General features: G+C 42.6%; 104 protein-coding genes and 4 tRNA genes (1 of these 108 running past the window's edge). 57 read left to right on the top strand and 51 right to left on the bottom strand.

Going from position 1 to position 115,343, the window contains the following annotated elements:
• Positions 1–228, top strand: a 228-nt coding sequence (locus G496_RS0108100) for a transposase (protein ID WP_027178842.1), incomplete at its 5' end; no start/stop codon positions are given.
• 342 nt (positions 229–570) lie between these two features.
• On the opposite strand, the gene G496_RS0108105 is transcribed toward G496_RS0108100, so the two are convergent.
• The 3 genes from G496_RS0108105 to G496_RS0108115 form a co-directional block, all read right to left on the bottom strand.
• A tRNA-Asp gene (locus G496_RS0108105) sits at positions 571–647 on the bottom strand.
• 43 nt (positions 648–690) lie between these two features.
• Positions 691–766 (bottom strand) — tRNA-Val (locus G496_RS0108110).
• 128 nt (positions 767–894) lie between these two features.
• Positions 895–1,236 (bottom strand): DsrE family protein, encoded by a 342-nt coding sequence (locus G496_RS0108115; protein ID WP_027178843.1) that lies wholly within the window; start codon positions 1,234–1,236, stop codon positions 895–897.
• A gap of 517 nt (positions 1,237–1,753) precedes the next feature.
• Between G496_RS0108115 and G496_RS19195 the strand changes: the two genes are divergently transcribed.
• The 4 genes from G496_RS19195 (at position 1,754) to G496_RS0108135 (ending at position 6,709) form a co-directional block, all read left to right on the top strand.
• Positions 1,754–2,530 (top strand): FadR/GntR family transcriptional regulator, encoded by a 777-nt coding sequence (locus tag G496_RS19195; protein WP_034632801.1) that lies wholly within the window; start codon positions 1,754–1,756, stop codon positions 2,528–2,530.
• A 17-nt stretch (positions 2,531–2,547) separates the two neighbouring features.
• On the top strand, positions 2,548–4,185 hold the full coding sequence (gene betA, locus G496_RS0108125; protein ID WP_027178844.1) for a choline dehydrogenase: 1,638 nt from the start codon (positions 2,548–2,550) through the stop codon (positions 4,183–4,185).
• Positions 4,186–4,201: 16 nt separating this feature from the next.
• Positions 4,202–5,686, top strand: coding sequence for a betaine-aldehyde dehydrogenase (gene betB / locus G496_RS0108130; RefSeq protein WP_027178845.1), 1,485 nt, complete (start codon positions 4,202–4,204; stop codon positions 5,684–5,686).
• Between the two features lie 72 nt (positions 5,687–5,758).
• On the top strand, positions 5,759–6,709 hold the full coding sequence (locus tag G496_RS0108135; RefSeq protein WP_034632804.1) for a glycine betaine ABC transporter substrate-binding protein: 951 nt from the start codon (positions 5,759–5,761) through the stop codon (positions 6,707–6,709).
• A 156-nt stretch (positions 6,710–6,865) separates the two neighbouring features.
• Here G496_RS0108135 and G496_RS0108140 read toward each other — a convergent pair whose 3' ends face one another.
• A complete protein-coding gene (locus G496_RS0108140; protein WP_027178847.1) occupies positions 6,866–7,306 on the bottom strand; it encodes a flavodoxin in 441 nt (146 codons plus the stop codon).
• Positions 7,307–7,537: 231 nt separating this feature from the next.
• Between G496_RS0108140 and G496_RS20545 the strand changes: the two genes are divergently transcribed.
• The 4 genes from G496_RS20545 (at position 7,538) to G496_RS0108160 (ending at position 10,940) form a co-directional block, all read left to right on the top strand.
• Positions 7,538–8,764 (top strand): glycosyltransferase family 2 protein, encoded by a 1,227-nt coding sequence (locus G496_RS20545; protein WP_084407521.1) that lies wholly within the window; start codon positions 7,538–7,540, stop codon positions 8,762–8,764.
• 40 nt (positions 8,765–8,804) lie between these two features.
• Positions 8,805–9,491 (top strand): Crp/Fnr family transcriptional regulator, encoded by a 687-nt coding sequence (locus G496_RS0108150; protein ID WP_027178848.1) that lies wholly within the window; start codon positions 8,805–8,807, stop codon positions 9,489–9,491.
• Positions 9,492–9,782: 291 nt separating this feature from the next.
• Positions 9,783–10,100 (top strand): DUF190 domain-containing protein, encoded by a 318-nt coding sequence (locus G496_RS0108155; RefSeq protein ID WP_027178849.1) that lies wholly within the window; start codon positions 9,783–9,785, stop codon positions 10,098–10,100.
• A gap of 129 nt (positions 10,101–10,229) precedes the next feature.
• Positions 10,230–10,940, top strand: coding sequence for a DUF554 domain-containing protein (locus tag G496_RS0108160; RefSeq protein WP_027178850.1), 711 nt, complete (start codon positions 10,230–10,232; stop codon positions 10,938–10,940).
• Between the two features lie 77 nt (positions 10,941–11,017).
• Here G496_RS0108160 and G496_RS0108165 read toward each other — a convergent pair whose 3' ends face one another.
• The 12 genes from G496_RS0108165 to G496_RS0108225 all read right to left on the bottom strand — a co-directional run bounded on the left by G496_RS0108165 (position 11,018) and on the right by G496_RS0108225 (position 23,930).
• Positions 11,018–11,815 carry an EFR1 family ferrodoxin gene (locus G496_RS0108165; RefSeq protein ID WP_027178851.1) on the bottom strand — a complete coding sequence of 266 codons (798 nt, stop codon included), beginning with the start codon at positions 11,813–11,815 and terminating at the stop codon, positions 11,018–11,020.
• Positions 11,816–12,336: 521 nt separating this feature from the next.
• Positions 12,337–13,515: a cystathionine gamma-synthase family protein gene (locus G496_RS0108170; RefSeq protein WP_027178852.1), complete on the bottom strand. Its 1,179-nt coding sequence runs from the start codon at positions 13,513–13,515 to the stop codon at positions 12,337–12,339.
• A gap of 204 nt (positions 13,516–13,719) precedes the next feature.
• The gene (locus G496_RS0108180; RefSeq protein ID WP_034632808.1) at positions 13,720–14,214 is read right to left on the bottom strand and encodes an Lrp/AsnC family transcriptional regulator; all 495 of its coding nucleotides are present in this window, start codon (positions 14,212–14,214) and stop codon (positions 13,720–13,722) included.
• Between the two features lie 62 nt (positions 14,215–14,276).
• Complete coding sequence (gene doeA, locus G496_RS0108185; RefSeq protein WP_027178854.1) at positions 14,277–15,467, bottom strand: ectoine hydrolase DoeA; 1,191 nt, start codon at positions 15,465–15,467, stop codon at positions 14,277–14,279.
• A gap of 9 nt (positions 15,468–15,476) precedes the next feature.
• Positions 15,477–16,469 (bottom strand): ectoine utilization protein EutC, encoded by a 993-nt coding sequence (eutC, locus tag G496_RS0108190; RefSeq protein ID WP_027178855.1) that lies wholly within the window; start codon positions 16,467–16,469, stop codon positions 15,477–15,479.
• A 26-nt stretch (positions 16,470–16,495) separates the two neighbouring features.
• Entirely contained in the window at positions 16,496–17,482 is a 987-nt protein-coding gene (gene eutB / locus G496_RS0108195; RefSeq protein ID WP_027178856.1) for a hydroxyectoine utilization dehydratase EutB, read from the bottom strand.
• Between the two features lie 4 nt (positions 17,483–17,486).
• Complete coding sequence (locus G496_RS0108200; RefSeq protein WP_051294926.1) at positions 17,487–18,257, bottom strand: aspartate racemase/maleate isomerase family protein; 771 nt, start codon at positions 18,255–18,257, stop codon at positions 17,487–17,489.
• A gap of 36 nt (positions 18,258–18,293) precedes the next feature.
• On the bottom strand, positions 18,294–19,673 hold the full coding sequence (ehuR, locus tag G496_RS0108205) for a MocR-like ectoine utilization transcription factor EhuR (RefSeq protein WP_027178858.1): 1,380 nt from the start codon (positions 19,671–19,673) through the stop codon (positions 18,294–18,296).
• Positions 19,674–19,681: 8 nt separating this feature from the next.
• Complete coding sequence (locus G496_RS0108210) at positions 19,682–20,968, bottom strand: TRAP transporter large permease (protein ID WP_027178859.1); 1,287 nt, start codon at positions 20,966–20,968, stop codon at positions 19,682–19,684.
• A gap of 4 nt (positions 20,969–20,972) precedes the next feature.
• Complete coding sequence (locus G496_RS0108215) at positions 20,973–21,545, bottom strand: TRAP transporter small permease (RefSeq protein WP_027178860.1); 573 nt, start codon at positions 21,543–21,545, stop codon at positions 20,973–20,975.
• A gap of 69 nt (positions 21,546–21,614) precedes the next feature.
• The gene (gene dctP, locus G496_RS0108220) at positions 21,615–22,661 is read right to left on the bottom strand and encodes a TRAP transporter substrate-binding protein DctP (RefSeq protein WP_027178861.1); all 1,047 of its coding nucleotides are present in this window, start codon (positions 22,659–22,661) and stop codon (positions 21,615–21,617) included.
• A gap of 90 nt (positions 22,662–22,751) precedes the next feature.
• Positions 22,752–23,930 (bottom strand): M20 metallopeptidase family protein, encoded by a 1,179-nt coding sequence (locus G496_RS0108225; protein ID WP_027178862.1) that lies wholly within the window; start codon positions 23,928–23,930, stop codon positions 22,752–22,754.
• A 1,240-nt stretch (positions 23,931–25,170) separates the two neighbouring features.
• Between G496_RS0108225 and G496_RS0108230 the strand changes: the two genes are divergently transcribed.
• Positions 25,171–26,016 carry an aldo/keto reductase gene (locus G496_RS0108230; protein ID WP_027178863.1) on the top strand — a complete coding sequence of 282 codons (846 nt, stop codon included), beginning with the start codon at positions 25,171–25,173 and terminating at the stop codon, positions 26,014–26,016.
• A gap of 435 nt (positions 26,017–26,451) precedes the next feature.
• The gene (gene rsgA, locus G496_RS0108240) at positions 26,452–27,546 is read left to right on the top strand and encodes a ribosome small subunit-dependent GTPase A (RefSeq protein WP_034632812.1); all 1,095 of its coding nucleotides are present in this window, start codon (positions 26,452–26,454) and stop codon (positions 27,544–27,546) included.
• Between the two features lie 325 nt (positions 27,547–27,871).
• Here the strand turns inward: rsgA and G496_RS0108245 are convergent, their stop codons facing one another.
• The 3 genes from G496_RS0108245 to G496_RS0108255 all read right to left on the bottom strand — a co-directional run bounded on the left by G496_RS0108245 (position 27,872) and on the right by G496_RS0108255 (position 31,577).
• On the bottom strand, positions 27,872–30,022 hold the full coding sequence (locus G496_RS0108245) for a methyl-accepting chemotaxis protein (protein WP_034632815.1): 2,151 nt from the start codon (positions 30,020–30,022) through the stop codon (positions 27,872–27,874).
• A 533-nt stretch (positions 30,023–30,555) separates the two neighbouring features.
• Positions 30,556–30,921, bottom strand: a complete 366-nt coding sequence (locus G496_RS0108250) for a cupin domain-containing protein (protein ID WP_027178866.1) — start codon at positions 30,919–30,921, stop codon at positions 30,556–30,558.
• Between the two features lie 26 nt (positions 30,922–30,947).
• Positions 30,948–31,577 carry a LysE family translocator gene (locus G496_RS0108255; RefSeq protein ID WP_027178867.1) on the bottom strand — a complete coding sequence of 210 codons (630 nt, stop codon included), beginning with the start codon at positions 31,575–31,577 and terminating at the stop codon, positions 30,948–30,950.
• A 106-nt stretch (positions 31,578–31,683) separates the two neighbouring features.
• Between G496_RS0108255 and G496_RS0108260 the strand changes: the two genes are divergently transcribed.
• The 8 genes from G496_RS0108260 to G496_RS0108295 all read left to right on the top strand — a co-directional run bounded on the left by G496_RS0108260 (position 31,684) and on the right by G496_RS0108295 (position 39,850).
• Entirely contained in the window at positions 31,684–32,547 is an 864-nt protein-coding gene (locus G496_RS0108260) for a LysR substrate-binding domain-containing protein (RefSeq protein ID WP_034632818.1), read from the top strand.
• 146 nt (positions 32,548–32,693) lie between these two features.
• Positions 32,694–33,476, top strand: a complete 783-nt coding sequence (locus tag G496_RS0108265; RefSeq protein WP_027178869.1) for an AraC family transcriptional regulator — start codon at positions 32,694–32,696, stop codon at positions 33,474–33,476.
• A gap of 107 nt (positions 33,477–33,583) precedes the next feature.
• Positions 33,584–34,771 (top strand): multidrug effflux MFS transporter, encoded by a 1,188-nt coding sequence (locus tag G496_RS0108270; protein WP_027178870.1) that lies wholly within the window; start codon positions 33,584–33,586, stop codon positions 34,769–34,771.
• A 219-nt stretch (positions 34,772–34,990) separates the two neighbouring features.
• The gene (locus tag G496_RS0108275; RefSeq protein WP_051294927.1) at positions 34,991–35,677 is read left to right on the top strand and encodes a class I SAM-dependent methyltransferase; all 687 of its coding nucleotides are present in this window, start codon (positions 34,991–34,993) and stop codon (positions 35,675–35,677) included.
• Positions 35,678–35,798: 121 nt separating this feature from the next.
• Positions 35,799–36,461 carry an acetyltransferase gene (locus G496_RS19205; protein WP_051294928.1) on the top strand — a complete coding sequence of 221 codons (663 nt, stop codon included), beginning with the start codon at positions 35,799–35,801 and terminating at the stop codon, positions 36,459–36,461.
• A gap of 31 nt (positions 36,462–36,492) precedes the next feature.
• A complete protein-coding gene (locus G496_RS0108285; RefSeq protein ID WP_027178872.1) occupies positions 36,493–37,428 on the top strand; it encodes a glycoside hydrolase family protein in 936 nt (311 codons plus the stop codon).
• A gap of 11 nt (positions 37,429–37,439) precedes the next feature.
• Complete coding sequence (locus tag G496_RS0108290; RefSeq protein WP_027178873.1) at positions 37,440–38,360, top strand: hypothetical protein; 921 nt, start codon at positions 37,440–37,442, stop codon at positions 38,358–38,360.
• A gap of 257 nt (positions 38,361–38,617) precedes the next feature.
• Complete coding sequence (locus G496_RS0108295) at positions 38,618–39,850, top strand: DUF711 family protein (RefSeq protein WP_027178874.1); 1,233 nt, start codon at positions 38,618–38,620, stop codon at positions 39,848–39,850.
• 126 nt (positions 39,851–39,976) lie between these two features.
• On the opposite strand, the gene G496_RS0108300 is transcribed toward G496_RS0108295, so the two are convergent.
• From G496_RS0108300 to G496_RS0108340, 9 genes are all read right to left on the bottom strand, one after another.
• Complete coding sequence (locus G496_RS0108300) at positions 39,977–41,674, bottom strand: uracil-xanthine permease family protein (protein ID WP_034632821.1); 1,698 nt, start codon at positions 41,672–41,674, stop codon at positions 39,977–39,979.
• 360 nt (positions 41,675–42,034) lie between these two features.
• Positions 42,035–43,864, bottom strand: coding sequence for an MBL fold metallo-hydrolase (locus G496_RS0108305; RefSeq protein WP_027178876.1), 1,830 nt, complete (start codon positions 43,862–43,864; stop codon positions 42,035–42,037).
• 2 nt (positions 43,865–43,866) lie between these two features.
• Complete coding sequence (locus tag G496_RS0108310) at positions 43,867–46,179, bottom strand: hypothetical protein (protein WP_027178877.1); 2,313 nt, start codon at positions 46,177–46,179, stop codon at positions 43,867–43,869.
• Between the two features lie 86 nt (positions 46,180–46,265).
• Positions 46,266–46,475, bottom strand: a complete 210-nt coding sequence (locus G496_RS0108315; protein WP_027178878.1) for a hypothetical protein — start codon at positions 46,473–46,475, stop codon at positions 46,266–46,268.
• Positions 46,476–47,306: 831 nt separating this feature from the next.
• Positions 47,307–48,653, bottom strand: coding sequence for a porin family protein (locus G496_RS0108320; protein WP_027178879.1), 1,347 nt, complete (start codon positions 48,651–48,653; stop codon positions 47,307–47,309).
• Between the two features lie 547 nt (positions 48,654–49,200).
• Entirely contained in the window at positions 49,201–50,787 is a 1,587-nt protein-coding gene (locus tag G496_RS0108325) for an SIR2 family protein (protein WP_034632825.1), read from the bottom strand.
• 212 nt (positions 50,788–50,999) lie between these two features.
• The gene (locus tag G496_RS0108330; RefSeq protein WP_027178881.1) at positions 51,000–53,966 is read right to left on the bottom strand and encodes a type I restriction endonuclease subunit R; all 2,967 of its coding nucleotides are present in this window, start codon (positions 53,964–53,966) and stop codon (positions 51,000–51,002) included.
• Positions 53,967–53,974: 8 nt separating this feature from the next.
• On the bottom strand, positions 53,975–55,258 hold the full coding sequence (locus G496_RS0108335; protein ID WP_027178882.1) for a restriction endonuclease subunit S: 1,284 nt from the start codon (positions 55,256–55,258) through the stop codon (positions 53,975–53,977).
• A 2-nt stretch (positions 55,259–55,260) separates the two neighbouring features.
• The gene (locus tag G496_RS0108340) at positions 55,261–57,585 is read right to left on the bottom strand and encodes a type I restriction-modification system subunit M (protein ID WP_027178883.1); all 2,325 of its coding nucleotides are present in this window, start codon (positions 57,583–57,585) and stop codon (positions 55,261–55,263) included.
• Positions 57,586–57,854: 269 nt separating this feature from the next.
• Between G496_RS0108340 and G496_RS0108345 the strand changes: the two genes are divergently transcribed.
• The 8 genes from G496_RS0108345 to G496_RS0108395 all read left to right on the top strand — a co-directional run bounded on the left by G496_RS0108345 (position 57,855) and on the right by G496_RS0108395 (position 64,212).
• Positions 57,855–58,256: a DUF6573 family protein gene (locus tag G496_RS0108345; protein ID WP_027178884.1), complete on the top strand. Its 402-nt coding sequence runs from the start codon at positions 57,855–57,857 to the stop codon at positions 58,254–58,256.
• A gap of 180 nt (positions 58,257–58,436) precedes the next feature.
• Positions 58,437–59,420, top strand: coding sequence for a hypothetical protein (locus tag G496_RS0108355; protein WP_027178886.1), 984 nt, complete (start codon positions 58,437–58,439; stop codon positions 59,418–59,420).
• Positions 59,421–59,555: 135 nt separating this feature from the next.
• Positions 59,556–60,206: a hypothetical protein gene (locus G496_RS0108360; RefSeq protein WP_027178887.1), complete on the top strand. Its 651-nt coding sequence runs from the start codon at positions 59,556–59,558 to the stop codon at positions 60,204–60,206.
• Between the two features lie 179 nt (positions 60,207–60,385).
• The gene (locus G496_RS0108370) at positions 60,386–60,784 is read left to right on the top strand and encodes a DUF6573 family protein (RefSeq protein WP_034632833.1); all 399 of its coding nucleotides are present in this window, start codon (positions 60,386–60,388) and stop codon (positions 60,782–60,784) included.
• A 239-nt stretch (positions 60,785–61,023) separates the two neighbouring features.
• Positions 61,024–61,194, top strand: a complete 171-nt coding sequence (locus tag G496_RS21110; protein WP_156900619.1) for a zinc-ribbon domain-containing protein — start codon at positions 61,024–61,026, stop codon at positions 61,192–61,194.
• A 320-nt stretch (positions 61,195–61,514) separates the two neighbouring features.
• On the top strand, positions 61,515–61,931 hold the full coding sequence (locus G496_RS0108385) for a hypothetical protein (RefSeq protein WP_027178890.1): 417 nt from the start codon (positions 61,515–61,517) through the stop codon (positions 61,929–61,931).
• A gap of 555 nt (positions 61,932–62,486) precedes the next feature.
• Positions 62,487–63,374 (top strand): hypothetical protein, encoded by an 888-nt coding sequence (locus tag G496_RS0108390; protein ID WP_027178891.1) that lies wholly within the window; start codon positions 62,487–62,489, stop codon positions 63,372–63,374.
• Positions 63,343–64,212, top strand: a complete 870-nt coding sequence (locus G496_RS0108395; RefSeq protein ID WP_156900620.1) for a hypothetical protein — start codon at positions 63,343–63,345, stop codon at positions 64,210–64,212. The genes G496_RS0108390 and G496_RS0108395 overlap by 32 nt, the downstream gene beginning before the upstream one ends.
• A gap of 123 nt (positions 64,213–64,335) precedes the next feature.
• On the opposite strand, the gene G496_RS0108400 is transcribed toward G496_RS0108395, so the two are convergent.
• Positions 64,336–65,271, bottom strand: coding sequence for a hypothetical protein (locus G496_RS0108400; protein ID WP_027178893.1), 936 nt, complete (start codon positions 65,269–65,271; stop codon positions 64,336–64,338).
• Between the two features lie 796 nt (positions 65,272–66,067).
• Here G496_RS0108400 and G496_RS0108405 point away from each other — a divergent pair.
• The 7 genes from G496_RS0108405 (at position 66,068) to G496_RS0108430 (ending at position 70,902) form a co-directional block, all read left to right on the top strand.
• A complete protein-coding gene (locus tag G496_RS0108405; protein ID WP_027178894.1) occupies positions 66,068–66,625 on the top strand; it encodes a tyrosine-type recombinase/integrase in 558 nt (185 codons plus the stop codon).
• Positions 66,626–66,840: 215 nt separating this feature from the next.
• Positions 66,841–67,197: a hypothetical protein gene (locus tag G496_RS21280; RefSeq protein WP_169725744.1), complete on the top strand. Its 357-nt coding sequence runs from the start codon at positions 66,841–66,843 to the stop codon at positions 67,195–67,197.
• On the top strand, positions 67,160–68,068 hold the full coding sequence (locus G496_RS0108410) for a tyrosine-type recombinase/integrase (protein WP_169725745.1): 909 nt from the start codon (positions 67,160–67,162) through the stop codon (positions 68,066–68,068). Before G496_RS21280 ends, G496_RS0108410 begins: the two co-directional genes overlap by 38 nt.
• Before the next feature lie 17 nt (positions 68,069–68,085).
• Complete coding sequence (locus tag G496_RS0108415; RefSeq protein ID WP_027178896.1) at positions 68,086–68,370, top strand: hypothetical protein; 285 nt, start codon at positions 68,086–68,088, stop codon at positions 68,368–68,370.
• 127 nt (positions 68,371–68,497) lie between these two features.
• Positions 68,498–69,337: a restriction endonuclease gene (locus G496_RS0108420; RefSeq protein WP_027178897.1), complete on the top strand. Its 840-nt coding sequence runs from the start codon at positions 68,498–68,500 to the stop codon at positions 69,335–69,337.
• A gap of 10 nt (positions 69,338–69,347) precedes the next feature.
• Entirely contained in the window at positions 69,348–70,196 is an 849-nt protein-coding gene (locus G496_RS0108425) for a HEPN domain-containing protein (protein WP_169725746.1), read from the top strand.
• A 37-nt stretch (positions 70,197–70,233) separates the two neighbouring features.
• Positions 70,234–70,902: a hypothetical protein gene (locus G496_RS0108430; RefSeq protein ID WP_027178899.1), complete on the top strand. Its 669-nt coding sequence runs from the start codon at positions 70,234–70,236 to the stop codon at positions 70,900–70,902.
• Positions 70,903–71,096: 194 nt separating this feature from the next.
• On the opposite strand, the gene G496_RS0108435 is transcribed toward G496_RS0108430, so the two are convergent.
• The 4 genes from G496_RS0108435 to G496_RS0108450 all read right to left on the bottom strand — a co-directional run bounded on the left by G496_RS0108435 (position 71,097) and on the right by G496_RS0108450 (position 73,471).
• A tRNA-Asp gene (locus G496_RS0108435) sits at positions 71,097–71,173 on the bottom strand.
• Positions 71,174–71,222: 49 nt separating this feature from the next.
• Positions 71,223–71,298, bottom strand: a tRNA-Val gene (locus tag G496_RS0108440).
• 110 nt (positions 71,299–71,408) lie between these two features.
• Positions 71,409–72,170, bottom strand: a complete 762-nt coding sequence (locus G496_RS0108445; protein WP_027178900.1) for a class I fructose-bisphosphate aldolase — start codon at positions 72,168–72,170, stop codon at positions 71,409–71,411.
• Positions 72,171–72,214: 44 nt separating this feature from the next.
• Positions 72,215–73,471, bottom strand: a complete 1,257-nt coding sequence (locus G496_RS0108450) for an RsmB/NOP family class I SAM-dependent RNA methyltransferase (RefSeq protein ID WP_027178901.1) — start codon at positions 73,469–73,471, stop codon at positions 72,215–72,217.
• Positions 73,472–73,774: 303 nt separating this feature from the next.
• On the opposite strand from G496_RS0108450, the gene G496_RS0108455 reads away from it, so the two are divergent.
• The 6 genes from G496_RS0108455 (at position 73,775) to G496_RS0108480 (ending at position 79,934) form a co-directional block, all read left to right on the top strand.
• Positions 73,775–75,430 (top strand): FG-GAP repeat domain-containing protein, encoded by a 1,656-nt coding sequence (locus G496_RS0108455; RefSeq protein ID WP_027178902.1) that lies wholly within the window; start codon positions 73,775–73,777, stop codon positions 75,428–75,430.
• An 83-nt stretch (positions 75,431–75,513) separates the two neighbouring features.
• Positions 75,514–76,536, top strand: coding sequence for a TRAP transporter substrate-binding protein (locus tag G496_RS0108460; protein ID WP_027178903.1), 1,023 nt, complete (start codon positions 75,514–75,516; stop codon positions 76,534–76,536).
• A gap of 51 nt (positions 76,537–76,587) precedes the next feature.
• Positions 76,588–77,088 (top strand): TRAP transporter small permease, encoded by a 501-nt coding sequence (locus tag G496_RS0108465; RefSeq protein WP_245577884.1) that lies wholly within the window; start codon positions 76,588–76,590, stop codon positions 77,086–77,088.
• A gap of 4 nt (positions 77,089–77,092) precedes the next feature.
• Positions 77,093–78,397 (top strand): TRAP transporter large permease, encoded by a 1,305-nt coding sequence (locus tag G496_RS0108470; protein WP_027178905.1) that lies wholly within the window; start codon positions 77,093–77,095, stop codon positions 78,395–78,397.
• Positions 78,398–78,416: 19 nt separating this feature from the next.
• Positions 78,417–79,295 carry a pseudouridine synthase gene (locus G496_RS19210; RefSeq protein WP_051294929.1) on the top strand — a complete coding sequence of 293 codons (879 nt, stop codon included), beginning with the start codon at positions 78,417–78,419 and terminating at the stop codon, positions 79,293–79,295.
• 57 nt (positions 79,296–79,352) lie between these two features.
• A complete protein-coding gene (locus tag G496_RS0108480; protein ID WP_027178906.1) occupies positions 79,353–79,934 on the top strand; it encodes a pentapeptide repeat-containing protein in 582 nt (193 codons plus the stop codon).
• Between the two features lie 89 nt (positions 79,935–80,023).
• Here G496_RS0108480 and G496_RS0108485 read toward each other — a convergent pair whose 3' ends face one another.
• The 7 genes from G496_RS0108485 to G496_RS0108515 form a co-directional block, all read right to left on the bottom strand.
• On the bottom strand, positions 80,024–80,398 hold the full coding sequence (locus G496_RS0108485) for a 4Fe-4S dicluster domain-containing protein (RefSeq protein ID WP_027178907.1): 375 nt from the start codon (positions 80,396–80,398) through the stop codon (positions 80,024–80,026).
• A gap of 11 nt (positions 80,399–80,409) precedes the next feature.
• Entirely contained in the window at positions 80,410–81,486 is a 1,077-nt protein-coding gene (locus G496_RS0108490; RefSeq protein ID WP_027178908.1) for a hydrogenase large subunit, read from the bottom strand.
• A 48-nt stretch (positions 81,487–81,534) separates the two neighbouring features.
• The gene (locus G496_RS0108495) at positions 81,535–81,906 is read right to left on the bottom strand and encodes an NADH-quinone oxidoreductase subunit C (RefSeq protein WP_027178909.1); all 372 of its coding nucleotides are present in this window, start codon (positions 81,904–81,906) and stop codon (positions 81,535–81,537) included.
• 26 nt (positions 81,907–81,932) lie between these two features.
• A complete protein-coding gene (locus G496_RS0108500) occupies positions 81,933–82,367 on the bottom strand; it encodes an NADH-quinone oxidoreductase subunit B family protein (protein WP_027178910.1) in 435 nt (144 codons plus the stop codon).
• Positions 82,368–82,370: 3 nt separating this feature from the next.
• Complete coding sequence (locus G496_RS0108505; RefSeq protein WP_027178911.1) at positions 82,371–83,219, bottom strand: respiratory chain complex I subunit 1 family protein; 849 nt, start codon at positions 83,217–83,219, stop codon at positions 82,371–82,373.
• Positions 83,219–85,123, bottom strand: a complete 1,905-nt coding sequence (locus G496_RS0108510) for an NADH-quinone oxidoreductase subunit 5 family protein (RefSeq protein WP_027178912.1) — start codon at positions 85,121–85,123, stop codon at positions 83,219–83,221. The genes G496_RS0108505 and G496_RS0108510 overlap by 1 nt, the downstream gene beginning before the upstream one ends.
• Before the next feature lie 895 nt (positions 85,124–86,018).
• Positions 86,019–86,525: a hypothetical protein gene (locus G496_RS0108515; protein ID WP_027178913.1), complete on the bottom strand. Its 507-nt coding sequence runs from the start codon at positions 86,523–86,525 to the stop codon at positions 86,019–86,021.
• Between the two features lie 561 nt (positions 86,526–87,086).
• Between G496_RS0108515 and G496_RS0108525 the strand changes: the two genes are divergently transcribed.
• From G496_RS0108525 to G496_RS0108550, 6 genes are all read left to right on the top strand, one after another.
• A complete protein-coding gene (locus G496_RS0108525) occupies positions 87,087–87,389 on the top strand; it encodes an FmdB family zinc ribbon protein (RefSeq protein ID WP_027178914.1) in 303 nt (100 codons plus the stop codon).
• Between the two features lie 90 nt (positions 87,390–87,479).
• Positions 87,480–88,775, top strand: a complete 1,296-nt coding sequence (gene purB / locus G496_RS0108530) for an adenylosuccinate lyase (RefSeq protein ID WP_027178915.1) — start codon at positions 87,480–87,482, stop codon at positions 88,773–88,775.
• A gap of 296 nt (positions 88,776–89,071) precedes the next feature.
• Positions 89,072–90,343 (top strand): L,D-transpeptidase family protein, encoded by a 1,272-nt coding sequence (locus G496_RS0108535; RefSeq protein WP_034632839.1) that lies wholly within the window; start codon positions 89,072–89,074, stop codon positions 90,341–90,343.
• Positions 90,340–91,044: a hypothetical protein gene (locus G496_RS0108540; protein ID WP_027178917.1), complete on the top strand. Its 705-nt coding sequence runs from the start codon at positions 90,340–90,342 to the stop codon at positions 91,042–91,044. Before G496_RS0108535 ends, G496_RS0108540 begins: the two co-directional genes overlap by 4 nt.
• The gene (locus G496_RS0108545) at positions 91,010–92,782 is read left to right on the top strand and encodes a M99 family carboxypeptidase catalytic domain-containing protein (protein ID WP_027178918.1); all 1,773 of its coding nucleotides are present in this window, start codon (positions 91,010–91,012) and stop codon (positions 92,780–92,782) included. The genes G496_RS0108540 and G496_RS0108545 overlap by 35 nt, the downstream gene beginning before the upstream one ends.
• A gap of 23 nt (positions 92,783–92,805) precedes the next feature.
• Complete coding sequence (locus G496_RS0108550; RefSeq protein WP_027178919.1) at positions 92,806–93,609, top strand: sugar phosphate isomerase/epimerase family protein; 804 nt, start codon at positions 92,806–92,808, stop codon at positions 93,607–93,609.
• A 229-nt stretch (positions 93,610–93,838) separates the two neighbouring features.
• On the opposite strand, the gene G496_RS0108560 is transcribed toward G496_RS0108550, so the two are convergent.
• Entirely contained in the window at positions 93,839–95,884 is a 2,046-nt protein-coding gene (locus tag G496_RS0108560) for a cache domain-containing protein (protein WP_027178920.1), read from the bottom strand.
• 675 nt (positions 95,885–96,559) lie between these two features.
• On the opposite strand from G496_RS0108560, the gene G496_RS0108565 reads away from it, so the two are divergent.
• A complete protein-coding gene (locus G496_RS0108565) occupies positions 96,560–97,336 on the top strand; it encodes a dimethylarginine dimethylaminohydrolase family protein (RefSeq protein ID WP_027178921.1) in 777 nt (258 codons plus the stop codon).
• A gap of 87 nt (positions 97,337–97,423) precedes the next feature.
• Here the strand turns inward: G496_RS0108565 and G496_RS0108570 are convergent, their stop codons facing one another.
• Positions 97,424–97,948, bottom strand: a complete 525-nt coding sequence (locus G496_RS0108570; protein ID WP_034632842.1) for a shikimate kinase — start codon at positions 97,946–97,948, stop codon at positions 97,424–97,426.
• A gap of 76 nt (positions 97,949–98,024) precedes the next feature.
• The gene (locus G496_RS0108575; RefSeq protein WP_027178923.1) at positions 98,025–98,711 is read right to left on the bottom strand and encodes a class I SAM-dependent methyltransferase; all 687 of its coding nucleotides are present in this window, start codon (positions 98,709–98,711) and stop codon (positions 98,025–98,027) included.
• Positions 98,712–98,936: 225 nt separating this feature from the next.
• On the opposite strand from G496_RS0108575, the gene cbiQ reads away from it, so the two are divergent.
• The 4 genes from cbiQ to G496_RS0108595 all read left to right on the top strand — a co-directional run bounded on the left by cbiQ (position 98,937) and on the right by G496_RS0108595 (position 101,332).
• Positions 98,937–99,722: a cobalt ECF transporter T component CbiQ gene (cbiQ, locus tag G496_RS0108580; protein ID WP_027178924.1), complete on the top strand. Its 786-nt coding sequence runs from the start codon at positions 98,937–98,939 to the stop codon at positions 99,720–99,722.
• The gene (locus tag G496_RS19215; RefSeq protein ID WP_156900621.1) at positions 99,704–100,360 is read left to right on the top strand and encodes an energy-coupling factor ABC transporter ATP-binding protein; all 657 of its coding nucleotides are present in this window, start codon (positions 99,704–99,706) and stop codon (positions 100,358–100,360) included. The genes cbiQ and G496_RS19215 overlap by 19 nt, the downstream gene beginning before the upstream one ends.
• A gap of 74 nt (positions 100,361–100,434) precedes the next feature.
• Entirely contained in the window at positions 100,435–100,821 is a 387-nt protein-coding gene (locus G496_RS0108590) for a 3D domain-containing protein (RefSeq protein ID WP_027178925.1), read from the top strand.
• Positions 100,822–100,981: 160 nt separating this feature from the next.
• Positions 100,982–101,332, top strand: coding sequence for a hypothetical protein (locus G496_RS0108595; protein ID WP_027178926.1), 351 nt, complete (start codon positions 100,982–100,984; stop codon positions 101,330–101,332).
• Positions 101,333–101,338: 6 nt separating this feature from the next.
• Here the strand turns inward: G496_RS0108595 and G496_RS0108600 are convergent, their stop codons facing one another.
• From G496_RS0108600 to G496_RS0108615, 4 genes are all read right to left on the bottom strand, one after another.
• Entirely contained in the window at positions 101,339–101,737 is a 399-nt protein-coding gene (locus tag G496_RS0108600; protein WP_027178927.1) for a response regulator, read from the bottom strand.
• Between the two features lie 131 nt (positions 101,738–101,868).
• On the bottom strand, positions 101,869–104,013 hold the full coding sequence (locus G496_RS19220) for a Tex family protein (protein WP_034632847.1): 2,145 nt from the start codon (positions 104,011–104,013) through the stop codon (positions 101,869–101,871).
• Positions 104,014–104,087: 74 nt separating this feature from the next.
• Positions 104,088–104,567 carry a MamS/MamX family magnetosome protein gene (locus G496_RS19225; RefSeq protein WP_051294930.1) on the bottom strand — a complete coding sequence of 160 codons (480 nt, stop codon included), beginning with the start codon at positions 104,565–104,567 and terminating at the stop codon, positions 104,088–104,090.
• Between the two features lie 36 nt (positions 104,568–104,603).
• On the bottom strand, positions 104,604–105,200 hold the full coding sequence (locus tag G496_RS0108615) for a hypothetical protein (protein WP_027178928.1): 597 nt from the start codon (positions 105,198–105,200) through the stop codon (positions 104,604–104,606).
• Between the two features lie 133 nt (positions 105,201–105,333).
• Here G496_RS0108615 and G496_RS0108620 point away from each other — a divergent pair, with 133 nt between their 5' ends.
• Entirely contained in the window at positions 105,334–105,876 is a 543-nt protein-coding gene (locus G496_RS0108620; protein ID WP_027178929.1) for a tetratricopeptide repeat protein, read from the top strand.
• Here G496_RS0108620 and G496_RS0108625 read toward each other — a convergent pair.
• Positions 105,873–107,309, bottom strand: a complete 1,437-nt coding sequence (locus tag G496_RS0108625) for an aminotransferase-like domain-containing protein (RefSeq protein ID WP_027178930.1) — start codon at positions 107,307–107,309, stop codon at positions 105,873–105,875. The two genes, G496_RS0108620 and G496_RS0108625, sit on opposite strands and share 4 nt — an antisense overlap.
• Positions 107,310–107,468: 159 nt before the next feature.
• Between G496_RS0108625 and G496_RS0108630 the strand changes: the two genes are divergently transcribed.
• Both G496_RS0108630 and G496_RS0108635 read left to right on the top strand, forming a co-directional pair.
• Positions 107,469–108,179 carry an AzlC family ABC transporter permease gene (locus G496_RS0108630; protein WP_027178931.1) on the top strand — a complete coding sequence of 237 codons (711 nt, stop codon included), beginning with the start codon at positions 107,469–107,471 and terminating at the stop codon, positions 108,177–108,179.
• On the top strand, positions 108,164–108,490 hold the full coding sequence (locus tag G496_RS0108635; protein WP_027178932.1) for an AzlD domain-containing protein: 327 nt from the start codon (positions 108,164–108,166) through the stop codon (positions 108,488–108,490). The genes G496_RS0108630 and G496_RS0108635 overlap by 16 nt, the downstream gene beginning before the upstream one ends.
• Before the next feature lie 68 nt (positions 108,491–108,558).
• On the opposite strand, the gene G496_RS20550 is transcribed toward G496_RS0108635, so the two are convergent.
• From G496_RS20550 to G496_RS0108650, 3 genes are all read right to left on the bottom strand, one after another.
• Positions 108,559–110,607: a methyl-accepting chemotaxis protein gene (locus G496_RS20550; protein ID WP_245577887.1), complete on the bottom strand. Its 2,049-nt coding sequence runs from the start codon at positions 110,605–110,607 to the stop codon at positions 108,559–108,561.
• Between the two features lie 289 nt (positions 110,608–110,896).
• A complete protein-coding gene (locus G496_RS0108645) occupies positions 110,897–111,778 on the bottom strand; it encodes an NAD(P)-dependent oxidoreductase (RefSeq protein ID WP_027178933.1) in 882 nt (293 codons plus the stop codon).
• Between the two features lie 33 nt (positions 111,779–111,811).
• Positions 111,812–112,270 carry a hypothetical protein gene (locus tag G496_RS0108650; protein WP_027178934.1) on the bottom strand — a complete coding sequence of 153 codons (459 nt, stop codon included), beginning with the start codon at positions 112,268–112,270 and terminating at the stop codon, positions 111,812–111,814.
• 317 nt (positions 112,271–112,587) lie between these two features.
• Between G496_RS0108650 and G496_RS0108655 the strand changes: the two genes are divergently transcribed.
• The 3 genes from G496_RS0108655 to G496_RS19235 all read left to right on the top strand — a co-directional run.
• Positions 112,588–113,871 carry a DUF401 family protein gene (locus G496_RS0108655; protein ID WP_027178935.1) on the top strand — a complete coding sequence of 428 codons (1,284 nt, stop codon included), beginning with the start codon at positions 112,588–112,590 and terminating at the stop codon, positions 113,869–113,871.
• A 50-nt stretch (positions 113,872–113,921) separates the two neighbouring features.
• Positions 113,922–114,431 carry a peptidylprolyl isomerase gene (locus tag G496_RS0108660; protein ID WP_027178936.1) on the top strand — a complete coding sequence of 170 codons (510 nt, stop codon included), beginning with the start codon at positions 113,922–113,924 and terminating at the stop codon, positions 114,429–114,431.
• Between the two features lie 130 nt (positions 114,432–114,561).
• Positions 114,562–115,343: the 5' portion of an HD domain-containing phosphohydrolase gene (locus G496_RS19235; protein ID WP_034632849.1), read on the top strand. 367 nt of this gene lie beyond the right edge of the window; only the first 782 of its 1,149 coding nucleotides appear in the window; it begins with the start codon at positions 114,562–114,564; the stop codon falls past the right edge of the window.

Raw genomic sequence — 115,343 nt, forward strand, 5'->3', positions numbered from 1 at the left:
TTGCTTGATAAAATCAATCAACTTCAGCAGAGTCCTTTTACTCCGCTTCGAACGCTTGGCAGAACTCTGAACAGCTGGAAAGAGGAAGTGGCCCGAATGTTTCGCTACAGCAAAAACAACGGAACAACCGAAGGATTTCATCGCAAAATGAAGCTCATCCAGAGGCGGGCATACGGGTTTAGAAATTTTGAAAATTATCGGCTGCGTGTGCGGATTTTGTGCGGGTAGTAGATATTAGAATCAACAGTTGGAAATTTGGTCAATCGGGCTTGCGCCCCTTTGTTTGGTGTAGACCCGGATTTTGTGCGGGTAGTAGATATTAGAATCAACAGTTGGAAATTTGGTCAATCTGGCTTGCGCCCCTTTGTTTGGTGTAGACCCATATAAATAGGATTCAAGGTGTATTTATATTAATTATATCTATTTTAATATATGGCGAACGTATGTGATTGATAAATATGTTGAATGCGTGGTGTGGTAGTCGAGCTTAGATAATCCACCCACTTACCCCAACACACCAAAACGCAAAAAGGGCATCAATCTTTCGATTGATGCCCTTTTTGCGAAAAGTGGCGGAGTCGAAGGGACTCGAACCCTCGGCCTCCGGCGTGACAGGCCGGCGTTATAACCAACTTAACTACGACTCCGCATATATAATAAGCGCGTTAAGCAACGCTTAAATATCTGAGGTGGTAGGCGGAACAGGGCTCGAACCTGTGACCCTCGGCTTGTAAGGCCGATGCTCTCCCAACTGAGCTATCCGCCCTCAGGAAGATGCTTTCTATCGCCGACACGTTTCGATGTCAACAATATTTTTCATAAAAATTACATTTTTTTATTTTTTCTCTATTTAAATCGAATCTCAGCCATATCCAGCGTCAGAATCAGCCCTTATCAGAAGGTTATGATTGTGTAGCCCTGCTGGATGAAACTTTCCATTGAAGGATGCCCGGACATATCATCAAGCAGCGGAAGCCCGGAATCCTTGACCTCACTCAGCACGCCCATTTTAGAAGAACAGGCTTTGCATACACCGGCAATGAGATTTTTTTCACGGGCTTCAAGGTACATGGCATGGAAAGGATTTGTTTCCTGCTCAAGCTGCGGGACCAGCTTTACTGAGGAACCTTCGATAACAATTTTTACTGTTTTGCCCTTGGCGTCCAGATCAAGAGCATTGAGCAGGACGTGTACGAAGCACATTTGTTCACTGTTAAAAGAAAAAAGACAGTACATGGTGCAACTCCTTGTGAGTGTGATGAGGGGAAGGGAAGTCTTCTGATGAACTTTTATGATTCTGTAACACTCAAAAAAATCCATTTCCACCCCTCAAATCATGGAAAATATATATTTTAGGAAATCACATTGGAAATTCCGGTCAAATTTTATTCCTGAAACTGCATCCGTTAATTTTTACACTGTCTGATCCGCTGTGGAGAATTTTCTCAGGTGCTTATGAAATGGTTGACCATTGCTCCGGCATAAAGCAAAGAATATCTAAATGGTTGTACCATTAAAAAGTGATCAAACTCTTGCTTGATAGGTAATTTTAAAATGAAATACATGCTGTAATATATTTATTTAATTGAATAAAATTGAAATAATATTTAAATTTAAACAAGATTTTTTGAAAATATGGTTGACGTAATTAATTTTAACTGTCTAGAATGGTAGTGCCATTTGAGCGGGTAAACAGCTTATTTTTGATTTTTACCCGCTTTTAAGGCCTTCGAAGAATTAAAAGGTAATACCAATGAATGAAAAAGATCCACTTGATGAAAAGATGTTCAACCCTGTCACCGGCGGAAGAGCCAGTGAAGATATTGCGTTGCAGATTGAAGCTTCAATTTTAAATGGAAGACTCGCTCCCGGTGAACGGCTGCCCAGCGAAAGGGATATGCAGGTTCAATTCGGAACAGGCCGGGGGGTTATTCGGGAAGCCATTAAAACACTTAAGCAGAAAGGTCTGCTTGAGGTGCGCAAAGGGGTTAAAGGCGGTGCCTATGTTCGGCAGCTCGAGGTGTCGAATGTTTCGGAGTCGCTTGCTCTGTTTCTTAAGCAGCAGCCGGTTGAAGCTGAATCGCTGATAGAATTCCGTGAAAGCATGGACAGGACCATCACAATTCTGGCTGTTCAGCGTGGTACCCCTGAGCAGAAGGAAGAACTTGTGAGCGAGACTGAAAAGTTCGCTTCACTGCTTGGTTGCGCTGATCCCGATTTCCACGAAGTCGGAGAACTTGACCGGAAGTTGAATGTCATGCTTGCCAGAATGGCCGGAAATAATCTTTTCGAGTGGGTTATGAGCGCGCTTCAAATGGGGTTCAGCTCCAATGATTATGCCCTGTACGAGGCTCCCGCATTTCGGGAGCAGGCCGCAACAAACTGGAAAAACACAGCACGGGCCATAGCACAGGGCGAAACAATGAAAGCCCTTTCTTTTGTAAGCAACCATTACATCCTTCTGCGGAACTGCGTGGAGGGAATCAAAGAACGTGAAGGGCTGGAATCTGTTCCGTTTTTAACTGAATAAATTGAATGGAGAAACGTATGACCAGCTATGATTATATAATAGTAGGCGGAGGATCGGCAGGATCTGTTCTTGCCAATCGTTTGAGTGCCAATCCTAAAAACAAAGTGTTGGTTCTTGAGGCGGGAAGAACAGACCACAGGCTTGATTTCAGAATCCACATGCCTGCCGCTCTGACCTATCCTCTTGCCGGGAAAACTTATAACTGGTGGTACGAATCAGACCCGGAACCATATATGCACAACAGGCGCATATATCAGCCCAGAGGTAAGGTGCTTGGCGGTTCGAGCTGCATAAACGGGATGATCTATATCCGCGGTAATGCCATGGACTATGAAAAATGGTCCAAGGACGATGGTATGGAAGAGTGGTCTTACTCAAAGTGCCTGCCATATTTCAAACGCTTTGAAGGCCGTCTGGCCGGGGCTGATGAATATCAGGGCGCAGTGGGACCGCTTTATCTGACGACACCCGAATGTGATAATCCTCTTTTTGATGCTTTTTTCAGTGCCGTGCAGCAGGCCGGATATCCAGTCACTAAAGATGTCAACGGTTACCAGCAGGAAGGATTCGGAAAATTTGATCGTAATACTTACCGTGGCCGCCGCTGGAATGCTGCCAGAGCGTATGTGCATCCTGTTAAAAATCGTGAAAATCTTACAGTTATATGTAAAGCCATGGCGACCCGTATCCTTTTTGAAGGTAAAAAAGCTGTAGGTATTGAGTATGTTAAAGGCAGAAAGCTTAAAAAAGCCTATGGCGGTGAAATTATATCCTGCGGTGGAGCCATCAATTCTCCGCAATTGCTGCAACTTTCAGGCATAGGTAATGCTGAGGAGCTTTCCGCTCTGGGAATTGATGTTGTTCAGAATCTGCCCGGAGTGGGAGAAAACCTTCAGGATCATCTGGAACTTTATGTTCAGTATGCCTGCAAAAAGCCTGTCAGCATGTATCCCGCTCTCAAGTGGTATAATCAGCCGGGAATCGGGCTCAAGTGGCTCTTTGCCCGCAAGGGTGCCGCAGCTACAAATCATTTTGAGGCCGGTGGATTTATCAGGGGTAATGATGAGGTTGAATACCCCAACCTGCAATACCACTTCCTGCCCATAGCCATCAGATATGACGGTTCAGCTCCAAACTCCGGTCACGGCTATCAGGTTCATGTTGGCCCGATGAACAGTGACGTGCGCGGGCATGTAAAAATTAAATCCAGTGACCCCAGGGAATACCCGAGTATTCTGTTCAATTATCTTTCAACTGAAAAAGAACGCCGCGAATGGGTTGAGGCTATCCGCAAAACCAGAGAGATAATGACCCAGCCCGCTTTTGACGAATTCAGAGGAGACGAACTTGCTCCGGGAATTCAGGCCCAGAGTGATGAGGAGATTCTTGATTTTGTGGCCCGTGAAGGTGAGTCGGCCTACCACCCGAGTTGCACCTGCGCTATGGGAACACACAAAATGTCTGTAACCGATCCGCAACTGCGAGTTCATGGGGTTGAAGGACTGAGAGTCGTTGACGCTTCAGTCATGCCTTACGTCACCAACGGTAATATTTATTCTCCGGTAATGATGATTGCTGAAAAAGCTGCGGATATCATACTTGGAAATACACCGCTTCCTGCAGAAAATGCCCCGTTTTATAAACATGGCGAATAAAGAGTCTGGAGGTCTTATGATCAAAGGTAAAATGTTTATCAACGGAAGCTGGGTTGATTCTGTTTCCGGTAAAACCCGTGAGATTATAAATCCCTACGATCAGTCTGTCATTGCGGTTGTACCTGAAGGAAGCCGTGAAGATGCCGCGCTTGCAATCAAGGCGGCAAGAGCTGCTTTTGATAATGGAAAATGGGCATCCACTCCGGCATGTGACCGGGGCAGACTTGTCTACAAACTTGCTGAGCTTATTGAGCGTGACCGTGAAGAACTGGCGGAGCTTGAAAGCCTTGATACCGGTAAAACAGTGGAGGAAAGCCGCTGGGACATGGACGATATCGCCGGAATATTCCGCTATTTTGCAGGTCTGGCCGATAAAGACGGCGGCGAAGTTATTGCTTCACCTGTGCCTGATTCCGCAAGCGTTGTTGTCCGGGAACCCGTTGGTGTCTGCGGGCAGATTTCCCCATGGAATTATCCGCTGCTACAGGCCGCATGGAAATTGGCCCCTGCTTTGGCTGCCGGTAATACCGTAGTTATGAAGCCCAGCGAAATTACGCCGCTTACAGCTATAAAAGTTACGCAACTGGCAGAAGAATGCGGTTTTCCGCAAGGGGTCGTAAACTTAGTGCTCGGACCCGGAGCTGAAGTCGGTGCGGAGCTTTCTGAGAGTGTTGATGTTGATCTGATATCTTTTACCGGAGGTATTGCAACAGGCAAGACCATTATGCGGGCAGCTACTTCCAATGTAAAAAAAGTAGCTCTTGAGCTTGGCGGTAAAAATCCGAATATCATCTTTGATGATGCTGATTTTGATGTGGCTCTGGATTATGCCCTGAATGCGGTCTTTTTCCATGCCGGGCAGATATGTTCGGCAGGGGCAAGGCTTATGCTTCAGGGTGGAATTCATGACAGATTTGTTGAAGCCCTGAAAGCCCGTATGGAAAAGATAGTTATGGGCAGCGGTTTTAAAAAAAATACAGAAATGGGACCGCTTATTTCAGCGGAACACCTTGCCAAGGTCGAAAGCTATATGCCTGTTGCGGTGCAGGATGGAGCAAAAATTATTCTCGGTGGCAAAAGACCGTCAAACCGGGAATTGCAAAAGGGCTTCTTCTTTGAACCGACCCTGATAACAGATTGCAGCAGTGATATGAAAATCGTGCAGGAAGAAGTATTCGGCCCGGTCATAACTGTTGAGCGTTTTCAGACCGAGGAAGAAGTTGTGAGACTTGCAAATGATACTATTTACGGGCTTTCTGCCGGATTCTGGACCCGTGATCCTGAGCGCATGGAAAGAGTTTCAAGGGCTTTGAAGTTCGGCACGGTCTGGATAAATGATTTCAACGTCTACTTTGTTCAGGCTCCGTGGGGCGGATACAAACAATCCGGACTCGGACGTGAACTTGGTCATGTAGGTCTTGAAGAGTACACCGAAGTCAAACATATATTTAAGAATTATTCCACCAAGGCTCTGAACTGGTTCGGAGTTTCAGGAGGGTAAATTTTATTACGCCGGGGTGTGCCGCAGAGAGGTTTATGCGGTTCACCCCTTAACTTTAACCAGGGAGTTATGATGTTAGACCCCTTCAGGCGTATCTGCGCCGTTCTTTTTATGATCACTGTTCTTTTTTCTTTCCCTGCCGGAGCAGCAGCCGCGCGGCCTATTAAAATTGCAAGTGTCGGCTGGACCGGCGTTACCGTTAAAACAGATCTTGCAGTATCTATTCTCAAAAGTCTCGGTTATGAGGCTGAAAATTTTCTTGTTTCAGTTCCCATCGCCTATAAAGCAATGGAAAGCGGAGATGCTGACGCTTTTATGGGCAACTGGCTCCCTTCCCAGAATTCTATCTGCAATCCATATTTTAAAAATGGTTCGGTCCTAAAATATGTTAAAAATATGTCCGGAGCCAAATACACACTCGCAGTTCCCACCTATTGTGCTCAGGCCGGATTAAAAGATTTCAAAGATATAGCCCGCTTCGCTGAAAAACTGGACTGGAAGATATATGGCATAGAAGCAGGAAATGACGGCAACGAAATAGTTCAGCACATGATTGATAAAAATAAATTCAACCTTGGTAAATTTACAGTAGTGCCTTCAAGTGAGGCCGGTATGCTGGCACAGGTCCAGTCTTACGTCAGAGATAAAAAATGGATAGTTTTTCTCGGCTGGGCTCCCCACAGTATGAATGAAAAAATTGATATGACTTATCTCACCGGCAGCACCGATGAGACTTTCGGTTCAAATGATGGAACCGCATCCGTATGGACAAATATCCGTAAAGGATTTGACAGCGAATATCCAAATGCCGCCAGACTGCTTAAGCAGATGATTTTTACTGTACCCATGATGAATCAGATCATGCTGATGATGAAGAATGACGATTCTCTGACAACTGTCAAAGCAGGTCTGCTGTGGCTTAGAAAACATCCTGATATGTATAAAAAGTGGCTGGAAGGGGTAAAAACAGTTTCCGGAGGACCGGGACTTCCCGCTTTTGAAAAAGTACTTGAGTCGAATTAAATTTAATAGAAATTTTTAAGGGATACCGCTCGGCAGGAGTTCAGACCTGCTGCGTGTTTTATTGCTGTTTATAAGTCAGGGCCCGGATATGGCTTTCCGGGCCCTGTTCCTGTGTGGGGGGACGTCTAACAATAAATAGGTAATATGGCTTGGTTGTTATATCTTCTGGCATACCTCCTCTGCCCAGGATTCCACTTCACTTCTGGAAGGATCGCCGTCGATTTTGAGTGAATCAACTACAATGTCTGCTCCCAGTTTTCCGGCCTTTTCCTCAATGGCATCAACCGCTCCGCAGAAATAGGTATAGGATGAGTCCCCACAACCGAATACTGCGACTTTTTTCTCTTTCAGCCCGGCCTGTTCGAGATCATCATACAGAGGGATAAAATCGTCCTGAAGTTCGATTTCATCATCGCCCCATGTGGAGCATCCGAAAAGGATGATATCTTTTCCATCTGAAAGGCTGGCGGCGGAAACATCTGCCGCGTTTTTTAATTCGGTATCAATTCCTTTTTTTTCCAGCACTTCAGAAAGAATATCAGCTACACTTTCAGTATTACCGGTTGTAGAACCAAAAACGATTAAAGCTTTGGACATGAATTTCTCCTGGATTTTTGGGGTTTGTTTCGAAAAGTGTATAAATGATATTGAAATTCAATGTCAACTAAAGAACGAGGTGATTTGCAAAAATTAATTCAGATGCGGGTTGGCTGAATTTGTTTTCAGCTAGAATTGCCTTAAAAGGGATATTTCGGACCTTTTAGTTGGAAAATATGAGAGTGAATTTAATTAATTGATAAAAGTTATACTCTCTTATATCTATTGTTGATGCGAAAACCGTATCTCTCCATAATAATTCCGGCTTTCAATCTGTGGGAATTCACCAGAGGATGTTTGCAAAGCCTGTATGAACACACGAGAGGCAGTTTTTTTGAAGTTATTTTTATTGATAACGGCTCAACTGATGCCACTCCGGTAGATTGTCCGCTTCTTGGCAGGACTCTTTTTGGTGATAATTTTAAGTTTATCAGGCTGGCTGAAAATATTAATTTTGGACCGGCATGTAATCTCGGAGCTGAGAAAGCCCGGGGTGAGCTTTTGTTTTTTTTAAATAATGACACCAGAGCTACTGAAAACTGGGTTATTCCATTACTCGATTTTTTTAGAAAAAATAGCAGTAGCTACGTTTGCAGTCCGCTGTGCCTTTTTCCTGAAAGCGGCAGGGTCCAGCATCTGGGCATAGCCTTTGATGCCGGCGGGGGATTGAAGCATCCATATTTTCTTTTTCCACGCAGCCACCTGGTGGTTAATAAAAACCGTAAAATACAGGCCCTCAGTGCTGCTGCACTAATGGTTTCCAGAAAAATATTTCTGGAACTGGGATGTTTTTACCCGGACTATGTTAACGGTTTTGAAGATATTGATTTCTGTTGCAGACTTCGTAAAGCAGGTGGTCGGCTGCATCTGGAATACCGCAGTGTCATAGAGCATTTTGCAAGCATGACCCCGGGGCGCAATAAGAGAGACTCTGAAAATTTAAATCTGGTGAATACAAGGTGTTGCGGATGGTTTAAAACTGATCTGCACAAGATTGCCCGCGAAGACGGATTCAGATGTGAATTTACTCCCTGGCTCGAAATGATAATGGTTGATCCTGAGCTGGAGCAGCTTACAGAACATTATTTGCCCGAAACCTCAGAAGAGTTAGCCATTCTTTTAAATGAACATCCTTTATGGGGTGCGGCTTACGATAAAATTACACTGCGACTGATGGAAGAAGGCAAATCAATTGAAGCTCTGGAATATGCCTATCTGGGTTCTTTTCACTGCCCTGAGATTAAAAGATTCAAAAGAGTTAAAGAGCTTGCTCAAAAAGAAGGCGATCCTGATAAAGCCAACTACGCCGCTGCGCGACTTGTGCAGGCTGAATCAGCGCTTCTGGCACCCGAACAGCTTGAAGCCGCTTTAAACAGAATAAGTCTGGCAGCCGAAAAAATGAATGATGAAGAATTGATCAGGATATGCGTAAATTTTAGAAATAATATTTTGCAATAATATATGATTTAAAGCTGAAATAAATGGAACAAAACTGCTGATGGATAAAATTGAAGGAATAGTTAAGATATTAAAGTCTGATGTTAATTTAAATCTGGCCCCGGATCATGCAATTGAAGATCTGGCCAGATATGCCGAGAGGCGCTATTTTCAGAAAGGTGAGTATGTCTTTAGAGCTGGAGAGGACTCCGATTATTATTATGCTGTTGAGAAGGGCAGGATAATTCTATCAAAAGAGGCCCCTTCAGGTAGGATTTTTACTTATGTCATCGCTGTTCCGGGCATGACCCTTAACGCCGTTACCTGTTTTAAACCTCAGGTAAGATTTTTTTCAGCCAGAGTTGCCGAGAATTCAACTGTAATTGCTGTTCCATGCGAAAAATTCAGAAAATGTGTGCTCAAATATCCTGAAGTTACCGCAGGTATTCTTAATTATCTTGGCGGCATGATCGATGCTGCCTATACTCGAATCCTTGATATTATTGATGAAAGTGCTGAGACAAGAGTTCTGAATGCTCTTGCTATGCTTTGCTCGCGAATAGGAGAGGATTTGCCTCTTACCAATAGTGATGTTGCTGAAATGACAGGCGTTTCAAGAGAAACTGCTGCCAGAGTTATTTCCAGACTTCAGGAAGCAGGGCTTATTTCAAAAATGCGGGGAACTATAAAAGTACTGGATAAAGCGCGTCTTGAAGAACTTTCAACCAGTCCTTTTTTTATTCTTTAATTGTTTTTATTGATGAACAGTGACCGCCGTCATTGTTGCCGGTGTTTGATTTTGTATAAGTAAGAAGTCAGGGCTGGGTTCAAGGTCCTGATATTATATTATCTGAAATCGGACGTTGATATGTTTTCGGCTTTATGCCGCAGGTTCTCAATATCTTGATAGCATACGTCTTAACCGTGATTTATTAACGGTTTTCAGGAGTTGTTGTAGTTTTTCTCTGCTGCTGTGCAGATAACAGCCGTCAAGGCTCAAGTTGGAAAGCAGGTTCATATCTGCTTAAGCGGGTTTCTTATGAAAGGATATCTTGTTGTTTTTTTTACTCAGCAAAACCGCAAACATGGTGAAGTCTCTGTTGCATCTTTTATTCTTGAAGAAGCAAAGAAACTCGGTGTTCGCGGAGCTACTCTCTTTTCTGGTAAAGAGGGGTTCGGACATGATGGAAGATATCATGCCGATAATTTTTTTGAGCTCGAAGATCCGCCGGTTCAGGTCTCAATGGCTTTAAGTCCTGAAGAGTGTGATAATTTGTTGAATCTTTTTAACGAAGAAGGTTTGCGCGTTTTTTATACTAAATCAGAAATTGAATTTGGATTTACTTCAGAAAGCTGACGATTAACTCCTTCGAGATTTATTTAATCTGATGTACCGGCTCTGTTCCGAGGTCGGTACTGTGTGCTTTTTTCGATCTTAAAATCAATACATAGCGGGCATATCCGAGTGCCCAAGAGAAGGTTAGAAATGATTGGTCCTCTCGTTAACGGCGGGGCCCTCCTAGTGGGGACTCTTGCCGGTGCTGCATTGGGGTCTAAGCTCAATGCCAATATTCGTGAAAGAATGCCTATGGTGTTCGGCTGCGCCTCCATGGGGCTTGGTGTGGCAATGATTGTTAAGGTTAAGCTTCTTGCTCCTGTTATTCTTGCAGTAGTTCTCGGCTCTCTTATCGGCGAAATTATCTGCCTTGAAAGTGGAATTCAAAAAGTTGCCGGCTTGAGCCGTTCCATTGTTGAAAAAGTTTTTAAACCTAATAATTCCATGAGCCCCGGCGAATTTTCAGACAGGTTTGTCGCTCTGCTGGTTCTTTTCTGCGTTAGTGGAACAGGTATTTACGGTTCAATGACTGAAGGTATGACCGGTGACCCGACACTGCTTTATGTAAAGTCGATTCTGGACTTTTTTACAGCTCCTATTTTTGCTTCATCAATGGGCATTTCCATAGGTGTTCTGGTTATCCCCCAGCTGGCTGTTCAGGGAACTCTGTACTATGCTTCAACCCTTATTCTGCCATTGACTACGCCTGATATGCTTGCTGACTTTTCTGCCTGCGGTGGAATAATTATGCTTGCAACAGGACTTAGAATCTGCGGTATCAAACAGTTTCCTGTCGGCAATATGATACCTGCACTCCTTATCGTTATGCCTTTGTCATGGCTGTGGAGCATGTATCTCTGATTTTTTTATTCCTGCCGAAAAAAAATCCCGCCACGGTCATTTGAACCGGGCGGGATTTTTTATGATCTTAATACCTATTAAAAGAAGAAAACAGGTTCCTTGCGCTCTTTAAGGTTGGTATTTAAGCGTTTGGAAATATCCAGAATAGGTCCTTCTTTGATGGAGCGGACATTTTCAGGGCATTCTTTGATGCATGCGCAGCAGCGGATACATTTGTTAATGTCGGTCTCCGAAGGGTTCTCCTTGCTTATTGCTTCAACCGGACAGATATCTGCACAAACTCCGCATTTTATACAGTCATCGTTTACGGCAATGAAGTCGAGCGGAGCTTTGGGCGGACGCTCTTTGTAAGGAGTGTTACCCGGCACGGAAATATCACTACAGGATGAAGGGTCAAAAGATTCAAGTTTTTCTTTAATCTGGTTGCCGAACTCTGCTGCTTTCGCCAGATCTGATTCGTCCGGGCGATTTACAGCAACTGGAAATTCAGCTGTCGAGAATGAATGTTCTCCGATAAAAGCTGCACAGGCTACTGGTAAGGCACCATTTTCTTTTATTTTTTCTTTAAGCTCAAGAAGGGCGTCATCAAAATCACGGTTGCCGTACAGGGTGATGCATACCGCAGGAGATTTTTCGGCTTTTATAAGTTCAAGCCAGTCGTCCAGAACTCCCGGAAGCCTGCCGGCATATACCGGAACAGCTACAACAAGAAGTTCGTCAGCCGCAGTTTTTAAGGGCTTTTTACGAATTTCAGGTCTTGTAGCATCGAAAATTTCAATTTTTTTTATTCCAATTCCCTTGGCCACAGCACTGGCAATGGCTGAGGATGTTCCCGTGGGGGAAAAGAAAGCCAGTTTGGTTGATTTAAAATTCACTTAAATCTCCTTGGAATAAACACAGTGGTGCTTATCCCCGGGCTGTATCAAGCCCTAGTTTATACTCAAAGGTTCGGACATCCGCATCGAACGCAGACAGTGCTTTCACAACTGTCTTAAACTTTAGTTCAGGTATCCTTCTCATAATAAGCTGAGATGTATTTCTATCTACAGCTCTATTATTTTAGTGTCAAAGAATGGCTGGAAATTTAAGTTTAATAATTAAAAAAAATATTGAACAGGTGATTACAAAAGAACAAACCGGGTGATCATATAATTAATTATATGATCACCCGGTTTTTGGGAAAACAATCAATTTAAATCTGTTATCTTCGGTTCAGCTTTTTTACGATTTTGGCTGTTTATTCCTGTCTGTAACAAACAGCGGACTTTATAAAAACCGTTTTGACTATGAGCGGAAATCCGTGCAGTAATCAGTGCTAACAGATTAAAATATTGTTTTTTCAGGGGGAGTATGAAGGTGCTCTGAGAGCCTTCATACTCACTTCCCTTTCAGATATTTAAGATAAAGCCTGATCGAGGTCAGCTTTGAGGTCTTCAACGTCTTCAATACCAACAGAGTAGCGGATCAGACTTTCGGGTATACCCATTGCGGCGCGTTCTTCTGCGGTGCATTCTACATGGCTGGTTGTTGCCGGAGGTCCTGCGATTGTTTCAACTGAACCGAGGTTTGCTGCGCGGCGAACAATTTTCAAACGGGTCAGACAGCGGCAGGCATCTTCATAAGTGTTGCCTTTGACCATAAAACTGAGCATACCGCCGAAACCGCTCATCTGCTTTACAGCTACGTCATGTCCGGGATGGTTTTCAAGGCCGGGGTAGAAGACACGCTCGACACCGGGATGGTTTTCAAGGAATTTTGCAATTTCCATGGCATTTTCATTCTGCTTTTCAACACGCAGTTTGAGGGTCTTCATACCGCGAATCATGAGGTAGGCAGCCATTGGGTGCATGGTTCCGCCAACGATTTCACGATAAGCATAAATCTTGGAGATAAGCTCTTTGGAACCGGTGATGATTCCGCCGAGAGCATCAGCATGACCGCTCAGATATTTAGTTGCACTGTGCAAAACCAGATCAGCTCCGAGTTTAAGCGGATTCTGATTTATGGGAGTTGCAAAAGTATTATCAACTATAACTATTGCTCCAGCAGCTTTGCCGGCTTTAGCCAGTCTTTCAAGGTCGAGGATTTTAATAGTCGGGTTGGTCGGGGTTTCAAGATACAGAATCTTGCAGCCCTTTGCTACTTCAGCTTCTATCGCATCGAAATCTTCTGTTTCACAAAGAGTTACGTTCACGTTCTGTCTGGGCAGAAATTCGGTGAACAGTCTGTTGGTTCCGCCGTAGGTATCCTTTACGGAAACAACACGGTCTCCCGGTGCCAGAAGAGAGAAAAGGGTGTTGGAAATGATAGCCATTCCGGTTGAAGCGCTTGTTGCTGCTTCTCCACCTTCAAGCTGGCGCAGTTTTTCTTCAAAAACCGAAACAGTCGGGTTGGTGTTACGGCTGTAGATGTGTCCGGCCTGTTTGCCGAGAGCTACGTCCATCCACTGTTCCATGTCGTCATAGCCGAAAGAAACACTGTGAACTACCGGAGTCTGTGTTGCGTTGCCTTCAAAAAGTCTGTCTTCGCCGGCCCAAACGGTTTTTGTGCCAAGCTTGCAATCTGTCTTGCTCATGAATATCTCCTTTCCATAAAATTAAATTTTATGATGTTTTGCTTTATTAAGTTGTAATAAATTCTTCATTCAAACGGTTTTCGGGAGGGCTTTGTGCCAGCCGGATTTCCCCTTGAAGATTTATCTATGCTACTCCAGCTTTCACCAATGGTGTGTTTGAATTTGGGTGATTTTGCCTGTGTTTTTTCGGTCAGAATGCTTTTGTCAGGATAAATCCTCTGCAAGTGAAGTTACAGGCGGAGCCGAGACTTCTTTGACCGGCTTGGTAACAATATAACTGAAATATCTGTCCACACCCACGTTGCTTTCCAGCAACTGGTCCATGAAACGCTGGTATGAGTTTACGTCTGCCGCCACGACCTGCATCATATAATCCACTCCACCGCCTGTAGCCCAGCATCCGGTTATTTCGGGCATAGTCAGCACAGCTTTTTCAAATTCTTTAAAATCTTCACTGCGATGTCTTTTAAGAGTGATTTCAACCATTACCGTAGTGGTTGGAGATATCCGGTTCAAATCAATACGGGCCTGATACCCGGTTATGATTCCGGCTTCTTCCAGTCTGCGCAGTCTTTCCCAGGTGGCGGTGGGAGAAAGATGCACCGCTTCGGCCAGCTTTACTTTGGTGATGCGACCATCTCTTTGAAGAACATCAATAATTTTGAGGTCATAAACATCAAGTTTAAGCGAGGTATTCATAATTCTCCCTTATTTAGTTCTGTTTCCGCCCGCCGGTTATGAATCCCGGCGGGCGGATTTAATTATTTTTTCACAAACAATTGACGGGGAAGATTGGCAAGCGGTTCCCCTCCGTCAGGGGTGATCACGATACTTTCGGTGATCTCAAGTCCCCATGAATCCTGCCAGAGACCGGTCATGAAATGGAATGTCATGTTGTTCTGCAGTGGGGTTTTGTCTCCACGGCGGAAGCTCATTGTTCTTTCGCCCCAGTCTGGAGGGTAGCTCAGTCCGATGGGATAACCGGTGCGGTTGTCTTTGGTTATGCCATAGCGGTCAAGAACATTGAAAAATGCCAGAGCGACATCTTCGCAGGTATTGCCCGGCTTTGCCGCTGCCAGACCTGCGTCCATACCTTCAAGAATGGCTTTTTCGGCTTCTATGAAATAGTCCGGGGGTGTTCCGAGAAAAACTGTGCGGGAAAGAGGGCAGTGATAACGGCGGTAGCAGCCTGCAATTTCGAAAAATGTACCCATTCCGCTCTGCATTGGTTCGTCATCCCATGTGAGGTGAGGAGCGGATGCGTCAGAACCTGAAGGCAGCAGAGGAACAATGGCCGGATAGTCACCGCCTGCTCCGTCAACTCCGCGGATAGCGGCATCGTAGATTTCAGCAACCAGATCACATTTGCGCATGCCCGGTTCAACTTTATCCAGAATCCGCTTATGCATGGATTCGACAATGCGTGCGGCATTGCGCATATATTTTATTTCTGTTTCGGATTTCACCGCACGCTGCCAGTTAACCAGAGCTGTAGAATCCTTGAATGTGGCTTCAGAGAGGTGTGTGGTCAGGGTGGCAAATGCTTTTGCGGAGAAATAGTAGTTATCCATTTCAACGCCTATGCGGGCTTTATTCCAGCCTTTATCTTTAATTATCTGGGATAGGATATCCATGGGATGGATTTCCGGTGACTGGACATAATGGTCAGGGTAGCCGAAAAGCCTGTCATGGCTGAGCCATGTTGTACGCATTGCTCCGTTGCGGTCCTGTCCGCGGCCGAACCATACAGGATCTTCATCCAGAGGCAGAAGCACGCACTGGTGAACATAAAAGGACCAGCCGTCATATCCGGTGAGCCAAGCCATGTTTGAAGGATCGGTCACCATAAGAAGGTCGATACCGGCTTTTTCCATACTGGCGCGCACTTTTGCCAGTCTGGAATTATATTCTTCACGGGTAAAATACAGTGTTGGAGTGACGTTATCGCTCATGATTTCTCCTTAAGCGTTGAATTGTGTTCCGGTTCCGAGAGTCCGGGCACGGTTTAATGCCAGATTGGCTATGGCGGTGTCCTGAACTCCTGTTCCGGTTAAGTCTGCAATAGTTATGGATTCTGATGAACAGCGTCCTGCGGCTGTTCCTGAGATGATCGCTCCCAGTTCACACAGGTTCTGTTCTGATTTTATAGTTCCGGCTTCAAGGGCGTGGTGTAATTCTCCAAGTATTTCAGTCTGGCTGAGGGAATCCGCCGCATAAATATCTGTCGCGGCGATTGCCTTGGGGTCTATTTCATTTTTATGCCCGGCATCGGAACCCATTGCAGTTACATGCTGTCCGGGTTCGAGCATTTCTTTAAAAAATACAGGTGCTGTGGCAGGGGTGGCCGTGACGATGATATCCGCACCTTTTACAGCTTTTTCAGCATCTGAATACGCAGTGATTTTTATGCCCAGATCTTCAGATAATTCTGCCGCTGCCAGCTGGGCTTTCTCTATCGAACGGGCCCATATTGAAGCTGTTTTGATATCGCGGACAAGTTTCAGAGCCTTGAGCTGCAATCGTCCCTGTTCTCCGGCTCCCATAATCGCTGCGGTGGTGGAATTTTTCCGGGAAAGCCATTTGGCGGCTACAGCCCCTGCTGCGGCAGTTCTGACTGCTGTGAGATAGCCGTTATCAAGAAGGAGGGCTTCAGGTATTCCTGTTTTTGCGTTTAACAGAACCATCATTCCGTTAAGGCTGGGCAGCCCTCGCTTGGGATTATCGAAAAAACCGGGACTGACTTTGATTGCAAAGCAGTCCATGCCGGGCATGTAGGCTGTTTTTACATCAACCTCACCATTGTATTCTTCAATATCAAGACGAAGAACAGGCGGCATGACAGCCCTGCCGGAGGAAAGAGTTTTAAAGGCCTGTTCCACACAATTTATTGCGTTTTCATCCAGTTTTATGAATTTGCGGAGTTCCTGTTCCGAAAGAATTGTTATTTCGGCCATGATGATTTTCCTTTGTTCCTTTAGACTTATCCCAAACTTAAATCAGGGGTTTCACCTGAAATGATCCGTAAGTGGAGTTCCGTAGCAATATTTTTCCCGGAACAGATGACTACAGTCGGACCGCTTATTGAAATTTTTTCGGCGAGAATCGCAGCCACGCCAACGGCTCCAGCTCCCTCAACAATTTCTCCATGCTCTTTGTAAAGATAACGGATACCAGCGGCTATTTCCGCTTCCGTCAGGAGAATGGTGTCATCCAGCAGGTCGCGGACCATGGGAAAAGTGTAGCGGTTATCAAGGCCGATTCCGCCGCCGAGTGAGTCGGCCAGACTTGGGAATTCCTCAACCTGAACAGGTTTTCCAGCTTTAAGGCTTTCATACATTGCAGCCCCGTTTTCCATTGTCAGACCGCTTACTTTGATTTCAGGAGCAATGTTTTTGACGGCAAGAGCCACTCCCGCGGCCAGCCCTCCGCCTGACAAAGGTGTCAGCACTTCCATTGCCTGTGGACAGTCTTCCATACATTCAAGCCCAAGCGTTCCCTGCCCTGCAATGACATCAGGGTGATCAAAGGGCGGGAGCATGATCATTCCTTTTTCAGAAACAAGGCGCTCAACTTCAAGCTGGGCCTGATCCTGACTTTTTCCGGTGATTCTGACTTCCGCACCAAGTGCTTTCACAGCTTTTATTTTATTTTCCGGTACAAGCTCGGACATGCAGATGACACATTTTACGCCGCTTTTACGGGCGGCATAAGCAAGAGCCCGGCCATAATTTCCGGTGGAAACTCCGACCACACCTTTCTTCTTGTCTCCATCTGAAAGTGAGAGGACTGCGCTTGCAGCCCCGCGAAGTTTAAAGCTTCCGGTAAACTGTTGAAATTCATATTTTAAATAAACATCATGTCCGGTTTTCTCGCTGAGTCCTTCAGAGCGGACCATGGGGGTGCGACGGATGATATTGCGGGTTATATTGCGTGCTTTTAATACTTCACGCATGCTTACTTCTGGCATTTTTTTATCCTTTCAAGGTCATCAGCCGACCGAATTTAATTCCCGGAAGATCCAGTCCATTCATGGTAAAAAGCCGCCATGCCGCAGCCTGATTGCTGGTGATCACCGGACGTCCTGTTTTTTCTTCAATCCGGGCCGCAACTTCAGGAGAGCGCAGTGCCGTGCAGGAAATAAAAAGGGCTTCTGAATCGCTCGACATTGCCTGCACAGCTGTTTCAACTATGGAATCCGGTTCAAGGCGGGCCATATCACGGTCATCTTCCAGACCAAGACCCAGAACATTCTGCACTGAACAGCCCTGTTGTCTGAAAAAATCAGCTACAGGCTTTACTGAATCAGCAATGTATGGAGCAAGAATACTGATGCGTTTTGCCTGCAAAGCTTCAAGGGCTTTTATTGCTGCATTCAGTGGAGTTATTATCGGAACTCCGGGCAAGGCTTTATGGATATAACTGCTTACAATATCATCACCGATAACTGCTGTTGCGGAAGTGCAGCCATAATAAACAGCCTTGAGCGGTGTTTCAGGTGGAAGCATGGATGCTGCAAGTGATAGGCGCGGTGTTGTCGCCCGCAGATTTTCAGGAGTCACCGGGTTTGCGTATTCCAGTCTTGTCGTATGGATGCGCAGTCTGTTGTCTCTGCGCATCATGTAAAAATCTTCTTCAGTGGTTAAATCAGTGGACAGCAGCAGAAGACCTATTCTGATGAATGATGATTCAGCGCTGAATTTCAACGGTGCAGTCCGGGTGCTGTCATTTGAAGTTGAGTTCATACTTTCTCCTGATTTTTAAATAACCATTGCAGAAGGTTACGCGGTTATTTCCGGTTCCATTGACAATATCTGAGCCAGAATCCGCAGTCCGCGTTTAAAATCATTTTCCTTTGCCGATCCGAGTGAAACCCTGACAGCCCTTACTTCTGTTTCAAGGTTGACCACGAATGGGGTTGAAGGAGCCACGGCAACCCCCATTTTCTGGGCCAGTGCCACGAAGGGCGATGTTCTCCATCTGCCCGGCAGCGGAACCCAGATATGCATGGCGCAAGGATGGGAGTTGAATTTGAAACTCTGTAGAATCTTTGAGGCAATAAGAAGTCTTTTGTTCAAAGATTTCCGCTGTATTCCAACCAGTTTTTTAGCAGTGCCGTTTTCCACCCATCGGGCAGCAATTTCCGCCATGAGCGGGGTTGCCATCCATGTTGTCGCCAGCAGTCTGTTGCGTACGCTGGACATCATACCGGCAGGGATAACCATGTAACCCGATCTTAATCCGGGCATTACGCTTTTGGTAAAGCTGGTCAGGTAGAATGTTCTTTCAGGAGCCAGTGAAACAAGAGTTGGATTGGTGTTCGGGGTCAGTGGTCCGAAAACATCGTTTTCCAGAATAAAAACATCATTGCTTCTTGCTATCTCGACGATGCTTTTTCTTCTTGTCTCACTCATCAGCGAAACAATGGGATTAGCCAGATTGGGCATCAGATAGACGGCTTTGACTCCGCCTGCCTGACAGGCTTTGGAAAAAGAATCCGGTATTATTCCCTCCTCATCCTGTTTTAGACCTTTAATTCTTATTCCCAGATATGAGCAGAGATTAGGCAGAGAGTGGTGTCCGACCTCCGGGGCCAGAATAGTGTCGCCGGATTTGCAAACGGTCATGAGTGCGGCCAGTGTTCCCTGAGTCACTCCGTTGTTGGTTAGAATTCTCTCCTGATCCGCATTTACTCCGCATAAATTGAGCCAGATGGAGGCGGTTTTGAGATGTCTTGCAAAACCCTGATTCGGCCTGAATGAAAACAGCAGGTCGTCAGGGATTTCCTGACTTATTTCATTCAGAGCCTCACTCATGTATTTTTTATGTACTTTTGAGGTCACCGGTTTAAATATTGAAAGGTCAACGACATTTCCGGGCATACGATATTCCCGGAAGGGCATTGTTTCCACCGGAGCCGGAGCCTGTACAAAGGTTCCGCGTCCTATCTCTCCCAGAACCAGATCCCGCCTGCGCAGTTCCTCATAAGCCCGGCTTACAGTCTGGAGGCTGATTCCAAGTTCTTCCGCCAGTTCACGCTGGGGGGGAAGTTGTTCCCCCGGTTCCAGCATTCCCTGAAGAATTGCGTCACTGATCTGCTCCACAAGGGATAGATATGCGGGACGTTTCAAAAGTGATTTGTCAGGATTCCAGTTGTTCATAATTCTTCCTAGCTTGACATGAGTCCGGGCAGGTAGAGGGCTATCTGTGGAAAGGCAACCAGTATGACGGTTGCAACAATAAGCATCAGAAGGAATGGCAGGGCATGTCCTATTACTTCCAGATAGGGTCGCCGGAATATGAGCTGCGCTGTAAATATGTCACAGCCGAATGGCGGCGTTGCGGACCCGATGGCAGCCTGAAGGGTTACAAGGGTTCCGAGCAGAATCGGGTTGACCCCGGAGCTTAAAACGTAAGGCTGGAATATGGGGCTGAGGATGAATATCGCAACAATCGGATCAACGAACATACAGGCTACAAAGTATGAAGCGACAACAATGAAAATAACCCTCATTACTGTCGGGTCAGGCCCGAAAAGAGGAGGCAGAAGCTGCTGTGGAATCTGGAGAAAACCGATCATCCACGAAAAAGCCTGTCCTGCACCGACAAGTATGAAGACAACCCCGGTGATAACTCCTGTCTGTAACAGTGCGTCCACTACACGTTCACGGTTCAGGCTTTTGTAAATTACCGTTTCAAGAAACAATGCGTAGAAAACAGCTGCGGCAGCGGCTTCTGTCGGGCTGAAGAGTCCTGAATATATACCGCCGACAATGATAACCGGGAACCCCATAACCGGGAGTCCTTCTTTGATGGCATGTATGCGTTCATCCCATCCTGCTTTCGGAAGAAGCGGAATTTTCTTATATTTCGAGTAGGCGTAACAGTATGCCGAGAACATCACCAGAATAAGCAGTCCGGGGAGGATACCAGCAAGAAAGAGCTGTCCAATTGAAGTACTGGTGGCAACTCCGTAAACAATGAATCCTATGCTCGGGGGAATAAGGAAAGCGATATCACTTGAGTTGATGATAAGCCCCAGAGTAAAGGAACTCGGGTATCCGGCCTCAAGCAGCATCGGGCGCATTGTTCCGCCGATTGCGGCAACAGTGGCCTGTGTTGAGCCGGATACGGCTCCGAAAAGTGTACAGCTCGCGTTGGTTGTTATGGGGAGACCGCCGGGAAGGTGCCCTACAAATGTTTTGAGCATGCGGATCATTCTGGCTGATGATTCACCGGAAGTAACAAAGCATGCACTGAGGATGAACATAGGCACACAGACAAGAGCCGGAGGAGTAATACCGCCTATGACCTGCTGGACCATGGTCATCACCAGCTTGGGAGCAAAGGCAGGCATGTTTATATAGACATAGATTATAAGCGATGCCAGCAGGGTCACCATAAAAGGGAAACCTATCAGGAGCATACTCACGAGGTTTATTCCAAAAAATACCATTTACTTATACTCCTTGCTCGTCTTCATATTCACTCTGCTGGTCAGGAGACAGCCACGGATCTTTTTCAACCAGATTTTTGATGATGGTTCTTATGTATTGGATGGCTGCAAGCCCGAATCCAAAAGGTATAACGACATAGAAGGTCCACTTGGGAACTCTCAGCGCCGGAGTCATGTGGGACATTTTCATGGCGTTCAGCAGATAATCCATTGAAGCCCAGGCCATGATTCCCATGGTTATGGCACTGACAAGGGATATAAAAATGAGAAAAGCCTTTTCCATTTTAGGCGGCATTGCGTCCAGAAAAGCTCCCATTCTGATATGGCGCGCTCTGCGGACCCCGTAGCTGACGCCTATGAAGGTGATCAGTATGACCAGAAATTTTGAAACTTCTTCAGCAAAATAAATGCTCTGATAAAAGGTGCGTGCAAAGACATTCACCATCAGCAGCAGAGCAAGAGCTGCTACACAAAAAATGAGAGTGAACGTCTCGATTCTGTCTACCCATAAGCCCAGTGCGGAATTGAATTTCGCAAGTGCGCTTTTTTCAGGTGTTTTAGTAGTGCTTGTGGACATGACGTTCCTTGAACTGCATTTTGCAGGTCCGGTAAGGCGGCACGGCTGACCGTGCCGCCTGATTAATTATTACATTCCAAGAGCCTGTTTGGCGTCTTTGATATCCTGCAGGAAGGCATCGAGGATTTCCTGTGATCCTTCGCCGCCCATTTTTACAAACTGAGGATAGACTGTCTCAGCAGCAGCTTTGAACTCTTTGATTGCTTCTGGTGAAATAGTTGAAAACTTGACTTCAGGACGTGCTTTTTTGATTTCTTCCATGTCCTTTTTATTGCGTTCAGTAATCCATTTGCCAGCGGGAACGATTGATTCTGTCCAGAATTTACGCATTTCAGCCTGAGCTTCCGGAGTAAGTGAATCAAAGAACTGGGCGTTAACAGTCGGTATACCGATGAATGGTTCGTTTTTGAGCTGGGTGAAGTGATCCTGAACTTCATAGAATTTCATGCTGTTGTCAGCGAAAAGAGGGTTTACCTGAGAATCGATAAGTCCCATCTGAAGTCCGCTGTAAACTTCTCCGTAGCTCATGGGAGTCGGACTTGCTCCGTATGCCTTGTATCCTTCGACAAGGAGTTTGGATGACATGAGGCGGGTTTTCAGGCCTTTCATATCAGCCATTTTTTCGATGGGTGTCTTGGATGTAACCCACTGCCAGCCTTCAAACATTATGGACAGAGGAACCAGTCCGTTTGCACGGAACTTCTTTTCCAGCAAAGGCATAAGCTTACCGTTCTTAACCATCCAGTGCAGGATTTCAGGAACGTTTTCAGAGGGGAAAAGATAGTTCAAAGTGAAGACCTGAGCCTGCGGAACAAAAGAACTGATCCATGCGTAATCTGAGAATACAAACTGGACTACACCCATCTGGGCCAGTTCATTGATATCGCCTGATGCTCCAAGGGTGCCGTAGGGATAAACCTCAACATCAATTTTTCCGTCAGACCATTTTTTCATGTGCTCGGCGAAATTTTTTGCCCAGACTGTCATGAAGTCACCTTCGATTTCTTCGGAAGCAAGTTTGGCCTGTATTGAGTCGCCTTTGTACTGAGCGGCGAAGGCAAGCGATGCTGTAAGTACAAGCATGCAGATGAGTACTGAAGTGATTAATTTTTTCACAGCTTTTTCCTCGTATTGTTTGAAAGTTACCCTGAATGCGGCTGATTATATTCTGCCGTTATATCTTTTTCGCACCTCTTGGAGACACGATTATGCATTAAGGAAACGCAGTGCTGCTCTGACGTGCATTTCCACTCCCATCGGAATGACCCGTTCATCTATTTCAAAACAGGGATGATGGTGGGGATAGTTTTCCCTGCCGGGAATACCTGCCCCTAAAAAATAAAAAACACTTGGAGCCCGGCAGGCGAATTCAGAAAAATCTTCACCGGCCAGAGTTACCATGGGCCTTGTTTCAAGCGGAGTTGTCAGTTTTTCGGTTGCCAGTTCCCGGACGGACTCGGCCATTGAAGGATCGTTTACAAGTGTAGGGTGGCCTATTGAAAAATTAAGATCGTAACTAACGTTGTGAGCTGCACAGATACCGGCCACAACCCTTTCAAATCTTCCACGGGGACTGTTTTCACCAGTATCATCTCCTGATGATAAATAACGAAGGGTTCCGCCGAGGCTTATTTTTTCAGGAATAACATTGGAAACTGTTCCGGCGTTTACTGTGCCGAACATGATGACCATCGGCTCACTCAGGGCGTTGACCTCACGGGTCTGAATAGACTGCACTCCCTGAATAACCGCTGCGGCTGCTATCACCGGGTCTTTGGCTTCATGCGGGTTGGCTGTATGTCCGCCTTTACCGTGAATTTCCAATTCAAAATGGTACATACCGGCCATGGTCGGACCGTCTGAGATGCCGATCACTCCCAATGGAAGCTGGTTCCAGACATGCAGAGCCATGCAGGCGTCGATTTCAGGTTCCTTCATGGCGCCCTGTTCAATCATTTCCAACGCGCCCACATTTTCTTCATTTGGCTGAAATACGAAGGTTATGGTCCCGCAAAGTTCATTTTTCATTTCAGAGAGCAGTTTTGCCGCTCCAAGCAGGATAGCGGTGTGGGCATCATGACCACATGCATGCATTATGCCTTTGTTTACAGATTTGTATTCAAGGTCTGTCTCTTCAGATACCGGAAGGGCATCCATATCGGCTCGCATCAGTAGTGCCGGTCCCTTTTTTTTGCCCCTCAAAATGCCTATTACGCCGGTTTCATGGCAGCGTCTTACTTCCAGTCCGCACTGTTTAAGATAGCCTTCAACAATATTCCCGGTCCGGATTTCCTGAAGCCCGAGTTCAGGATGCTGATGAAAATCTCTGCGAATGTTTACAATTTCGTTAGAAATTGCCTCTGTTTTTTTAGAAATAAGGTCCAAAATAAGCTCCACGATAAAAAAAATTAAATTTATGGTTAAATGACTTTTTATTTCCTTAAAAATTAAATCTGAACACTTGAAACAGTTTTTTTGAGTTAATTTTTTACTTTTTAAAATTTAATATATTGTAATTTAATAATAAAAATATAAAAAATTAAAATTTGTCTCTGAACTGTCACAAGAAATTCAAGTATAAACAAAGAACAATCGTGTGCAATATTTTTATTGAATCATAGCAATTCAATGTTTTTAACTAAAATGTAAAAAGATAAGAAGCGTGAAGGGTTGCGAGCAATGTGATTTTCATCTGGAGTGAAGCATTAGAAGTTCTTTTTGTATAAAATATTTATAATTACAGTATGTTCTGATGTTTAAAAAATAATTTTTGTAATCTAGTCTTTTAGGTTTAAATTTCAGGCTAAGGAGCTATTGGCTTTTTTATCGCTTTTAGTTTGGTATATTGGATTTTTATTCGGCATTATTATGGTTGTGATAAAAATAAATCATAATTTAATTCATTAAAATTAGATAGTTATAGAAAATTTTAGTTTGTTTTTACAGAATGGTTAATTTGAAAAGAATACTGGAAATACAAACTATTATAGATGGAAAAGGCAGAATTAATTCTAATTTGGAATGGACGAATGGTTACAAAATAGATGCGAAATTTGATTGATCTTTGAATTGGAGAATTAAATTGAATTGTAATGATAAAAGTTATGAAAATGCACCAAGCTCATTAAATTTGTTCTGTTTTGAAAATTACAATTCTATCGATCCGGTACTGGTGAAGTCTGATTTTTATATATGGTAGGGAAGCCACAGCTTAAAATTGATGCGCCTAAAACCTGCTTTCGAAGTATAAATTTTATCCTGATTGAGGGCGGGATACACTGTTTTTGTTTTATTCTGTTGATTTTATTTAGTTTTATATTTTTATTCAAAATATAATTTTTCCAAAAAAAATTAAAAAGATGTTTAGTAATAATTTTAATTTTGTTTTATGTACATGCTCTGAAATGTGAGGACTGTTTTTTGGCTATGCGCGCTATTGTCCTTTTGCTGATTCTGCTGAGCGATAAGCCGTTAAAGGCGTGAATCTGTTTTTGTTTAACGTCATACCTTGTTATTTCCCATTTTCAAGTTTGCTGAATGAAAACATAAGTCTGTGTTCTTTGTAGTTGTGTCAGCGCGCAATGTTAACTTTTATCAGGATTTAATGATTAAACCGGTGAAGATTATGAGTAGTGTAAACATCCCTGAAGTCAGGCTGAATGATGGTGGCGTAATGCCCGCAATCGGATTTGGTACATACAAGCTTAACGGTTCAAACGGAGTCGAAGCCATAGTCAGTGCTATCAGAGCCGGATACAGACTTCTCGATTCTGCTTTTAAATATGAAAATGAAGGAGCTGTAGGTGAAGCCCTGCGGCAGAGTGGTATTCCAAGAAGTGAAGTGCAGATAACCTCCAAGCTTCCGGGCAGAAGACAGCATTTTGAAGAAGTTATTCCAACCATTGAGGAATCTTTGTATCGCGCTCAGCTCGAATATTATGATTACTATTTTATTCATTGGCCTAATCCCGGACAGGGACTTTATGTAGAAGCATGGCAGGGACTGGTGGAAGCAAGAAAACGTGGACTTGTGAAAACTATCGGTGTGAGCAATTTCATGCCAGAATATACCCAGAAGCTTATCGATGAAACCGGGGTTGCCCCGGCAGTAAACCAGATTGAAATGCACCCGTATTTCCCTCAAAAGCAGCAAAGGGAGTGGGATAGTGAGCACGGGATTGTTACTCAGTCGTGGAGCCCTTTGGGCCGTGCCGGAGGAGTAATGAAGGAATCCATTTTAAGATCACTTGCAGACAAATATCGAAAGAGCGTTGCCCAGATTGTTTTACGCTGGCACCATCAACTTGGTGCTGTTCCAGTTCCCAAGGCTACATCTATGGAGCGTCAGCTTGAAAATATGGCCATTTTCGATTTTGAGTTAACCGCGGAAGAAGTCGGCTTTATAACAGATTTGGGTCGTCCTGATGGCCGGAGAAAAGATCAGAATCCTGTTTATTATGAAGAATTGTAATTCTTCATAATAAATAGGTCACATACTGTCCGCTTTTATACAGATTTGGCTGATGGCTGTTAAAGATTGATCTTTAACAGCCATTTTAAATTGTAATATATTGATATTTAAAATTAAATTTATTTGATATTTTAAAACAATACGATATTATAAGCTTAATACAATGAAAAAGGAGTTTTGATGTTTACTCTGTCAATAGATCTTGTTCCGGTAGTTGTTAAGGCTGCTGGATTTTCTGTGATCTAAACTGCTTCAGCTTTTTTCGCTGATTATCTGCCGTTTTATCCTCATTTGTTTCTTCTGGAACAAATCTTTTTTTGCGTCCGCAGCTTTTACAACATATTCACCATAAATTAGAAGCTGGAGCCTGATTTCAGGTTTCTTAAAAGTATTAATTAAAATTGCGTGCCTCATCATGGGGCAATGGTGAATCAAATGGATTCTAATAATAAAATTCCCAACAGTGCTTTTTTACACGAAGATTTACTGAATGTCGGTTGGAATATATTTTTTCAGGATAGCTACGCTGATTATCCGCAAAACAGAATTGTGCGGGTTTTAAGTGCGCAGCGTGGCCGGTTTCTAGTCAGCAATGGTAAATCAGAGTGGTATTGCTCATCTTCAGGGGCTCTCAAGCGTGGGGATAGAACCTATCCGGTAACCGGAGACTGGTGCATTGCCGATGAACAGTCCTTAATTGAAGTTCTGCCGAGGAAAAACATACTTGCCCGAGGTAAAGCCGGGAGTAATGGAAAGAATTCGGAAGTAATTATTGAACAGCCTATCGCTACCAATATTGATACGGTTTTTATCGTTTGCGGATTGGATAGAGACTATAACTTAAGGCGCATAGAAAGATATCTGGCCCTTGTCTACAGCTGTGCGATTAGTCCGGTTGTTGTCATGACCAAATCAGATCTTGTCGAATCGCATGCAGAAATCCTTGCTGAAATATTGGAAGTTGCTCCGGGGGTTCCGGTTGTGCTGACTTCCATGTTCAACTCAAACGGAATCAGCCAATTACAGGAGTATCTGTCGCAGGGGATGACTGTTGCCCTGCTGGGATCATCCGGTGCCGGAAAATCAACACTGGTCAACACTCTTTATGGTTCTGAGGTCAGAGTTACCGGAGCTGTCAGTACAAGTGTCGGTAAAGGTCGGCATACGACTACTTCCAGAGATCTCTTAAGGATGCCCGATGGCGGGATGCTTATGGATAATCCCGGAATGCGTGAAATAGTTTTCAATCCTGATGAGAATGGCATAAATGCTGTTTTTCCAGATATACAGAAGTTGTCGGAAAAATGCCGTTTTGCGGATTGCTCCCATCTACATGAGCCGGGGTGCGCTGTGCGTGAAGCTGTCGAGCTTGGAGAAATTACAGTCAAGCGGCTGGCAAGCTATCATAAAATGAAAAGTGAACAGGAATACGCTGCCGATAAAATGGTTAAGAGTTCTTCCCGGATAGAAAAAGAACGCCGGAAAGGAATTGCTTTAAAAAGGCGGAGTCTGAGCAAGTTTAAATATTAAGTAAAATGGTGAAAAGGGGAGGACTTTTCCTCCCCCTGTAGCCTTGAGGAGATCAGAAATTGAAGTGGCTTCGTATCCCTTTTTCCAGAATACTTTCATAGTTCCATAGAGCACTTCATCATAGCTGAATTCTTGATGCTAGAACATATTCTTTTTCTCATTATATGTTGGTCTTGGTATAGTTTATTTGAACCGTTCGGTTCAAATAAATCAGAGTGCTTTGAATTTCTGATAAATATTACAATAATTATGGAATTCTAGATTTAAAATGGTACAGCCCTTGAAATTTTTTCAGGGGCTGTACCGTAAAGAGGAGGAGGTATGATTAAGAAGATTTTAATTCATTGATTAGTTGGATTAATTCTTCAGCCTGTTTTGCCAGTTCGTTTGTGACGCGTGTGGACTGCTCCATTGATTCAGAAGTCTCGATGGCAATACGGTTGACTTCTTCAGTGCTGCGGTTGATTTCCTCAGTTGTTGCCGACTGTTCTTCCGCGGCAGTGGCAATAGCTCTAACCTGATCTGCCGTGTCAGCTACTGTTTCAAGAATTTTCTGCAGGGCACTCCCGGCTTTGTCTGCAAGATCGGTGGAAGACTGAACCATCTTTGAGGTATTCGTCATCCTGTCAATATTGCTCTTGGCCCCATCCTGAATGGCTCCGACAACTTCGCCGACTTCCTTGGTGGCCTCAATGGTTTTTTCCGCAAGTTTGCGGACTTCATCAGCAACAACGGCAAATCCGCGCCCGGCTTCGCCTGCTCTGGCTGCTTCAATTGCAGCATTCAAGGCGAGCAGGTTGGTCTGGTCCGCAATATCGTTAATTACATTTATAACCTTATCAATGTCTTCGGCCTGAACTCCGAGGCTGTTCAGCCCGTCTGAGAGGAGGTTGGTTTCGTTATCAACTCTTTCAATCGAAAGAACCATTTCATTTACAATCCCACCACCATCTTCAGCAAGTTTTCTGGCTGTATCTGCGCTCTCAGCTGCATGTCCGGCACTGCTGGCTACTTCTATGACTGTCGCGGTCATCTCTTCCATTGCCGTAGCTGTTTCCGTACTGCGCTGCTTCTGGAGCTCGGCTCCGTCAGCCGAATCTTCAATTCTCGTATTCAGTTCGCTCGAAGAAGAAGTTATTTTTTCAACAATACCTTCAAGGCGTACTGCCGCCTGATGACGACCAGCAGTGTTGGCCTGTTCAGCTTGTTTTTTAGCTGCTTCAGCTTCTTCTAAAGCAACACCTGCTTCTTCTGTTTTTCTTTCGGCAATAGCCGTCTGCTCATTGGCATGGGCGATGCGATCCTTTAAGTCTTCAACCATACTTCTCAGAGAATCAGCCATGATCCCGATTTCATCTTTCTGGAAAACATCAAGACAGGCATCAAGCTGACCGTCTGCGACCTGATTGGCAAAGCTGCATGTTTTTAAAATTGGTTTGGAGATCGTCATTACCAGAAGATACATAACGATCAGCAGAATTATCAGCGTAACACCGGTAATGGTTAAACCTGTATTGACGATAGAGTTGGCCTTGGCCCGGACAATCTCCATCGGTATGCTGACAACAAAAGACCAAGCCTTTGGATAAGTTCCGAACCGGATAGGTTCGTAAATATATAAGCTGTCAATATTGGTAGAAGGTGAGGTATGCCTTTCTTCCAGCTTTTCACCATTTTTCACAGCATTCATGGCTCTACTGAGCTGTTCATCCTCTATGAATTCAGAAAGATTTTTTCCTACAGCCTTTTTGTCTTTGTGGGCCACCAGAGTTCCGTCATTTGCGATAAGAACTCCATATCCTTTTTCAAATATGCTGAAATCTTTTACCAGCTTAATGAGACCGTCAAAAAGAATATCAACCCCGCATGTTCCGACAAAGCTGCCACCCTTGTTAATAGGAACACTTATGGACGATAAAAGAACTTCCCCTGAACCTGTCAGATTCCAGGTATAAGGTTTGGTGATTATTTCGTTGTCTGTGCTTTTGGGATAGTCCCACCATTCACCTTTCAGCGGGGTGTCAGCAGGGGCAAATGTTCTGCTCAGTCCTCCCTTACCATCCTGATATGTTGAGCAACGCAGATGTCCGTGCCATTTGCTTTCATGTTCAGCTTCACTGTCCCCGTATGTATTGGGTGGCAGCACTATCCATGCTCCACCGAATTCGGGATGCTCTTGGGCAACCTTGTATGTAAGGTCGGAGAGCATCTGGCGGTTGGGAAGTGGAATGGTTTCCATCGCGGATTCAATTGCTACAGCCATTGTCCGTGAAGCCGCCATGCCTGCATCTATTCTTGCCTTGAGCTCCTGAGCGTATGCACTGGCTTCGGACTTAGCCGTTTCAATGGCCTGATCTATGATGATGTTGCGGGCAACATTCGTCATAGCGGCAATGCAGATTCCAAGTGCCAGAATGAAGAGGATTGAGGTTGGAATTAAAATTTTAAGCCTGAGGTTCAGATTGGAAAATTTCATACGAGCTCCTATTAAAAAAATCGCATGGAATGTAGAATTGATCTTATTTATTTAGATACATAATTATAGTGGTTACGTCACTAGTTTATTTGAAAAGATATTGTGTCAAAAAGTGATCGCACACTATCAATTAAAAGGTTAACTCCTCAGTATGACAGCTTTAATTGTAAAATCAGGAAGTTTTCAAGATTGTGTTATTTTTTGTATGGCAGGGGTTGGTTTTGATTATTTAAGGTGGGTGAAGCCGGTAAATAAGGTTTTATATCTGTGAAGTATGGATATGGGAGTTATTTAAATTTTAGAGCCTTTTTAGGGTCGAATTCAGGACTTGCAGTCCAGACGATCCGTTCTTTAAGAATAGATTTTTTCACAAAAGATTTTAAGCAGCTATAGATGATTAATTATTAAAATATATAAAAACAGGGCATTACTTCAGACAGTAACGCCCTGTTTTTATGTTGAGATCAGACTCTTTTTTTAGCGATTGTTTTTAATTAAGGTGCGGTATGGAGTTAAGCCTCAAGGATTGTTTATTAAATCCATTTGTCGTTTTCAGCTGTCAGGCTGCTTTTCTCTTCACCGGTATTGATGACTCCACAGGGTTCAATTATTAAAATTTTACACTCTTCTGCGGCAAAAGGTTTATGTTCAATTCCTTTTTTTACTACAAACATTTCACCGGAATTGATCTCCACTTTTCCATCGCGAAATTCTATTTCCATTTTTCCTGAAAGAACTATAAAAACTTCGTCAGTGTCCTTGTGATCATGCCAGACAAAATTACCTTTTATTTTAACGACCTTAAACTGGTAATCGTTCATGGCTGCAATAACTCGCGGTGACCAGTGATCGGAAAATTTTAAAAATTTATCTTCAAAGTTAATTGATTCATATTTCATGTTTGTCTCCTGTTTTTAGTTAGTCTTTAATCTGACAAAGCCAGCCTTGCTCCAAGTGCCAGCAGAAAAAATCCAACAAATTTTTCAAGGTATTTCTGCCACCTTTCAAATATCTTCACCGTTCTGGAATCAGTTAAAATCCAGACCACGAATGAAAACCAAAAAAGATGAGTTAAAGAAATCAACACTCCAATGCTTACTTTTATGGCTCCCTGTGTGTCAGGAGAGATTACCTGCGTGAACAGGGCCGTAAAGAAAAGAATTGTTTTAGGATTCATGACATTGCATAAAAAGCCATTTTTGAAGGCTTTCCAAAGGGTAACAGATTTTTCTGCTGAAAAGTATTCGTTATGTTCGGCTCCCTTTTTTGCCGGGAAAAAAGCTGAAGCGCCAAGATAGATAAGATAAAATGCTCCGGCAAACCTCACTGCCTCCAGAAACCATACATATCTTGAAATAAAATAACTAAGGCCGAGTATGGTATATGTGGTATGGATGGTTACACCTGCGGCAATACCAAGTGCCGTAGCGAATCCTGTTTTACGGCCGTAGGTTAGACTGTTTCTGACAATCACAGCAAAATCCGGTCCTGGGCTTATAACCGCCAGCATGATAATAGTACCGACTAATATCATATTTGTGTAAAATAAATTCATACCTTTCTCCGTGATAGATTTTTACTATCTACTGATATAAAGGATAATTTATGTCAGTAAAATCGAAAAGAAATCATATTAAACGTGAAATTTATTCACAGATATCATGAACAGTCTTCCACCTCTTAAGCCGCTGGTCAGTTTTAGATCAGCTGCCAGACACTCCAGTTTTACTAAAGCTGCTCAGGAATTGAACCTGACTCACGGAGCTGTGAGCAGGGCCGTGAAACAGCTTGAGGAATTCTACGGTTTCAAACTTTTTGAAAGGCGTAACCGGGGACTTTTTTTGACTGGTAGGGGAAGGAAACTGGCTGTTGAGATTGAATCCGTTCTAGATCAATTGGAAAAGATCAGTGAAGAAATTCGTCGTACAGAGTCAAAACGTAGAATTTCTGTGTCCTGTGAACCCTCTCTGGCTATGCGCTGGCTGATGCCAGCTCTTGAAAAGTTCAGAAGTATATGCCCCCAGGTGGATGTTCACCTTTCAACCGGCGGAGGTCCGATTGATTTGACTGCGGAAGGTGTTCATCTGGCAATCAGGCGTTCTGATTTTATCTGGCCGGCATATTATTGTTCAACGGTTCTTGGGAAAGAGAAAATAGGGCCGGTCTGTAGCCGGACATATTGGGAGAAACATAGATTTAAGCCGCTGGAAATTCTGCATACACGCACACGCCCACAGGCATGGACCGACTGGAGAAGAATTTCCGGGGAGCATCCTGAAATTGCATCGGAAAAATATTTTGATCATTTCTATTTCAGTCTTAAAGCAGCAACCACAGGATTCGGAGTGGCTATAGGACCGGAACCAATGGTCCGTGATGACATCAGGCAGGAACTACTCATAGCTCCTTATGGTTTCAGGACAACAAATGTGGACTATGTTATTTTATCCATTGACCCCCCGAAAAAAAACAGTGATCTGAGTTCCTTTATTGACTGGGTAGCTTCAGAGTTTCAACAGCCATGAATAAAACTTTAAAATTCCGTGCTTAACGATTGTTGTTAATAAAAATAATTCTTTTTTAGTGCTAGATTAAGGCGTGTTACATAAAATAGGTAGTAACTGACGTATTATTCTCAGGCGGGAAACCCTTTTTAATTAAAGAGTAATTTATGCCACAATCAACTCGTAAAAATTTTCAGGATTATCAGAATACTCCCCGGCCTTTTTCAGCTATGAGCAACGAGTATGATCAGGGAGAGGTGGTCAGCCACAGCCATAGAAGGGCGCAGTTAGTTTATGCTGAAAAAGGTGTCATGGAAATAAATGCCGCAGACAGACTCTGGTTTGTTCCACCGCAGCGTATCTTCTGGATTCCCTCTAATATCAGACATTCCATGACCGCATTTACCAGAGTTAAGACCTTGTCTTTTTTTATTGATCCTGATTTCCGCATACCTGAGATGCCGGAAATACCCAAAGTCCTGAATGTGACAGCGCTGCTTAGGGAACTGCTCATAAGAGCTTCAGCAATAAACCCTCTGTACAGTGAAAACGGAAAGGACGGGGCCATAATGGAACTTGTAATTAAAGAGATGAATTGGAATGAGACTGATCCTTTTACTGTTTCATGGCCACGCGATTCTCGTCTGAAAATTATATGCTCAGGCCTGAAAGAATCTCCTGATGATTCCAGAACACTGGCCGAGTGGGGGGCTGTTGTTGGAGCTTCTCCCAGAACTCTGTCCCGTCTCTTTATAGATGAAACAGGTCTGCCGTTTTCATTGTGGCGCCAGCACATAAGGGTGCTGGCAGCTCAGCCTCTGCTTCTTGGCGGTGCCTCTGTCGGTGAGGTTGCCTTGAGTGTAGGTTATGAAAATCCCAGTTCATTTGCAGCTGTTTTTCTGCGTATCACCGGAAGACAGCCCCACAGATTTGCTGATTTGTCCGATTAGCATTCTTTCTTTTCCTGAAAGCATTCGCTGAATTTTTTGATCATAAAGTATGTATTCCTCCTTCTCCTGCCATTTTAGGCAGGATTAATTATTAACGGAGGAATTATATGTCTCGCAAAAAACAAAATCTTATTTTTGTTCTTTGTCTGGTTGTAATAGGTCAGGCCGGAATAGATATTTATCTGCCGTCAATCCCTGCCATGATCAATATTCTGGGTGTTAAGGCACAGGAAGTTCAGCTTACAGTTTCACTTTACCTGTTGGGGTTCGGTTTTTCTCAGGTTGTTTACGGTCCTCTTTCCGACCGCTACGGACGACGTCCGGTTCTTATGTTCGGACTTCCCCTTTTTTCGTTGTCATGCTTTGCAATGGTCTATGCTGAATCAATGGCTGCAATTCTGATTTTACGCGTTGTTCAGGGTTGCTCTATCGGTGCAGCAAGTGTTTGCGCCAGAGCGATAATGCGTGACACTTTTTCAGGGCGTGAACTGGCCTCGGCTTCTTCAGATATGTCTATAGTCTGGTCGCTGGTCCCCATGCTTGCCCCGGTGTGCGGTGCTTTTATCAGCGCTCATACCTCATGGTTCGGATCATTTATTGTTCTGGGGGGTATGGGAGTTATTATGACCGTCTGGCTCATAACCGGGATACCTGAAACAAATGCTTTTAAGCTTTCGTCACTGTCGATACGTAAATGCGTGCAGGGGTATTATGAACTTGTTATAAATTCTTCTTATAGAGAGAATATGATTGTGTTGTGTTTTCTCTACGGCATATACAGCGTTGTATATGCATCCGGTCCTATTATCTTTCAAAATATATTTGGTTTTACTCCTGCGGAGTATGCCAACACAATATTTTTTATTACCGGAGGATATCTGATAGGATCGTATCTGAATAAACGCATGCTTTGCAGATTCAAACCATTGTCACTTGTCCGATTTGGTGTTTTAACAAGTTTCGTGGTTACTGCATGTGGATTGCTGTTCCTTATGGCTGGACTATCAAAGATTTGGATTCTAGTGGGAGCAATTTTTATTTTGTACCTTGCTCTCGGATTTATTTTTGCAAATTGTGTTGCTGCGGCCCTCCAGAATTTTGCGGCTAATGCAGGTTTTGCCAGCTCTCTGCATGGTCCTGTGTTATTTGGTGCAGGAGCCTGTATTAGTGCTATATATGAATATATGTTCACAACAAATACGCAGACGTTGCTGGGTGCACTTTTTGTGCAAAGCATCGCAATGGTTCTATGCCTTATCAGGCTTTTAAAATCTAATAATAGTTGTAACCTGTAAATTCTATATTGAATTTGATATTTGGCAAAAAAAAGTTAATAGTGAGTATAGTTGTATTATGATTTTTATATAAAGTGTTAAGCAATGCTAAAATAAATAGCAGTGTTTAATGTGTTGAATATAAAAAGTAATTTATGGTTTAGATCTGCCATAATTCTATACTTTTTTAATATTGATTCTAGTAATATCAAACGGGATGTAAGTTCTTAGAGTCATTTTATGTGTAATAAAGAAAATGGAAAAATGTCCGGTAAAAAAACTGACGCTGCAGTGACCTCCGGAATATTAATAGATTATTATGCTGATCAATTAAGCAGGTATGGTGATACCCCGTTAGGTGCGGCGTGGCCTGATGGGCAGGGCCAGAAACTGCGCTTTAAGACTTTTGAGAGAATAATTGAGGGCAGATCAGAAAGAAATGAGGTTACTGTTCTCGATTTAGGCTGTGGGACAGGCAGCTTTTATAATTATATTTTAGAGAATAAACTAAATTATATAAAATACATAGGCGTTGACGCGTTAGCAGAAGCCTTATCCTTTGCCAGAAATAAATTCTCGGATATTCCCTTTTATCATATTGATATATCAAGCTGTAATGAAAATGAATTATCGGGCTTTAGAAGTGATTACATTATAGCAAATGGCTTTTTTACCGTTAAGCGGCACGCTACAGATGAACAAATGTGGCAGTTTATGACTGAAATAATTGGTAAAATGTGGCCTTATGTTAATAAGGGAATTATTTTTAACGTTATGTCCAAAAATGTTGACTGGGAAAGAGACGATCTTTTTCATGTCTCTTATGATAGGATGGCTGACTATCTTCACAGCCTTGCCGGGCGTTATATCGGGTTTTGCGCCGATTACGGGCTTTATGAATATACGGCATACGCATTTAAACCCTGATGGTAGGGTTGGTCGGGCTTGTCTTTGTTTATGGTCGATATTCGGAAGTTGTTCAGCTTTTTATAAAATTATTGTAAGAGACGTTGTTTTAGAAGCGCTGACATTTATAAAGGTGGTAGTGATGGCGGATATAGTCCTTTGGGGGGCCGGGCAGATAGCAGATGTTGCCAGAGTTTACATTGATAAACATGGCCCTGATAAAATTGTGGGATTTACGGTTGATGCTGAATACAAAAAAAGTGATACCTTTGCAGGTCGGCCTTTGGTTGCGTGGGAGGAGCTTGAGAAGTTTTTTCCTCCAGATAAAGTTAAACTGCTGGGACCGCTGAGTTTTCGCAAGTTAAATGATTTCAGAACAAAGCGGTATAATGAGGCTAAGGAAAGAGGCTATCAGCATACAAATTTTATCCATCCCTCATGTCATAACTATGCAGAATCCATAGGAGATAACTGTTTCATTCTGGATAACTGCATATTACAGCCGTTTTCCAGAATAGGTAACAATGTCATGTTCTGGACTGACGTTCATGTCGGGCATCATTGTATAATCGGGGATAATTGCTTTATTTCCAGCTGTACTGGGTTTTCTAGTAATGCAACTGTCGGAGAGAACTGTATAATTTCTGGCAGAACTTCGGTTGATTATGGCGTTGAGATCGGTCCGCGATGTTTTATCGGCATGGGAGCTAACGTGCATAAAAATCTACCTGCTGAAAGTGTGGTCCGTGCGGTAAATTCAGCTAAAGCCCGTTATACCACCCAACGAATTAAACACCTGCTGTAAGATGAAGTCTGCAAATACTCGCTGGCGCCGCATGGGGCTTATTATCGAACCTCCAACGTCTGGAGATTATGAGTGGTGGGTTGATTGTGCCGGTATTCCGACCTGTATGCCTTTTAGTGATAATCTCTGGCGAATCTGGTTTGCCGGGGTTAATATCAGAGGTCAGCGTGGTATACTCTGTGCCGACATAGATCCGGGACATGGTATGAAAATCCTTGAAATTCGGGAATGTCCGGGCCTTGAACGCGGAACTTCCGATGCTTTTGACAGTGCCGGTCTCTGGCCGTGCTCGGTCATGCGTGTCGAGGGGCGTATTTTTTTATGGTATACCGGGATGCGCCTCGTTCGTGATGTCCCTTTTCAAAATGCAATCGGGCTGGCTGTCAGTGAAGATGATGGTTTTACTTTTAAAAAGGTCAGTTCCAATCCGATTTTACCCGCCGGGCATGAGGAAACAGATTTTGTCACCTCTCCCTTTGTTGAGCGTTTAGATGAAAAATTTGTGATGTTTTACTCGGAATGCACTAAATGGGAGCACATCGCAGGTAGACTTGAATCTTTTTATGATTTGAGAGTTGCGTATTCTTCTGATGGAATTAATTGGACTAAACGCAAAAATCCTGTAATCAGTCTAGATGGAACTCCATGGGCTGGAATAGTTCGTCCCTGGGTTGATAGATCAGGAAAACACCGGATGTGGTGGAGTGCCCGCGGGGCAACTGACTTCAGGAACGCATCCGAACAGGCGTATCGATTGTATAGTGCTCCTGTTTCGGGTGTTGATATAGATAAATCAGCAATAGAACAGGTTAATTTTGTTCCGGCTCCTGAAAATGATGAATGGGACAGCTGGATGCAGGCTTATTGCAGTTTGGTTCCCTATCAGGGAAAACTTGTTTTGTTGTACACTGGAAATAATTTTGGGCGGCAGGGCTTTGGTTATGCTCTGTCAGAACCTGAATTTTAAAAATTTTATATATGAAAATTGAATTTAGAATACCTGTTTCACCGGATAAATCATTTTATTCTCAAGTTCGTTTATTTGCACTTTCTCTGGCTAAGCTGGGTGAACCATATAGTACCGCTAGGATTGTCGTCTGTGTTGGTAATAGTGCACAGCATGATGCTGTTGTTGAACAGAATTCATGGGCAAAAGATTTTCCCGTGGAATGGTCTGTTGCCTCACCTGAGTTTTGTGAAGAATTCAATATGATGTCCAGCGGGCTTTGGCGCTATAGCTTTCCAAGTGATGCTGACGTTATCATTTTATGTGACGCCGATACCTGCGTCATAAACAGGTTTGACGGATTGCTTGCACAGATGGTGCGAACATCCTCAGCTGTTGCCGGAGTGCAGGCTCACTATTCACCATTTCCCAATGGCTCAAATGAAAGCAGCTGGAAAAAGGCTCTTGCCACGATAGGTAAAGAGGATTTTATTTTTCAGCATAGCTATTCCATGGAAGTAAATCCCTGTGCAGAGTTAAGTCCTCCCTATTTTAATTATGGCTTTGTCCTTTTTAATCGTGAGGCTTTTAAAAGCTTATCCTCTATAATGCAGGAGAGCCTTTCCACTGCAATGTCCACTTTTCCTGAAAATGTTTTTGCAGCCCAAATAGCCCTTTCCTTAGCCATAATAAAAAAGAATGTGTTTACCATAATGCTTGGGCAGGAATACAACTGTGCCAATGATGATTCAATAGTAAATGGTAATTTTGTGGATATACTCTGTATAAGAATAATTCATTATTTGAGGACAAACGAATTTGATAGACATAATTTCCTTTGTGATAAGGAAAAATTCAATGAATTCATTAATACAAATAAAAAAAATGTTATATCTGCACGTCTTAGAATTCATGTGGAAAGCATTAAAGACTGCTATATAGATTGGAATTAAATTATATTTATTGATTCAAATTAAATGTAAAATTAAAATTTATTTCTGATTAAGTCTATTAATAAGGGTAGGCAGCGCTATTTTATGTGTTTCTGGCCTTTATTGATTTATGGTTAGCAGCTGCATTAATTCTCTATTGTAAAAAAAGCTATGCTGAATAAACCAGCTTGAGAGTTATTTATATAATTGTTACCAGTTCTCTAATCCTGATTATAATTTAAGAATAATATTTAAAGTTACTTTAGAGGAAGCTGAACATGAGCTATAAAGATAAAGATCTTTGCAGAATCAGAACAATAACTGCATTTTTTACTTTGGATAAAAATAAAGAAGCATGGAAAAAGGAATTACTCAAAGCATCTCATTTTTGTTCCCATTTATCGGAGACATTTAATGATAACGGTTATGTTGTTCAGTCCTTGCGGCTTGTTACAAATCCTTTTGGAGAATATCTAAATACTGAAAGTCTGGAAACCGCTCGTGATGATCTTAATTACATCACTGAATTACTGAATTCAGCTGATATGCCTGAGATAAGATTAAGATTTGCGATAGGCGAAGCCAGAACCCGGGAAGAAATTGAGATGCTTCCTGAGTTGATTAATGAGTTCGGAGATTTATGCAATGTATGTGTAAATGTTGACCTTGATGAATTCGGTATTCTGGATAATAAATTGATTGAGGATTCCGCTCGCGCCGTGACTGAAATCAGCAGAATTACTCCGCGCGGAGAGGGAAACTTTAATTTTACGGTAAACTTTAACTGCAAATCTTTTATACCTTACTTCCCGGCAAGTTATCACAGAGAAGCTTCCGGGTATAATTTTGTCATAGGTCTTGAAACCCCTGACCTTCTTGTTGATGTTCTAAAAACTTATAATTCCGGCCTTAAATCGGAAAATCATAATGCTCGGTTCAAGGGCTATTTTGAAGTTATGAGTCAGGCTCTGCAATTTCACATTTCCACAATCAGCTCTTTAGTCTCAGAAGCAGACATTGATTCGGATTTTAATTTTTCCGGATTTGACAGTTCTGCAGCTCCTTCAAAAAATTGCTCAAGTATGGCTGAAGTTTATCAGCAAATTGGTGTTGAATACTTTGGTGCGTCCGGAACAGTTGAAGCTTCCGCTCTTTTAACCAGAGTTTTTAAATCGATTAAGGATGTCGATATTGTTGGATTTTCAGGACTGATGCTGGCTCTTACTGAAGATTCAGGACTTGCTGCCGGTTCAATCGAAGGTAATTTTGATATAAGGTCGTTGTTAACCTATAGCTCCGTGTGCGGTATAGGGCTTGATACTGTACCGATTCCCGGTGATACGCCAATAGACAAAATATGCGCCCTGATGAGGGATACCGGCACAATGGCTTACCGCTTAAACAAGCCGCTTACAGTTCGTCTTTTCCCTGTGCCTGGCTTGAAAGCTGGCGATATAACAGCATTTGAAAGTGACGATCTCTGCAATTGCGCGGTACTTGCCGTCCCTTAAAAATAAATTTTTTATTTGCTGAGAATTATTCTGGAATTGACTTGATGAAGGGCTTCATCAAGTCAATTCTTTTTTATTAATATAATGTTGGAGGCTGGTCAGGCAGGTTTTTATCCTTGGTAATTTTTAATGTTCAAAATGCAGTCTGGTAGTAGCTTTACCGTTGGATGTTTTGGACTCTATTCTGTCAGTCAGTGATCTGACCAGAAAACCGGCCATCTGAAGGACTCCGTCAGGCTCAAGCAGAGCTTCAGGTTCTGGAGCCCGGTGACTAAGTTCAGGAATTTTTCCCGGATGCCGGATCACTACATCAAGGTTATACTCATCAAAAAAGATTGTTATACTGGTTGCTTCCCCTAGTTTGCTTGATCCTCCTATAGCTTCCATATATTCGGATGTTGCCGCCGTTGCTTTTTTTATAACTTCCGGCCTTGCAGCCCATGCTCCACCCTGACGTTCCATAAACTCAACAATGCTCTGACTGTACGGATTTTCGGAAGATATGATCAATGATGCTTTAGACTTGATGCCGATGCGAAAGATGAGGTTTAGGATTAGGGCTGAAATTGTGGCTGCGGATAGTGAAGAAGAGAAAATTGCCTTGAGCCATGGATGTAAATCCATAAAAGCGTGGGGCAGCATGTCCACAGTCAGGCCGAATATAATGGACAGGCCGATTACAAATGTTTTTCTGCTGTCGATCATACGCGACATTATAATCTGAATTCCGGCTACGATCATGAATCCTACAGCAAAAATGAGTGTTGCTCCAACAACTGGTGGTGGCATTACTGCAAATATCCCACTTAGTTTGGGACAAAATGCCAGAATAATCAGGATTCCACCGGTTGAAAAAGCCACACTGCGGCTGGTCACTCCAGTTGCTATGGTCAGACCTATGTTTGAGGATGAAGTTGACTGTCCGAATCCACCTAAAATACCGGCTGTAAAACAGCCGACAGCATCAGCAAGAATCCCTTTCTGAACGCTTGCAAGGTCAACTCTTTTCCACTCTGTGTCGTTTATTTTCTGGCATGTTGTCAGATCGCCGACACTTTTGAGGCTGGAACAGATAACAGCAATTCCCATTGGCAGGACAAGAGTAGCATCAAATGACCATCCGGGGTGGTGAGCGATCGGATTCCAGATCAGAGGGTGGGCCATGGCTGCTTTTATTTCGGACGGAGTTAATTGACCGGAGCCTAACGCGGCAAGGTATCCGCCAACTATTCCAATAAGAATGCAGAATAGTCTGAAATTTCCTTTAGACCAGACATTCAGAGAAACCATGAGCATTAGAGTTATAATGCCGACTGAAAGACCTGCGGTGTTGATGGTTCCAGAACTGTCCAGAGACAGAAAATTGCGTCCGGCAAGTTTTACCACTGTAATGCCGACCATGGTAACGATCAGGCCGGTTACTTCCGTTGGAAAAAGCACTCTGAGTTTATGAACTACTCTGGAGAACAGAGCCTCTATTACTCCAGCGCATGCCGTCATGCCGAAAACAAGGGGCAGACCTCCTGTTTTAACGCATAGCACTGAAGCCGCGAGAAATGATGGACCGCAGACCTGCGGACAAAGATACCCTGAACCGACCGGACCCGAGCGAAGGGCCTGTGCGATGACTCCGATTCCTCCTGCAAGCATCGACATGCTGATGATAAAAGTGATCTGTAAAGTTGTGCCGCCACCTTCATGAACCAGAAGGATGGGCATGACAAAAGATATGGCAATTATACTGACGTGTTGTAATCCAAGGAAACCGTTAACTAAAGCAGGCGGGCGATCGTCTAATCCGTAAAGCAGTTGTGATGGTTTCATTACAGGTCTCCTGATTTTAAAAATCAATCTACCACACAACAAATGCATTATCCATAATATCGAGAATAGAGGAATGATGACATAAGCGAACCTGTGAAGATTATGGCAGGTGTCCAGGTGTAATTATGCCGCTATTTGTCAAAGCGGAATTTTGCATGAGGGTATTTTTTAAGGGGTGTATCTTAAAATATTAATTTAAAATAATTAATATAAAATAGTTATAAGAATAAAGTGTAAATAAGATATAAATATGATCAATTAATTACATTTTTAATTATATATATTATTTAATAAATTGTAAAATAATTACAATATTTATCTGTATTGTTGAAATGTGAGTTTACTAATCGTTGCATCGAATTAGTCATCAAATGTTAAGGTAAAATGATTTGAAGCGCATCCGCATTCAGCCTCATAAATTAGTTTTGTATCTCCTTCGCGTATATGTATATATTCGATTGGAACAAAGTTATCTTTTCCTTTCTTTTCACTACATGCACACCGGAAGCATAAAGTTCCGTCTTTCCATTTGCATAAAAAGAGTCCCGTATCTGTCGAAATGATAGGGAGCTTATAGCTTAGAGTTTTTTTTATCCAAGACGGGATTGCTTTACGAAGGCTATTTACTGCTAGTTCTTCTCCAAACTCAGAAAGTATACAACAGTCTGGTGTTACAAGTTCCAAAAATTTTATAATACCTACAAGTCCAAGATGTCCCCGCTTTTTACTACTATAAACAATTTCTTTAGCAGGTTTACATCTTTTTCCCCAATCCTCTTCTAAGCATCCAACGTGTAGAGCTAGAAAATTAACGTCTTTGAAAAAATTAGCCCATGTTAATATTTGGGCGTTATCATCGGAAAATTTAGTATCTCCAACTATTCCAATTTTTAAACCGTCCATTTTAAAAATAAGTCCCAGTGCTTGTGAGTCTATAGAATCTCCATGCTTTGTAGGTTTTGGTGACAGATAATGAAATATCTCATCATGCTCCATTGCTATGCTTCTGACCGTTATATCGCCTACATTTTTTGTTGCACCTGGAGAAAACGTAAATTGAGTTGAAGTGTCCAGTATACTATTATAATATTCAAGAATATGACTGTATAAATAACAACTGCTGGGGTTTAGCAGTACCTTAAGTTTTCCAGAACATTCATCTTGGTATTTAAATCTCAAACTAAGAATATTTAGTAAATCTGCAGAATGGTCATTATGATCATGTGAGATAATTACTGCATCTATGTCCCTTATTGTTATGCGGTATTCATTGTAAATGGAATCTAAGAATCCAAATCCAGGGTCTACTGCAATATTGTTTTTTCCACTTGAAACTAGATATCCACCACCAACTTTAGTCTTTGGTAATATTTCTCGATTGTTAATTGTATTAGTTGTTGGCTGTGCTGGTGTCCATGAATTCCAACGACGTAAAGGAATAAAGTAAGCTATATCTTCATATTTTTGACGTATACTTGAGTTATATCTTTTGTATATATTATTAGAAGCTTCATAAGTCCGTTTAGTACTATTATATAAGTCATCTCTGGTATTTTTTGATTCTAGAATTTTTAGCTGTAAATCCACAGCTCCCATTCTTTCCATAGGGTTCATCTTCTTCAAGTCAAAAGAATGTGACTCAATCAGATCAGGGAAGGAAGTCATAAGTATCTTAGACTTTATTGATGGATTTAGCTGAGCCAGTTCTTTTAGAATATATAATTTGAACTGTTTTTCAGCAGAATATGATGAACATATATTATCTTGGTGTATTTTTGTAACGTTTATAAATTGTTGTGCTGACCAGTACTGGTTTGTTTCAATATCACTTTCCGGAGCAAAATCCGTGATAATTTTTAGACCTTCAATTGTCCATAGAAGATTCCGAAGCTTATTTTCTTTTTTTGGGTTTATTTCCCATGGAGAGAGGAGAATCCCTTCTGATGTATTTATTTTTATATTTGAAAATTCTATAGATGCTACAACTATCGTTGTACCGTTATTATTAAATTTATTTTTGAAATCGCATATTATTTTTTTTGAATCATAGTAGGCTGAATTAACCTGATATTTTCTACTTTCTTCAAAATCACAAAAATGATGAGCAGTAATGTCTAACCAATTTTGTTTTTTTGCTTCTTCAATGAGTTTTTGTAACTCTGCGGTATTATCCATAAATAAAATGTTCATAACTATTCCAGTTCAAGTTTTCTATAGAAAATTCGGGATGAATTCCAGAAAGAAACAATTAATGCCGCAGTTACTTCGTTATTAATGAGTTCTTTACGTTTTTCTGGTTTGGTTTTGTAATATTTTAGTAGCAGCGTTCGTAGTATGAGGTATGGATTCTCTATTGGTTCTTCAGTTATATGTCCTTTTAAGATGCCTTCAATGTCAGCATCAAAACGATCATATTTTGTATTTATCATATCTATCAGCTCTGTATTTATGTAATTGTCTTCGAAGATTGGAATCCAGACTCTAAAATGACTCACAATCATCGCCACTTCATTTTTTTCATCCGAATTCAGATGGAATTCATATCCCTCTGGATAATTTTCAATGTGTTTGGTATGGATTTCTTCTAGAATCTCAACAAAATATTCTTGAATCTTTTGCGCCTGCGTTTCTTTATCTAATAATTCGGAGTTCCACCTTTCTAGAACTGGTTTTACTTTATCCCACTTTGCTGCAATCGTGACAAATAGTGAACGCCCCCAGTATTCTGTTGGACTTTCATATACACGTGATAGTGATTGGTATGTACGCCAAATACTCCAGAGGTATAATTCAATATCTCCGTTATAGAAGTGTTTAAAGTCAAACCAGTGTGCAAAATATTCAAATACAGTATCTGGGTAGTTTACAGGGAATTTCTTGTCTTTTACAGCTTCACGAACTTTTTTCAGATAGTCTTTGTCAATATCTTCAAATGATATTCGGTTGTAGTAACCATGAGAGACTTCGTGACTTGCTACAACCCAATTTAGTACGCTGAAAACGTCACGCATTGGGAAAGTTATGATTTCTGCGTCACAGTTTATGCGATAGTTGTCCTCTGTATCAAGCACTAGAAATCCGCGCCAAGCCATACCAAATTCTTCAATAAGACTGATTATACCTGGAGAATCTTCATCAGTTTTATTTGTATACTCAATAAGTCTTTCAGGAGGAGGCGTTCGACTAATTAGTGAAAATAAATGTTCTGGTATGATGGACATAGCTTTTATTATATGTCCAAGTGAGGCTGAAAAGGTCGCATTTGTTACTGCCGGGTGTGAAGCATTATATGTTGTGCTGGATATTTGCTGATGCATTGCTTTTTTCAGCTGGCTGGTAAAAAGGTAAATATCTTGTTCGTTAGCCGCTGTAGCAAGCAAATTACCTGTTTCAAGAGCCTCTAGATACGCTCTGTATAGTCCTGGTAAATAGCTTGCGAGAGATGATGGTAATTCATAAAGCTGCTCTGTTAGCGTAAAATTTCCAAGATGGGCATTTATATGACTGATTAGATTAACTATTTCGGCTAATAGAATTCGATCTGGTCCGACATTGGTTGTCTGTTTCAATGCTCCAAGCAAATTTTCCAGTATAAATGTTTCTGGCTCATCATATGAATAGGTTGATGTGGTGGAAGTATTTTCAATACAGTTTAAATCAATTATAGTTGTTATTGTGTCGAAAACACCCCTTTTGGCAGCTGTTTCTCTGAAAAGAATGATTTGTTTGGTAAAGGCTTCAAGTTTTGTCGGCGTATCCCATACGCCAATAATGTCATTATCACCGAACATTATTTGGCATGTCTTTCCAAAAGATTTTGCAACAAATTGCTCGACACCTGGAGAAGATTTTATACTGACTATGGGGCGTATATATCCTTTAAGACGTTTCCAGTTTTCTATTGATATGACATTCTTATACGAAATAAGTGGAATAGTTCTTGTCTGACTGAAGAGGTTACGTTTTGAAGGGAATTCAATACGTGCGGATTTTGGAAAGCCGCAGTCTGCCACGGTTGTTTTACGAATTTTTTTTAAAAATTTAAAAATATCTTCCAGATTTGAGCTGTCATAGAAAATAATTAGTTCATAATAGCCAATACTTAAGAAAATTTTTACCCTGTTTGAATTATTATCTAAAGAGCGGAGATGGTCACTTATTTGCTTTAAAGAGTTTAGGCCATGATCGTTGAAGAATCTTTCATCTAATTTTAATAAGACAACAGCAGGAGATATAGAATCCTGACAGGCTCTATTAACTTCTTCAAGATTTTTATCTAGGCTAAAGCAAAGGAGAACTCGTGTATTTAGGATTCTGGTATCTGTGTTGACGATAAGTGATTCACTAAGTTTATTCATGTACGAAATTTGAAGTAGATCACTGTTACCGAATGATTTGTAGGACCACGAAGATTCTTCGCTGAAATCTTTAGCTAGCTCCCTTTCATCGCCAACCTTCGTGCGGATAAATTTAAATAAGTATACTGGATAGAGGGTGATAGACAATTATATAGCCTCTTCAATAAAAAGTAAGCTGATTAAAAAAAGGAGCTACCTCTTACGAGACAGCTCCTTTTTTTATTTGGACGATTTTAAATAACGATATTAGGGTAACTAAATTCTTCAGCTACACACGCGTACTTGATATTTTTTTCCATTGCTTTTGCAGCTTCAAGCGAACGTGATGAAGTGGGAGATACTCCATCTTGCCTATTTTCATAGGTAAGCATCCTTGAAGATCTTCTCCTCCAGACTTGTTGTTTTGAGGCTCTCATCTTCATTATTTTTATTTTTTTTGACATTGGCTCATTCTCTTAAAATTTTTTGTAAAAAGATCATCTACAGTATAACAGTATAACTTGCAATATTTTTTATTGTCTCAATTATCACTTCTTTGAAGATAAAATAGAATAGAAAATATCTAAAATTTATCTAGATGATTTTTAACCTAAGTTTGTTATAAAGTCAATAATAGAGCTGAGATTGTCTAACTAGAATGAGATAATAGTAAAATATATTTATATTGAAATAGGTAAAACGTAAAAAGTATATTATTTACGTTTAGCATCCCGTGCTTGGGATTCGACCATAAGTTAGGTTAAATTATACGAACCATGCGGTGTAGGCAGGACAGCGTGACCGACTACCATGATCTTAACTACTTGCCCAAGGCCAGGGTGTAAAATAGTGGTAGTTCCCAATAACACATTTATAATTGCTTGATTATGTCAATCAACTTCAGCAGAGTTCTTTTACTCCGCTCCCGGACACTGGATAAAATTTTGAAAAGTTGGAAAGATGAAGTAGCCCGGACGTTTCGTTACAGCCAATAAAAGGAACAATCGAAGGATTTCATCATAAAATAGAGCTTATTCATAGGCGGGAATACGTATTTTGTAACTTCAAAAATCATCGGCTACGTGTACAAGGTTTGTGCGGCTAGTCGAGATAAAAATCAATAGCTGTAATTTTGATCATTCGGAATGTGTCTACTTCCTTTAGTGTAGACCTCTTATGGTTGACTATAGTTGCAGGAATAATGGCGAACAAGATTATTATTAGGTAACGCTTATTGAATGGCAATGGGTACGTGGCAAGTGTTACATTTTGAAAAGTTATGAGTACAAATTAAACTAGTTAAATCTAAACCCTAATTTCAGTGCTGCCCCGACTCCGTCATGGCTGAAATCCACTCCATATAGTTCGAACCAGCTTCTTGTATAGTCCGCTTCCATTCCAAGATACAGTGAATCTGTAATATCGTAGTCTACACCGGCAAAGCCTTCTATGGTCGGTCCGGAGGCACTTTCTGAGGTTATTTCACTTTCTACGAAATAAGAAGCTCCAAATCCGAACCCTGCATAGGGGTGGATATCTCCTTTGTTTTTTCTAATGGTCAGTCGGCCGATAAAGTCGTATGCATCGAGGGTAAAATCTCCCTCTCCGTATCCGTCAATCTTTACGTTGGAGGATTGCTGTCTGTAACGAAGCAGCAACCCGGTCGTAAACCAGTCTGCAAGGAAACCGTCTTCCCAAAAATTTATTCCTGTAAGGAGGCCGCTGCCAGTTCCAGCATAACCGCTGACACCGTCCGCATCGAAATCTAGTCCTCCTGCATTGTAGCCGAGTATGACATCCATCCTGTATTTTGTGCCTTGGCAATCTGACTTTTTTGTAGAGCTATCCCGCGAATTTTCGGATACAAGAGCTAAATTATCGGTTTGAGCGCTTGTCTTTGACTGATACGCTGGGGAGTTAACGTAATTATCTGCTGCGAAATCTCTTTGATTGTCTTGCGGATGATATTTTTCAGGGGAAGTTATTATCTGCTTTTTCCCCTGAACTGTCTCAGGAGGGATGCCGTTATTTGCCCGATGAACTTTAACTAAACGTTTTATTTTTCTCTTCCTGTTATTCCAAAAGCCGAGAGCACTGCTTGGGTCTTTTTCTTCAACCTCAATATAATATTCTGTCGTGGAACTTTTTGGTTCAGTGGCGGGACTAATATTACTCACATATCTTAGCTTAACTGTCTCAACATTTGATGAAGCTGTAGTTATCTTTTGTGGAAGACGCTCTACATATACCGGTGTCCTGCTATATTTAAATTTATTGATATGCATAGAGCCTGCGTCATTCACTTTCATGATTTTCTGGGTAACAAGCAGGTCATTTAAGCATCTGCCATTGATAATTACATTTGCGATGACCTCACCTTCCTGGGTGGTTCCATCTTCAAAAACTGTAGCGGTCCTGGACAAAGCCAGATTGCAGGCGTCTAAAGTTGCCTTGGCGTAACTTTCCGCAGAGGTGTCTTCCGGGAAGGTTATGTTTTCCAGTTTAACTGTAGTAGGGCGTCCGTCCTTTAAGATGACATACGATTGGGCATTGTTAACTTTGATAACTTTCCCTTTCCATGAAGCATGGGATATTTCAGGCAGCAGAAGAGATAATATGAATAGCAGGTAGATTATTTTCACTTTTGAAAAACCCCTTTTGTTTCAGGAGTTTTATCGGTGGTGTTATAGGAAACTTTATGTTTATGAGATGCTTTTATTAATTAAATAAGTTCAATTTGATATGTTCTAGGCTTTTAGAGCCGACGCTGTAATGGCTAGATGGTATTTGGATGCTGAGGACAGAATTAAACTTTAAAAAGCAGCTTTTAATTTCTACGATTGTAGGTCCGAAAATCCGGTTTCTTTGAGGGGGATATCTGGAAGGCATGAAAAAAGGGTTACACTTGCGTGTAACCCTTTGAACTTTCTGGCGGAGTCGAAGGGACTCGAACCCTCGGCCTCCGGCGTGACAGAGTGCCAGCTGAATAAAAGATTCAAGTACTTTAACCGTTTATATCATTCATCTGACACATTATTTTCATTGTTTTCACCTAGAAATGTGTCCGATGATGTGTCCGATTTTTAACACGTTGAAATTACAGGTGCTTTAGGATAACCGCCTGCCAGCCAGCGAAGCACCAGTGTTAATAGTCTTTGACTATCCTCAAATCTGTAGTGAGTTGTCCTACTAATCAATCCAACCGAATTTTAGTCGATCATAAATAGTCACAAGTTTTCGGTAGAGTGAGCGATATGAAGATTCTTTTGATCTCCATTCTTCGTAGGTTTTAAGAAATGCTTTTAATTCTTCCAAATCAATTTCGTCAGGCTTTAAATGAGGAATAACCATTGCGGCTTTTTGTGGCGAATATTTTTGTACTATATCTGACAAAGATAATCCTTCAGCAGCCTTTGAATAAGCTTGAGTTTGGTAATGGAATTCTTCAAAAGCTCTGTCATATGCCTTGTCTAATTCAAAGTCTGAAGCACGGTACTGTTCTTCATTTGTAATACCAAGCATGCATAAATATTTGAATATGGGGGTGTATGGTGACCTTTTTAAATGAAAGCATATAGCCCCTTTAACGAGTTCTCCAGTATCATCAAATTTTGAACTGTCGTCAGGTGATGTTAATATGTCTTCAAGGATTTCATCAATCTCTATAAGATTATACCCTTTTTGAGTTGCTTGAGCTTCAATACCTTTGTCATGAAGTTCTTTCACGCCAACCCCGACAACGAATTCAATGTTTTTGTTGTCTTCTATATCGTCAAAGTCTGAGACAAAGATGCGCTTTTCTGGTTCACTTGATTTTGCGATTTCATATATTTCTTCTTTCAGAAATCTCAATATCTTCGCAGGAACCTTTCTTTTAATGCTATTAATTGCATCATAAACAATACCAAAGTCATCAGTAGTAACTGTGGTCAGTGGAACGTGATGGTCATGAACTTTGACTCTTGTTGCTTCAATCCCTTCATTTCTTCCCTTACCGCACCGTTGAACAAGAATTAGGTTGTTTCTTAATCTCTCTTGGACGCCATCACCTAAACAGCGGGCCAGACTTTCAATTATATTAAGTATGTTCTCATCTTGGAGGCTGTAACCTATGAAGACTACCGGGTGTTCAATCAAAAAAGTAACTAATTTTGCTGCCAGGTATGCGTAGTTGCTTTCGAACTCAGCGTAATCATTGTTTGTTAGGACTAGACTGTCGGGATTTTTGATACATCCGTGAATTTTATATATTTCACCTACACCATATGGGTTTGCGACAACTATCTCATCTTGTCCAACATATGTTGAATACTCAGGAAAAATATCTTCAAGATAACAATCCCAATTGGTTGTTATTATGGCATCTACGCTTAAGCCTTCAAGCTTCTGTATTTCATCTGGATGAGGGCTTTCAAATGTTCCATTGTCATACTCTTGCGATATGAATTCAGAGATAAAATATTTAAGTACACCTTCTTTTGAATGTATCTCTTTATTTGCTAATATGCTTGACATCATTGGGTCAGACCAAGCGTGTTCAAAAAAGTCATCAGACATTAGTGAAGCAACTTGTGGAAGGTTTCCATTCGCCGACGATAGATAGTACTTATATGGTTTAATATTTTCACAAAATCTCTCAAGTAGACCATTCCAGCTAGGGAGTCCAAGGTACCGCTGAGAAAATCCTGAACCAACGAACAGGAATGGAGGAGCAGTCGCAGACGAGAGTTGATGCTTTAGTTGCGCTAATAAATCGTCTTTATAGTCATCATTCATAATTGATCCTCTACAAGAAATGGAAAACTATTTCGAATATCCAAAGAGGCAACAACAAGCGTCCTCTTTAAACAACCCTCAAAGAATTTCAATTGACCGGAATTATGAACAAGGTCCTCAGAAAACTAATTTTCGTTACCCTAATCCAATATACCTTCCAGTTCATCTAAGCTTTGGCATACTACGTTTGGCAATCTGATTTTGATCCTTTTCTACCCACCATTCGCTAATTCATGAATTTCATCAGCTGAGAAATGAGCCAAGAGTCTTGCAATCGTTGAATCAAATGTTCTTTCGAATGCTTTGTCGTTTGCGTAGCTTTTGTATAAGTCCAGTTCCCGTTTTCTTTCCGAGTTAACGGCAAGTTTGATGAGCTTCTTGAGTGCTAACTCGCTATTCTGCTGATCCGGGTTATTGGCGACTTGTTCAGCGTATTTGGGATTATTCACAACGTGCCGGGCGATGTTGATCAGTTTGATCTTCTGCTCTTCCGGTGTTGCGTCCCAGCCATCGAAATGACGTTCGTTGAATATCTTGATGATTTCATCCAGCGCGTCCAGTTCTTCAACTCCGTGCATGCCTCTTGGTGTCGGGTTCTGCGGCGGGAGTTCAGATTCTTCCGGGTCCAAATCGATCTTTGAGCCTAGTTTGCTCCGCTGTAATCCATAGGTTGAAAGATCAACACTATTCAGCAATTCATCAATCTGATCGTCTTCCGGGTTATTGACTTTGAGCTTGGGGATTAAAAACTTCAGAAACCAGTGCAACATCTCCCATTCCATGTTTTCGAAAGGAATGATGCTGGCTACCTGAGAATAAATTTTTACGAACTGCTTTGCCTTGATCTTGAAGTCAATTTTTTCATCGTCATCAAAGTCTTCTTCAAAGCGTTTCACCACTGTATCGAGAATCGGTGAAAGCTGATCAGCATCAGCTTCCTCAAAGAAGAGCTTGTTGAACTCCTCAACTTCATCCGATTCATATACTCCGGTGATGTCTAGCTGTTCTTTGATGTCGTGCAGGACATTAACATCCGTAGGCTCAGATAGTGATGTCGCAGTATAAAATGGGTCAAAAGCTTTCTTGATTTCGTCCACCGAGTTGAAGAAGTCGAGAACGAATGTGTCCTTTTTGCCCATCTTATCGTTGCAGCGATTCAGACGAGATAAAGTCTGCACCGCCATAACGCTTTGGAGTCGCTTATCCACGTACATTGTATGGAGAAGAGGTTCGTCAAAGCCTGTCTGAAATTTGTTAGCAACAACCAGAATCTTGTAATCATCCGTCTTGAACTTCTCAGCTATCTCGCCTCCGGGAAATCCGTTCAGTGAATCTTCAGTATGTTTCACACCGTCCACTGTTTTATCGCCGGAAAAAGCTACAATTGCACCGAAGCCCATGTTTCGCTCTTTCAACTCTTTTCGGATAGCAAAGAAATAGCGGATCGCGCTCTTGATGGACTGCGTAACCACCATAGCCTTGGCCTTGCCCTTGAGTTTCTTCTTCTGCCATACGGAGCTGATGAAGTGGTCCACCATGACTTTGGCTTTAGCTTCAATGGTATCGGGGTGTGTTTCGACAAATGCTTTGAGCTTCCGCTGGGCTTTTGATTTGTCGAAGATCGGGTTGTCCTCTATGGACTTATGGATTTTGTAGTAGCTCTTATAGGTCGTGTAGTTGGCGAGAACGTCCAGAATAAAGCCTTCTTCGATGGCTTGGCGCATAGAGTATAGTTGGAAGGGATTGAACTTCCCGTCCCTATCCTGAGTCCCGAACTTCTCAAGCGTTGCCGACTTCGGCGTTGCGGTGAACGCGAAATAGGAAGCATTGTCATTCATGCGCCGTCCTTTCATGGCAGCAAGTATCTTGTCCTGCCAATCCAGCTCTTCTCCATTCTCTTGTTCTCCCAGACTTGTATTCATCAAGTCTGCTGACCTTCCACTCTGGGAGGAGTGTGCTTCATCAATGAGCACCGCGAAATTTTTTTCGGAAAGGTCTTCAATGCCTTCCACAATGTAGGGAAACTTCTGAACTGTGGTGATGATAAGCTTCTTGCCCTTCTCAAGATTGTCTTTGAGTTCTCGTGAGCTGAAGGCTGGAGCAACAATGTTTTTGACTTCCGCAAACTGCTTAATGTTGTCGCGTATCTGCTTATCCAACACCTTGCGGTCCGTAACCACGATCACGGAATCGAAAATGTTGTTCACCCCGTCTTGATCGTAAAGTTCAACAAGCTGATATGCCAGCCATGTAATGGAATTTGATTTGCCTGATCCTGCCGAGTGCTGGATTAGGTAGCAGCTACCAACTCCCTGAGCTTTCACATGGGCCAGAGCTTTTCGAACCACATCAAGCTGATGATAACGCGGGAAGAACAGCGTGCGGGTCTTCTTCCTCGTCTTCGGGTCTTTTTCTACGATTTCTTTGCTGAAGTGCTCGATAATATTGGTCAGGCTAAGTCTGGTAAGGACTTCTTCCCAAAGATATGCAGTCTTGTGTCCAAGCATGTTCGGCGGGTTGCCTTTACCGAAGTTCTGCCCTTTATTGAATGGCAGGAAGAAGGTCTTTGTTCCGTCAATCTTGGTAGCCATGAACACTTGGTCCGGGTCTACAGCAAAATGTACCAGACACCGCCTGAACTGGAACAATGTTTCTCTGGGATCACGGTCTTGGCAATACTGCTTCTTGGCGTGATTAACATTTTGCCCGGTCCAAGGGTTCTTCAACTCAAAAGTAGCAATTGGCAGCCCGTTGATGGAAAGCACCATATCTACCGACTTGAGCGGTTCGCTGACCGAGTAGTGGACCTGCCGGGTGATGGTGAATATATTCGAGTTGAAAAGCCTGACCACATCCGGGTTCAGGTCATTGTATGGAGCACGATAAAGAAGCGTCAGATGGGCATTGTCGATGGACAAACCTTTCTTGAGCACAGACAGAATCCCGTCCGCTTTGATCTTACGATCCAGCCTTTCAAGGACCATGCGTTGCCAATTGTGCTGTGAGGAAAGCTTGTCCAGCTCCTTGGGCTGGGTTGCCTCCAAGAATAGCCAGAAGACTTCGGTATCAAGTGCAAAGTGTGAATCAAAATTACCGGGATTCCCAGCTTCATATCCATCAGCAAGGAATGCATTTTCAATATGACTTTCAAGAGCTTCTTCGTTGGTTTTGCTGGGCATGGTGACTCCTAGACCTTTATTTTTCCTGTGACTGCTGAAGAGATTAGTGATTGTTTATATTCTTGTAAAAGATTGATTTGAGATTCATAGTTCAATGACAAAGAACTTTGCTCTTCTAATATTCGTTCAATATATGACACAATATTAATTTGTTCTTCATGTGGAGGAATCGTAATCTGATTTGAGCCAACACTTTCAACATTTAAGTTCATTTGAGTGTTTTTTGTTGTTGACCTAATAAATACATTTTTCATCGCAGTCATTGAGTAATATAAAAAATCTCTATCCATCATACTATGTGGCGAAAATCCTACAACACTATCTGGGAAGCAAGCGTCAAAATCAATAATTGCAACATCACCAATGTTTGCAGCAATTGTAATGACGACTGTGCCTGATGGGACGAGTGTTGAAACTCTCAATCCTTTTTCATTAAGTGTCTGCTTGAATGAGGTAACAAACTTTCCAGCTCGAGCGACATCTCCTGTTTGAATGAAAGGATATTCGCCATCATATAATCTTTGGTCATTGCGTGGTCGGTGTGTAAATTTACCTCTGAAAATTTTTGATGCATATTTTAACCTCTTCACCTCCCAATGCGCCGGAATCTCCCCAATCCATTCGACTCCGCTATCTTTCATAGGCGCATCAGGGTTCAGACCTTTGGTCACCGCCTGATTGATGAGAATAGACTTCTGCTCTTGAAGCAACTCAATGAGCTTCTGCTTCTTGGCAATGGCTTCATTGATTTCGGCTGTTTTTTGGTCGAGGAAGGAGACTATACGTTCTTGTTCTGTTTTGGTTGGAATTGGAATGGTTATCTTCTTAAAATCTTCATATCTCAAATCCCATTGCCCAACCCTAACACCATAAGAAATGGCATTGTATACACCTACATACGTTTTTGACCGGAGCAGGTAATGTAAATATTTCGGATGAAAGTCCTCTTGGTTCGTCTTGCAGGTGATATAAGCAGGGCTGACGATTCCTTCGTGTTCACTCACACCCATTGAACCTTGCCATGCCTTCATTTTGTTGACTACAAGATCTCCGGGTTTCACAACTTTATATGCAGAGGTGTCTAAAGATGTCGCGTTGTGGTTGTCATCACGGGAATCCTTGGGAATGACTCCATATTCACGGTAAACGGAAAGAACTTCTAGATCAGGTTGGTTCTTTTCGCTTTTCAAAGTGGTTGCGGCTCGAATACAATCACACTCCCAATGTTCAGGAATCTCCCCAAGCCACGCAACACCACTATCTTTATATGAATCATATTTAGGCAGCTGCATCGCTATTGAACTCCCTCAAAGCTTACCAGCTTCTTCAGCAACCCATCGGTTTCCGATTCCAACTGAAGAATGTCGGCTGCAACGTCTTCCAGAGAGCGCAGCGGAGTATGTTTGTAGAAATGCTTGTTGAAGCTGATCTGGTAGCCGATCTTGGTCTTTTCCAGATCAATCCATGCTTCTTCAACATGCGGACGGACCTCGCGCAGGAAATATTCGTGAACGTCTTCTTTAAGCGGAACTACCTCGGTGTCCCGAAGGTCGGAGTCTGCTTCGTATTCAATGAACTGGTCTTTTTTGCCTGACGGATAGTATCCGTAATCAGAGAGTTGATCTTCGTCTGCACGAAGTCTGTCCAAAAGCTGGTCCAGCTTATCCCCTTTGAGCTTATGAACTTTCTTGATGACCTTTTCGGCTTCTTCATCCTGCCAGCTCATGGCACTCAGGATTTGCTTCTTCTGAGGTGCGCCCAGCTTAATTTTCAAGCTCTTGAGCGTGTTATCAACTACATTAACGAACTTGTTGTAATCCATGAACAGTTCATCACCGATTTCATCAGCAAGTTGCCCGGCTATCTCCATAAGTTTTTTCTGATCCCGCCATTTGGCTACCGAAAGTAATGTGCTTTTGTTCTTGGCGGTGATGCTGACCTCTTCCCGGTCTATGTGTCGTTCAATGCTGTCTTTGTGCTGCTTCAAATCGGAGTAAACGTCATCTCCGAACTCTTCATAAGTCCATTCCGCCATCTCTTTGATTACCGGGATGAAACGTAATGATGCGACACGTTCGGGTGTAAATTGTGCTGCAAGACGCAAGGGCCTGTTGACCACGATCTTGTAATAGCCGAAGTCCTTGTTCTCAAAGACCTTGGATACTTCATCCTGATCCATGCTCAAATAGAGCTGAGTCAATTGCTCGATGTGCTCATCGGAGAGTTCACAGTTCTTTTCACCTAGATTCTTCCGTAGCGGACGAAACATTTCAGAACCATTGATGAGCTGGATTTTACCCTTCCGTTCCGGAGACTTGTTATTTGAAAGTACCCAGATATAGGTGGTGATGCCTGTGTTGTAGAACAGGTTGGTAGGCAGCTGGATGATGGCTTCTACCCAATCATTCTCAATGATGCACCTGCGAATGTTGCTGGCCCCGCCTCCTGCATCTCCGGTGAACAGGGATGATCCATTATGGACGGAAGCTATACGTGATCCTAAAGGAGAGGCAGACGAACTTTTCATCTTGTTGACCATCTCCATCAAGAACAGAAGCTGTCCATCTGAAGAAGCTGGTGTAGCATCTACGGTGTTCTCATCGCCCCAATAGTCCTCCAAGCGCACCATAAAACGGGGATCAACTATCTCTTTGCCGTCCTTGATGAACTTTGCGTCCGCACTCCATGACTTTCCGTACGGAGGATTGGAGAGCATGAAATCAAACTTCATACTCGAAAATTCATCGGTAGCCAGAGTTGAACCGAACTTGATGTTCTCAGGATCATTCCCTTTAATCATCATGTCAGACTTGCAGATAGCGTAAGTTTCGCCGTTAACTTCTTTTCCATATAGATACACATCAGCGGTGGTCTTCACCCCGCCTTCCGGGTCTTTGATGTACTTTTCAGACTCGGTAAGCATACCACCTGAACCACAAGCTGGGTCATAGATAGTTAAGACTGGAGGCAAGTTCCCGTTCACCGGCTTGAACAATATATTGGTCATCAGGTGGATAACTTCACGAGGCGTAAAGTGTTCTCCTGCCTCTTCATTGTTCTCTTCGTTGAATTTGCGGATCAATTCCTCGAACACATAACCCATGCCGAGGTTGGTCAAAGCCGGAAGCAGCCTGCCATCTGAAGCTCGTCCAGCTTCGGGGCTTAGGTTGATCTCAGGAGAAACGAATTTTTCAATGACATCAAAGAGCACATCCGCAACAGCCATCTTTCTGGCTTGGCTGCGTAGGTCAAAGTGCTGGATGATCTCTTTTACGTTGTCGCTGAAACCATCCAGATAGTTTTTGAAGTTGGCTTCCAGCTGGGACGGGTTGTTCAGCAGAGACTTCAGCGTAAATTTTGATATATTATAGAAGACATATCCAGATTCTTCGCACAACGGGCTGGAGTCCAGAACTGCCATTTCAACTTCTTCCCGCTGATAGCGAACTTCTTCCAGAACAGCGTCTTTGGTGGGTTCAAGCAAACAATCAAGTCGTCTGAGTACGAACATAGGAAGAATAACATCTCTATATTTGCCTCGAACAAATACGTCTCTAAGGCAATCGTCAGCAATTGACCAAATAAAAGCAACCAGCTTGTTATGCGCGGTATGATCCATGAATTTCCCGTTATATTTCAAGAGTAATGTTGAGAGCGAAAGAAGACTTCGAATAGTCTCATTTTTTATGCGGGATGATATAGAGTGTTATTTAAAATAGCAAACTCACTTTTGGGTATGCATGAAATAAACTCACGATATGCCCTGACCATTTCACCACCGCCTGAGCCACAGAATCACCAAAAATAAAATCAAAGTTTGGCGTGACCGAATTTCAAGCATCAGGATAGCCTTCAAGTTTTACAATATACTAAAATTGAAGGAGATTTATGATGCAGGTATTTGACGATCCGATGTTTAACATGATCTTTTCGTACACCAGAAAGCAGGCAATTGAAGATGGCAACCTAATCGATGTAACCGAACAAGCTAAAGAAGCTGGATTCAAGATTCCGGTCGCAGTTTCGTTAAATCTCTACGATGGATACATCAAACCACCGGAAGGTCTTGAAGGCGAAGGGCAGAGCATAGAAGGGCGGCTCCATGACCTTTTTACGATGTGCATGTTGGCAATGCAGGAGAATCTGGACCAGAGTAGGATCAATTTTCAGGTGTTGTTTCTGATGTCAGCAGAACCCAGAAAACTGGAAGAAGTGGAAGTGATCTGCCAGTGCGGTCCAGATGATGATATGAAACCATGTATTACGCTGATGCTACCGGATGATGATTAAAAATGCCGAGGTCCCGGACTTTTTAGGGACCGAGGTGTATAGAAATTTTTTTGGACGTGGTGTTGCCGCGAACCCAAAAAAAAGTGGTTATCTAGATATGATCCTAGTTATCCCACACCTCTGTCTACTGCCTGCCCTTCTTGTCTGGATCGTTAAAGGGAGTTTTGCTATGTTCCCTTCATGTCTAAGAAACTAAAGAAACCCAAAAAGACAAAGAAAAAAGTAAGCGATAGAGATAATATTGATCGTCTTGAAACTATAGCCTTTTGGCTCTGGGAGTATACACGAAGGAATGCATCGTACAGACGAAGGGTAAATGTTATTTATCGAATCTGGGACAGGTTCGAGGAAATAGGCGAGCTGGATAATTTATTAGAACTTACTCTCCATGATTTTGTAGATGACTTAAAAGACGAGCAGGAGGTTGACCTAACAGAAAATTGGTTCACAGAGCGTCTTGAAGATTATGGCGAAGAGTATTTACGATATTATTATAAATACATCATTATTTCAGGTAGTTTTGCTCGTTCATTTGGCCGGGTATTAAAAGACTATGATGAAGGGATAGATACCGAGGAAGTTCTGGAATTGCTCCTCAAAGGTGAAGAGTTTTCTTTTCGAAGCTCGGATAAATATGATCAGTATGCGGTAATGTGGCTTCGCGACAAATGGGTTTTATCTATAAATGGTAAGTCTCCGACTTTTTTTAATTCGATGTTAGATGATGGTGATCAGATTGATTCTGACCCAAAACAAATGGTTACGCATGCTGATGATTTTGCAGAAGAACTTAATGGTCTGAATATATGTAAACAACTGTTTGAAAATATTCTTTCTGAAGAAGAAATAGACTATGAGACAAAGCAGCAAGTTTATGAGTTCGGTGGGCAGGGATTGAATATTGATCCTAATGGAGATGTCATGCGTTTGGTCGTGCTCTGGCTTTGGGACAAAATACATGAGGGCATTGAAAGAGGAGACCAGCCGAAATCTTTCGATGAGATTTATCCGTTACTGAAAGAACGGTTAAGAGAAGGTTATCTTGTCAATGTTTCCTACGATTCTCTGTTTAAGAGAGGCCGGATTAGAAATTATTACGAAGTAACGAAATATTGCATAGAAAATTTAACAGTTCTTCCTCTTAATTTTAAATTAAAACAGTAGCTTGGATTGGACACGACTTTTATTTCAACCTGTGGTTATCAATAGTTCCTAAATTTTGGTTTCCTTGGATCAACGGCAACATCAAGGTGATCGGCACCGTTGCCAACTTAAAAATATTACCAAGGAGATTATATCATGGAAAATTATACTGTAAACGCTGCAGTTGAATCGGTTGAACTTCAGGAAGAATTTAACGAATCTTTTTCCGGTGATGATGAAGATTTTATGGCTCGTGCAGCAGCAGATGCTGAGAACAGTGTTAAAGCCAAGTCCGCCAGCAGCAAAAAAGACAATGCCCAGAAGAAATCTGAGCCTACTGAAGTTCAGGATGATCAGACTTCTGATGATGGGGATGACGGCAGCGGTGGCAATGGTGCCAAAAAAGCCAAAGCAAAGCAGGTACGGGCACGGGCTGTCAGTGCCTCTGAAAAAGCTAAGTTTGCCAAACTGCTGGTAGAATCTTTTTCTACTGATGATAGCTGGAATGGTGTGGTTCGTGCCAGTAAGGCTTGTGGTTTATTCAATGTAAGTAAGCAGGTGGCTAAGGATATATATCTTGCAGCAGGTGAATCTCTTTTCGAGAAAGCAAAGAAGTACGTAAAGTGGGTAGATGATGAAGTTGCAGCTAAAAATGATTTGCCGTACGTCAATGCCAAAGGAACATTGACTATTCCTACTGAGGCGATGAAGAATCTTTCAAATTATGAAGACCTGAAGAAAAATATGGTTAAATTTAATATGACCCATGATGAAGATGGAACTATCGTTCTCGAGCCGATTATGTAGATTCATTCTTAATCAAAAACTGTTTTCAAAAGGGTATCCTCCGGGATGCCCTTTTTCTTTTTGGCGATAAAATTATTGCCGACCATTCGAATCATAATCCTGATATTTTTCGTGACCATCATTTCTGCCTGAGGATATCCTTTAAGTCCCATAACCGTCTAAACTTGAAGGAGATTAATATGGTTATCAATTGCATACCTGAGGTTTTCCTTATTCATTCCTATCTGCGTAAGCAGGCTATAGAAGATGGATACCTTATTGATGTTACCGAAAAGGCTAAAGAGTCAGGTTTCAAAGTACCGGTTTGTATTTCCCTGAACCTACATGAACGATACGTAACCCCTCCAAGCGGTCTTGAAGGAGAAGGACAAAGCTATGATGGACGGCTTCATGATGTTTTCGAAATTTGTAAGGCGGCGGTATACGAACGTCTTGATGAAAACAGGGTAATCTTCAATGTCTTTTTTTTAATGAAGACAAAGCCGAGGACCCTCGAAGATGTGGAGATTGTATCAGTTATAGGCCCAGACGATGATGGCAAACCTTGTCTTACGTTGATGCTGCCCGAAGACGACTGATCATTTCTCTGCTGGGGAACTACGAGAACTAGGCAGTGTTTGAGCAGAGGTCTGAAAATAGTCTCAATGCTGATCTAGTCAGAAAAGGGTAATCCGGTGAATATGAGCCGAGTTTATCCTTGCCGTTCTTGGAGAGTCTATTCATTCATAAGTCGTTTTCTCCAATCTTCTGTTATTTGGGCTAATGATATTTTCCCAAAATTCTAGATAGATATATGATAGTAAAGGAGGATTAGATTATGTCTGAATCAAAGAGATGCCATAAGTGCGGAACTGAAAATCTTTTGAAGGCTAAACGGTGCTATAACTGTGGATCAAAGCTTTCTATGGGAGCAAATATCCTTTATCTCGTAAAGATGGGTGTCATACTTGCGGTTATCTATGCGGTCAGTAAGCTTGTCATGAATTGATGTAGTTTTCTCCCGGGACCTCGGCGTTCCGGGAGAACATGAATAATATTGTCGAACGGCATGAAGGCCTTTTTTCTGGAGCTTCCGCTATTTCTTTTTAATTTCCTGTCAAAATATCTTTCAAAATTATCCCTTCCTTCAATTTTAATCCTTTTTCTGGAGTTCCCTGCGCCTGCAACAGACAAATCGCAGGAGAATTGGAATGTACGAAAAAATAAATATTCACCGTTAACGACGGTGATATTCAGAATTTCCGTTAACGTCCTTTTTGATTGGTTTATAGGTATATATAAACCAAACATTTAAGGAGGTTGTTTATTATGACCAAGAAGAAGGAAAACAAGGCAAAGAAAGGTTTTGTCGAGTCTAGGTACAACGCACCGTTATTGCGGAAGATGTGTGAAGATGGTGTTGATGCTCAAAGTGCGAAGAATCAGCTGAATCTGTGCTCTCTTCAGAGTCTAAGGCAACATTTGATGCGGTTATCTGTGGAAGATAACCAGTTGCGGACATTGCCGGGATTGTATTCACGTTCTGTGAACACAGTTAAGTTGGGCAAACAAGGTTTGAAGATAACATTGAAGAAGTTCGAAACTGCCGGAATCAATTTTCCTGAAGGATCGGAGTTTTCCATCAGTTTTGATGGAGAGAAAAAGATCATTCTGGAAAAGCTTGGCGGTCCCGAAGTTGCTGTTCCTACTGAAGCTGTTGTTAAAGGTGAAGATATTCAAGGATAGGTTGTCCCCTATCTCCAAAAAGTCGTGGCCTATTTGCTGCGACTTTTTATTTGTCTGGTCAGTGCGGTACCTGGCCCCTCAAAATTATTAAAACAAAGACTCCAGCCCCTCTCATTTATTTATTTCAGAACTTGAATCCTACGTTGATAGATACCCCTGAATCTGGTCTGAGGCTAAACTAACGGGTGTTTTATCGAGAGATAGGCCGGGTTGGAGAAGCCTCCCGATATGCTCCTCCTTCCCGGTTGGGTTTAGTCTACCCCGTCACTCACTGAGTGACCTACTCCACGCACCGCATGGAGGTGGACCTTGCGGTCTCGAAAATTATTTAAACCTTCCTTGTCTCGAATATCTATTTTTGATAAAATACATATAATTCAAGCTGTTAAGCAGTTTTAGGTGTATGAAAAGAGTATGAAAAAATACTCGAAACTAACCCATAAAATTGCAGACCAGATGGCTACGGTACTGGCTATTCTGCCGCAGTGCCAAATTTTAAAAATGTCATGGCAGAGACGATAATTCCGGGCAACCGGAACAATGTTGGAGGTTGTGATGGGTACGTTGTCTTCCTCGGTAAACCTGCCGCAGGTCATTCCGATGTCTGCGGAGGCAAAAGTCATCCACGATGATTTGTTGGCTCAAGAACAGTTAATTAGGGCTAAATACCGATCTTTTGAAACCGCTGATGCTTTGAGGAAGCTCAAAAGTGGTCGCGACTTAATCAAACTCAAGGATGTGGTGAACAAAGGCAGACGCAAGGGCTATTTTGAAACTGTGGTTGGCTTAATGTTTCGTGATGAAAACGGAGTTCAACTTATTAAAAAGACCGCTAGATGTGATCGCATGAAAGTCGCACGGTTTAAAGATGCCGAAGATTTTCATTTTCTCGGCTGGACTAACCTTGTGACTGTTTCAGAAGTAGCCAGCAATAACTATAATAAGATTGCTGACTTTTTTAAGAAGATTTCTTTTGATCCTATGAAACACAAGAAGCTGACCTCCAAAGAGTTTTCTGTGGCTGTTAAGTCTGCTGAGATCACATTTAAGCTGAAGGAAGAACAGGTTGGTCCTATTAAGGAAGAGTTCGTTCGTACAGCTGTTCGCAGGAAGATTAATTTCGATAGTAAGTTCATGAAAGTGTTGAGCAACTCTTCTAATCCAGAAGCTTTGCTCCGTGCGAAGGTTGAATACAATGCCACCAAGGTTCCTAACTATACAAAGAATACCGAACCGGATGTAGGTGATATTGAAATCCTTTTCGACAAACTTCACACGTTGTTGAAATATACGAACTTTCTAGGAGATGAAAAAGGCAAGCTGGATCATATCCCCGGTTACTTGTTTGAAGATTTAGCACATGAGCTTGGCTATGCTTTTGTCAAAGCTGGCTATTCAGGAGAAAAAGCAAATGCGAATGTATTTATCGTCCATGACGTATGAAGCTTTGCTTCGTCTTCATGAATTACGTCCTGATGTAAAAGTCCATATCCTTAGGTCATATCTGAATGATGGACCCGGAACATTCAAGGTGTTGCTGAACATGCCGCCAAATGTGCTCTCAGTAGCATGTGACTCGAACACATACCATATTACGACCAATGACAATGAACATAATCAGGACATTGAAACTCATGCCCACTTTGTGAAGAATAACAGTTCATTTTATCCCATAATGTTTAATTTTGACATCGAACATGGAGACGATGGAACTGAGGCGTGCTGGGAAAATCAGTATGAACTGGAACGACGCGGGTTGAACATTGTTCCGGTGATCCAGAATTTGGAATATGAAGTCCCACATGTCATTGAAAGGGGGGATGAGCTTGTTGCAATTGGTTCGACCCGGATGAAAAAAATGGATGAGATAAATGACGCCACTGATGAACTCTATCGCAATAACATTTGCACCCATTTATTCGGAGTGGGGTCAATGGCAAAACTTCTTGGAACAAAGGCATGGAGTTCAGATTGTAGTTCTTTCGGGAAATGGATTGCAAGCGGAAGAGCTATTTGGTTCGATGAAGTCAGCCAAAAAGAAATATCCTTTGCTTTTAGAAAATATAATAAGAAAGGAAAAATGAATCCTGATTACATTAGGGAGCATATCCTTGGTAAAAAATATCAGGAATGGCTTTGGGAACATCTTGGTGTTGAAATAGAAGACCTCTTTAATGATCATAATTTGAAACTTGCCGTTAATGCCTATTATTTTTGGGAACTTGAACAGCGCGTCACCCAAAGTCAGAAAGATGCTGGAATTCATTTCAAACATTGGTAGTATTTCATGTTGCTCTTGAGACAAGAAATTAAATTTTAGTCGATATTGAACGGCAGATTATACGACTTCATGAAAAGGGAAGGGACAATAAGTTCCTTCCCTTTTTTACGTACTTAAACCAGTTTATGCCACCTTGATCGCATCTTCATACATTGACAGGTAAAACGGTTCAGAAATGAACTGTGTGAAGCTATCCATGAAATAATGATCATAAAAATAGTGGTGAGGATTATTTTTGACGGTACTCACAGCTTGTCTTACAGCAGCAACTCCACCACAATTCACGCTTCCATTCAAAAGAGTGAAGAAGTCTTGTTCATAAGGTTTTTCAAAATTGGTGTTTTTGTTAAATTTTTCATGATCAAATACCATGAACTGGTGCCGACCAAACGGGACTATAGGATGGACAGTGACGACATCTTCAATTGTCGTAAGGTATCTTGATTTCAATGCCTTCCTTGCCATGGTCGCTTCAAGCCGAACAGGACATTCTTCCTTGTTCAATTTAATGTAAATTCTACTACCGATTCCAGAAGTAGTTCTGACGCTATTTAAATATCTCGTCCCAGAATACTGTGGATGGGTGAACAACTTCCCATGATACTTCAGTAGCGCAGTCGAAGAGAGAAACTCATAAAACTTGCCGTTATCAGAAGTATAGAAATCCAACGAATATTCAATTTTTGAAACATGATTAGGAATCCCTTTAAAGATACTGATTATATAGGGGATTGATAAGTGGTCGATGTCCTTGAACTGAAAAATGGTCCATTTAAATTTGTTTAAACTGAAACAGAAGATTCTGTATGTTTTGCCATTGATAGTAAATTCAGCTTCATAAACTCCTTTTTTCTTATCTGAATAGTATTTGCTTGATTTGATTGAGAAATGTTTTTCCAAGAATGATTCAACTTTACTTGGATGTAAGTTGCCAAAAGAAACTGCGACATTGACGAAATCGATGCTGGGTTCAGCCCTGTGAATCGTCAGTTCTGGCTGCATGACACAGTTGATAAGCTCTTCGTAATCGTAAAAAGATTCTGGTAATGAAATAGTCATAAAAAATCCTTTGAATAAAATTCTACAGCAATAAAGTAATCATTCTTGCTGCAACAAAAATATAAACAACTAGTAACACTGTGAAGCAAATCAAACTGTATAAAAGTATTCATACATATTAGTCTAAGTAATATATTTTCATACTTGACTTAGTTAAGATCATATAATTTATTGTTTTAAATTTAAAAAATAACCACATAATTATATAAAATATTCTGTGATCTTTTTTTATATGCATTTGTTTTTTTTAAATATGATTTGCTTACAGAGTTATTATATCTATATTTTTTTAACTTTACTAAAGAGACTAACATTTATGATGTTTTGATAGAGATATATGAACCAAAGGAGTGTAGCTACAGTTCTAGGAGGCTTTAATGACCTGTTATATGAAATCCGGTGTTTACATTGGAAGGAAGATAATAAGAATTTTAAGATCACCTCTAACCAAAGAGATCATTCTTAGGTCTATTTCTATCATTATAAAACATAGATTATAGGAAATGTATCTTAAGAAGAGAGTGCTGGGTTCCGGTGCTCTCTTTTTGTTTATTCTTTTGAACGGCAAGATCGTTAATCTGCACTTTTGTCATTTTCACAGACTTAACAGAGATATTGTAACATACCGATTTAAATGTACGTTTTTATCTAAAATCGTACATTACTTCCTTTCCTTTCAAAAAATTAAGAACTTAAACGAGTTACCACTGGGGCTGGATATTCAGTTTCAGTCGTGCCGTTTTGAATGCATGGTTTTATCCTTTCCAAAGTAAATTCAAACATTCAGGAGGTTTTTATGAAGGTAGAACCGTTTACGAATTTAAAGGACATTCGGAACGTAAAGAGGTTGTTGCGAACTAAGCCAAGAGATTTGTTGCTCTGGGTTATGGGGATCAATTCAGGCTTGCGAGTACAAGACCTACTTTCCCTTCGTATAGAGGATTTGAAGGATAAAAAAGTTGGGGATCGTATCGCAGTAAGGGAGAAGAAAACAAACAAGGAAAACGTGATCGTCATTAATAAGGAGATAGCTTCCTGCTTCAAGTTCTATATGGATAAGTTTGAACCTGACGATAACCATTTTCTCTTCCGTAGCAGAAAGGGCATTAATTACCCGATTACGACCTACCGGGTAACGGGTTTGGTCAAAGAATGGGCATCATCACTGAACATACAAGGTAACTATGGAGCACATAGTTTAAGAAAAACATTCTGTTACGTACAACGTGTTCATTATGGAACTCCTTGGGAAGTGCTATGTCAAAGGCTTCGACATTCCTCTCCTTCGATAACTCGAAGATACCTTGGAATTCAAAATGAAGAGGTAGAAGAGATTCTTTTGAACACCATTTAGATAAGAAAGTATCTGTTCTTAACTGACTTTTAGAAGGGGCCTCCAGCAGGTCCCTAAATTTTTTTTAAAGTCAACCTATTTTTGATGATGCAAAAGTGTTTGAGGGTGTTGCAGTGTTGATGGATAAAATAGAAAATCCTCCTAACATAGAGGGATATAAAGATTTTTCTTGAGTTGGTATTGCCTCAGAATTTGTCTGAGCGTATTTTAAGGGCATGTCTCTGACGGAAAAATTAGGCGTACCTCTGACGCCAGATGAAGCTGGCAAAATACTCGGCGTAAGCGGAAATTCCATGCGCAAACATTACAGGCGATGGGGTGGCGTTGAAGTTGTTCCGGGAAACATACGGTTTTTTGAAAACATATTGGAGGAAAAGATCAATGCCAACATTAGACAAACGGCAGAAGTCGGGTCCTCGTGTGAAGGCGGTAAAACAATACAAGGGCGAAAGAGTCGAGAAGTTGTTTCCAGACGCAAGTCCCAAAAGTTGGCGTGCAGCCAGACGTTGGGAGGACGAAAAGGAGAAAGAATTGATGAAGAAATTCTCGATGAACATGGTCTTCTCTGCTAGGCCCACGTTGTTTTCTTCGCTCACCAAGTACTTGACCCACTGTAAGTCGCAGTATTCTGAAAAAACATACAAAGAGAAAACTTCTCATGCGAAGTTGGCGATTAAGCACTTCGGTAAAGACCGAACATTGGAAACTATAACACCGTCAGATGCCGCAGCATTCTTCGACAAGCTATTTAAGAAGCAGTCCGGTTACGCGGTAAACAAGGTCCGCAAGAACCTGAACGCATTTTGGAAGTGGGCTAGTGTTTTTGTTGAAGGTTTTCCTCAGATTTTGAATCCGATTGATGCGGTACCGAAGAAACCTGAGGAACGAAAAGAAAGATACGTTCCGCCAAAGGATGATTTTGAGAAAGTTTTGAAAGTAGTCGAAGGCCAAGATTATGTACTGCTCAAGACCTTTTATTTTACCGGAGCTAGGCGTGGTGCAATATATGGTTTGAAGTGGTCAGATATCCTTTTTGACCAGCAACGCATTCGTCTTTGGACCATGAAGCGTAAAAACGGAAACAAAGAATATGCGCTAGTGCCGTTGCTTTCTGAACTGAAGGAGCTGCTGCTTGATTGGAAGTCCCGGCAACCAATTAGGTCAGAATATGTGTTTGTAAACTATGCCCCCCAATCAAGTACGTATGGCGGGCCATATGTAGATAGGATCAGGTTTATGCATAAAGTCTGTGAAAAAGCAGGAGTTACATTCTTCGGGTATCACAGCATTCGTCATCTTACCGCAACGATGCTTTACCATGCCGGACATCCGATTTCAGTCATTCAACGCATTCTTATGCACAAGAACCCAAACACCACAGTTCGCTATCTTCGTGACCTTGGCTTGGATCGTGCCTTTGATGCGATTGATGGAACCATTTAACATAGGAGAAGACTATTATGGATTTTGTCTCTACTAGTAAGCCTACGGCTCCGAACATCAAATATGTAGATGTTGAGTTTCGTGGAACCGAGAAGCAGTTCAAGCAGCGGATCAAAATGACAAAGATTAAAGGAAAGTTGACAAATGAAGGAAGCCTTTATCGCTTTACTCATCGTAAAGGCATTTATTTTGAGTGGGATTCAGGTACCAAGTATGGCTGTTTCCATGGAGATTGGAATGAAGAGATGAAATATAATATTATCGTGAATCTGGGGAGGTCGCTTGCCTTTCATTATGCCTAGATTGGATTTGAAATATTGGTAAGCATGTTTGGGCTGGAGCGAAAGTTCCAGCCCTTTCTTTTTGTTCAGCTCTTGGCAATTTATAAGCTAAAGAGTATGACGATTCTAATAAAAGGTGAATCTAGTAATGAACATACCGAAATACCATGAAATGTTGATCCCCGCAGTTAAGGTCATTGCTGATCTTGGCGGGTCGGGAACTATCCAAGAAATAGCTGAAGGTGTTATCAAGCTTCTTGAGCTTCCTGAAGAAGTTACCTCTCATCCACATAATCCAGAAAAGTCGAGCCAGACAGAAGTAGAGTACAGGCTGGCGTGGGCCAGAACTTACCTGAAGAAGTACGGATTAATAGACAATTCTGAACGCGGTGTCTGGGCCTTTACGGATAAGTACCAGCGCGGGATGAAATTGGACCCTGAAGAAATTGTGCAGGCTGTCCGGGGTCAGGGTAAGAACTCCAAGAAAAAAGCTATGGACGATGCTCCAGAGGCTCTCCCTGATGACATGGGCTGGCGTGAAACACTACACCAGACCGTTTTGTCACTCGACCCAAGCGCATTTGAAAGGCTAACCAAACGTATACTGCGGGAGGTCGGTTTTGTGCAGGTTGAAGTAACAGGACAGTCCGGTGACGGTGGCATAGACGGCAAAGGGATCGTGAAGATTCAGGAAGTCTTGAGCTACCATGTAGTGTTTCAATGCAAGAGATATAAAGGTTCCGTTGGCTCTAGCGCAATCCGTGATTTCAGAGGAGCTATGGTGGGCCGAGCAGATAAGGGGCTTTTCATTACTACCGGAACGTTCACCAGAGATGCAGCCAAAGAAGCTATCCGGGACGGAGCTTCACCTATTGATTTGATTGATGGGGATGATTTGGTTGATATGCTCAAGAAACTCCGGCTTGGTGTGAATGTTCGGATGGTTGAGGAAGTTGAAGTTGATAACCAATGGTTCGAGAAAATATAAGAAAGCATACATGCCTAAATCAACCATTCCTAAAAATCCTGACATAAATAGCGAAATCAACAACCACGCAGCACGCCTTCGTGACTTGGCAGACTTGGATTACATATCCGCTAGAACATTATACAGAAATCAGTGCTATCTAGAGTTCTACTGGTACGCTCAACAAAGCATAGAAAAATATCTTAAAGCTATCTTCATATTTTGCAGAAAGCCTAATAAGAAAAAGACTCATGATTTAGGCTTACTCCATTGTTCGGTGAAAAATATCACAATTTATGATATGTTTTTAGAATTTCCACCAATTATCGATGATCTAGTTTTGTATTTTGACCTACTTGGGAGTGTGGATTGTCGCTATAATGAGCTTAGAAGGTTTAGTGGGGAACTTGGAGCGGACATACAGTTCTTAGATGACAGCGTTATTTACATCAGAAGATATTGTCGAAATCTATACCCTCAACAAAACGATCTTGATGATGAAAAAAATGCGAAAGCACTAATGAGAAGGCTATCGTTGGAAAATTCCAATAAAGAACAGCTTCGTTTATCATTATATACAGGATTACTTGGCAATATCCTTCGAGCTCCGGGGAAAACGAAAGACAAACTGAAAGAGAATCTTGTTTGGGCGAACAGCTACCTTTTAAATGAACATCAACCTGCTGACACCATCATTCAACAAGCAATAATTGACCTAACTCCATCAATTCATGACAACCCCAAATTAATAAAAGCACTTAGAGATTTGATTTCAATTCCCAAAAACATAGATGAAAAGCAAAAAGGATTTACCTCTAGGCTAATCGCCATCAAGCGCAGGATAGACAAAAATCTAACTAGCGCAAAAGTAAGCAACTGAAGGTAAAAGAAGAATCTACAACTTATATGAAATTGGTATGGCGAACTCAATTCAATCACCAAATATATATTTAGATTTAGACTTAAGATTTCTTGAAATAGAGACCAGTCTAAGCGACATTCTCAGCTTATATGAAATTCAAATCGCGCAGATGGACGCGTTCATAGGTAAAGCCCACGACGACATGCTCAACTGTGACGATCATGAAGAATATCAGATGTATAGTCAGATATATGAATATACAAAGGAAGTGTGGGCTCCACGTTTCTTTTTGCATGGAACAATTCTATTTACATGGTCTACATACGAAACGCTATTATCAACATTTGCTAGAAGGCTCGTTGAGGCCAAGCATCCTGAACTAAAGATCCGTCTTCAACAGCTGAAGGGTCCAATTTTAAAACGTATTAAACTGTTCTTTTCGGACGTACTAAAAATATCAACCATTCACTCTGATGAAGATTGGGCATTTTTAGATAATGTTTACACTGTGCGAAATGCTATCGCACACGAAAATGGCGACCTATACCTAATGAAAGATAAAACGATTCAGGATTTAAAAAAGATCGATAAGGACTCAACTCGATTCAACTTTAGCCAAAGCCATTTCAACGTAACCAAAGAATATACTGATGAAATAATTTACAACATGCATAGGATATTGTCCGAAGTCTTTGTCATATATAAAAATGAAATAGAAACCTGACACATCCCACTTCCAAAACAAATTCAAGTAGATGGGCACATTCCGCCGGAGGCCGTAAGAAAACGTCCTCCCCAACCCACTGCGATTACTACCTAAAATAAATATTGTGTCCGATGGATGTGTCCGATCAATTTTACCGGCACCAAAAAGAAAAAGGATACCAATCTAAATGATTGATATCCTTTCCAGAAAAGTGGCGGAGCCGAAGGGACTCGAACCCTCGGCCTCCGGCGTGACAGGCCGGCGTTATAACCAACTTAACTACGACTCCGCGCCTTTTTGGGGTAAAACGAGTTAAGACGTTTTACAGGCTTATTTGGTGGTAGGCGGAACAGGGCTCGAACCTGTGACCCTCGGCTTGTAAGGCCGATGCTCTCCCAACTGAGCTATCCGCCCAAAAGGTTTGGAAAAAACCTGATCGCCACGGAGAGGGATACTGCCGATGTCGCTCCGTTTTGTCAAACTTTTTTTTAGATATTTTTAAAATAAATTTTAACTATTTTAAATTAATTACTTTTATGGGTTACTTTTGCAAACTCGGCCATGCTCTCCGCCGGTACTTCGGTCTGGAAAATATTTCTGCCTATACAGCAGCCTCGGCAGCCTGCGGCAAGCCCTTTGCTGACATTAGCTAAAGTTCCTTCGATATCCTGTCCCAGCGGACCTCCTGTTACCAGAACCGGAATGGGACTCGCTTTTACAGCCTCATTGAAAGTTCCACCGTTATGCGGGTAAGGAACCGCGACTATATCGGGCCCTAGTTCTGCTCCGATGCGTATGCAGTGTGCCACAAGGCTGGGGTCATGTTCGTTTATAACTGAAGCTCCCCTTGCAAAAACAGTGGCGAGTACGGGGAGTCCGTATTTGTGAGCTTCATCAGTTGCTTCACCCATTTCAGAGAGCATTCTGTCTTCGAATTCATTGCCGATATTGACGTGGATTGAAACCGCGTCTGCACCTAAACGCAATGCTTCCTGAATAGAGCAGACAAGGCTCTTATTGTATGTAGGTGTTCCGTGACGGGTGCCTGCGTTGAGCTGAATGATAAGGTTCGCTTCCACAGGGACAATTTTGCTGTAATGGTTTGCCAGCCCTTTGTTGAGAATCACTCCCTGAACCCTGTGTCTGGGCATTGCTCTCAAAATATCAGGAATACCGCCAAGGCCAGGTATCATCCCTTCGTTGGCTCCGTGGTCAAGGGCCAGAATCAGTGAGTTGAGGCTTTCTGTATCAAACAGTCTGGCAAGCCTTCTGGAAACTCCGTTCATTTAATCCTCTGGTTTATTAAATTTCTGCCGCTTAAAAGGGCAGTTTATTTTTCACTCCAGACATAGCGTCTGCCTTTCTGGCTGACAAATCCGAGTCTGAGATTTTTATAAAAAAGTCCAACCTGAGTCTTGCCTTTATCCGCTGCTTCCAGACTTTGTCCGGTCAGAAGATTTTTGAGATCAGCACTGTTTTCTATCACAAGGGCCTTTTTATCCGGTGTTTCGGGTAAAAGAACTCTGGCAAAAGGATCAGGACGGAAAATATTTTTCACCACTTTGCCGACAGGAAATCCCATCCAGCGTATTTCACGGGGGAGATTTTTTAGAGCATGGCGATGTAAAAACAGAGCCTTACCGTTAAAATCGTATAGTTCCCCATCTGGAAGAGCTGAAAGATCTACGGAGTCAGGAGTTGAAATTTTGTTCAAATCAAGCCTTTTTCCCGGAAGATCGCACGGATCTGGTTTTTCAGCTTCAAGTCCTTCTTTTTTCCGCAGGGCGCATAAGTAAAATCCCTGTCCGCCTCCGGACCCATCCACTCTAAGCACTCCATCCATATTGGGCAATAGTGGTTCCGCTATGGTGAATCCGGCAGGATAAGGAAGTTTTAAAAGCTCAAAACCCAGTTCCTCGGTTGCAAATCGTGTCTGCTCTTCGTTTTCTTCTATATTGGTCGTGCATGTGGAGTAGAGAATCTTTCCTCCGGGCGCTAAAAGATCGTATGCTTTTTGAAGCAGCTGTTTTTGCAAGGTGACAAGTGGAGCTGTTTTACCCTCGCCCCATAACTCCATAACTTTCGGGTTTTTTTCAACAGTACCCCATCCGCTGCATGGAGGATCAAGCAGTATCCATTCCCAGCAGGATGACGGCAGGGGCAGGTTCTGGGATTCATAGTTTACTGTTGCGGAATTAACGGCTTGAACCCGGCGCAGATTCTGGCGTAATGTAGCCAGCCTGTCGCGTGACGGTTCACTGGCGAGAACAAAGCCATCCTGACCTGTGAGGAGAGCCAGCAGGCCGGTTTTACTTCCCGGGCTGGCGCACATATCAATTGCTGCGGCCCCTTTGTCCGGTGCCAGCATCAGTGGTGGCAGCATGGATGATCTGTCCTGAATATAAATTCGACCGAAGCGTGCAGCAAGTGAGTCACCCAACGGGAAAGGCTCGTTGGTCAGAACCCTTGCCATGGAATAAAAAGGTTCCGGTTCGAAATCAAAGCCTTGCGATCTGAGCAGATCTTCGACATAAGATGTTTCGTCTTCCCGGCAGACCAGTCTGAAAGTACGGAGTTTGTTTTTCATATTTTAAAAAACTGCGAGCAGCTGAGTTTACTTTTTTAAAGGTGTCTGCCGCAGGAAATGGATGGATAAAACAGCCCGCAGGCTTTGACAAGTATCGGTTGGTGTGCTCAATGTTTGTTTTGCGTCACACGAGGTTAGCTGGTAAAGAGTGTCTAATTAACCGGCATGATCGGCATCAGATAAAACCGATGTTATGACGATGTATTAAACTGTTGGAAAATATTGAATAAAAAACTGAATTTAAATGGTTGCCCAATAATTTTAGATGGTATGCTTTAAGTCTACCGGAGGTTTGATTAGAAAATGTTCGCAAAAAAAATTGTTTCAGTTTTTATAACTATGCTTTTCGTTCTTGCGGCCGGAGTCGCACATAGCGCTGGCTCTGCAAGGAGTTATGCTGTTTTTCCTTTTGAAGTGAACGGTCCTTCACAGTATCAGTATCTGAGCCGTGGAGTGCAATCCATGATGAGTTCACGCCTTAACTGGACAGGACATTTTGAACCTATTCCGGGTTCAAAAGATTTGTCCGAAAAGGATCGTCCGTCCGGAAAAATAGAGGAACTTAAAACTGCACAGCGTCTTTCTGCAGATTATCTTATCCTTGGAACTTTGATGGTAGCCGGTGATGATGTTTCTGTTGATGTCAAGATTACTAATAAAGATGGTAAGGTCTGGAATAAAAATTCCAAGACCAATATAAATGACCTTATTCCCAGTCTTGATGACCTTGCCAAAGATATACAGAGCGACCTTTTTGAAAAGCCGGGGCAGACTTCCGAGGACAGGGCTAAAGAGAAAAAGCTGGAAGCAGCAAGACCTGATGGCCCGAATAATCCGTTTATCGTGATGGCTTCATCTGCCGGAAAGCCTATGGAAAGTAAGATTAACCCGCAGTTCAGATATGAAGGCGGAGCATCAACTCCCGGTATGTGGCGGAGCCAGAGTGTAAATATTGTCAACCGCGGTGGATTCGTTGCTGATGTTACCGGTGATGGCAAGGCAAACTTCATTATTTTAACCGATAGCGAAGTTATTGTTTATGATATTATTGGGCAGCATTTGAAAAAAAATGTTGAATACAACCTGTTCGCCAGATCTAATCCCCTGCGGGTCAGCGGCATTGATCTTGACGGTGACGGCGTTCAGGAAGTTGTTGCCACCAGTCTCCGTGACGACAGGGCTCACAGCTTTATCATTTCCTTTAAAAATGGTGTTGCCAGAGCTATAAATGATGATCTCAAACTCTTCCTGACTGTTGTGCGTATGCCGCCGAGTTTCACTCCTTCTCTGGTTGGTCAGAAGGTTAACTCCACCAGAACATTTTATTCTAAGGACGTAACAGAGTACATGCTTTCCAAAGGCAAACTGATGCCGGTCAGAAAGCTTAGAGTTCCTCAGTTTACAAACGTGTTCAACCTTTCCTATCTGCCTCAGAAAGACGGATATAAAGTTCTTGTTATCGGTAAAAGAGGTAATATAGCTGTTTATAATAAAGATCTGGAACCGCTTTACCAGTCTGAAGAATCATATAACTCTACACCGGTGAAAGTTGAACTTGGTTCCAACTTTGCGGGTCTTAATCCTGACAGTGCGGCCACCAAAATGGAAAGCTACCTTTTCATCCCCATGCCGGTCCTGATCGCCTCAATAAGTGACCCAGCCAAGCAGGAAGTTCTGTTGAACAGAGATGTTTCCGTAGCTTCCCAGTTGTTCAGCAACTATAGGTCTTTTTCTCAGGGTGAAATTCATTCCGAATTCTGGGACGGCGTAGGCCTCAACCTCGCATGGAAGACCCGCCGTATCAAAGGTACGGTTACTTCTTACGGACTTGCTGATGTTGATAATGACGGTGAAGATGAACTTTATTGTATTCTCAACACCTTCCCCGGAGCTTTGGGCATCAAGTACAGGAAGACTTTCCTTGTTTCTTATGAACTTTCTCTTCCGGGTGGAAAATAGTATAATAAGCGAATCCGGCCTCCGTCTTTTGGACGGGGGCCTTTTTTTAATTAAAATTTAAGATGAGTTCCGGGGGAGTTGAAATGCGTATTTTTTGTATCTTCAGGTGTTGTCTTGTTGCTTTGGTGATGGTTGCTATTTTTGCGTTAAGCATTCCTGCTTCAGCTGCAACTACATTGAGCTATGCCAATTTTCCTCCAGCCAAAACATTTCCATGTGTTCAGATGGAACGATGGAAAACAGAGGTTGAAAAAAGGACAGCTGGTAAGATCAAAATTCAGACATACCCCGGATCAACGCTGCTCGGAGCTAAAAATACCCTGCGTGGAGTTATGGCCGGTCAGGCCGACATCGGTTGTATCAGTCTTGCTTACCATCCCGGAGTTTTTCCGCTTTGCTCGGTTATGGAGCTCCCTCTCGGTTTCACTTCTTCAACTTCCGCAAGCCTTGCTTTGTGGGAACTTTTTCAGAAATACAATCCTAAAGAATTTAAGAGAGTCAAAGTCCTTACAATGTTCGCTTCTGCTCCTTCAAACATAATGAGCAAAGTGCCCGTGCGCTCCCTTGCCGATTTGAAGGGCCTTGAAGTCAGGGCTTCGGGGATACTTTCCTCAATACTTGATTCACTCGGGGCAACTCCGGTTTCCATGCCCATGAGCGAAACCCCGGAATCACTCCAGAAGGGCGTTGTCAAAGGTTTGTTTTCCTCGTTTGAAGTTCTTAAAGACTTCAATTTTGCTGAAATATGCCGCTATGAGACTGAAACAAACGCAGCTGTTTATCCTTTTGCGGTAATTATGAACCTGCGTACATGGAACAGTTTGTCTGACGATGTAAAAAAAGTTCTTACCGATCTTGGCAGAGAGCAGGCTGAGTGGACCGGTAATTATATGGATAAGCATGTTGAAGAAGCCTTAAAATGGTCAAAAGAAAAATATGGAATTGAGATCATAAAACTCAGTGAAAGTGATCAGGCTGAAATGTCTAAAAGAACTGCTCCGCTGATTGAGGACTGGAAGAAAATCTCTTCAGCAAAAGGCGTTGATGCTGAAGCTGTCCTTAACTTTGTAGAATCTAAAAAAACTAAATATGAACCGTCCCGTTAGTTTTGAAGTCTTGTGGCATGCTTACCCTTCACAGCGTAGTGAGATAGTAGAATGATTTTAAACAGAATGGAGCAGGTTTCCAGAAAAGTATGCAATGTTCTAGCAGTGATCTCAGGTGTTGCTCTAACACTCATGATGCTGCTGGCCTGTGCAAATATGTTTTTCAGAGCTGTATGGGTTCCTGTTCAGGGGACTTTTGAGCTTATGGGATATCTGGGTGCGGTTGTGGCCTCTTTTGCCCTTGGAATTTCACAGATAAATAAAAGCCATATCTCTGTCGGATTGTTCTTTAACTCTTTCCCGCCACTGCTGCAAAAGATTCTGGATTTTCTGACTCTGCTTGTTTCATGCCTTTTTTTTCTGCTCTGCGCCCGCGAAGTCTTCAACTGGGGCAGTTTTGTTCTTGATATCGGTGAATTATCTGAAACATTGGGAATTGTTTATTACCCATTTGTTTTTGCAGTTGCCTTCGGCTACCTCTGCATAGCTTTTGTCCTCTTTATGGAAATGCTTCGGGTCTTTTTTGAACCTCAAAAAACAAAGCGGGCGTAACTGAATGGAACCTGTAACTATAGGCCTGATAGGAATTGTCGGGCTTCTTTTAATAATTCTCATGCTGCGCCTGCCGGTTGGTTTTGCTCTGGGTATAGTGGGGTTTATCGGTTTTGCCATTATCACCAACATGCGTGCAGCCTACGGTATGGTCGGTTCTGAAATCTGGAATGTTTTTTCATCTTATGGACTGACAGTTATCCCTCTTTTTATACTAATGGGGCAGATTTGTTTTTATTCCGGGGTCAACGAGCGGCTTTACAAAGCGGCCTATGCGTGGATGGGGCATATCCGTGGCGGTGTGGCTATGGCAACTGTTCTGGCCTGTGCCGGATTTGCTGCTATATGCGGTTCAAATACAGCTACAGCTGCAACAATGAGCACTGTTGCACTGCCGGAGATGAAAAAATTTCGCTATAATCCGGTCCTGAGCACCGGAGCGGTTGCATCGGGAGCAACTCTGGGAGTTGTTATTCCTCCAAGTGTCGTACTGATAATAATCGGTCTTCAGACGGGGGAGTCCATAGGCCGTCTTTTTCTGGGAGGAGTTCTACCGGGATTGCTGCTGTGTATATTGTTTTTATTAACAATAACCCTGATGTGCAGAATGAATCCTGACTGGGGTCCGTCCGGTCCAAGACTGTCGTTCAAACAGAAATTGCTGACACTGCCCGGATCTGTGGAAATGATAGCCTTATTTATACTGGTCATGGGCGGACTGTTTGCAGGCTTTTTTACTCCTACTGAAGCCGGGGCTGCGGGATCTGCTCTTGCATCTGTCATCAGTATAGTTTCCGGCAAACTGACTTTTAAAAAATATGTAAGTGCTGTCAGTGATACTATTAAAGTATCCTGTATGATCATGGTCATCATTGTCGGGGCGGTTATTTTCGGTAAATTTCTTGCCGTCACCCGGCTTCCGTTTGAAGTTGCGGATTTTGTCTCTACTCTTCCTATTCCCTCAACAGTAATAATCCTGCTGGTCTGCGTAATTTACGTTATTGGCGGCATGGTTATGGATGCCCTTGCACTTTTACTGATAACGATACCGATATTTTTCCCCATGGTTTCGGCTATGGGTTATGATCCGGTCTGGTTTGGTGTTCTAGTCACAGTAGTGACCTCAATGGGAGCGATAACACCTCCTGTGGGTGTTAATACCTTTATCGTCGCTTCAATGGCTGAAGATGTAGCCATGGACAGGGTTTTTCTCGGAGTTACCTGGTTTATGGGGGCTTATGCGGTGATGGTTGCCATACTTATGGCCATACCTCAGACAGTTACTTTCCTGCCCGGATTGATGGGCTGATATTTTTATACATATTGATATGCCTGCAATATTTGTAAAGGTTGCCAGAGAAGAAGCCGGACAGAAGTTAGTTCGTTTTCTGGAAAGAAGGGTAAATGGCGGGGTTCCGCGCTCTGCTATCATGCGCTGGATTCGCAAAGGTGACGTGCGTGTTGATAAAGGGCGCAAAAAACCGTTTGATATCGTAAAGGAAGGCCAGACTGTACGCATTCCTCCATACCGCTTTTCTGCTGATGAAAAAGAAGCTGACATTCAGACTTTAGAACATCTCGATATAATTTTTGAAAATGATGATATCCTTGTCGTGAACAAACCCGGTGGCTTGCCGGTTCAAGGCGGATCAGGTCACTCTGACAGTGTGGCTGACCGCTTAAAAGCGATGTTCAGCGGTAAAGTTTTTATCCCTGCTCCGGCACATAGGCTGGATAGAGATACTTCAGGCATAGTTTTTTGTGGAAAATCTCATCGTGGTTTGAAGGAGCTTTCTGAGTCTTTCAAAAATAGAAATGCGGATAAATTTTATCTTGCTGAGGTTGAAGGCCATTGGTCCAAAAAAGGGTGGACCCTTATGGAAGATAAAATGATTAAGCAGGGTGCTCCGGGAAAGGAACGCATGGCCACCGGAGCTGGCAAAACAGCACTTGCCGAAGTTAAATCTGTTAAAAGTTCAGACAGGAGTCTTTTAATCATCAAATTGCTGACAGGCCGAACCCATCAGCTAAGGGTTCAGCTGGCTGAACGTGGTTTTCCCATTGTCGGTGATATGAAATACGGTCTTAAATCAAAACAGAACTGCATGCGGCTTCACTGCTTTAAGGTAAGAATTTGCGGAGTTGAAGTCAGCTCTTTACCACTGTGGATTGATTCCACTGACGCTGAGCTTGATTTAAAAGTATAAAATATTTTATTTATATATTTTGAATGGTTATTAGTTTTTAAGAGCACAGGATATGAAATGACATCACCGGAGTCAGGATCTCAAAATAAAAATATTTCTTATGCGAAGCTGGATTTTGACGGTGAAGTCTTAGAAGATTGTGTGTTTTATGATTGCAGCTTTTCAAGATGTAATTTTCAGTTTGCTGAAATAAGAAATTGTGATTTCAAAAAATGTAAATTTATAAATTGCAATTTAAGTCTGGCTAAATTTGATAACACTAAAATTATCAATGTAGATTTTATTGAATCAAAATTATTGGGAATTAACTGGAATACAGCCGGGGTTGTCATAATAGCTGTCTTTAAAGGCTGTATACTTGAGAGTAATTCTTTCAGTGATATGAATCTGACAAAGGTTAAATTTGAAAAATGTTCTCTGAAAGAATCTGTTTTCAGCAATTCAAAATTGCAAAAAGTTAAATTTTCTGAATGTGATTTGGGTCAGTGTCAGTTTCATCAATCTGATTTAAGTTATGCTGATTTCAGTACCTCCAGAAACTATTTTATGAGTGCTGATTCAAATAAACTTCATCAGGCCGTCTTTTCTCTTCCGGAGGCGGTTTCTCTGCTTGCCAATCTGGATATTAAATTGAAATGACTTTGTTTTAATTTTTAGGATCGTGAATTAAAAAAAATCCCGTCAACAAATGTTGACGGGATTTTCAGTCTTATGGGGGAAATGGAAGCCTATTTCTCGGGATTTTTTTTCTTAACTTTAATTTTAGCTTCCATTTCGATCATCTGCCTTTCCGTTGCCGGTGCACGATGTTTGGGTTTCATATAAAGGCTGTTGGTGGGGCATGCGTCGACGCAGATTCCGCAATATACGCAGGCAAAAGGATCGCAGATCCACTTGCCGACTCCTGCCTCTTTGTCTTTGGTTACGGTTATGCACTGGGAGGGGCATTTCATCTGGCATTTTTTGCAGAAAATGCAGCTGTCTATGTCGTTGAAAAGCTCACCACGGTATTTCTCGAAAGGTTCACGCACTTCCACGGGGTACATGCGTGTCGAGCTTTTTGAGATGAGGTTCTTTAATACTGTTGGTGTCAGGTTCAGCATGTCACGTCCTCCTAGCGTTCAGTGCAGCTGATGCACGGGTCGATTGACAGTACTATGACCGGAACATCAGCCAGTTCGCAGTTAGGCAGCATTGTCAGCAGAGTAGGAATATTTGCGAATGTTGGTGTCCTGATGCGTACCCTCTCAAGGAACTTCTTGCCGTTACCTTTAAGGTAATAGAGGCATTCACCGCGGGGCTGTTCCACGCGGGTAACCAGTTCGCCTTCAGGATTTCCCTTAACCGGGACAGAAATGTCACCTTTGGGAAGTCCTGCTATTGCCTGACGCACCAGATCTACTGACTGGAGAGTCTCACGGAAGCGGACTGTTGATCTTGCCCAGCAGTCTCCGGAAGTTTCAACTATTGGTTCAAAATCAATTTTATCGAAAGCGGCATATTTCAGCAGACGCATATCCGAAGCAACTCCGCTGCCGCGAAGAGTCGGACCAGCAGCTCCAAGGTCATAAGCCTGTTCTTTAGTCATTACTCCCACACCCTTGGTGCGTTTGCAGACTGTGTAATCTTCGAGCAGGGTTGATTTGATCTGCAGAATGTCTTTTTCCGCTTCTTTTACTTCAGAAAGTATCCATGCAATCTGTTCGTTGGTAAGGTCCTGACGGACACCGCCAACAACATTAACGGATACGATAACGCGGCTTCCTGTGGTTGCCTCGTTGATATCAAGAATACGTTCACGAATGCGCCAGAGCTGCATGAAAAGGGCTTCAAAGCCGAATGCATCGGCAAAGAGTCCGAGCCACAACAGATGGCTGTGCATACGATGAAGTTCAGACCATATCGTGCGCAGATATTTAGCTCTTTCCGGAACTTCAATACCCATCATTTCTTCAATTCCCTGACAATAACACAGAGAATGAATCATTGAGCAGATTCCACAGACCCTTTCAACGATCTGAATCATCTGATTGTAGTCACGAATTTCAGCAAGCTTTTCAAGTCCTCTATGGACATATCCAAGCGCAGGAATGGCTTCCTTCACTATCTCGTCTTCCACGACGAGCTTCAAGTGCAGCGGCTCCGGTAGAACCGGATGCTGCGGACCGAAAGGTATGATGGTGCGTGCCATAGTTTACCCTATTATTGTTGTCGTCTAGCTTCCATCCGGGAAGACGAATTATTTTTTAACTGTCATCGCCTTGGTGTTGTTACACAAGGGGATGGTCGTGATCTCCGCATCAAGGTAAAGGGTGCGTCCGAAATCAATTGCAAGACCTTCAAACTTCATTGCGAACTGGTCTTGAATTTCGTTTTCCACCAGCAGGGCAGATAAAAATACTCCGCTTATGGAAGGTACCGGAACATCCTTTTGGGCTTTGAGCCTGAAGTTGGTAATTACTTCATCTTTATCAAAGTGATAAAGTATATCCACATATTCTGCATCCAGTTCGGTGCAGGTCATGGTTACGAATCGCTGTCCGTCGGTTTTCATTTTGCTAGCTTCACCGACTACAGTGTCCAGAGTTATTTCTTTTAGATTTTCAAGCACGTCGTAATCCTCGCAATTTTATGGCTTTAGCCTTTAAGACCTTCGAATTTTCCGAGGGCTGCGACAACGCCGTCGATGATGGCTTCGGGCTTGGCCGGGCATCCCGGAACGTAGACGTCAACGGGTATTACTTTGTCCACTCCGCCTAGAACGTTGTAGCATTCACGGAATATTCCGCCTGAAAGACCGCATGCACCGATGGCAATAACACCTTTAGGATCGGGCATTTGATCATAGATATTGCGCAGCACCTTGGCATTGCGGTGGTTTATAGTCCCGGTAACAAGCAGGACATCAGCGTGCTTCGGGTTACCCACGTTAACTATGCCGAAGCGTTCAACGTCATAGAGCGGGGTAAGACATGCCAGAACTTCGATATCGCAACCGTTGCAGCTCCCGCCGTCAAAATGCATGATCCAGGGAGATTTGGCGCGTGATTTGCTGATGAATTTCTTAAACATAGTTTAACCTGCGTACAGCCAGATGAGGTTGACGAAAGACATGGCCAGACCAATGCTCCAGACGTATCCGAGCATCCAGCGCCAGGTCATGCGCGCCATAGTATTATCAATGAGTATTTCAGCAAGGTAAGTTGTTACCAGCAGAATTACCATTCCGATAAAACTGGTGTGCCAGAACAGAGCGCAGATTCCGAGAATCAGAATGGTTTCATACCAGTGGGCAATTTCAATAAGTCCGAGGTATGGTCCAGAGAACTCGGTGAGAACACCTTTGACCAGTTCCTGATGCGCATGATGCGAAGTGGAAAAGTCAAAAGGAGATTTTCTGAGCTTGATGGTAAGAGCGTAGCCGAGCACAATGAACATAAGCGGCAGTTTGTGCATAAGCGGCTGGCTGTACTGTAATATTTCATCAATCCTGAAGCTTCCGGTAACCAGATATATGGATACGAAAACAAGGATGATTAATGGTTCGTAGGTCAGGATCTGAATCAGTTCACGCTGTGCTCCCACCTGACTGTATGGTGAGGGAGTGGAAAGCGCACCCATGACCAGAAAGACTGCTCCGATAGCCTGAACAAAGAAGATCAGCAGCAGGTCGGACTGGGCAAAAAACAAACCTACTGACAGGGCTGCGGCGATTACATAAATCCAGGCACAGAAAACCTGCCAGAAGTTGTTGACTACTTTTACCTTGCCGAACAGTTTTGCCACATCAAAGAAGGGCTGTACGATCGGAGGGCCGAAACGGGACTGAAACCTTGCGGTTATTTTGCGGTCCAGACCGGCGATCAGGCCGCCGAGAAACGGAGCAACAACAATTCCGAGTATGATCAGTATCAGTGTTTTCATTAGAGAGCTCCTCCCAGCATAAGGACGATGAGGAACATCGCTATGAAATTGACGGCAACAGTGAGTTTGTCTTCACCGAAGACTTTCTCAAGGTAATAGTTGCTGGCACTTATTTCCACAGGCTGGTTCATAGGGCCGATAAAGGCCTGAGAGTCCTTGTCCAGAACGTTGGCACCGCACATGTAGGTGGCGGAGTTCTGCTCTGTTGAAGACTTTTTGGTTTCCATCCATGCATAGATGAAAGCAGCGGCAAGAACTATGAAGATAGGATAGACGGCAAAGACACCGGCGGGAGTCGAGAATATTCCCATGCTTATGTCGAAACCTTTTCCTATCATCGGTTTGATCAGACTTGAATAAATGACAGGTGAAAGCAGTGAAAGAATCACTGATCCTGCGGCAAGTCCGGTGAGAGGTATTCTGGTCAGTATTGACTGCTTTTCAGCCGGAACACCCTTGCGGATGGGAGCTGTAAGCAGAATTCCGGCCCAGCGTACCCAGAAGATCACCGAAAGGGCACTTCCCATAGCGAGCATTGTTACAACAAACATATCCCCGGTAGCGGATTCAATAGCCATCCACTTGCCGAGCAGAACTCCGAAAGGAGGGAGTACCATTGTCATTATGCCGATAATGGTGATTATCGCGGTGCGGGGCATCTTGAGATAGAGACCATGCATGTCTTCAATGTTTCGGCTGCCGATACCATGCTCAATTGTTCCAACGCAGAGGAAGAGCAGAGCCTTCGAAACAGCGTGGAATATGATCAGGATAATTGCCGCGGTGATAGACCAGGGAGAATTTATCCCTGCGCAGCAAATAATAAGACCAAGGTTTGAGATGGTAGAGTAGGCAAGAACTTTCTTACCGTTACTCTGACTGATTGCAATGGCAGCGCATGCAATAAAGGTGAATGCTCCGCAGAGTGCTATACCTTCACTAAGGAAAGTGCCCGCATATGCCGGGGCCAGGCGCAGTACTATGTAGACTCCGGCCTTTACCATTGTGCTTGAGTGAAGCAGGGCTGAGACCGGTGTCGGTGCAACCATGGCTCCGAGCAGCCAGCTCTGGAAGGGAATCTGCGCCGCTTTGGTGAAGCCTGCGAGGCAGAGAAGTCCCAGAGGAACCAGCATAGCTCCAGCCATAGGGCCGGCGGCAATGATTTCCTGTAGACTGAGTGTCCCGGAAACAGTGTAGGCGTAGATCATACCGAAAACGAATGACACACCGCCCAAAGAGTTTAGCCACAAAGCGCGGGTAGCGTTTTTAACAGCGATTTCTGTCTGGTCATGTCCGATGAGCATGAAAGAACAGAAAGTTGTGACTTCAAAAAAGAAGTAAAGCCACAGGATGTTGTTTGCCAGTACGAGTCCGTTCATTGCGCCGATAAAAAGAACAAGATAGAAGAAAAATTGCGGCTGTCTGGATTTTTCCAGATGCAGGTGTTCTTCATGCTCTTTCATATACGGAATAGCGAAGAAGCAGATCAGAGAACCGACGATTGAGATTATGGCGACCATTATCAGCGAAAGATTATCGGCAAAGAAAGCCGGGACCTCTTTAGCGTGGTCAACCATAAAGAATTCGAAGAAAGCCAGCGGGACAATCTGCAGAACTGCAAAAATCTTGATGAGCTGGTTCTTCAGCCTGAACGCGTAATATAGAATTACGAACAGCAGTACGAAATCCGCCAGGGTGACAATAGAATCCCAACCGATTCCAAATGCTGTGCCGGGCGAATAAGTAAACGATCCCTGACCGAATAGAGCCAGGGATGCTATAGCAACACAGACTCCGGTTACGAGCACAATCAGCGAACGGATAGCACTCACGCGGAGAAAGTAACATGCTACAGCTGCCACCAGGGGTAACAAGATGGCAATAGCGATTATCATGGGCAACATGCGGACCTCACTTGATAAAGCAATGTTGTACCAGATTTAGGAAAACGTGCCTCTACCGTGTTAACAATTAGGAATACGTGCAACGCATTAGAATGGTTCACAATAATTTCCCTGAGAACCATTTTTTCTTCAAATCTGAGCCAAAAGTCAATAGTTAAAACTTATTATTTTGTTGATCGTATCTATAGATGAAATCTATTTTTGTGTTATTTTTTTCTCAAGCGTGTTCTCAAAATAGGGGTAACTAAGGTTTGATCTATTGTATAACTAAAAATCTAGAGATAATATTAAAGGTGATAAAAAGCATGCTATCAAATTCATATCCGTATTGTTGATTTTTTGGGCTTTTTCAATGCCAGTTGTACGGTCTGGATGTGCCTTTAATGAAGCTTATATACTATTGAAAATAAAGGATATTAATCTAAATTAGAGATATGTTTACACTAAAAGAATTGCAATAGTCAAAACAGCTTGGTCACAGCTCTAAAAAGGGTATAAATGGGGAGGAAAGTCCCCTTGAGCCTGCTTGGATTATTCAGAGTATAGTTGGCGTGTTTATAAGAGTAGAAGAGTAATTTCTATTAGAATAATATCATCAAAAATCGGAATAGAGGAAAGATTGGAATCTGATATTCTCAAACCGGAAATTTGTTTCTTTAATGCTGGTTTTGAGCAAAGAGTTTGCATCAGGAGATATCTTCAGGGAAAAACAGATTTTTTATGTATAGCCCGAAGAACTGCAAAATGGTGAGGGAAGAGTCTGTTGATTTCAGTTCCTTAAGAGATCGCTTTCTTTGTGATAGAAGTATTATTCAGTCTATTTCAAATATAGAAAAGGCCGGATTGCGTGAGCTGCAACCCGGCCTATATATTAATGTATAATGGCGATTTACTATTATTGAATGGTCTGTGTTCCGGGAACGGTGAGCATTTCAATCTCTTTTGAATCTTGAAGCTTGGCAATATAATCCTGAACTTCTTTCTGGCTGATCCAGCCTTCATAGAGTTCTTTCCACTCTTCGAAACTCATAATCTCTGATTCGAGATAGGATTCATGTCCTTTAATCCAGAGATTGAAAAGATACATATTGATCTTGAACTGCTTGGAGTCGAAAACACGGGGAACGATTTTGGAACTGAATTTGGTTCCGTCAAATCTTGCTCCAACATAGGAACAGACAGAATTTGTTGATTTCTGCTGATCTATCTCATCATTGTTCAGCATTTCAACAAGACCTGTCATTGCAGGATTTTTTTCATCAATTTCCTGCAATACTTTGTCAGGAACTCTCAGGTATAATTTATTATTTTCTTCAAAGATGTAATAGAATCTCATCCAGAAATCGAACCTGAAAACTTCAGTTATGTCTTCAATCGCTTTAATAAAAGCACTGTTCTTCATTTTATCTCCTCAGCATGGCAATTCTTTGTTTTGAAAGGTGACCTCTTATATGGTCATCATAATGGGTGTCGTCAAGAGTGGATTTCTGGCGTTTTGAAGGTAAGTAAACTTTTTATGCCCTTGCCATGTCAGTTTCATGTATTATCATCATAAGGATATCGCACTGTTTTCTCTGGTAGGTATATTAAAAACGTACCTCTGATTTGTGATTACCGGTCTTTACAAGTCGGTTCATTTTGGGGTAGTAACACCTTCTTTGTTGCATTTAACGTGTAATTCAGAGCGAAATTAATATAAGGAGGAATGCCGTATGAGCAGGCACAAGAAAGTTGAGCGTACTAAAGAGATTGATCGCAGACGTAAACGTCGTGAAAAAAGACTGAAAGCCCGTATCAAAGAAGCAAAAGCTGCTGCAGCTAAATAATTAAGATTTTATTATTGGGATAGGAACATAGAAGCTGGACGCATATCACTGCAATAAAGCGCCCCTCGTGTTTTCTTTTCCGGTTTCATTCATAGTTTAAGCTTATGAATGAAAGCGTTTTTTATTCGGAGGGAACTATGCCTATATATGAATATCAATGTCATGAATGTCAGCAGATATTCGAAGAATGGCAAACTGATTTTGAAGACAAGGAACTTGAATGTCCTGTCTGTGGCGGAAAAGCCACTAAAGTAATATCCAACTCCACCTTCGTTTTGAAGGGTGGAGGCTGGTATGCAAGTGGTTATTGCAAGACAGACCAGGCTGCCGGTAAGAGTTCTTCTACCGGATGTTCCGGGGCAGCTGATTCAACAGCTAGCAAGCCCCCAGTTAAAGAGTCCGCCAGTTCAACTAAAGAATCCGGCGGTGCTACCACCTGATCGGTATGGTCAACGGCCCGGTTTTTTTCCGGGCCGTTTGCTTTTTGGGCAAAGCTAAAATTAATAACCTTATGAGACGGATTTTATAAAATGATTGAAAGATACACCCGCCCCGCGATGGGAAACATCTGGACACTTGAAAACAGGTTCAGAGTATGGCTTGAAGTCGAAGTTGCCGTATGCGAGGCCTGGCACAAGCTTGGCAGAATTCCCGCTGAAGATATGAAGAATATCCGCGAGAAGGCTGACTTCGAGCTTGATCGCATTCTTAAGATCGAAGAAAAAACAAAACATGATGTAATCGCTTTTCTTACCGCTGTTGAAGAAAAAGTCGGACCTTCATCTCGTTTTATTCATCTTGGCTGTACTTCCTCAGATATTGTGGACACAGCAAACGGCGTTCTTCTCCATCGTGCAGGCCGGATGATTCTGGATGTGTTTGACACTTTTCTTGATGTGCTCAAAGAAATGGCACACAATAATAAAGGTCGCATGTGTATGGGCAGAACCCATGGCATACATGCCGAACCTACCAGTTTCGGCCTGAAAATGGCTGGATTTTATGCTGAATTTTCACGTCATCGTGAACGTTTTGAAGCTGCCGTAAAAGGTGTTGCAGTTGGTAAAATTTCAGGAGCAGTGGGAACATACGCAATGCTTGATCCTGAAGTTGAGCGTATTACATGCGAACTGCTTGATCTTCAGGTTGATCCCATCTCAACACAGATTGTTCAGCGTGACCGCCATGCGGCATTCTTTACCGCTCTGGCCCTGATTGCAGGTGGTATTGAACGTCTTGGCGTGGAACTGCGCCATCTCCAGAGAACTGAAGTATTGGAAGTTGAAGAAGGATTCAGCAAAGGGCAGAAAGGCTCTTCGGCAATGCCTCATAAAAAGAATCCTATTTCCGCTGAAAACCTGTGCGGCCTTTCCCGTCTCGTCCGCACCAATGCTGTTGCTTCCATGGAAAACATGCCTCTGTGGCATGAGCGCGACATCAGCCACTCCTCTGTTGAACGTGTGATCATGCCCGATTCCACTATACTTATGGATTACATCCTTGCCCGTATGACCGGCGTTCTGAAACGTCTTAAGATTAACGGTGACAATATGGACCGTAATCTGATGGCTTCATACGGACTGTTCTATTCTCAGCGGGTACTCATCGGTCTGGTGAACAAGGGACTGGAACGTCAGCGCGCATACGAAATGGTCCAGAAGGTTGCAATGCACTGCTGGGAAAACAAAGTTTCCTTCCCTGACAGTATCAGAGCCGATGCCGCTATCGGAGAGTATCTGAATACAACTGAGCTGGATGAAGTTTTCGACCTCGGATACTATACCAGATACGAAGATATGATCTTTAAACGTGTTTTTGGAAAATAATTTAACATAAATGTTTCTTATATTTCACCCGTCTGACACTTTTGGCAGGCGGGTGAACTTTTTTTGCAGATATTTAATAATCATGATAAATACTTCGTAGTATGGTTCTTTGTGCGCATAGTAATCATTGTATTTGCTAGTTCTACAAAATATATCACTATGAAATTTGAGCAGAGTTCGTTTCAGAGTGTAAAACAGCACTTATATTATTTAAGAGGAGGGGACCTGTTTTGCCATGACTGCATGTAACTATTTTAAAGTGCATCTGGTAAAGCTTATGGTTAGGTAAGTATTATATGAAGCTGAATTTTAAAGTATATTTTTTTACAGCCGTTATTTTACTCGGTTCTTTGAGCCCGGTGGCGGCAGCAGGATGGAAAGCTCACATAGAGGGAAGTGAGTTTACCCCTGAATCAGTTATTGCAGTAAACAAGGACGAACAGAAGATGTTTCTTCTGATCCATAAAAGTCCGATCAGACCTGTCAAAACCTTCTCATGCTCCACTGGTAAAATTAAAGGCGACAAGCTCGTTGAAGGTGATAAGAAAACTCCTGAAGGAGTGTACTTCACCAGCGGCAGAAGGACAGGGCTGAAAAATTATGAGCTGTATGGTGATATGGCTTTCCCGCTTGATTTCCCTAATCCTGTAGACAGGATAAAAGGTAAAACAGGTTATGGCATCTGGATTCACGGGAGAGGTAAGAAACTTGTCTCAAGGGATACTCAGGGGTGCGTGGCTATTGCCAATAAAAACATAAGCAGCCTTGATAAGGATATATCCGCAGGTTTTCCGGTTGTCATAGGTAATACTGTTGACTGGTCTGAATCCGGCGGCGGAAATGCTGCGGAGGCTTTACGGTTTGAAAAGATAGTTAAGAGCTGGGCGGATAGCTGGAAAAACGAACAGTCTGCCTTTTTTGATTACTATGATGCCGGACTTTTTGAAATTTCCGAAAATACCTCGTTTAAGGCTTTTAGAAAGCACAAAGAGAGAATTTTCAAGAGCACTCCATGGATTGATATTGAGCTTTTCAACATTAAAGCTCTTCAGGGTCCTGATTACTGGGTTACATGGTTTGACCAGTTCTATCGCTCCAGAAATTATGTTTCTTCCACCAATAAAAGGCTTTACTGGCAGAAAATTGGAGACAAGTGGAAGATTGTCGGAGTTGAATTCGGGCCGAGACCTTCGGATTTACACCGTAAATATCTGGATCGCAAAACTCCTGCTATAGAAAAATTTGTTGAAGACTGGCGGGAGAGCTGGCTTTCTGCTGATTTGGAAAAATATCTGACTTTTTATGACGAATCTGTGTTACAGGGAAATAGAAAAGGTCTCGCAGATATCCGGGAGCAGAAGAAAGAGTTGTGGACTGAGAGGAAGCCGTCTGCAATCAAATTTAAGACCCTTAATATAAAAGAATGCCCGGAAGGCTTTAAAGTAAGTTTTCGGCAGAATTATAAGGATTCTTCCGGATATGAAGACACCGGAAGAAAAGTTGTCGTGCTGAGGCCCGCAGGAGAAAGTTGGCGCATAATCGAAGAACAATGGAGCAGGCTCAGATGAGCAAAACTAAATACAATGTTCTCTTCATGCGAGATGATGACACCGTAAAACGGTATCGTTTAAGCCCGGTGTTGCTTAAATTCTTTTTATGGTTTCTCATCGTTATGATCGCATGCGCAGGCGGTGGAGCCTGGGCAGGGTATACCTTCTGGAAGAGTAATAAAGAACTTAAAAAAGATAAGATTACACTTCGTCAGGAGCTTAATAAGTCAGCTGTCCAGCTTGAGCGGTTGCAGAACGTCAACAAAATTCTTGATTCTTACGATCCTAATGAACTTCAAAGTCTTCTTACAGCTGTTCCTTTGGAAGAGAAAAAAGTTGAGCCTAAAAGCAGACTTAATCTCAGCAAACTGCTTAATTATAAAAATCTTATGCGGGCCGGAGTTGAGAATATCAAGCTGCGCAAGTCCGGTAACGGTCTGGCTTTAAGCCTTGATCTCAACAATCTTCAAACTTCTTCATCACTCAACGGACTTATCGGTCTTGAACTGGTCTTGAATGATGGTGAGGTTGCAAAAGTAAAATCAAACCATGACGATCTGTCTTTTCAGATTCAGCGTTTCAAAGTTGTCAGAACCAGATTTCCTTTTCCCGGGGATGTCGATCTGAAAGATATTTACGGCTTGCGTCTTAAAATTAACACTTCAGACCACGAGTTGATTTTCAGTGAAGTTTATCCGATTTCAGGCATATATAACTAGTCTGCTGCTTTGCCTGCTCTTTTGCGGAACAGCTGCGGCACAGAAGGTTAATGAGTACACTTTTTTTAAAGGAACTCAGTATCCATTGCGTGTTACATGGATAAAGGGTGATCTTCCCGGGCCTACTATTATGGTTCAGGGAGGAATTCAGGGAGATGAAGTCTCTGGATTTTTTACGGCTCAGCTTTTGACAAAAGCACGGCTTAAGAAGGGGAACCTTATCATTGTTCCCAGAGCCAATGAACCGTCTATTCTTAAGCGCAGAAGACAGATAAATGTCGATCTAAACCGCCGTTTTGATAGGGACTACAACCATTTTTATGAAGACAGGCTTGCCCGGGCTATTCGTTTTTTAGTGGGGCATGCTGACGGATTTATTCATCTTCATGAGGGTAGCGGTTTCTATTGTCCGACATATAAAGGCGTACTTAGAAATCCTGACAGGTATGGCCAGTCATTTATTATTGATACTGAAATCTACAAGGGGAAAATCCATCTTGCAGATATGTGTACCAAGGCCATAAAAAAATTAAACAGCCAGATTCGAAATTCCGCATATCATTTTACCCTTTTCAATACCGATACCTTTGCCAAGGCCACCCATTATCCTGAGATGCGCAAGTCTTTGACTTTTTATACTCTTGTGGAGAGAGGCATCCCGGCAATGGCTGTGGAAGTCAGTAAAGATATAATGAATGTGAACTGGAAAGTTCACCAGCAGTTGAAGGCCACTGTTTTTCTATTAAAAGAATTCGGACTGCAACTTGAAGTCCCTGACTTTTCACTTCCCCGAGGCAAAAACAGTGAAAAGATCAGTATCTCTATCAATGGAAGGCCCCTTGCCGGAAGTTCACTTAACCTTGCCAGAGGGTCAGTTGTAGAAACTTCAGAAAGAGAGCTTAAAGATAACGGGCTTGATCCGGCTATTGCCGTATATGCTTCTGACAGACCGGGGCTTAATCTTTTAAATGCTCCGCGCATGGCGCTTTCTCCTTTTCCATCGATTGAAGTAAATATGGATGGAGACAGGCTTTCAACTTCAAAAGTAAATTGGAAAGGATTTCAGCGTGTTGAGGCAAGCCAGCAGGACCCGGTTTTTGTGTGCTGGTTGAACGGCAAGGCTGAGTTTATTCCTGCTTCCGGTGTTTTGAAGGCTGTTGAAGGCGACCAGATTATACTCGAAGGTGTATTGGGGAGTCATAAGGAAGAAATACTTAACCTGAAAGGTTTTGTGGCTTCATTAAGCTCCAACAATGGTCAGGATGTCGGATATGAAATTATCGCTGATCCCGGTAATTTTATGCAGAAGTATGAGCTTGACAGTTCTGGTAATGAAACTTCAGTTTTTCGTGTAGTGCGGGAAACTCCGGGTGTTAAAAGGACTCACTTTGATATTTCCATAAGCCCGAGAAAAATTGAGGCATTGAAGCTTAAAGATGCTAATGGCGGCATTTTTCTTATGGGCTGGCAGAAAGGTTCAGGCAGGGTTCTGCCTGCTGGAAGTTATACTCTTGAAGATGTGTGGAGTAACGGTAATACTGCTAAAATTCAGCCTTTTATAGGTGGTGAACCTGTCGCGTGGGGGCAGAGCTTCAACATCAGTAACGGCCAGAGTATGAATCTTACCCTAAGACAGGGAACAACTTTTTCCTTGTTGGGAAGTATGGAGTTACGCGGAAGCGGCTATATACAGAGTGCTTCGAAGTCTGTATCTTTCGGGAAAGAAAAAATTAATTAAGCAGAAGTTCCCGGTGAGAAAATATGACAGCTGTTCCAGAGTTTTTTGTAAACCTTCCTTTGCGATATATACACAGTAATCCTGAATACCTCGACATCTTTATAAGTAGAAGAATCAATCCGGAGCTGGGCCTTGACTGTCTTGATGGTGAATGTCTTAACAGGAACTGGCTGGAAACAATTAAAAAACGGATTTCAGATGCTGGGCTTTCCTGCACGGTCCATCTACCTTTTCTGGATTTAAAACCGGGCAGTCTCAACAGGGCAATACGTCTGGCCACTATTGAAATAATGAAATCCGCAATGGATGTGGCTGCCATGTATTCACCATTGCGCATGGTTATGCATCCTTCATTAACAAGCTGGCTTGAGCCTGACCTTTTTCAGAGAACCGCTGATTACTGCTGCGAAACTATCTCAAGTATAAGTGATTACTGGCCCGGTCATCCTGATTTGTGTCTGGAAAATACTCACGAAATTTCGCCTGAAATTATTACGGGCATGGTTAAAGATATTAATCGCAGTAATGTTGGAATCTGCTTTGATATTGGGCATTGGCATTCTTTTTCAAAAGGATACAAGAATAACGATTTCGATTTCTGGTTTGATACATTTCTGCCATATCTTCGCCATCTCCATCTGCACGATAATAATGGAAATGCTGACTCTCACTTTGCCATCGGGGAAGGCTCAATAGACTGGGATCATGTTGTTCAAAGGCTCAAACAGATTACCACTGCCCCGACATATACTCTTGAGCCCCACAGTCAGGTTGATTTTGAAGAGAGCATTAAATATTTCAAGAGTAGGATTCTGCCGAATATCTAAGAAGAAACTCCTAACTACCTGCCGGCAGTATTTGTTTAACAGCAGAGCTAAAATAAAGATCAACGACTCTATGGCCTGATTTATAAAGGTTTATCAGGCAGGGCGATAGCAATTCTGCTCGGGATAATTTCTTTTGCATAGGGTAAGGGACGACTTGTTCCTCTAACGCCATAAGCATGTGCGAGTACCACAAACTTAGCAGCCTGTGCTCCTGAGATATTTCAGAATCTTAAATCTGGACTTTTATGATGCTCAGGACATCATTTTCATAGGTCCCATTGTTTTTGTATTCCCTGTATCCTGATGAATGGGCGCAGCCTACAGCGTATAAAGCTTCTTCGGTTTCCTGAAGCCTTACACATGATTCCCCGCAATCCAGAGAGAAAAATTCTCTGTCAATTTTGATTATATCACCGGGTTTGTAGTTCGAACTTGTTGATGAAATTACTGTTCCGTTGGCTTCAACAAATATTCCCTCGGAATTTACAATATTTCCTTCAGAATCGCGTGGAAGAACATCCTCTATCATAGCTTTAAACTGAGGTTCGGAGTCAAAAACAATTCCTATTCCACCAAGTGTTAAGGACTCATCTTCAATATCTGTAATCGCGGCATTGTAAATATAGGTATATCGCTGCGAACCTTCCGCTGAATATAGTTCCGTACTGAAAAAGTCCGAAACATGGTAGAGTTCAGGATCAGTTGTTCTCAAGGTTCCTGTGATAAAAGGATGATCCAGAACAATGCCTTCTTTGTCATATTCATCCGGATTCGAGCAGGCGATGATCATACCTTTACGGTTGTATATAAAAAGGTTTGTATAAACTGTATACAAGTCATTGATATTCTTAAGTATAGAACGCATGTGGTTACGGTTTTCATCACTTATTTCTTCATAACCGAGTATTTTTTTAAAATCGGAATTAAGTGCCCACCAGCGGCAGTCGTTAGCTCTTTCATATAAGTTCCTGTCCATTATATCTATGGCGAGTCTGGCCAGAAACTGGGTTTCATGCATTCTTGAGGATGCTACAAGCTCCAGAAGCTTGTCAGTTGAATTCTGAAAAACGTTCTGAACGTTGTCACCGATTTTTTTAATTTCTTTTAGGATATGGGGTAAGGCCCGGCCTTCCATCTGCTCAACCTTATTGGGCGAGATGCTCTTTTTGGCTGCCATTATTTCGCCATTTTGAACAACCAGCTCCAGATCTGAAAGTACGTTTTCGGAAGAATCTTCAACGTAAGTCAGCTGTCCTGAGAAAAAAGCTTTTTCACGGATGGATGCTGCGTCTATGGAAAGGTTTTCATTTTTTTTGAAAGCGGTATTTATCTTTTTTAAAACACATCCATACCATGTAAGGCCGATAAAGCCCTGATAACCTTTGGTCTTAACGGTTTTAACCAGATATTCGACGTTATTTATAGTTTGGATGGTGAAGCTTTCTGTTAAAGAAAATTCAGCCCGTTTAGAGATTGGAAAACTATTGTGGTCGCTTGAAGCAATTGCTCTACCGTGATCATCAAGTACAAGAAGGATAGTATCATTGGAGAATTCAGCAAGGTTATGGAATATGCCCTTCATTTCGTTTGAAAAATCGAAAATAAGGCAAAGGACTCCCAATGGTCTTCCTGTCTCCGGTAATTTAATTGCCTGAGAATAAATCAGTACATTGTCATGGTCGGGATTAAGATCACTATGGCGGTATGTTTCAACATACTCTTCAGCTTCAAGGGTTTCAGCAAGCAGTGGATCTGATGAATGGGTTATGTTGTTAGTGCTGTCGAGATGGGCACAGACGTTGCCATCAAGGTCCAGCACAACAATTTCTCTATAGACTGTATATTTTATCCGGTACTCTTTTAATCTTTCTTCAATGATAGCGATGTCATCTTCCGTCCGGTCACTTTTTTCAAGAAATCTTACCAGATCATCATCCATTGCCAGAAAACCAACATCAGCGGTTCTTTCAAAGAGATTTCTTTTAAGAATATCAATAATAACCTGTGCTACCGCAGATATTTCAAGAATGACCTTCTGAGTGTTTTCCCTGATCAGAACCTCAATCAGATTCTGTTTCAAGCCGGAAAAGTTGTCCTGAGTTTTTATAATGAAATCAATCAGGTTTTGGGCAATTCTACTGCAATTAATTTTGCCGGTGAGTATTGCCATTGTCCATAGCCTGTCCAGCCGTGTTAACACACTAAGACAATTCGCAACTTCAGGCATGAACTGTAAAAAGTGAGTTGAATGTTTTTCTTTCTGATTAGATTTCATCATGACCCCTTGGGAAGTACAGCAGTGTTTTTCTAATTTTAGAATAATAGTGAATGCTGTATATATAATTTATAATGCAAGTTTTAAATGTTGCAACATTGTTAAATTTTATTCTTTTTACAATAGTAAAATGCTATATGAATATATAAAAAAAGTAAATTCAATTGATTTTTAAAATAACTCTACTTTTGTTCGTTAATAAAACTGATAATACAACCATATTATTAGTGTAAAATTGTCCTGCTAGCGCTTTTTATTTGATGTTTAAAATATATTAAAGTCATGAGTGTTCACTACAAAGCTATACTTGAGCTGTATGCAATTAGTACAACAATTACTTAAAAAATATTTCAGGTTAATTTAAAACAAAACAATATTAGTTTTAAAATATGTTTAAATTTTTAGTTTTAATTGATTTATAAGTTATATTATTGTGCATATCGCAATGATGTGAGCTTTATATGTGCTTATTCATTATTGCTTGTTTACGATTTTTATTTTCAGGTAAGACTGAATAGCGGATGGCTTTAGCTCTGGACAATCCCTGAAATTATTAATAATTCGCTCTTGTACCTCTGAAGGTTCTTAATATTGTTGTGCTCTGTTTTATGCTTAAAAAAATCAAATGTTATAAAACTTTATATGTTGAAATATGCTTAAAGGAGACTCTTTGTAATGATAACAAAAGCGATAGTCAGAACTCCTGCCGCTGATATGGCAAGCGGCATCACCGGGGCAGACCTTGGAAAACCGGATATGAAACTCACATTTGCCCAGCATGAAGGTTATGTGGAAGCTTTAAGAAAAGCCGGAGTTGAAGTGACCGTTCTGGAAGCTCAGGAAGATTACCCGGATTCAGTTTTTGTGGAAGACGTAGCCGTAATGATTCCTACAGCTTCAGGAGTGGCTGCAATCATAGCACGTCCGGGAGCCGGACCAAGACGCGGCGAAGTTGAAAATATGAAATCTTATCTCAAAACATTCGTCTCTGAACTGTTCGAAATAACAGATCCCGGTTTTATGGAAGGCGGAGATGTAATGCTTGTGAAGGATACTTTTTATGTCGGTGTGGACAAGCGCACCAATCAGTCCGGCTGTGATCAGTTTGCGGCTGTTGTTGAAAAATTAGGTTATAAATGTATCTGTGTTCCTTTTGAAAACGGCATTCCCCACCTTAAAACAGAGATGTCTCAGGTAGCTGAAAATACACTTCTTATTGCCGAAAGATTTGCTGATAGACCTGAATTTAAGGATTTTAAAAAAATTATTGCCCCGAAAGGCGAAAGTTACGCAGCGAACTGTCTGTTTCTTGGTGAGACTCTTTTAATGCCTGCCGGTTTTCCTAAAACCAGAGCGGCACTGGTTGAAGAAGGATTGAATCCAGTTGAAGTTGAAATGACTGAGTTTAGAAAAATGGATGGGGGACTTACCTGCCTGTCTTTAAGATTTTAATCTTAGTTCTTATTTTTATAAACTAAGAGGGTTGCCGACAACTGACGGCAACCCTCTTAATATTTATGCTAAAAATATAATTTAAAATCAGATTGCTATCTTTTCAAGTGCATCCTGAATCATTTCTTCAAGGCTCTGATCACCCCTGATAATATGGTGGGCCGTATTCATAAAATTAGGCTCAAAACGGTTAATGAGAATTGTAATCTCGCTGCGAGCCTCTTCACTGCCGTCAGTTGCTTTCAAAAGTGATGCGAAATCACACATTATAAATAGAACTTTCCCGTTATTTTTCAAAATTTCGCGATTTTTGGAAGCAAGGGCTGCTCCACGGGGAAGGCTTACAATCTGGTTGTCTTTTTCAGCTGTTGCAATAATTGCAGGAGTTCCGTCTTTTCTGCTTATTTTTACAAAAGTTTTATCAAGCTTTTGGGAAAGAGCTTCGGCAATTTCATCGCGCAGGTCATCGTTAAGGCAAAGTATGAATACGTTACCTGAATCCCTGCCGCCTATGATCTGGTCTTTGGCTGCTCCGGGTCCAAAAACTTTCTTTTTGCCGCTGTCTTCGACCCCGATCTGATCCATTATGAATTCGTCTGTATTATTTTTCATCACTGCGCTCCGTTTTTGGAAAAAACATGTTGGGGGTACTGTTAAATCCGGCTAGGAGCAATAGCAAGCCGGATTGTTATTTCTTTCTGAAAAAAACGGTATGTTTGTATTGTTCCCCGGCTTCATCCTTTGAAGAGACATATATGAGATTCCAGTCGGCAGCGAAAAGGTTGCAGACAAAATCCAGCAGTTTGAATTTTCCGTTTTCAATTTTTGCTTCGGGGTAAATTTTTTTGAAATTGTCTATAGTCATATTGAAATGTTTCTCAATATAATACTCAGGACGGAAAGTGAGCAGCATCTCTGATCGGGAACGTTTTTCAAGCCCTTTCAGTATAGGCACCAGAAGACCTTTACTGATGCTCCTTTTGCCGAGGATATCAATAAGCATTCCCATATCATGCATTTTTTCGGGAGACTCTTCGGCAAAGTTGCAGACCTTGAAATCTACAGAATCAATACCATACAAGCGGCAAATTTTTTGTGCTCCGGTAATTACTTTGGGCTCTATATCGTACCCGGTAACTTTTGAAGCACCGCGCCTGCATGCGTAAAAAGAGTAATGACCGAGGTTGCATCCCAGATCACATACCGTTTTATTTTCAAAACTTAATTCTTTGAACTCCGGGTCTATTCCATCGATATCATAACCTATTCCATCAGCTATCTGATTCTGACTGAAGTCTGTAACAGGTCTCCAGATAAGTTCACTGCCGACTTCATCAATAATTTTTTTAAGTTGTTCATTGTGTGTGGTTTGCAACTGTAGCTCCGTAAAATTATTCTTGAATCTATGAGTAAAACTAAGCGGTATGGTTCACTATATGTATATAAAGGTCAATATACATAAAATTAAATTCATTTATACGCTACATTTAAAAATGTTACTGATTCTATTTAAATTAACCGTTATACAACCTCTAAGTGTCCCGGATTGCATGAACTCTGATTGCGTGTTACTCCTTCTACGTCTTTTCAGGAGGGAAGTTTGGACACAATCAGGGAACCTTTTTCATCTGGCAGTTCACCAATTCATAATGTGCATCCCGGCATGAGAATTGTGTGCGCCTTCCTGTTTTCTGTAGCCGGGGCAATTGCTTCCAACATCAATTCAGGTTTGAGTATTCTGATTTCCGGGATACTTTTTGTGATACTTGCCCGTCTTGATTTCTGGCTGCTCCTGCGCAGGCTGCTCGCAGTAAATTTTTTTATAGCCTTTCTCTGGATATTCATACCTTTTTCACACGAAGGGCATGAGCTTTTTAAAATTTACGGATTAACGGCGACCAGAGAAGGTGTCGAGCTTGCGCTCATCATTACCTTGAAGTCCAACGGTATTGTTCTGGCCTTGACCTCTTTTCTTGCGACCATGCCCGTTCAGACGCTTGGGGCAGGTATGCAGTGCCTTCATCTGCCTGATTCTTTTTGCCGTCTCTTTTCGTTCACTTACCGATATGTGCATGTGATTCGTGAAGAATATACCAGACTGCACAGGGCGGCTGTCATGCGGGGCTTTGTTGCCGGTAATAACCTCAGAACATATCGAACTTACGCATGGCTGGTTGGAATGCTGCTGGTACGCAGTTTCGACAGAGCGCATAGAGTCTGGCAGGCCATGCTCTGCCGTGGTTTTAACGGCCGTTTTCATACCCTTAGAAAATTCAGACTTTGCAGCGCCGACTGGATGTTGCTGGGATTTGTTGTCTGTGTAAGTCTAGGTGCTGTTTTTCTTGACTATACCCGGGGGGATTTCCGGTGGATGATGCAATTTTAAGTCTCAGAAATATATGTTTTGGATATATGGGTGGTCCCAGAGTTATTGAAAATCTTAATTTTGATCTCTTACCGGGAATGAAGGCTGCCTTGACCGGACACAACGGCAGCGGAAAAACCACTATGCTGCATATCATGATGGGCCTGCTTAAGCCTGAATCAGGTGAAGTGCTGTTTCATGGTAAGGTTATGAAATCAGAGAAGGATTTCAGACTGCTGCGTCAGGACGTCGGACTTCTTTTTCAGCAGGCTGATGACCAGCTTTTTTCTCCTACTGTTTTAGAAGACGTTGCTTTCGGGCCGCTCAACCTCGGCAAAACAGCTGTGGAAGCTGTGGATATATCCAGAAAGACTCTAAAAGAGCTTGGCCTTGAAGGTTATGAGGACAGGGTTCCCTACCGCCTTTCAGGCGGTGAAAAGAAACTTGTCTCCCTTGCAACGGTTTTATCCATGGAACCGCGCGCGTTAATTCTTGATGAACCCACCAATGATCTTGACCCTGATATGCGCAAAAGGTTGTCTGATATTTTGAAATCTCTTGATATTGCTATGCTCATTGTCTCCCATGATTACGATTTTCTTGAAAGTGTGGCTGAAAGTGAATTCGTGTGCCGGGACGGCGCAATTTTTGAAAAGTAAACATATTTATGTTATTGATATAAAAGTTGAAGCCCCGCTTTGCAGCTTTTTGAAATTATTTACAGGGAGATTCTATGGCCGGAAGATTGGTTGTGCTTATGGCATTCCTGATGCTCTCAGTTCTCAGTGCCTGTTCAGGCGATGATGTAAAAACAAGACTGGTCAATGCAACCGCATATAATTCATTTAAATGGCAGACTTCCGACACTCCTTTTGTGGGCGCATGGGGAGATAAGCTCAAGCCGGGGATAAAAGCTATTGCCGTCTCAAGAGATCTGCTTAAAAAGGGGCTGACTCGGGGTACTAAAGTTAAGATAGAGGGCTTGAAAGGCGAATATACTGTACTTGATAAAATGAATAGACGCTGGAGAAACAAGATTGATATTTATTTCGGTGTCGACCTTGAAGCTGCAAGGGAGTGGGGAAAACGAAAGGTTGAAATCAGCTGGACAGAAGAATAACAGCCTGATTTAAATATGTTTTGTGTCTTTGTCAGCTTATAATTAAGAAAAAAAGTATAAATTGTCTTGATCTCAAGAGGATAAGTGTTGCAATTACTGTCGTCGAAATTAATGTCATATGAATTTTGGCAAAATCTCAAAGTGAAGCAACGGAGTTATCTTGAGTCAGAATAAGAAAAATCCTCAGCAGAGCGTGCGCGCCCATTGTTTGTGGTGCATGGGCGGAAGCCCGGCACTTGTGCGCGAATGCCCGGATGAAAAGTGCCAGTTTTTTTCTTTGCGCGGCCCCCGTCCTGAAGATGAGCAGCGGGTCTATCTGAGGGCTATTCGCAGGTTCTGCCTTTGCTGCACTGTGGGAGACAGGTCAGCTGTAAGGGAATGTCCTGAAAAGGACTGTGCCTTGCACAGATATCGTTTCGGAATCCTGCCGAAGACATTGAAGCTGCATCGTAAAAGAAAGCAGGAAAAAAAATACATCATGCTTCCCGGAATTGAATTTTCTAAAAAATAAACGGGGTTAGCAGAGCAGACCGTAGAGAGTCATCTCGTCTATCAATTTTTCCCTTGTGATAGGTTTTGTAATGTACCCTGTGGCATTACCTTTTAAAAAAGCTTCTGTGATGTGCATCTCGTCATCAAGAGCGGTTATCATGGTTACAACCGTGTCATGCTCAATGCTTGCTCCATCTTTTCTTTCAATTTCTCTGATTTTACACAGAGCTTCCTGACCGTCCATACGCGGCATTCGTATATCAAGGCAGATAAGATCAAAAGGATTTCCATCCTTCAGGGATTTTTTAAATTCTTCAACAGCAATAACCCCGTCTTCTGCACAGACGCATTCTCCATATTCTTCCAGAACTGACTTTATCAGCTCCATGCTGAATCTGTTGTCGTCTGCGATAAGAAATCTCATTGTCTAATCCGCCTGTTGACTGTTTACTGCTGCTAATTACAGCAGCATATTCTGAACAGAGAGCCTTTATGTTTTAACCGCTATGAGAATCATAGTTCATAAAAATCAGGCTCAGGTAAATTATATCTTAGTTAGCTTTGGGGTTTATGAAGTCCTTTCATACTAAGAGAAATTCTTTTCCGAGCTTCGTCAACTTCGAGCACCTTTACCTGCACATTCATACCGGCGTATACAAATTCAGCCGGATTTTTTATGAAAGTGTCCGATAACTGACTTATGTGTACCAGTCCGTCCTGATGAACTCCAATATCCACAAAAGCACCGAAGGCTGTCACATTGGTCACGATGCCGGGAAGAACCATACCTTCACTGAGATCTGAAATTTCTTTCACCGATTCATCAAAATGCATCGAACTGAATTTTTCTCTGGGGTCGCGTCCGGGCTTTGCCAGTTCAGAGATGATATCCTTCAAGGTCGGGAGACCTACTTCATCACTAATATAGCGGTTGGGATCTATTGATGACCTGGCTTCAGCGGAATCCACGAGTTTTGAAACATCAACACCGCAGTCCGCAGCCATTTTAGCGACAAGTTTATACCGTTCAGGATGGACTGCACTTTCATCAAGGGGATCAGCAGCTCCTTTTATACGCAGAAAACCAGCGGACTGTTCAAATGCTTTAGGTCCCAGCCGCTGAACTTTGAGCAGTTCTTTACGTGACTTAAACGGACCGTTTTCATCTCTGAATTTAATTATATTTTTTGCCAGAACAGGGCCAAGGCCTGAAACATACTGCAACAGTCTTGAACTTGCCGTGTTGAGTTCTACACCAACTTTATTAACGCAGGACATAACCACTTCATCCAGCGAGTTTTTCAGGCTGTTCTGATCAACGTCATGTTGATATTGCCCGACTCCGATGGATTTAGGATCAATTTTGACCAGCTCGGCAAGAGGGTCCATTAGCCTGCGCCCGATGGAAACCGCTCCACGTACAGTGACATCATAGTCCGGGAATTCTTCTCTTGCTGCTTCGGAAGCTGAGTATACAGATGCCCCGGATTCGTTAACCATTACTATTTCTATATCCGAGGGCAGGTTTAGCTCTTTTACGAAACTTTCAGTTTCACGTCCCGCAGTGCCATTACCGATTGCAATTGCTTCAATAGAAAATTCAGCAACAAGTTTTTTTACCGTTTCAGCGGCTTCGGCTTTTTTGGACTGTGATGTGGTCGGGAATATATTGTCGTAATGCAAAAGCTGACCCTGAGCGTCCAGACAGACCAGTTTGGCTCCGGTTCGGAAACCGGGATCAAGTGCCATAATCCGTTTATTGCCAAGTGGTGCTGCCAGCAGAATTTTTCTAAGGTTTGATGCAAAGACCGAAATAGCCTGAGTCTCGGCTTTTTTCAGCAGCTCCGACCTCAGCTCTGTTTCCATTTGCGGAGCAAGAAGGCGTTTATAGCTGTCGCTTAAGGCCATGGAAACCTGCTGTGATGCCAGGGAATTACCCCGCACAATAGTCTTTGAAATAAGGTCGATGGCGTAATCGGCGTCAGGGCGTATTGAAATTTTAAGAACTTTTTCCCGTTCTCCCCTGAGGAGTGCGAGAATTCTGTGTCCGGGAGCTTTTGCAGCCGGTTCGCTCCAGTCAAACCAGTCTCTGAACTTTGCGCCCTCATTTTCCATCCCTTTGGAAACTTTGGATGAAAGAGTTGCCCTGCGTAGGAAAATATTACGTAATTTCTGGCGGATTGCGCTGTGTTCACTTATTTTTTCGGCAATAATATCTCTGGCTCCGGCTAAGGCCTGCTCTATATTCTCGACGCCTTTTTCAGGAGAAATATAATTTTCAGCTTCTACCAGCGGATTGCATTTTTGAGCAAAAATTTTAACTGCAAGCGGCTCCAGACCTTTTTCCTGAGCCATTAATCCTCTGGTTTTACGTTTCGGACGATAGGGCAGATAAATATCTTCAAGCTCGGCAATTGTCTCAGCCGCTAGTATTTTCCGGCGCAGCTGATCGTCCATTTTATCCTGATCTTCAATGCTGGTGATAATAGTTTCACGCCGTTTTTCAAGTTCTTCCAGTCTGGCTAAGGTATCACGGATGGATATGATGGCTACTTCGTCAAGTGAGCCTGTAGCTTCTTTGCGGTAACGTGAAATAAACGGGACTGTAGCACCTTCATTCAGAAGATTAGCAGTTGATTCAACGCTTTTCAGCGGAAGGTTCAATATATCGGAGGTCTTTTTAATCAGTTCTTTGGTCATATATAGATAGTTATTACGATATGTTGTTATAGTTTTTTAAGATAGACTTATTCGATAAGCTGTTGCTGGATAGTTTATTTAACTGCCCAAAGCGGGGTTCCGTTTTCAGGTTTGCGGAATTTGTACTGATGGTCTCCGTCTTTTTGAATTTTTGAGCACATGTATGCATACTGCCCTCCTATTTCAACAAGCACCCCGTAAAATTTAACCATTGTTCCGGGAACAAGATCCTTTATTAACGGGCTGACAAAACTTTCAGGGCCAAGGTGAACCACGACCTGTTCGCCATCTTCACAATCTTCAGCAATAATACCAATGCCTTCACTCATGCCGTTCATGGGTTTTATTTTGATTATCTTTTTTATGTAACCTCTGAACATGTCACGGTTTTCATAATCATAAAGGCGGTTGTAAGTGCTTCCTTTATCCCATCCTGAACAATTGCCTTTTGAATCGGCAAAGGTCATTGCCGGGAGGGTCAGAAGTATGAACGTAAGAGTTATGATTTTTATAAAGTTGCTGAGCATTGTTTTAAGTCCGATTGAATTAGGCAATATGGCCGCAGTTGATTGTTTCCGGCTGACTAAGATTTATTTAAGTGAATTCATTAACTCGTCAAAACCATTGAGAGTTACCTGTTTAGCATCAATAAATCCCTGACCTCTCAGGAAATCTGTTCTGATAAAGGCTGATACAATTGTTTCTGACGATGCGTCCACAATAAAAATTCTTATACTGTCTGACTTGGTATTGGTGGAGTCTCCGCCATCAAAACTGCCGTTGTCTGCGCTCACATCGTACAATATTCCGAGTTGCGCCCCGGAGGCTTTGACAAGGCTCAGAGCGGTCTTTTTATCCGGCATATACTTGCCATACTTATGGCGGACCCAGAGTGTTGATTTCAGCTCACTGCTTATGTCCTGTTTGCTGATGCCATAACCGGGGTAGGCGTAATAAGCCGAACTGATAACCTTGAAGTTTCCGGCCTGTGCTGCGGCCTTTATGAGGCCCTGAGTCATTGTCCATGTATATTTATAGTCAAAATTCATTTGGGTGGTGTGCCATGGCAGCAGGGCAACAGTGAATGTTTGAGCATTTTCTCCATATCTGTTTCCGGCTGAGGGCAGGGCGCATGCCGAAAAGAATATAGTAAGAGCTAAAAGTAAAAGCAGATTTGTTTTTTTCATGTTCAACCTCTCAAGTAGGATTTATAACTGTTTATAGCCCCGGATGGCGTTTCGGTAAAGCGGGGATTGTATAACCTCTTGGCCTTATGTTGTTTTATGGATACACTCCGGCCTCGTAAAAGAGGAGGTATAAATGGCAGATGAAAAAAAATCCCGCAGACTTTCCAGAAGAGGATTCCTTTTCGGGGGACTGCGAAAGCTTAAGGAACGTGAAAATCCCAATACCGTATCGAAGCCTATCGCTGCCCGTGAACTTGACCTTGAGCTGCTGGCCGAGGGCAATGTAGCTTATGAAAACGGCAGATATGCTGAAGCTGCTGAAAAATATAAGACCTTTGTCAGGATTGAACCGGAAAATTCTGATGCCAGAAAACGCCTCGGACATTGCCTGTATCTGGAAGGCAAATATATTCAGGCTCGGGTAGAACTTAGCAGGGCCTTGAAAATTCTTGGCAAAGACAATTTTTCTTCGCTCTATCTGGGGTTATGCTTCTGCCGTATGGGGCGTGGCTCGGACGCCGTTGCCTCATGGAAAGGGTATTTCAATCCTAATAAAATTGAAATCCAGCGTGAAGTAAACCTGCAACTGGCTATGATTGAAACTGATCCTGAAACAGATTTAGCCGTTTGTGCCGATATGGTCGAGAAAGCGTTGTCCGATTGTTCCCCGGCTTAAACCTTACCGGCGGCCAACTGTCCCAGAGTTTTTATACCGGCTTTAATTTTTTCAGACCACAACGCTCCGGTACTTATGCGGATGAAGCGGGAATAGTCATCTCTAGGTGAAAAAATGGTTCCGGGTACTATGCCTATACCTTTTTCTCTGGCTTTGAAAAAAATATCAACGCCATCACAGCCCTCAGGGAGTTCAACCCATAAAACAGAACCTCCCTGCGGGTTGCTGACTTTAGTCCCGGCCGGGAAATGCCTGCCAATGGCCGCCCTCATCAATTCCATCTGTTCTTTTAAAGCCTTTCTTAATTTTCTGAGATGGCGGTCGTAATGCGCCTCGCGCAGATACTGGGCTATGGTCATCTGGGTCGGGGAAACACAGGCCACATTTGTTGTGGCTTTAATGTCCATGGCTTTTTTCATATACCTCCCCGGAGCAAGCCATCCAATTCTGTATCCCGGAGCTATGGTTTTAGAAAACGAAGAACAAAGAATTACTCCGCCCGTTTTGTCCCAGCTCTTAAATGTTCTGGGGCGGTGTGAGCCGAAAAATATTTCTCCGTAAACATCATCTTCCACCAGAGGAATTTCCTTTTTCGCAAGCATGGAAACTATTTCCTGCTTGTTTTCATCCGGCATCAGGCTGCCGTCAGGATTATTGAAGTTTGGTGAAAGGATGCAGGCTTTGATATCAAAAGTCTCTATGGCATGGCTGATATCCTTGGGAGAAATACCTTTTTCAGGACACGCAGGAATATCAACGGCTCTGAGTCCCAGAGTTTCCAGAAGCTGTAGGAAACAGTAATATGTCGGTGACTGAATCAGAACCATGTCTCCGGTTCTGGTCAGAGTCCGCAGTGCAATATAAAGGGCTTCCATAGCCCCGGTGGTGATAATAATTTCATCAGGACTTATATCGGAGCGGCAGTCAATGGAGCGGAAAGCAATCTGTCTGCGCAGTTCAAGGTTGCCCGCGATGGGCTGGTAGTCGAGCATTTTATCGCTGTAGTCCCGGATAACCCCGTTCATTATTCTAGCCAGTCTTTTGTAGGGCAGCAATTCCCTGCCGGGGCAGACGACTCCCAGCGGAAGCAGGTCATCATTACCCACAGTTTCCAGCGAAGTTCTGATAAGAGTACCTTTATTTACGAGACTCGGTTCAATAGTTGCCGGAACCGAAATAGACGGGGTAGGAATACGTCTGAACTCTCCGCGGACATAATACCCGGATCTCGGACGTGATTCTATTATGCCTTTGCATTCCATTTCCTCATAGGCATGGGTGACCGTGGATATCGAAACCCTTAACGATGAACTGATCTGCCTTAATGACGGCAGCTTACTTCCGGGGTGCAGTTCTCCGGATTCGATTCTTTCTGTAATGGCCTGTTCGACCCGCCTGTATTTATATTCATCTTCTGTTGAAAGCATGCTCATTTCAGTGGCTCTGATATTAATGGCTACAGATTAATCTGTTATGATCAAAGTTATAAAAAACTGTATCTGTACTGATTGCAGATTTAGTGTAAATTGGCAAGTCTCTTAAACGGAAATGTATATTTCCTTCGGCTTGTTTAAATTTTTATGGAGTGACAAGTGGAATCGACTTTAACAGCTCAGAATTACAGTAAAAGTAAAAGCCTGATTTATGCACTTAAACAGGTCGCACCCATTATTCTTGGTTTTCTTCCGGTTGGTTTTGCCTATGGCGTTCTGGCTCGCAAGACAGGGATATCCATAGACAACACCCTGCTCATGTCCATTCTGGTTTTTGCCGGGTCATCTCAGTTTATTGCTGTTGGACTGCTCGCTGCCGGTGGCTCTTTTATCTCCATAGTAATTACCACTTTTATCGTAAATCTTCGTCATATGCTTATGTCTGCCGCGCTTGCCCCTTATCTTAAAAAATGGAGCAAGTTCGGGATACTGTGTTTCGGGTTTCAGCTGACGGATGAAACTTTTGCCCTGCATTCGACACGTTTTGCTGCCGGAGAAAATTCACGCCGTGAAACCTATATGATCAACTGTATAGCCCAGCTGGCATGGGTGTTCGGAACGGGATTGGGAATAATTTCCAGTACGCTCATAACAGATGTTAAACCTATGGGGCTGGATTATGCTCTGCCGGTAATGTTTATAGCTCTTCTTGTAGCCCAGCTTAAAGACCGCTCACATTTGCTTGTAGCTCTTGGAGCAGGGGTTCTTTCTACAGCTTTGAGTCTTGGCGGGGTCAACCAGTGGAATGTGATAATTGCAACTTTAATTGGCGCTACCGCCGGGGTGGTACTCTCATGGACCAGAAATTAATTCTGCTGACAATCGTGGGTATGATGGTTGTAACTTACGTTCCACGTTTTTTACCAGCGCTGGCTTTATCTTCGCGCAATCTACCGCCTGTGCTCACCCGCTGGTTGAGCTATGTTCCTTCAGCTGTGCTGTCAGCTCTGCTTTTCCCTTCACTGCTTATCCATGAGGGAGCACTCGATTTCAGTTTTTCAAATCTTTTTTTATGGGCAGCGATACCATCGTTTGCGGTAATGTTTTTAACCAGAAGTTTTTTCGGCACTGTAGCTACAGGAATGGTCGTTGTGGCCGCAGTCCGTTACTTTATTTCCTAGCTTCGCCAGCTATGGAAAGCTCGAAAAAACCCCGCCGTACTTATACAGTCCGGCGGGGTTTATCTATTTTAGAATCTTTCAAAGTCCTCATCCAGATCAAGATTTATTCCTGTCCCTGAATCAGAACTTGTGATTGAGTCATAGGATTCTTTTGTTTTCCTTTCAGCTTTTGGAACTGCTGCAGTCTTTTTACTGCCTGCCGGAAGTTTTGCAGTCTGAGGCCGCCTTTGCTGTGGGCGGTTGGAATTTCCGGTAGAATTTTCCACTTTGAAGAATGATATACTTCCTCTGAGCGACTCGGCCTGCGCGCTGAGCTCTTCTGATGATGAGGCCATTTCTTCTGATGATGAAGCTATCTGTTGAATTACTTTATCCAGTTCACTTATGGCTTTGTTTATGTTTTCAGATCCGGCATTCTGTTCATTGCAGGCTGCGGATATTTCCTGCACCAGTTCTGCTGTCCGTTTGATATCGGGAACCATTTCATTAAGCTTGTTACCTGCATTTTCGGCAATACCGACACTGTTTGCAGAGAGTTCCTTTATTTCGGTTGCAGCCATTCCTGATCTTTCCGCCAGTTTTCGTACTTCGGAAGAAACAACCGCAAAACCTTTGCCGTGCTCTCCTGCCCGGGCAGCTTCAATGGCCGCATTTAAAGCAAGAAGGTTGGTCTGACGGGCAATTTCTTCAATAATAAGTATTTTGTCGGCAATTTCTCTCATTGCACTGACAGTATCATTTACAGCCTTGGAGCCTTCTTCGGCATCACGCGCTGATTTTATGGCGATGTCTTCAGTCTGTCTTGAATTCTGGGCTGTCTGCCTGATATTTGCAGCCATCTGTTCCATTGCAGAGGAAACTTCTTCAACACTGGCTGCCTGTTCGGTCGCTCCCTGAGAGAGGCTCTCCGATGATGACGAAAGCTGCTCTGATCCTGCGGCTACGTTCATTATAGCCTGCTGAACTTCTCCGATAACTGAGCGCAGTCGGCCACCCATGCTGTTCAAATTTCCGGCAAGCTGTCCGATTTCATCATTCTGGTCGAGGTTCAGAGTGGCTCTAAGATCTCCAGAAGCTATAAGCTTGGTGAATTCAAGGCCTCTGAGTATAGGATTCACAATAGTTTTTGCGAGGAAGAAGATAAGCAGACAAAGTAAGATTATGGCTCCTGAAGCGAGCATTATTGAAAGATTTCTAATCTGTTTTGACTGGGCCAGCACAGAATCAAGCGGGGCGGAGACTGCAAAAACAAAGTTTTCATCAGTTTTTCCTGCTGTTATGGGCGTGAAGATAAAATATGATTTATCTCCGGTTGCGGCAGCAGTAAGAGTTAGTGAGGAGGGCTGGTCAACAGAGGTGGCATCAAAAATTTTTGCTGTTTTTTCCGAGCCTATGATTTCTGATAACTTGCTTCCGATTATGGATTTTTTGGGGTGATAGAGAATAACTCCGCGACTGCTCAGTATTACTGCGTATCCGTTACCGAAGGGGTGCAGGCCTTTTGCTTCCGCAGCTAATTCCTCAACCGGGAGATCAACACCTATTGTCCCGATTCTTACGCCGTTTTTTCTAACCGGTATACAAAGACTTATTAAAGTTGTTTCCCGGCCTGCTATATTTTCATTGTATGGTCTGGATATGTAGTCTTTTACGGAATTTTGGGCAGCTCTTAGAGTACGGCCCAGTTCTGATCCTCTCAGATCATTGATATTTTGAATTTCATTATTTCCGGGTTGTATATATGGAGAAAATGAACCCTGATCAGATTTACCAAATACCTCGGTATTAATATCCGCCCAGACTCCGGCAAGCCCTGAGTTGGCTTTTAGAAAATCACGCATGGTTTTTAGAACCAGATTTTGTGAACCGTTCTCATCTTCAAATATGGTTTTGAGGACAAGTGACAATGATCTGGCGGAATCGAAAGCCAGTTCAAGTTTGGTTTGAATCTCATTTCCGTGTCTGTAAGAAATCTCCTCGGCTGTTTTGAAGGCGGAATCTTCAGATATTTTCTGAACTTTTGAAATCAGCACAGTCATCATAACGGCAAGAACTGCTGCGACCACAACGGTTACAGGAATCATGATCTTGTTTCGCAGGCTTAAATTTTTATACACTTTCAAAACATACCCTCCAATGTCTGACGATGTGAAAATTTAATTAAATCTATTATAGACCTCTGTACTCTGAAAAGGCAATTCCCAAATTTCAGCTTCATTAACGATCAGACCTAACTCACTGATATTATGTTAATTGATTAAAGGCAGGGAGTTTCGTTACAGGATTAAAAAAAAGCAGAACCCTGTATGATTTTTTGCATACAGGATTCTGCTTTTTATTGGTTTTAATTTTGTTGCTGTTCTTTATAAGAACGCAGCTTTTTTCTGAATAGTTCCCCGGAGTTGCTTATTGAGGCATTTCAGAGTTCATGTTTTCCAGAACTTTATACAAAGCCTGTGTTCCGAGATTTTCATATCCCATTGCCATTGCGGAAATGTAGAACTGGTTAACAAGTGCCAGCCCGGGAAGTGATAAATTCATTCTACGTGCTTCTTCGAGTGCTATACCCATGTCTTTAACAAAATGTTTGATAAAGAAGCCCGGATCAAAATCCTTGTTGGCAATTCTAGGCCCAAGGTTGTTGATGGTCCATGAGCCTGCCGCACCTGTTCCGATAACATTAATTACACTCTGCTTATCAAGGCCGGAGCGTTGAGCGTAGAGCAGGGATTCCACCGCACCGATCATTGTTCCGGAGATCAGTATCTGATTGCACATTTTTGTGTGCTGTCCTGCTCCGGGAGCACCCATAAGCTGGATTGTGCTGCCCATGATTTCAAAAAGAGGCAGAACCTTTTCAAAAACATCGCTTTCACCGCCGACCATGATGGCCAGAGTTCCATTCTGCGCACCGAGATCTCCACCTGATACAGGTGCATCAAGAGCCTTAACACCCATAGCTGCTGCTTCAGAATGAATTTTTGCGGCAAGTGAAGGTTTTGAAGTTGTCATATCAATAATAGTTTTTCCTGCTGAGCAGCCGGCCAGAACGCCGTTTTCTCCAAGGATTGTTTCTTCCACATCTTTAGGGAAGCCGACAATTGAGAATATGAAATCTGCTTTTGAAGCAACTTCTTTAGGTGTCTCGCACCAAGTTGCTCCGGCAGCGATAAGATCATCCGCTTTTGATTTGGTGCGGTTGTAGACATAAGCTTCGTGTCCGGCCTTTATAAGGTGAAGACACATGGAGCGGCCCATGACACCTGTTCCTATCCAGCCTATTTTCATTAAAGACCTCGCTAGTTTTTATAATTATTAAAATTATTGAAGTTTTTTATCCGCAGCTTTCTGGTTTTCAGCGATCTGCATGAGTTTGGCTCGAATATACTCGCTTGCCAGATTTCCTGCCTCGTCATTCTGGGTGCTGGCATATTCAGAAATATCTTCTGCAATCTGTTTTTCCATCCGTTCAGATTCCATGAACATGATGTAGACAAGTATCAGTGCGCTTTTATTATCAGGTGTTCCGTTGCAGAGTTCCTGAATCTGTTCTTCAGGAATAGTTTCAAGCAGACGGTCTATGAACATGTTGGCCCATTTGTCATAAAGAGCGGTGATGGGCGGGATCATATCCTTAACTGTATTTATAGCGTTCTCATCAAGATTGGGCATGGTCATGGCTATAAATTCTTTTAAAGCGTCTTTTCGTGCTTCCTCGCTATGGGTGCATTTTTCCATTACAATTGAATGAATATATTCTCGAATTTGCTTTTCCTGCATGATTATTCCTTTCGGATTACATAATTGAAAAACGCCCATGGCGGGGCGCGGATAAAAACGTCCTTAAACAGATATAACTTATGTAAATAAGGTTACTTTAAAGAAGGTCTCTGTTCAAGCATGAAGGTTTTCTTGCCAGCGTTGCTGTTTATATCCGTAAATAATGATTTTTAATCCAATTGATTGCTGTAGGTATAAAACATAAATTTAATTTATGGAACAGTGTTTTATAAGTTGCCAAACCGCGGTTTAAGTGAAATCATTTTGTAACAAAGCAATTACCTCATCTGAAAATATTCCCTTTCATGGAGTTTTTTATGGAATCCTTAGCGGGGTTGATGCCCCTGTTCAAAATTTTCCTTGTTTTCTTTTGTATGCTTGCTGGAATCAGGCTTAAATTCGGTCTTGGAACATCAGTGTTAGGCGGCAGCATTGTGCTTGCCTTTTTAATGCGCATGGGAGCCGGAAACTGGTTTCATGCGGCAATGGGCGGACTTTTAAGCCCTAAAACTGGCTGGCTGGTACTGCTTGTAGGTTTGATAATGGTTCTGAGCGGTATGATGGAAAGAACAGGGCAGTCGGGAAGGGTTATGGAATCCTTAAGCGGATTTCTAAAAAGTCCAAGGCTTCGGCTGGTTTTTTTTCCTGCGCTGATCGGCCTGCTCCCGATGCCCGGCGGAGCTATCTTTTCCGCTCCCATGATCAAAGAAGCGGCAAAAGATTATGATATACCTAATGTTAATCTTGCCGTTTTGAACTACTGGTTTCGTCATATCTGGGAACTTGCATGGCCTTTATATCCCGGTGTCATACTTGCCTCCGCCATTTGCGGAATTCCTATCTTCCGTTTTGTCGGATATACCGCACCGGCTATGATCTGCTGCGCTTTTCTGGGATATTTCTTTTTTCTGCGTAAGGGAAAGCTGGTAATAGAAAAAAAAGCCTCTGATGACGGTAGTGAATTGAAAGGTGATGCCACGGCAGCTTTGAAGGAAGGACTTCCGCTCATAATTGCTATCGCAGGATCGTTTATTCTGGAAGCCATCCTTTCTTATTTCTTTCCCGATGTTCCTTTTGAGGCTGGAATTGTAGCGGCCCTTCTTGGAGCTACTGTCTGCGTGGCTGTCAGGAATCCCGGTTCGGCCGGAATCGCCAAAGATGTCCTTACTGAAAAGAAGTTTCTGGGCCTTGTCTTCATGATTCTGGCAGTTTTCATGTTCAAGGATGTGCTTGGGGCTTCCGGGCTTATTGAAGAACTTTCGAATGTTGCAGGCGGTGGTACCGCAATGATTGCGGCAGCAGTGCTCGTTCCATTTCTTGTCGGGGTTGTTGCCGGTATTACAATGGCTTTTGTTGGTGCGGCAATGCCTCTTGTGGTCGGACTTATAAGTTCCATGCATCTTGAGGCTCAGGCTCCTGCATGGATAGTGCTCTGCATGTTTTCCGGTTTTTCTGGAATTATGGCTTCGCCGATCCATATCTGCTTTTTATTGACCTGCCAGTATTTTAATGTGGATATGTATAAGGCATGGAAGAAAATCATGGTTCCCTCCGGGTTGATGCTGACTTTCGGAGTGGCTTACTTTCTGGTTTTGTTGTAAAGAGCTGAGTTCAGTTATCAACGCTGATTAATTAATTCGGAGGAAATAATATGTCTAACCCCCAGGTTCTTATGGAAACCGCCGAAGGCGAAATCCTTATTGAGCTTTACGAAGATAAGGCTCCTAAAACAGTTGAAAATTTTTTGCGTTATGTTGATGAAAAATTTTATGAAGGCACCATTTTTCATAGAGTTATCAATAACTTTATGATTCAGGGCGGCGGCTTTGATTTTTCCATGCAGCAGAAAGAAACCCATGATCCAATTGAAAACGAAGCTAACAACGGCCTGAAAAATGAGCTTGGCACTCTCGCCATGGCCCGCACTATGGACCCTCATTCCGCAACAGCCCAGTTTTTTATCAATGTTAAGGATAACTCTTTCCTGAACCACACTGCCAAAAGCATGGATGGCTGGGGATACTGCGTTTTTGGAAAAGTTGTAGACGGAATGGATGTTGTAGAAAAAATTAAAAAAGTCCGCACCGGAAGTTATGGTCCTATGGACGATGTTCCAAAGGAACCTATCAGCATAATTTCAGTTGCCCGTTTTGATGACTAAGCACTGAGCTGAATTGTTTACTAAGGCCGGGAATGCGTTGTCATTTCCGGCTTTTTTTATTAACCTCTTAAAGTCCAGTGCTTTTAATATTACATAGTCAGATCACTATTAATAATAACCGGAGAACAGTGTGCAGGCAGACGAATTAAAAATACTAGTTATTGATGACGAAGATTTTGTTCGTGACACTATAAAAGATTACCTCATGGACTCCGGTTTTGAAGTCTGTTCTGCCGGAGACGGCGAGGAAGGACTTAAAGTCTTTAATGAAGAAGAACCGGATGCCGTGCTGGTCGATCTAAACATGCCGCGCATGGATGGTTTTGCTTTTCTTGAGCAGCTTAAAAAAATTGATGAAGATGTTCCCGTAATAGTTGTTTCCGGTGCCGGACTCATTCAGGATGCTATCAAAGCGGTCAGATTCGGTGCCTGGGATTTTGTCACCAAGCCTATTCTGGATATGAATATATTGGAGCACGCTTTGAACAGAGCTTTCGAGCGTGCCGGTCTTATCCGTGAAAATAAACTGTATCGTGAGCATCTTGAGTCCGAAGTTCAACGCCGCACTGAAGACCTGCGTCAGGAGGTCAGGGTTCGCCGTGAGGCTCAGGAAGCACTGCTTGGATTGCAGAAAGAGGTTATTGATACCCAGAAGGAAATAATTCTGACCCTCGGCGAGGTTGTCGAAACCCGCTCGAATGAGACCGCCAACCATGTTCGCAGGGTTGCCGAGTTTTCACGGATTCTGGCTTCAAAGCTGGGTATGAATGATGAAGATGTGAATCTTATCAGAATGGCTTCACCCATGCATGATGTCGGTAAGATCGGTATCCCGGATACCATACTGAATAAGCCCGGAAGACTGACTGTTGATGAATTTGAAATAATAAAGCGGCATACCGTGCTTGGATA

Source organism: Maridesulfovibrio bastinii DSM 16055, from assembly GCF_000429985.1.
In the GTDB taxonomy this organism is placed as follows: Bacteria; Desulfobacterota; Desulfovibrionia; order Desulfovibrionales; family Desulfovibrionaceae; genus Maridesulfovibrio; species Maridesulfovibrio bastinii.

Excerpts from the sequence above, each read along its gene's own strand:
- G496_RS0108115 (WP_027178843.1), bottom strand. The coding sequence starts at position 1,236 with ATGTACTGTCTTTTTTCTTTTAACAGTGAACAAATGTGCTTCGTACAC.
- G496_RS19195 (WP_034632801.1), top strand. The coding sequence starts at position 1,754 with ATGAATGAAAAAGATCCACTTGATGAAAAGATGTTCAACCCTGTCACC.
- betA (WP_027178844.1), top strand. The coding sequence starts at position 2,548 with ATGACCAGCTATGATTATATAATAGTAGGCGGAGGATCGGCAGGATCT.
- betB (WP_027178845.1), top strand. The coding sequence starts at position 4,202 with ATGATCAAAGGTAAAATGTTTATCAACGGAAGCTGGGTTGATTCTGTT.
- G496_RS0108135 (WP_034632804.1), top strand. The coding sequence starts at position 5,759 with ATGTTAGACCCCTTCAGGCGTATCTGCGCCGTTCTTTTTATGATCACT.
- G496_RS0108140 (WP_027178847.1), bottom strand. The coding sequence starts at position 7,306 with ATGTCCAAAGCTTTAATCGTTTTTGGTTCTACAACCGGTAATACTGAA.
- G496_RS20545 (WP_084407521.1), top strand. The coding sequence starts at position 7,538 with ATGCGAAAACCGTATCTCTCCATAATAATTCCGGCTTTCAATCTGTGG.
- G496_RS0108150 (WP_027178848.1), top strand. The coding sequence starts at position 8,805 with ATGGATAAAATTGAAGGAATAGTTAAGATATTAAAGTCTGATGTTAAT.
- G496_RS0108155 (WP_027178849.1), top strand. The coding sequence starts at position 9,783 with ATGAAAGGATATCTTGTTGTTTTTTTTACTCAGCAAAACCGCAAACAT.
- G496_RS0108160 (WP_027178850.1), top strand. The coding sequence starts at position 10,230 with ATGATTGGTCCTCTCGTTAACGGCGGGGCCCTCCTAGTGGGGACTCTT.
- G496_RS0108170 (WP_027178852.1), bottom strand. The coding sequence starts at position 13,515 with ATGAGCAAGACAGATTGCAAGCTTGGCACAAAAACCGTTTGGGCCGGC.
- G496_RS0108180 (WP_034632808.1), bottom strand. The coding sequence starts at position 14,214 with ATGAATACCTCGCTTAAACTTGATGTTTATGACCTCAAAATTATTGAT.
- doeA (WP_027178854.1), bottom strand. The coding sequence starts at position 15,467 with ATGAGCGATAACGTCACTCCAACACTGTATTTTACCCGTGAAGAATAT.
- eutC (WP_027178855.1), bottom strand. The coding sequence starts at position 16,469 with ATGGCCGAAATAACAATTCTTTCGGAACAGGAACTCCGCAAATTCATA.
- eutB (WP_027178856.1), bottom strand. The coding sequence starts at position 17,482 with ATGCCAGAAGTAAGCATGCGTGAAGTATTAAAAGCACGCAATATAACC.
- G496_RS0108200 (WP_051294926.1), bottom strand. The coding sequence starts at position 18,257 with ATGAACTCAACTTCAAATGACAGCACCCGGACTGCACCGTTGAAATTC.
- ehuR (WP_027178858.1), bottom strand. The coding sequence starts at position 19,673 with ATGAACAACTGGAATCCTGACAAATCACTTTTGAAACGTCCCGCATAT.
- G496_RS0108210 (WP_027178859.1), bottom strand. The coding sequence starts at position 20,968 with ATGGTATTTTTTGGAATAAACCTCGTGAGTATGCTCCTGATAGGTTTC.
- G496_RS0108215 (WP_027178860.1), bottom strand. The coding sequence starts at position 21,545 with ATGTCCACAAGCACTACTAAAACACCTGAAAAAAGCGCACTTGCGAAA.
- G496_RS0108230 (WP_027178863.1), top strand. The coding sequence starts at position 25,171 with ATGAGTAGTGTAAACATCCCTGAAGTCAGGCTGAATGATGGTGGCGTA.
- rsgA (WP_034632812.1), top strand. The coding sequence starts at position 26,452 with ATGGATTCTAATAATAAAATTCCCAACAGTGCTTTTTTACACGAAGAT.
- G496_RS0108245 (WP_034632815.1), bottom strand. The coding sequence starts at position 30,022 with ATGAAATTTTCCAATCTGAACCTCAGGCTTAAAATTTTAATTCCAACC.
- G496_RS0108250 (WP_027178866.1), bottom strand. The coding sequence starts at position 30,921 with ATGAAATATGAATCAATTAACTTTGAAGATAAATTTTTAAAATTTTCC.
- G496_RS0108255 (WP_027178867.1), bottom strand. The coding sequence starts at position 31,577 with ATGAATTTATTTTACACAAATATGATATTAGTCGGTACTATTATCATG.
- G496_RS0108260 (WP_034632818.1), top strand. The coding sequence starts at position 31,684 with ATGAACAGTCTTCCACCTCTTAAGCCGCTGGTCAGTTTTAGATCAGCT.
- G496_RS0108265 (WP_027178869.1), top strand. The coding sequence starts at position 32,694 with ATGCCACAATCAACTCGTAAAAATTTTCAGGATTATCAGAATACTCCC.
- G496_RS0108270 (WP_027178870.1), top strand. The coding sequence starts at position 33,584 with ATGTCTCGCAAAAAACAAAATCTTATTTTTGTTCTTTGTCTGGTTGTA.
- G496_RS0108275 (WP_051294927.1), top strand. The coding sequence starts at position 34,991 with ATGTGTAATAAAGAAAATGGAAAAATGTCCGGTAAAAAAACTGACGCT.
- G496_RS19205 (WP_051294928.1), top strand. The coding sequence starts at position 35,799 with ATGGCGGATATAGTCCTTTGGGGGGCCGGGCAGATAGCAGATGTTGCC.
- G496_RS0108285 (WP_027178872.1), top strand. The coding sequence starts at position 36,493 with ATGGGGCTTATTATCGAACCTCCAACGTCTGGAGATTATGAGTGGTGG.
- G496_RS0108290 (WP_027178873.1), top strand. The coding sequence starts at position 37,440 with ATGAAAATTGAATTTAGAATACCTGTTTCACCGGATAAATCATTTTAT.
- G496_RS0108295 (WP_027178874.1), top strand. The coding sequence starts at position 38,618 with ATGAGCTATAAAGATAAAGATCTTTGCAGAATCAGAACAATAACTGCA.
- G496_RS0108300 (WP_034632821.1), bottom strand. The coding sequence starts at position 41,674 with ATGAAACCATCACAACTGCTTTACGGATTAGACGATCGCCCGCCTGCT.
- G496_RS0108305 (WP_027178876.1), bottom strand. The coding sequence starts at position 43,864 with ATGAACATTTTATTTATGGATAATACCGCAGAGTTACAAAAACTCATT.
- G496_RS0108315 (WP_027178878.1), bottom strand. The coding sequence starts at position 46,475 with ATGTCAAAAAAAATAAAAATAATGAAGATGAGAGCCTCAAAACAACAA.
- G496_RS0108325 (WP_034632825.1), bottom strand. The coding sequence starts at position 50,787 with ATGAATGATGACTATAAAGACGATTTATTAGCGCAACTAAAGCATCAA.
- G496_RS0108330 (WP_027178881.1), bottom strand. The coding sequence starts at position 53,966 with ATGCCCAGCAAAACCAACGAAGAAGCTCTTGAAAGTCATATTGAAAAT.
- G496_RS0108335 (WP_027178882.1), bottom strand. The coding sequence starts at position 55,258 with ATGCAGCTGCCTAAATATGATTCATATAAAGATAGTGGTGTTGCGTGG.
- G496_RS0108340 (WP_027178883.1), bottom strand. The coding sequence starts at position 57,585 with ATGGATCATACCGCGCATAACAAGCTGGTTGCTTTTATTTGGTCAATT.
- G496_RS0108345 (WP_027178884.1), top strand. The coding sequence starts at position 57,855 with ATGATGCAGGTATTTGACGATCCGATGTTTAACATGATCTTTTCGTAC.
- G496_RS0108355 (WP_027178886.1), top strand. The coding sequence starts at position 58,437 with ATGTCTAAGAAACTAAAGAAACCCAAAAAGACAAAGAAAAAAGTAAGC.
- G496_RS0108360 (WP_027178887.1), top strand. The coding sequence starts at position 59,556 with ATGGAAAATTATACTGTAAACGCTGCAGTTGAATCGGTTGAACTTCAG.
- G496_RS0108370 (WP_034632833.1), top strand. The coding sequence starts at position 60,386 with ATGGTTATCAATTGCATACCTGAGGTTTTCCTTATTCATTCCTATCTG.
- G496_RS21110 (WP_156900619.1), top strand. The coding sequence starts at position 61,024 with ATGTCTGAATCAAAGAGATGCCATAAGTGCGGAACTGAAAATCTTTTG.
- G496_RS0108385 (WP_027178890.1), top strand. The coding sequence starts at position 61,515 with ATGACCAAGAAGAAGGAAAACAAGGCAAAGAAAGGTTTTGTCGAGTCT.
- G496_RS0108390 (WP_027178891.1), top strand. The coding sequence starts at position 62,487 with ATGGGTACGTTGTCTTCCTCGGTAAACCTGCCGCAGGTCATTCCGATG.
- G496_RS0108395 (WP_156900620.1), top strand. The coding sequence starts at position 63,343 with ATGCGAATGTATTTATCGTCCATGACGTATGAAGCTTTGCTTCGTCTT.
- G496_RS0108400 (WP_027178893.1), bottom strand. The coding sequence starts at position 65,271 with ATGACTATTTCATTACCAGAATCTTTTTACGATTACGAAGAGCTTATC.
- G496_RS0108405 (WP_027178894.1), top strand. The coding sequence starts at position 66,068 with ATGAAGGTAGAACCGTTTACGAATTTAAAGGACATTCGGAACGTAAAG.
- G496_RS21280 (WP_169725744.1), top strand. The coding sequence starts at position 66,841 with ATGTCTCTGACGGAAAAATTAGGCGTACCTCTGACGCCAGATGAAGCT.
- G496_RS0108410 (WP_169725745.1), top strand. The coding sequence starts at position 67,160 with ATGAAGAAATTCTCGATGAACATGGTCTTCTCTGCTAGGCCCACGTTG.
- G496_RS0108415 (WP_027178896.1), top strand. The coding sequence starts at position 68,086 with ATGGATTTTGTCTCTACTAGTAAGCCTACGGCTCCGAACATCAAATAT.
- G496_RS0108420 (WP_027178897.1), top strand. The coding sequence starts at position 68,498 with ATGAACATACCGAAATACCATGAAATGTTGATCCCCGCAGTTAAGGTC.
- G496_RS0108425 (WP_169725746.1), top strand. The coding sequence starts at position 69,348 with ATGCCTAAATCAACCATTCCTAAAAATCCTGACATAAATAGCGAAATC.
- G496_RS0108430 (WP_027178899.1), top strand. The coding sequence starts at position 70,234 with ATGGCGAACTCAATTCAATCACCAAATATATATTTAGATTTAGACTTA.
- G496_RS0108445 (WP_027178900.1), bottom strand. The coding sequence starts at position 72,170 with ATGAACGGAGTTTCCAGAAGGCTTGCCAGACTGTTTGATACAGAAAGC.
- G496_RS0108450 (WP_027178901.1), bottom strand. The coding sequence starts at position 73,471 with ATGAAAAACAAACTCCGTACTTTCAGACTGGTCTGCCGGGAAGACGAA.
- G496_RS0108455 (WP_027178902.1), top strand. The coding sequence starts at position 73,775 with ATGTTCGCAAAAAAAATTGTTTCAGTTTTTATAACTATGCTTTTCGTT.
- G496_RS0108460 (WP_027178903.1), top strand. The coding sequence starts at position 75,514 with ATGCGTATTTTTTGTATCTTCAGGTGTTGTCTTGTTGCTTTGGTGATG.
- G496_RS0108465 (WP_245577884.1), top strand. The coding sequence starts at position 76,588 with ATGATTTTAAACAGAATGGAGCAGGTTTCCAGAAAAGTATGCAATGTT.
- G496_RS0108470 (WP_027178905.1), top strand. The coding sequence starts at position 77,093 with ATGGAACCTGTAACTATAGGCCTGATAGGAATTGTCGGGCTTCTTTTA.
- G496_RS19210 (WP_051294929.1), top strand. The coding sequence starts at position 78,417 with ATGCCTGCAATATTTGTAAAGGTTGCCAGAGAAGAAGCCGGACAGAAG.
- G496_RS0108480 (WP_027178906.1), top strand. The coding sequence starts at position 79,353 with ATGACATCACCGGAGTCAGGATCTCAAAATAAAAATATTTCTTATGCG.
- G496_RS0108485 (WP_027178907.1), bottom strand. The coding sequence starts at position 80,398 with ATGCTGAACCTGACACCAACAGTATTAAAGAACCTCATCTCAAAAAGC.
- G496_RS0108490 (WP_027178908.1), bottom strand. The coding sequence starts at position 81,486 with ATGGCACGCACCATCATACCTTTCGGTCCGCAGCATCCGGTTCTACCG.
- G496_RS0108500 (WP_027178910.1), bottom strand. The coding sequence starts at position 82,367 with ATGTTTAAGAAATTCATCAGCAAATCACGCGCCAAATCTCCCTGGATC.
- G496_RS0108505 (WP_027178911.1), bottom strand. The coding sequence starts at position 83,219 with ATGAAAACACTGATACTGATCATACTCGGAATTGTTGTTGCTCCGTTT.
- G496_RS0108510 (WP_027178912.1), bottom strand. The coding sequence starts at position 85,123 with ATGTTGCCCATGATAATCGCTATTGCCATCTTGTTACCCCTGGTGGCA.
- G496_RS0108515 (WP_027178913.1), bottom strand. The coding sequence starts at position 86,525 with ATGAAGAACAGTGCTTTTATTAAAGCGATTGAAGACATAACTGAAGTT.
- G496_RS0108525 (WP_027178914.1), top strand. The coding sequence starts at position 87,087 with ATGCCTATATATGAATATCAATGTCATGAATGTCAGCAGATATTCGAA.
- purB (WP_027178915.1), top strand. The coding sequence starts at position 87,480 with ATGATTGAAAGATACACCCGCCCCGCGATGGGAAACATCTGGACACTT.
- G496_RS0108535 (WP_034632839.1), top strand. The coding sequence starts at position 89,072 with ATGAAGCTGAATTTTAAAGTATATTTTTTTACAGCCGTTATTTTACTC.
- G496_RS0108540 (WP_027178917.1), top strand. The coding sequence starts at position 90,340 with ATGAGCAAAACTAAATACAATGTTCTCTTCATGCGAGATGATGACACC.
- G496_RS0108550 (WP_027178919.1), top strand. The coding sequence starts at position 92,806 with ATGACAGCTGTTCCAGAGTTTTTTGTAAACCTTCCTTTGCGATATATA.
- G496_RS0108560 (WP_027178920.1), bottom strand. The coding sequence starts at position 95,884 with ATGAAATCTAATCAGAAAGAAAAACATTCAACTCACTTTTTACAGTTC.
- G496_RS0108565 (WP_027178921.1), top strand. The coding sequence starts at position 96,560 with ATGATAACAAAAGCGATAGTCAGAACTCCTGCCGCTGATATGGCAAGC.
- G496_RS0108570 (WP_034632842.1), bottom strand. The coding sequence starts at position 97,948 with ATGAAAAATAATACAGACGAATTCATAATGGATCAGATCGGGGTCGAA.
- G496_RS0108590 (WP_027178925.1), top strand. The coding sequence starts at position 100,435 with ATGGCCGGAAGATTGGTTGTGCTTATGGCATTCCTGATGCTCTCAGTT.
- G496_RS0108600 (WP_027178927.1), bottom strand. The coding sequence starts at position 101,737 with ATGAGATTTCTTATCGCAGACGACAACAGATTCAGCATGGAGCTGATA.
- G496_RS19220 (WP_034632847.1), bottom strand. The coding sequence starts at position 104,013 with ATGACCAAAGAACTGATTAAAAAGACCTCCGATATATTGAACCTTCCG.
- G496_RS0108615 (WP_027178928.1), bottom strand. The coding sequence starts at position 105,200 with ATGAAAAAAACAAATCTGCTTTTACTTTTAGCTCTTACTATATTCTTT.
- G496_RS0108620 (WP_027178929.1), top strand. The coding sequence starts at position 105,334 with ATGGCAGATGAAAAAAAATCCCGCAGACTTTCCAGAAGAGGATTCCTT.
- G496_RS0108625 (WP_027178930.1), bottom strand. The coding sequence starts at position 107,309 with ATGAGCATGCTTTCAACAGAAGATGAATATAAATACAGGCGGGTCGAA.
- G496_RS0108635 (WP_027178932.1), top strand. The coding sequence starts at position 108,164 with ATGGACCAGAAATTAATTCTGCTGACAATCGTGGGTATGATGGTTGTA.
- G496_RS0108645 (WP_027178933.1), bottom strand. The coding sequence starts at position 111,778 with ATGAAAATAGGCTGGATAGGAACAGGTGTCATGGGCCGCTCCATGTGT.
- G496_RS0108650 (WP_027178934.1), bottom strand. The coding sequence starts at position 112,270 with ATGCAGGAAAAGCAAATTCGAGAATATATTCATTCAATTGTAATGGAA.
- G496_RS0108655 (WP_027178935.1), top strand. The coding sequence starts at position 112,588 with ATGGAATCCTTAGCGGGGTTGATGCCCCTGTTCAAAATTTTCCTTGTT.
- G496_RS0108660 (WP_027178936.1), top strand. The coding sequence starts at position 113,922 with ATGTCTAACCCCCAGGTTCTTATGGAAACCGCCGAAGGCGAAATCCTT.